General features: G+C 65.0%; 106 protein-coding genes (1 of these 106 cut by a window edge). 50 read left to right on the top strand and 56 right to left on the bottom strand.

Features of this window, described 5'->3' with window-relative positions:
* The first annotated feature begins 30 nt into the window (after nt 1-30).
* Nucleotides 31-681 (top strand): slipin family protein, encoded by a 651-nt coding sequence (locus AB0L63_RS05660; protein WP_364495064.1) that lies wholly within the window; start codon nt 31-33, stop codon nt 679-681.
* A 54-nt stretch (nt 682-735) separates the two neighbouring features.
* Here the strand turns inward: AB0L63_RS05660 and AB0L63_RS05655 are convergent, their stop codons facing one another.
* Entirely contained in the window at nt 736-1,113 is a 378-nt protein-coding gene (locus tag AB0L63_RS05655) for a nitroreductase family deazaflavin-dependent oxidoreductase (RefSeq protein WP_364495061.1), read from the bottom strand.
* A gap of 76 nt (nt 1,114-1,189) precedes the next feature.
* Here AB0L63_RS05655 and AB0L63_RS05650 point away from each other — a divergent pair, with 76 nt between their 5' ends.
* Nucleotides 1,190-1,699 (top strand): NUDIX domain-containing protein, encoded by a 510-nt coding sequence (locus AB0L63_RS05650; protein ID WP_364495669.1) that lies wholly within the window; start codon nt 1,190-1,192, stop codon nt 1,697-1,699.
* A gap of 214 nt (nt 1,700-1,913) precedes the next feature.
* On the opposite strand, the gene AB0L63_RS05645 is transcribed toward AB0L63_RS05650, so the two are convergent.
* From AB0L63_RS05645 to AB0L63_RS05625, 5 genes are all read right to left on the bottom strand, one after another.
* The gene (locus tag AB0L63_RS05645) at nt 1,914-2,594 is read right to left on the bottom strand and encodes a TIGR00266 family protein (protein WP_364495059.1); all 681 of its coding nucleotides are present in this window, start codon (nt 2,592-2,594) and stop codon (nt 1,914-1,916) included.
* A 28-nt stretch (nt 2,595-2,622) separates the two neighbouring features.
* Nucleotides 2,623-2,997 (bottom strand): arsenate reductase family protein, encoded by a 375-nt coding sequence (locus AB0L63_RS05640; RefSeq protein ID WP_364495056.1) that lies wholly within the window; start codon nt 2,995-2,997, stop codon nt 2,623-2,625.
* A 13-nt stretch (nt 2,998-3,010) separates the two neighbouring features.
* Nucleotides 3,011-4,546 (bottom strand): glycosyltransferase family 39 protein, encoded by a 1,536-nt coding sequence (locus AB0L63_RS05635; protein ID WP_364495053.1) that lies wholly within the window; start codon nt 4,544-4,546, stop codon nt 3,011-3,013.
* A 98-nt stretch (nt 4,547-4,644) separates the two neighbouring features.
* A complete protein-coding gene (locus AB0L63_RS05630) occupies nt 4,645-5,958 on the bottom strand; it encodes an aspartate aminotransferase family protein (RefSeq protein ID WP_364495050.1) in 1,314 nt (437 codons plus the stop codon).
* Between the two features lie 567 nt (nt 5,959-6,525).
* Nucleotides 6,526-6,861, bottom strand: a complete 336-nt coding sequence (locus AB0L63_RS05625; protein WP_364495047.1) for a helix-turn-helix domain-containing protein — start codon at nt 6,859-6,861, stop codon at nt 6,526-6,528.
* Between the two features lie 47 nt (nt 6,862-6,908).
* On the opposite strand from AB0L63_RS05625, the gene AB0L63_RS05620 reads away from it, so the two are divergent.
* From AB0L63_RS05620 to AB0L63_RS05610, 3 genes are all read left to right on the top strand, one after another.
* Nucleotides 6,909-8,333 (top strand): FAD-dependent monooxygenase, encoded by a 1,425-nt coding sequence (locus tag AB0L63_RS05620; RefSeq protein WP_364495045.1) that lies wholly within the window; start codon nt 6,909-6,911, stop codon nt 8,331-8,333.
* Nucleotides 8,334-8,570: 237 nt separating this feature from the next.
* Complete coding sequence (locus AB0L63_RS05615) at nt 8,571-9,437, top strand: alpha/beta fold hydrolase (protein WP_364495042.1); 867 nt, start codon at nt 8,571-8,573, stop codon at nt 9,435-9,437.
* 12 nt (nt 9,438-9,449) lie between these two features.
* The gene (locus tag AB0L63_RS05610) at nt 9,450-10,220 is read left to right on the top strand and encodes a MerR family transcriptional regulator (RefSeq protein WP_364495039.1); all 771 of its coding nucleotides are present in this window, start codon (nt 9,450-9,452) and stop codon (nt 10,218-10,220) included.
* Nucleotides 10,221-10,457: 237 nt separating this feature from the next.
* Here AB0L63_RS05610 and AB0L63_RS05605 read toward each other — a convergent pair whose 3' ends face one another.
* From AB0L63_RS05605 to AB0L63_RS05575, 7 genes are all read right to left on the bottom strand, one after another.
* The gene (locus AB0L63_RS05605; RefSeq protein ID WP_364495036.1) at nt 10,458-11,276 is read right to left on the bottom strand and encodes an NAD(P)H-binding protein; all 819 of its coding nucleotides are present in this window, start codon (nt 11,274-11,276) and stop codon (nt 10,458-10,460) included.
* A 106-nt stretch (nt 11,277-11,382) separates the two neighbouring features.
* The gene (locus AB0L63_RS05600; protein ID WP_364495033.1) at nt 11,383-12,153 is read right to left on the bottom strand and encodes a phosphotransferase; all 771 of its coding nucleotides are present in this window, start codon (nt 12,151-12,153) and stop codon (nt 11,383-11,385) included.
* A 293-nt stretch (nt 12,154-12,446) separates the two neighbouring features.
* Nucleotides 12,447-13,670, bottom strand: coding sequence for a cytochrome P450 (locus AB0L63_RS05595; protein WP_364495029.1), 1,224 nt, complete (start codon nt 13,668-13,670; stop codon nt 12,447-12,449).
* Between the two features lie 220 nt (nt 13,671-13,890).
* Entirely contained in the window at nt 13,891-14,928 is a 1,038-nt protein-coding gene (locus AB0L63_RS05590) for a TIGR03842 family LLM class F420-dependent oxidoreductase (RefSeq protein WP_364495027.1), read from the bottom strand.
* A 53-nt stretch (nt 14,929-14,981) separates the two neighbouring features.
* Entirely contained in the window at nt 14,982-16,403 is a 1,422-nt protein-coding gene (gene hydA, locus AB0L63_RS05585; RefSeq protein ID WP_364495024.1) for a dihydropyrimidinase, read from the bottom strand.
* A gap of 16 nt (nt 16,404-16,419) precedes the next feature.
* Nucleotides 16,420-17,256: a nitrilase-related carbon-nitrogen hydrolase gene (locus AB0L63_RS05580; RefSeq protein ID WP_364495022.1), complete on the bottom strand. Its 837-nt coding sequence runs from the start codon at nt 17,254-17,256 to the stop codon at nt 16,420-16,422.
* Between the two features lie 136 nt (nt 17,257-17,392).
* Nucleotides 17,393-19,315, bottom strand: coding sequence for a CocE/NonD family hydrolase (locus AB0L63_RS05575; RefSeq protein WP_364495019.1), 1,923 nt, complete (start codon nt 19,313-19,315; stop codon nt 17,393-17,395).
* A gap of 233 nt (nt 19,316-19,548) precedes the next feature.
* Between AB0L63_RS05575 and AB0L63_RS05570 the strand changes: the two genes are divergently transcribed.
* Both AB0L63_RS05570 and AB0L63_RS05565 read left to right on the top strand, forming a co-directional pair.
* Complete coding sequence (locus AB0L63_RS05570; RefSeq protein ID WP_364495016.1) at nt 19,549-20,268, top strand: peptidylprolyl isomerase; 720 nt, start codon at nt 19,549-19,551, stop codon at nt 20,266-20,268.
* 140 nt (nt 20,269-20,408) lie between these two features.
* Nucleotides 20,409-21,284 carry an LLM class F420-dependent oxidoreductase gene (locus AB0L63_RS05565; protein WP_364495013.1) on the top strand — a complete coding sequence of 292 codons (876 nt, stop codon included), beginning with the start codon at nt 20,409-20,411 and terminating at the stop codon, nt 21,282-21,284.
* A 357-nt stretch (nt 21,285-21,641) separates the two neighbouring features.
* Here AB0L63_RS05565 and AB0L63_RS05560 read toward each other — a convergent pair whose 3' ends face one another.
* The 4 genes from AB0L63_RS05560 to arc form a co-directional block, all read right to left on the bottom strand.
* The gene (locus AB0L63_RS05560) at nt 21,642-22,079 is read right to left on the bottom strand and encodes a VOC family protein (protein WP_364495009.1); all 438 of its coding nucleotides are present in this window, start codon (nt 22,077-22,079) and stop codon (nt 21,642-21,644) included.
* Between the two features lie 112 nt (nt 22,080-22,191).
* Nucleotides 22,192-23,712: a glycosyltransferase family 39 protein gene (locus AB0L63_RS05555; RefSeq protein WP_364495006.1), complete on the bottom strand. Its 1,521-nt coding sequence runs from the start codon at nt 23,710-23,712 to the stop codon at nt 22,192-22,194.
* Nucleotides 23,690-24,340 carry a helix-turn-helix domain-containing protein gene (locus tag AB0L63_RS05550; RefSeq protein WP_364495004.1) on the bottom strand — a complete coding sequence of 217 codons (651 nt, stop codon included), beginning with the start codon at nt 24,338-24,340 and terminating at the stop codon, nt 23,690-23,692. Before AB0L63_RS05550 ends, AB0L63_RS05555 begins: the two co-directional genes overlap by 23 nt.
* Nucleotides 24,341-24,632: 292 nt before the next feature.
* Entirely contained in the window at nt 24,633-26,393 is a 1,761-nt protein-coding gene (gene arc / locus AB0L63_RS05545; protein WP_364495002.1) for a proteasome ATPase, read from the bottom strand.
* A gap of 178 nt (nt 26,394-26,571) precedes the next feature.
* On the opposite strand from arc, the gene AB0L63_RS05540 reads away from it, so the two are divergent.
* Nucleotides 26,572-27,093, top strand: coding sequence for a hypothetical protein (locus AB0L63_RS05540; protein ID WP_364495000.1), 522 nt, complete (start codon nt 26,572-26,574; stop codon nt 27,091-27,093).
* Here the strand turns inward: AB0L63_RS05540 and AB0L63_RS05535 are convergent, their stop codons facing one another.
* Entirely contained in the window at nt 27,094-27,927 is an 834-nt protein-coding gene (locus AB0L63_RS05535; protein ID WP_364494998.1) for a tRNA (adenine-N1)-methyltransferase, read from the bottom strand.
* Between the two features lie 80 nt (nt 27,928-28,007).
* Between AB0L63_RS05535 and AB0L63_RS05530 the strand changes: the two genes are divergently transcribed.
* Nucleotides 28,008-28,907 carry a RecB family exonuclease gene (locus tag AB0L63_RS05530; protein WP_364494995.1) on the top strand — a complete coding sequence of 300 codons (900 nt, stop codon included), beginning with the start codon at nt 28,008-28,010 and terminating at the stop codon, nt 28,905-28,907.
* Between the two features lie 2 nt (nt 28,908-28,909).
* Here AB0L63_RS05530 and AB0L63_RS05525 read toward each other — a convergent pair whose 3' ends face one another.
* From AB0L63_RS05525 to AB0L63_RS05490, 8 genes are all read right to left on the bottom strand, one after another.
* Nucleotides 28,910-29,059, bottom strand: a complete 150-nt coding sequence (locus tag AB0L63_RS05525; protein WP_364494992.1) for a hypothetical protein — start codon at nt 29,057-29,059, stop codon at nt 28,910-28,912.
* A 202-nt stretch (nt 29,060-29,261) separates the two neighbouring features.
* Nucleotides 29,262-29,411 (bottom strand): hypothetical protein, encoded by a 150-nt coding sequence (locus AB0L63_RS05520; protein ID WP_364494990.1) that lies wholly within the window; start codon nt 29,409-29,411, stop codon nt 29,262-29,264.
* A 116-nt stretch (nt 29,412-29,527) separates the two neighbouring features.
* Nucleotides 29,528-30,379 carry an ATP phosphoribosyltransferase gene (hisG, locus tag AB0L63_RS05515; RefSeq protein ID WP_364494988.1) on the bottom strand — a complete coding sequence of 284 codons (852 nt, stop codon included), beginning with the start codon at nt 30,377-30,379 and terminating at the stop codon, nt 29,528-29,530.
* A 45-nt stretch (nt 30,380-30,424) separates the two neighbouring features.
* A complete protein-coding gene (locus AB0L63_RS05510) occupies nt 30,425-30,706 on the bottom strand; it encodes a phosphoribosyl-ATP diphosphatase (protein WP_364495667.1) in 282 nt (93 codons plus the stop codon).
* 108 nt (nt 30,707-30,814) lie between these two features.
* Complete coding sequence (locus tag AB0L63_RS05505) at nt 30,815-32,626, bottom strand: choline/carnitine O-acyltransferase (RefSeq protein ID WP_364494985.1); 1,812 nt, start codon at nt 32,624-32,626, stop codon at nt 30,815-30,817.
* A complete protein-coding gene (locus AB0L63_RS05500) occupies nt 32,623-33,459 on the bottom strand; it encodes a class I SAM-dependent methyltransferase (protein WP_364494982.1) in 837 nt (278 codons plus the stop codon). Before AB0L63_RS05500 ends, AB0L63_RS05505 begins: the two co-directional genes overlap by 4 nt.
* A gap of 10 nt (nt 33,460-33,469) precedes the next feature.
* The gene (locus tag AB0L63_RS05495; RefSeq protein ID WP_364494979.1) at nt 33,470-34,333 is read right to left on the bottom strand and encodes an arpA protein; all 864 of its coding nucleotides are present in this window, start codon (nt 34,331-34,333) and stop codon (nt 33,470-33,472) included.
* Between the two features lie 203 nt (nt 34,334-34,536).
* Entirely contained in the window at nt 34,537-35,208 is a 672-nt protein-coding gene (locus AB0L63_RS05490; RefSeq protein WP_364494977.1) for an HAD family phosphatase, read from the bottom strand.
* Between the two features lie 207 nt (nt 35,209-35,415).
* Between AB0L63_RS05490 and AB0L63_RS05485 the strand changes: the two genes are divergently transcribed.
* Complete coding sequence (locus AB0L63_RS05485) at nt 35,416-35,739, top strand: transposase (RefSeq protein WP_364494973.1); 324 nt, start codon at nt 35,416-35,418, stop codon at nt 35,737-35,739.
* A gap of 183 nt (nt 35,740-35,922) precedes the next feature.
* On the opposite strand, the gene ltrA is transcribed toward AB0L63_RS05485, so the two are convergent.
* Nucleotides 35,923-37,395, bottom strand: a complete 1,473-nt coding sequence (ltrA, locus tag AB0L63_RS05480; protein WP_364494970.1) for a group II intron reverse transcriptase/maturase — start codon at nt 37,393-37,395, stop codon at nt 35,923-35,925.
* A 475-nt stretch (nt 37,396-37,870) separates the two neighbouring features.
* On the opposite strand from ltrA, the gene AB0L63_RS05475 reads away from it, so the two are divergent.
* From AB0L63_RS05475 to AB0L63_RS05455, 5 genes are all read left to right on the top strand, one after another.
* The gene (locus tag AB0L63_RS05475) at nt 37,871-38,044 is read left to right on the top strand and encodes a hypothetical protein (protein ID WP_364494967.1); all 174 of its coding nucleotides are present in this window, start codon (nt 37,871-37,873) and stop codon (nt 38,042-38,044) included.
* Between the two features lie 76 nt (nt 38,045-38,120).
* On the top strand, nt 38,121-39,302 hold the full coding sequence (locus AB0L63_RS05470) for an FxsB family cyclophane-forming radical SAM/SPASM peptide maturase (RefSeq protein ID WP_364495664.1): 1,182 nt from the start codon (nt 38,121-38,123) through the stop codon (nt 39,300-39,302).
* Nucleotides 39,212-41,101 carry an HEXXH motif domain-containing protein gene (locus AB0L63_RS05465; protein ID WP_364494965.1) on the top strand — a complete coding sequence of 630 codons (1,890 nt, stop codon included), beginning with the start codon at nt 39,212-39,214 and terminating at the stop codon, nt 41,099-41,101. Before AB0L63_RS05470 ends, AB0L63_RS05465 begins: the two co-directional genes overlap by 91 nt.
* Nucleotides 41,102-41,174: 73 nt before the next feature.
* Nucleotides 41,175-42,428 (top strand): MFS transporter, encoded by a 1,254-nt coding sequence (locus tag AB0L63_RS05460; protein WP_364494962.1) that lies wholly within the window; start codon nt 41,175-41,177, stop codon nt 42,426-42,428.
* 336 nt (nt 42,429-42,764) lie between these two features.
* Nucleotides 42,765-44,036, top strand: a complete 1,272-nt coding sequence (locus AB0L63_RS05455) for a hypothetical protein (RefSeq protein WP_364494959.1) — start codon at nt 42,765-42,767, stop codon at nt 44,034-44,036.
* Here the strand turns inward: AB0L63_RS05455 and AB0L63_RS05450 are convergent.
* Together AB0L63_RS05450 and AB0L63_RS05445 are read right to left on the bottom strand one after the other, a co-directional pair.
* Nucleotides 44,033-44,173, bottom strand: coding sequence for a dihydrofolate reductase family protein (locus AB0L63_RS05450; protein WP_364494956.1), 141 nt, complete (start codon nt 44,171-44,173; stop codon nt 44,033-44,035). The genes AB0L63_RS05455 and AB0L63_RS05450 overlap by 4 nt on opposite strands.
* 6 nt (nt 44,174-44,179) lie before the next feature.
* A complete protein-coding gene (locus AB0L63_RS05445) occupies nt 44,180-44,422 on the bottom strand; it encodes a hypothetical protein (protein WP_364494954.1) in 243 nt (80 codons plus the stop codon).
* Between the two features lie 207 nt (nt 44,423-44,629).
* On the opposite strand from AB0L63_RS05445, the gene AB0L63_RS05440 reads away from it, so the two are divergent.
* Nucleotides 44,630-44,845, top strand: a complete 216-nt coding sequence (locus AB0L63_RS05440) for a hypothetical protein (RefSeq protein ID WP_364494952.1) — start codon at nt 44,630-44,632, stop codon at nt 44,843-44,845.
* 129 nt (nt 44,846-44,974) lie between these two features.
* Here AB0L63_RS05440 and AB0L63_RS05435 read toward each other — a convergent pair whose 3' ends face one another.
* Together AB0L63_RS05435 and metH are read right to left on the bottom strand one after the other, a co-directional pair.
* Nucleotides 44,975-46,576, bottom strand: a complete 1,602-nt coding sequence (locus AB0L63_RS05435) for a serine/threonine-protein kinase (RefSeq protein WP_364494949.1) — start codon at nt 46,574-46,576, stop codon at nt 44,975-44,977.
* A gap of 422 nt (nt 46,577-46,998) precedes the next feature.
* Nucleotides 46,999-50,595, bottom strand: a complete 3,597-nt coding sequence (metH, locus tag AB0L63_RS05430; protein ID WP_364494946.1) for a methionine synthase — start codon at nt 50,593-50,595, stop codon at nt 46,999-47,001.
* A gap of 145 nt (nt 50,596-50,740) precedes the next feature.
* On the opposite strand from metH, the gene AB0L63_RS05425 reads away from it, so the two are divergent.
* From AB0L63_RS05425 to AB0L63_RS05385, 9 genes are all read left to right on the top strand, one after another.
* Nucleotides 50,741-51,634, top strand: a complete 894-nt coding sequence (locus AB0L63_RS05425; RefSeq protein WP_364494943.1) for a PAC2 family protein — start codon at nt 50,741-50,743, stop codon at nt 51,632-51,634.
* 99 nt (nt 51,635-51,733) lie between these two features.
* Entirely contained in the window at nt 51,734-54,340 is a 2,607-nt protein-coding gene (locus tag AB0L63_RS05420; RefSeq protein WP_364494941.1) for an AMP-binding protein, read from the top strand.
* Between the two features lie 478 nt (nt 54,341-54,818).
* On the top strand, nt 54,819-56,012 hold the full coding sequence (locus tag AB0L63_RS05415) for an XRE family transcriptional regulator (protein ID WP_364494938.1): 1,194 nt from the start codon (nt 54,819-54,821) through the stop codon (nt 56,010-56,012).
* A gap of 47 nt (nt 56,013-56,059) precedes the next feature.
* Nucleotides 56,060-56,350 carry a hypothetical protein gene (locus tag AB0L63_RS05410; RefSeq protein ID WP_364494935.1) on the top strand — a complete coding sequence of 97 codons (291 nt, stop codon included), beginning with the start codon at nt 56,060-56,062 and terminating at the stop codon, nt 56,348-56,350.
* Between the two features lie 205 nt (nt 56,351-56,555).
* Entirely contained in the window at nt 56,556-56,798 is a 243-nt protein-coding gene (locus AB0L63_RS05405; RefSeq protein WP_364494933.1) for a hypothetical protein, read from the top strand.
* A 189-nt stretch (nt 56,799-56,987) separates the two neighbouring features.
* On the top strand, nt 56,988-58,475 hold the full coding sequence (locus tag AB0L63_RS05400; RefSeq protein WP_364495661.1) for a TIGR02677 family protein: 1,488 nt from the start codon (nt 56,988-56,990) through the stop codon (nt 58,473-58,475).
* Nucleotides 58,475-59,890 (top strand): TIGR02678 family protein, encoded by a 1,416-nt coding sequence (locus AB0L63_RS05395; RefSeq protein ID WP_364495658.1) that lies wholly within the window; start codon nt 58,475-58,477, stop codon nt 59,888-59,890. The genes AB0L63_RS05400 and AB0L63_RS05395 overlap by 1 nt, the downstream gene beginning before the upstream one ends.
* Before the next feature lie 3 nt (nt 59,891-59,893).
* Nucleotides 59,894-64,105, top strand: coding sequence for a TIGR02680 family protein (locus AB0L63_RS05390; RefSeq protein WP_364494929.1), 4,212 nt, complete (start codon nt 59,894-59,896; stop codon nt 64,103-64,105).
* A gap of 19 nt (nt 64,106-64,124) precedes the next feature.
* Nucleotides 64,125-65,438 (top strand): MFS transporter, encoded by a 1,314-nt coding sequence (locus AB0L63_RS05385; protein ID WP_364494926.1) that lies wholly within the window; start codon nt 64,125-64,127, stop codon nt 65,436-65,438.
* Nucleotides 65,439-65,442: 4 nt separating this feature from the next.
* On the opposite strand, the gene AB0L63_RS05380 is transcribed toward AB0L63_RS05385, so the two are convergent.
* From AB0L63_RS05380 to AB0L63_RS05370, 3 genes are all read right to left on the bottom strand, one after another.
* Nucleotides 65,443-66,048 (bottom strand): M15 family metallopeptidase, encoded by a 606-nt coding sequence (locus tag AB0L63_RS05380; RefSeq protein ID WP_364494924.1) that lies wholly within the window; start codon nt 66,046-66,048, stop codon nt 65,443-65,445.
* Between the two features lie 418 nt (nt 66,049-66,466).
* Nucleotides 66,467-66,670: a hypothetical protein gene (locus AB0L63_RS05375; RefSeq protein WP_364494921.1), complete on the bottom strand. Its 204-nt coding sequence runs from the start codon at nt 66,668-66,670 to the stop codon at nt 66,467-66,469.
* Nucleotides 66,671-66,724: 54 nt separating this feature from the next.
* Entirely contained in the window at nt 66,725-68,401 is a 1,677-nt protein-coding gene (locus tag AB0L63_RS05370; RefSeq protein ID WP_364494919.1) for a fumarate hydratase, read from the bottom strand.
* Nucleotides 68,402-68,657: 256 nt separating this feature from the next.
* Here AB0L63_RS05370 and AB0L63_RS05365 point away from each other — a divergent pair, with 256 nt between their 5' ends.
* Nucleotides 68,658-69,128, top strand: a complete 471-nt coding sequence (locus AB0L63_RS05365; RefSeq protein ID WP_364494916.1) for a MarR family winged helix-turn-helix transcriptional regulator — start codon at nt 68,658-68,660, stop codon at nt 69,126-69,128.
* Between the two features lie 9 nt (nt 69,129-69,137).
* Here AB0L63_RS05365 and mftD read toward each other — a convergent pair whose 3' ends face one another.
* Nucleotides 69,138-70,331, bottom strand: a complete 1,194-nt coding sequence (gene mftD, locus AB0L63_RS05360) for a pre-mycofactocin synthase MftD (protein ID WP_364494913.1) — start codon at nt 70,329-70,331, stop codon at nt 69,138-69,140.
* Nucleotides 70,328-71,056 (bottom strand): mycofactocin biosynthesis peptidyl-dipeptidase MftE, encoded by a 729-nt coding sequence (gene mftE / locus AB0L63_RS05355; protein WP_364494910.1) that lies wholly within the window; start codon nt 71,054-71,056, stop codon nt 70,328-70,330. The genes mftD and mftE overlap by 4 nt, the downstream gene beginning before the upstream one ends.
* A 66-nt stretch (nt 71,057-71,122) precedes the next feature.
* On the opposite strand from mftE, the gene mftR reads away from it, so the two are divergent.
* The 7 genes from mftR (at nt 71,123) to AB0L63_RS05320 (ending at nt 77,116) form a co-directional block, all read left to right on the top strand.
* Entirely contained in the window at nt 71,123-71,740 is a 618-nt protein-coding gene (gene mftR / locus AB0L63_RS05350) for a mycofactocin system transcriptional regulator (protein WP_364494907.1), read from the top strand.
* A gap of 108 nt (nt 71,741-71,848) precedes the next feature.
* Entirely contained in the window at nt 71,849-72,757 is a 909-nt protein-coding gene (locus tag AB0L63_RS05345; protein WP_364494904.1) for an STAS domain-containing protein, read from the top strand.
* A 12-nt stretch (nt 72,758-72,769) separates the two neighbouring features.
* Nucleotides 72,770-73,159 carry an STAS domain-containing protein gene (locus AB0L63_RS05340; protein WP_357475560.1) on the top strand — a complete coding sequence of 130 codons (390 nt, stop codon included), beginning with the start codon at nt 72,770-72,772 and terminating at the stop codon, nt 73,157-73,159.
* Entirely contained in the window at nt 73,137-73,562 is a 426-nt protein-coding gene (locus AB0L63_RS05335; RefSeq protein WP_364494901.1) for an ATP-binding protein, read from the top strand. Before AB0L63_RS05340 ends, AB0L63_RS05335 begins: the two co-directional genes overlap by 23 nt.
* Nucleotides 73,555-74,193, top strand: a complete 639-nt coding sequence (locus tag AB0L63_RS05330) for a SpoIIE family protein phosphatase (RefSeq protein WP_364494898.1) — start codon at nt 73,555-73,557, stop codon at nt 74,191-74,193. Before AB0L63_RS05335 ends, AB0L63_RS05330 begins: the two co-directional genes overlap by 8 nt.
* 165 nt (nt 74,194-74,358) lie before the next feature.
* On the top strand, nt 74,359-76,698 hold the full coding sequence (locus AB0L63_RS05325) for a SpoIIE family protein phosphatase (protein WP_364494896.1): 2,340 nt from the start codon (nt 74,359-74,361) through the stop codon (nt 76,696-76,698).
* An 85-nt stretch (nt 76,699-76,783) separates the two neighbouring features.
* A complete protein-coding gene (locus tag AB0L63_RS05320) occupies nt 76,784-77,116 on the top strand; it encodes an STAS domain-containing protein (protein ID WP_364494893.1) in 333 nt (110 codons plus the stop codon).
* Nucleotides 77,117-77,348: 232 nt separating this feature from the next.
* Here AB0L63_RS05320 and AB0L63_RS05315 read toward each other — a convergent pair whose 3' ends face one another.
* Complete coding sequence (locus AB0L63_RS05315) at nt 77,349-78,389, bottom strand: LLM class F420-dependent oxidoreductase (protein WP_364494890.1); 1,041 nt, start codon at nt 78,387-78,389, stop codon at nt 77,349-77,351.
* A gap of 116 nt (nt 78,390-78,505) precedes the next feature.
* On the opposite strand from AB0L63_RS05315, the gene AB0L63_RS05310 reads away from it, so the two are divergent.
* The 3 genes from AB0L63_RS05310 to AB0L63_RS05300 all read left to right on the top strand — a co-directional run bounded on the left by AB0L63_RS05310 (nt 78,506) and on the right by AB0L63_RS05300 (nt 81,665).
* Nucleotides 78,506-79,138, top strand: coding sequence for a cyclodeaminase/cyclohydrolase family protein (locus AB0L63_RS05310; RefSeq protein WP_364494887.1), 633 nt, complete (start codon nt 78,506-78,508; stop codon nt 79,136-79,138).
* A gap of 164 nt (nt 79,139-79,302) precedes the next feature.
* Nucleotides 79,303-80,055 carry a L,D-transpeptidase gene (locus AB0L63_RS05305; RefSeq protein ID WP_364494884.1) on the top strand — a complete coding sequence of 251 codons (753 nt, stop codon included), beginning with the start codon at nt 79,303-79,305 and terminating at the stop codon, nt 80,053-80,055.
* A gap of 914 nt (nt 80,056-80,969) precedes the next feature.
* Nucleotides 80,970-81,665 carry a hypothetical protein gene (locus tag AB0L63_RS05300; RefSeq protein ID WP_364494881.1) on the top strand — a complete coding sequence of 232 codons (696 nt, stop codon included), beginning with the start codon at nt 80,970-80,972 and terminating at the stop codon, nt 81,663-81,665.
* 3 nt (nt 81,666-81,668) lie between these two features.
* On the opposite strand, the gene AB0L63_RS05295 is transcribed toward AB0L63_RS05300, so the two are convergent.
* Nucleotides 81,669-81,851 (bottom strand): zinc-binding dehydrogenase, encoded by a 183-nt coding sequence (locus tag AB0L63_RS05295; protein WP_364495656.1) that lies wholly within the window; start codon nt 81,849-81,851, stop codon nt 81,669-81,671.
* Between the two features lie 47 nt (nt 81,852-81,898).
* Nucleotides 81,899-82,021, bottom strand: a complete 123-nt coding sequence (locus AB0L63_RS05290; protein ID WP_364494879.1) for a zinc-binding dehydrogenase — start codon at nt 82,019-82,021, stop codon at nt 81,899-81,901.
* Between the two features lie 29 nt (nt 82,022-82,050).
* Here AB0L63_RS05290 and AB0L63_RS05285 point away from each other — a divergent pair, with 29 nt between their 5' ends.
* Nucleotides 82,051-82,377 (top strand): winged helix-turn-helix transcriptional regulator, encoded by a 327-nt coding sequence (locus AB0L63_RS05285; protein WP_364495653.1) that lies wholly within the window; start codon nt 82,051-82,053, stop codon nt 82,375-82,377.
* Here AB0L63_RS05285 and AB0L63_RS05280 read toward each other — a convergent pair.
* On the bottom strand, nt 82,313-84,073 hold the full coding sequence (locus tag AB0L63_RS05280; RefSeq protein WP_364494877.1) for an ABC transporter ATP-binding protein: 1,761 nt from the start codon (nt 84,071-84,073) through the stop codon (nt 82,313-82,315). The genes AB0L63_RS05285 and AB0L63_RS05280 overlap by 65 nt on opposite strands.
* A gap of 81 nt (nt 84,074-84,154) precedes the next feature.
* Between AB0L63_RS05280 and AB0L63_RS05275 the strand changes: the two genes are divergently transcribed.
* Entirely contained in the window at nt 84,155-84,631 is a 477-nt protein-coding gene (locus AB0L63_RS05275; RefSeq protein WP_364494874.1) for a MarR family transcriptional regulator, read from the top strand.
* 327 nt (nt 84,632-84,958) lie between these two features.
* Here AB0L63_RS05275 and AB0L63_RS05270 read toward each other — a convergent pair whose 3' ends face one another.
* Complete coding sequence (locus tag AB0L63_RS05270) at nt 84,959-85,813, bottom strand: bifunctional 5,10-methylenetetrahydrofolate dehydrogenase/5,10-methenyltetrahydrofolate cyclohydrolase (RefSeq protein WP_364494871.1); 855 nt, start codon at nt 85,811-85,813, stop codon at nt 84,959-84,961.
* 279 nt (nt 85,814-86,092) lie between these two features.
* Between AB0L63_RS05270 and AB0L63_RS05265 the strand changes: the two genes are divergently transcribed.
* Both AB0L63_RS05265 and AB0L63_RS05260 read left to right on the top strand, forming a co-directional pair.
* Nucleotides 86,093-86,968: a YdcF family protein gene (locus AB0L63_RS05265; protein ID WP_364494869.1), complete on the top strand. Its 876-nt coding sequence runs from the start codon at nt 86,093-86,095 to the stop codon at nt 86,966-86,968.
* Between the two features lie 113 nt (nt 86,969-87,081).
* Nucleotides 87,082-87,882: a putative protein N(5)-glutamine methyltransferase gene (locus AB0L63_RS05260; RefSeq protein WP_364494866.1), complete on the top strand. Its 801-nt coding sequence runs from the start codon at nt 87,082-87,084 to the stop codon at nt 87,880-87,882.
* Nucleotides 87,883-87,891: 9 nt separating this feature from the next.
* On the opposite strand, the gene AB0L63_RS05255 is transcribed toward AB0L63_RS05260, so the two are convergent.
* Both AB0L63_RS05255 and AB0L63_RS05250 read right to left on the bottom strand, forming a co-directional pair.
* Nucleotides 87,892-88,722 carry an SDR family NAD(P)-dependent oxidoreductase gene (locus AB0L63_RS05255; RefSeq protein ID WP_364494864.1) on the bottom strand — a complete coding sequence of 277 codons (831 nt, stop codon included), beginning with the start codon at nt 88,720-88,722 and terminating at the stop codon, nt 87,892-87,894.
* Nucleotides 88,723-88,778: 56 nt separating this feature from the next.
* Nucleotides 88,779-90,350, bottom strand: a complete 1,572-nt coding sequence (locus tag AB0L63_RS05250; RefSeq protein ID WP_364494862.1) for a succinic semialdehyde dehydrogenase — start codon at nt 90,348-90,350, stop codon at nt 88,779-88,781.
* A gap of 163 nt (nt 90,351-90,513) precedes the next feature.
* Between AB0L63_RS05250 and AB0L63_RS05245 the strand changes: the two genes are divergently transcribed.
* Nucleotides 90,514-91,209 carry a TetR/AcrR family transcriptional regulator gene (locus AB0L63_RS05245; protein ID WP_364494859.1) on the top strand — a complete coding sequence of 232 codons (696 nt, stop codon included), beginning with the start codon at nt 90,514-90,516 and terminating at the stop codon, nt 91,207-91,209.
* A 5-nt stretch (nt 91,210-91,214) separates the two neighbouring features.
* On the opposite strand, the gene AB0L63_RS05240 is transcribed toward AB0L63_RS05245, so the two are convergent.
* Nucleotides 91,215-92,285 carry a PDR/VanB family oxidoreductase gene (locus AB0L63_RS05240; RefSeq protein WP_364494857.1) on the bottom strand — a complete coding sequence of 357 codons (1,071 nt, stop codon included), beginning with the start codon at nt 92,283-92,285 and terminating at the stop codon, nt 91,215-91,217.
* A complete protein-coding gene (locus tag AB0L63_RS05235; RefSeq protein ID WP_364494854.1) occupies nt 92,282-93,145 on the bottom strand; it encodes a metal-dependent hydrolase in 864 nt (287 codons plus the stop codon). The genes AB0L63_RS05240 and AB0L63_RS05235 overlap by 4 nt, the downstream gene beginning before the upstream one ends.
* Nucleotides 93,146-93,249: 104 nt before the next feature.
* On the opposite strand from AB0L63_RS05235, the gene AB0L63_RS05230 reads away from it, so the two are divergent.
* Nucleotides 93,250-93,924 carry a TetR/AcrR family transcriptional regulator gene (locus AB0L63_RS05230; RefSeq protein ID WP_364494851.1) on the top strand — a complete coding sequence of 225 codons (675 nt, stop codon included), beginning with the start codon at nt 93,250-93,252 and terminating at the stop codon, nt 93,922-93,924.
* A gap of 7 nt (nt 93,925-93,931) precedes the next feature.
* Here the strand turns inward: AB0L63_RS05230 and AB0L63_RS05225 are convergent, their stop codons facing one another.
* A complete protein-coding gene (locus AB0L63_RS05225; protein WP_364494849.1) occupies nt 93,932-95,425 on the bottom strand; it encodes an NAD(P)/FAD-dependent oxidoreductase in 1,494 nt (497 codons plus the stop codon).
* A 162-nt stretch (nt 95,426-95,587) separates the two neighbouring features.
* Here AB0L63_RS05225 and AB0L63_RS05220 point away from each other — a divergent pair, with 162 nt between their 5' ends.
* On the top strand, nt 95,588-96,106 hold the full coding sequence (locus AB0L63_RS05220) for a hypothetical protein (protein ID WP_364494846.1): 519 nt from the start codon (nt 95,588-95,590) through the stop codon (nt 96,104-96,106).
* Nucleotides 96,103-96,678, top strand: a complete 576-nt coding sequence (locus tag AB0L63_RS05215) for a DUF3558 domain-containing protein (protein WP_364494843.1) — start codon at nt 96,103-96,105, stop codon at nt 96,676-96,678. The genes AB0L63_RS05220 and AB0L63_RS05215 overlap by 4 nt, the downstream gene beginning before the upstream one ends.
* Before the next feature lie 27 nt (nt 96,679-96,705).
* Here AB0L63_RS05215 and AB0L63_RS05210 read toward each other — a convergent pair whose 3' ends face one another.
* Nucleotides 96,706-97,299, bottom strand: coding sequence for a DUF2867 domain-containing protein (locus AB0L63_RS05210; RefSeq protein WP_364494840.1), 594 nt, complete (start codon nt 97,297-97,299; stop codon nt 96,706-96,708).
* A 23-nt stretch (nt 97,300-97,322) separates the two neighbouring features.
* Entirely contained in the window at nt 97,323-97,610 is a 288-nt protein-coding gene (locus AB0L63_RS05205; protein WP_364494838.1) for an antibiotic biosynthesis monooxygenase, read from the bottom strand.
* A 140-nt stretch (nt 97,611-97,750) separates the two neighbouring features.
* Between AB0L63_RS05205 and AB0L63_RS05200 the strand changes: the two genes are divergently transcribed.
* A complete protein-coding gene (locus AB0L63_RS05200) occupies nt 97,751-98,314 on the top strand; it encodes a TetR/AcrR family transcriptional regulator (protein ID WP_364494835.1) in 564 nt (187 codons plus the stop codon).
* A 2-nt stretch (nt 98,315-98,316) separates the two neighbouring features.
* Here the strand turns inward: AB0L63_RS05200 and AB0L63_RS05195 are convergent, their stop codons facing one another.
* The 7 genes from AB0L63_RS05195 to recC form a co-directional block, all read right to left on the bottom strand.
* Nucleotides 98,317-98,829 carry a DUF664 domain-containing protein gene (locus AB0L63_RS05195; protein ID WP_364494833.1) on the bottom strand — a complete coding sequence of 171 codons (513 nt, stop codon included), beginning with the start codon at nt 98,827-98,829 and terminating at the stop codon, nt 98,317-98,319.
* A gap of 161 nt (nt 98,830-98,990) precedes the next feature.
* A complete protein-coding gene (locus AB0L63_RS05190; protein WP_364494831.1) occupies nt 98,991-99,710 on the bottom strand; it encodes a 2OG-Fe(II) oxygenase in 720 nt (239 codons plus the stop codon).
* A gap of 12 nt (nt 99,711-99,722) precedes the next feature.
* A complete protein-coding gene (locus AB0L63_RS05185; RefSeq protein WP_364494828.1) occupies nt 99,723-100,337 on the bottom strand; it encodes a methylated-DNA--[protein]-cysteine S-methyltransferase in 615 nt (204 codons plus the stop codon).
* Nucleotides 100,337-100,810, bottom strand: a complete 474-nt coding sequence (locus tag AB0L63_RS05180; RefSeq protein WP_364495650.1) for a sigma-70 family RNA polymerase sigma factor — start codon at nt 100,808-100,810, stop codon at nt 100,337-100,339. Before AB0L63_RS05180 ends, AB0L63_RS05185 begins: the two co-directional genes overlap by 1 nt.
* Nucleotides 100,811-100,877: 67 nt before the next feature.
* A complete protein-coding gene (gene recD, locus AB0L63_RS05175) occupies nt 100,878-102,770 on the bottom strand; it encodes an exodeoxyribonuclease V subunit alpha (protein ID WP_364494825.1) in 1,893 nt (630 codons plus the stop codon).
* Complete coding sequence (locus tag AB0L63_RS05170) at nt 102,767-106,117, bottom strand: UvrD-helicase domain-containing protein (RefSeq protein ID WP_364494822.1); 3,351 nt, start codon at nt 106,115-106,117, stop codon at nt 102,767-102,769. Before AB0L63_RS05170 ends, recD begins: the two co-directional genes overlap by 4 nt.
* A gap of 154 nt (nt 106,118-106,271) precedes the next feature.
* Nucleotides 106,272-109,619 carry an exodeoxyribonuclease V subunit gamma gene (gene recC, locus AB0L63_RS05165; protein ID WP_364494819.1) on the bottom strand — a complete coding sequence of 1,116 codons (3,348 nt, stop codon included), beginning with the start codon at nt 109,617-109,619 and terminating at the stop codon, nt 106,272-106,274.
* A 261-nt stretch (nt 109,620-109,880) separates the two neighbouring features.
* Between recC and AB0L63_RS05160 the strand changes: the two genes are divergently transcribed.
* Both AB0L63_RS05160 and AB0L63_RS05155 read left to right on the top strand, forming a co-directional pair.
* Nucleotides 109,881-110,078 carry a hypothetical protein gene (locus tag AB0L63_RS05160; protein WP_364494817.1) on the top strand — a complete coding sequence of 66 codons (198 nt, stop codon included), beginning with the start codon at nt 109,881-109,883 and terminating at the stop codon, nt 110,076-110,078.
* 234 nt (nt 110,079-110,312) lie between these two features.
* Complete coding sequence (locus AB0L63_RS05155) at nt 110,313-111,029, top strand: tat pathway signal sequence (protein WP_364494814.1); 717 nt, start codon at nt 110,313-110,315, stop codon at nt 111,027-111,029.
* Between the two features lie 32 nt (nt 111,030-111,061).
* Here AB0L63_RS05155 and AB0L63_RS05150 read toward each other — a convergent pair whose 3' ends face one another.
* Entirely contained in the window at nt 111,062-112,555 is a 1,494-nt protein-coding gene (locus AB0L63_RS05150) for a cytochrome P450 (protein ID WP_364494812.1), read from the bottom strand.
* Between the two features lie 176 nt (nt 112,556-112,731).
* Here AB0L63_RS05150 and AB0L63_RS05145 point away from each other — a divergent pair, with 176 nt between their 5' ends.
* From AB0L63_RS05145 to AB0L63_RS05135, 3 genes are all read left to right on the top strand, one after another.
* On the top strand, nt 112,732-114,171 hold the full coding sequence (locus AB0L63_RS05145) for an NAD(P)/FAD-dependent oxidoreductase (protein WP_364494809.1): 1,440 nt from the start codon (nt 112,732-112,734) through the stop codon (nt 114,169-114,171).
* A 62-nt stretch (nt 114,172-114,233) separates the two neighbouring features.
* A complete protein-coding gene (locus AB0L63_RS05140; protein ID WP_364494806.1) occupies nt 114,234-114,806 on the top strand; it encodes a phosphatase PAP2 family protein in 573 nt (190 codons plus the stop codon).
* 66 nt (nt 114,807-114,872) lie between these two features.
* Nucleotides 114,873-115,343, top strand: the 5' end (the start) of a protein-coding gene (locus AB0L63_RS05135; RefSeq protein ID WP_364494804.1) for a 4Fe-4S binding protein. 627 nt of this gene lie beyond the right edge of the window; 471 of the gene's 1,098 nt are visible here — the first part of the coding sequence; it begins with the start codon at nt 114,873-114,875; its stop codon lies beyond the right edge, outside the window.

The raw sequence follows: 115,343 nt of genomic DNA, 5'->3' as shown, positions 1-115,343 counted from the left end.
CCAACGACACACGGTACGGGAGGAGTGAACATGTACACGACGGTTATGGCATGGCAGCGAACGCTGCTCCACCGCGACGGCACACTCGAGCGAGTGCTCGAGCCAGGACGCCACCGCTACGATGCCAAGCGCTGCACGCTGATCGTCGTCGACATGCGGCCCCGGCTGCTGAATGTCAGCGGTCAGGAACTGCTCACCCACGACGGACTCTCGCTGCGGGTCAGCTATGCACTGAACTGGCAGGTCACCGACCCGGAAGAGTTCACCACAGGTGCGCAGTACCCGGACAGCGTGTTGTACGCGGCGGTGCAGGATGCCGCGCGCCGCTCTGTGGCAAGCCATTCCCTCGACGAACTCGTCGCCGACCGCACGCTTCTCGTCGGCGATCTCGCCGAAATCGGCATGGCCGTAACGGGACTCGGCATGCGCGTCGACGCACTCAACGCCCGCGACCTGATGCTGCCCGGCGAACTGCGCAGGGCCGCACTGGAAACCGTGCTCGCCAAGGAGCGTGGCCGGGCTGAAATCGAACGCGCCCGCGCGGAAGCGGCCGCACTACGGTCGCTGGCCAATACCGCGCGACTGCTCGAGGAACACCCGGCACTGCTACGGCTGCGCACCCTACAGGTCGCGACCACACCCGGCACTCAGGTGATCCTCGACCCGCGCGAGCGCATCTGACCTGAAATCCCTTGTCCACGCGGACAAGGGATTTCGGCGTTAAAACGCCGACTGCTAGGCGGGACCCGCCTGCAGGTAGTCCGTCGCCGACAGCACCTTCAGCACCTGGCGGACGCCAGGTGGTGCCCACGCCGCCGACGCATCATGTACCACCACCGGATCGATGAGGAGCACGACGGTGCCTTTGGTCTCGAGTTCGAAACCGCCTGCGGCCGTGATGTTCTTGACCCAGTCGACATTGCGGCCGTAGGTCAGCGCGATCCGGTAGACACCATCGGTTTCGAACGCCCACACCGGAGTTCGATAGGGGCGGCCCGAATTTCGCCCCTTGTGGACGACCATGCTCATCGGGGGCACCTTCCCGGCCAACCGGCCGAGGATCGGATTCGTCACGTGCCGGTTCAACTTAGCCAGTGTGCGCGGAAGCACCATCTGGGGCGGTCCTCTCTCAGGGTGGCATGCAAGACCAGGTTACCCTCGACCGGTGCTCGTGCATCCTGAGCCGGAGATGATCGCGGTCTATGACGCCGCGGGCCGCGAAATCGGCGCGGCCGACCGCGCTACCGTTTATCGCGACGGCATCTGGCATGCGAGTGCCGGCGTACTGGTCCGCTCCGGCGATGGCGAACGCGTCTACGTGCACCGCCGCACTGATACCAAGATGGTCTTCGCTGGTATGCACGACTGCCTTGCCGGCGGTGTCGTCGATCCCGGCGAGACTCCGGCACAGACGGCGGTCCGCGAACTCGCCGAGGAACTCGGCATCGTCCGCCCCGCCGACGCGCCACCGCTCCCCCTGCGGGCCAGCGCGTCCTGGGACGGCATCTGGCGGGGCGCAGCGATGCGCTGTCATCTGTTCGCCTACGAGCTGCGCTACGACGGACCCATCCGTCATCAGCCCGAGGAGATCGTGGACGGCTGGTGGTGGACCGATGCCGAACTGCGCGCCCATCTGGCCGACCCGACCTGGCCGTTCGTCCCCGATACCCGCATCCTCATCGACCAGCTGCTGACCTGAAACGCCATCGGCCCACCGGGTCGAGGACCTGATGGGCCGATGGGTCTGCGATCTGTCAGGCGGCGCTACCGCTCATGACACCCATGACCTGGGTGCAGAGGTTCGCGACGACTTCGAGGAGCTCTATGTACATTCCCTTGCTGGACCCGATATGAAATTTGCAGTCTGCATGCGCTAGGTGTCCGGCAGGTAAGTGAGTCGTGAAAACGGGTGACTAACCCGAGGACGCCACCGAGCCGGCCCAGGCCGCGAAAGCCCCCGGATTGCGGGTCTGCAGCAGCACCCGGCCCGGACCGGTGAAGTCGAAGACGAACCCCTCGCCCGACTTCAGCGACTGGATGGACCGCCCGGAGACCGCGCGCCGGATGGTGAAGTTCATGGCCAGGTCATAGGCCACCACATGGCCGGTATCGATGGTGATCGGCTCACCTGGCTGCAGATCGATCACATCGATCGCGCCGAACACACCGACAACCACCTCACCCTCGCCGTGCGCGCGCAGGCCGAAGCCGCCCTCGCCGCCGAAGAGGTTCGCGAAACCACTCCATTTGCCCTCCACCTGCACACCGTGCGAATTCGCGATCCAGCCGCCGCGGCTGATGAAGAACGGGCGATCGGGGGTGATCCGCAGATTCAGCATGTCACCTGGCAGTGCGGGCGCCACATCCACCCAGCCGCCCTGCGGCGGTGCGGTGAAGGTCGAGACGAAGAATGATTCGCCGGCCAGCACCGAACGCTTCAGCCCGGCGAGAATGCCGCCTTCGGCCTTGGACTGCAACGAAACTCCTGCCGAATGCGCGACCATGGCGCCGCTCTCGACCCGCATCGGCTCGCCTCCGGCCAGGAAGCACCGCGCGACCGCGGAGGCCGGACTATGACGCAGTTGTACTTTCATAAATGCCGACCCTACCGGCTATTTCGGGCTACGAAGGGTCCAGCGATTCCAGGGTATTCTCGTCGCGCGCGACGACCGCACCGCCGTCCGGTGTGAGCACGATCGGCCGCTGGATCAGCTGCGGATTCGCGGCCAGCGCGTCGATCCAGCGCCCCCGGTCGGCGGCGGTGCGCCCCCAGCCGGATATGCCAAGCTCCTTGGCGATCTGCTCACCGGTTCGGGTGATATCCCACGGCTCGACGCCCAGCCGCTGCAGCACCGTCCGCAATTCCGTCGCGGTCGGCGGATCGTCGAGGTAGCGCCGGACCGTGTAGGCCACGCCCGCCTCGTCGAGGTGCGCGGTGGCATTGCGGCTCTTGCTGCACCGCGGATTGTGCCAGATCTCGGTCTGCCCAGATGTCATGCTCGCAGCGTACCTACAGGTGCATCCAGGTCGGCCACACCTCGGACCACGGATGGCGTAGGCCGGTACAGGTCCATACCGTGACGTCCTGAGTGTTACACGGGTAGCCGATTCGGCTGTCCACCTTGGCGACCGGTGCGCAGTTGTCGAAATCCCAGTGCAGGAAGTCATCGTCGATACCGACGGCGACGACAGCGGACGTGGTGCCAGGAGGTGATCCGAAATATCTGAAACCGCGGCTGGGACTATAGATCGGAGGCAGGTTGGCGCGCTCGAATTGGTCGAGGGCGCTGGCTTGCCAATATGTGTTGGTGACGATGATGGCGTCGGCGCGTTCGGCCGGGGTGAGCGAGTCGTAAGCCTTGGTGACTCCGGAAATCAGTTCCGGCCATCCGAATTCGCCGTAGACGCCGATATTGATGGCTGCCTCGGAGGTGCTGGCGGGCGGCCGGACTTGTGCGGCGTCCCGCCACGGAGTCGACCACAGCACAAAGCCCGTGGCCACCGCGGCGAGTGCCGCACCGGCACCAGTGACCCAGCGACGCGAAGCGGGATCTAGTAGACCCGCCGATTCGCCGAGACCGACCGCACCCGCGGCGAGCACCACGCCGTACATCCCGGCCATGTAGTAGACCCGCCCGCCGATCATCAGAAAGATGGCGACCAGTATCAGCAGAGTCGCCCCGAGGAACCGGTACGGCCGCAGCGAGGTGTGGCACAGCAACGCCCACACGCCGTACATCAGCAGCACCGCGCCGAAATACCCGACCAGCTGCACGGCGAGCGGAATGAATGCCAATCGTCCGCCGAGAATGTCCTGCTCACCGATGATCACCTTGCCCATCGCCAGCTGCGGCCAATCGTGGCGCGCCTGCCAGATCAGCGACGGTATCGTCGCCGCCACCACGATTGCCGCGCCGAGCCACAGCAGCGGCCGCCGCACCAATTCGCGCGGACCGAAGATCAGCGAACCCACCGTGACGCCGACCCAGAAGAACGGGATCAACCATTTCACCTGCATATCGACCGCGGTCACCAGGGCCGCGCACAGCAGCAGGAGATCGCGGCGGGTTCGCACCCAGCGCACGACCAGCCAGGTGATGATCACCCAGAGCACGGTATCGACCGCATTGGTCGTCAGCATCTTGCCCTGGAGCAGCAGGAACGGCGAGGTCGCGTAAGCGATCGCGGCGAAGATCTGCGCAATGCGTCCACCGCCGAGCTCCCGCGCTATCACCGCGCACAGCACGACGCCGAGCGCGGTCAGCGCCACCATCGGCAGCCGCAGCACGAAGAAATTACCCGGCGCGATCGTATCCATCAGGCGCGCCAGCATCGGTACTACCGGCCCCTGATCGGCGTAGCCGAACGAGGGCCGTCGCCCGGCCGCGAGAAAGTACAGCTCATCGCCGAAGTAGTCGTACCGACTTGCGGAGAACAGCAGGACCGCAAGCGCCATTGCCGCGACCGCGCCGACGCCAACGACCGCAAGCGCCGGACGCCCCTCGGGCGAGGTAGTCAGGTTCTGACGATCTTCGGCATCGGTCACGCAAACTCCTGGAGGGAGTTCCGAGGTGGACACCTCGAATCTAGCGGGAAATGGTCGTCGCAGGGACTACGCCCGGGGGTGGTCCGCGCGACGTCCCATCACCGCACGTATTCGTCGGCGATACCGAGCACCTCGTCCACGATATCCAATCCGGTGCGCAGCTCGTCCGCCGTCGTGGTGAGCGGCGGCGCGATCTGAAAGCGGTTGCCCGCGTTGAACGGCCACAGCCCACGTTCCTTGGCGGCTGCGGTGACCCGGTTCATCGGTTCGGCGGCCGAACCCGCAGCGGCGAACGGAATCAACGGTTCCCTGGTCTGCGGGTCGCGCACCAGCTCCAGCGCCCAGAAGAATCCGAGACCGCGTGCCTCACCGACACTGGGATGGCGAGATGCCAAGTCCGCCAGCCCCTTTCCGAGCACATCAGCGCCGACCGAGCGGACATGGTCGAGAATGCAGTCGCGTTCGAAGACATTGATCGAGGCGATGCCCGCGGCACAGGCGAGGGGATGTCCGGCGTAGGTGAGTCCGCCGGGATACACCGTATTGTCGTAGCGCTGCGCGATCCGTTCTGCCATCAGCACGCCGCCGAGCGGGACATAACCGGAATTCACGCCCTTGGCGAAAGTGATGATGTCGGGTTCGACGTCGAAGGCCTGTACCGCGAACCACTCACCGACCCGGCCGAATCCGACCATCACCTCATCGGCGATATAGACGATGCCGAATTCGTCGCACAATGCTCGGACACCAGCGAGATAGCCCGGCGGCGGCACGAGCACACCGTTGGTGCCGACCACCGTCTCCAGGATCAGCCCCGCAATGTGTTGCGGCCCTTCCAGTTCGATGACCTGGCGCAGATGCCGCAGCGCCGCCGCCGTCTCCTCCTCGGGAGTTGTTGTTTCCCAAGGGGATCGGTAGGGATACGGCCCGAAGAAGCGGACCACGTCGACATTGGTCGGCTCCGCACCCCAGCGCCGCGGCTCACCGGTCAGCCCGATCGCGACGCCGGTGCCACCGTGATACGAGCGGTAGGCGGAAAGCATTTTGGTGCGGCCGGTGTAGCTACGGGCCAGCCGCACCGCGTGTTCGACGGCCTCCGCGCCACCGGTGGTGAACAGAATCCGGCTCAGCTCGCCCGGTGCGCGGTCGACGATCAGCCTGGCCAATTCACTGCGCGCCTCGTTGCCGACGGTCGGTGAGATGGTCGTGAGCTTCTGTGCCTGATCGACAATGGCCGCGACGATATCCGGGTGTTGGTGGCCGATATTGACATTCACCAGCTGGGAGGAGAAGTCGAGGTAGCGTTTGCCGCTCTCCTCCCAGAACCACGAGCCCGACGCACCGACGACCGGCACCGGATTCAGGGTCGCCTGGGCGCTCCAGGGATAGAAGACGTGATCTGACCCGCTCATGGGGCGAATTCTCCCTTCGAACCTGGATATAACAGCACTGTGGCACCATAGCCCGATTGCGGCGGCCGCGCGGCTGGAGGCACGGTCTGTGACAAGAATTGTCCCGCCGGTGATTCCACACAGGTCCGAAGTCCTCGGCTAGGCCGTCGCGCATCCCGGAGCCACGGCACAACTGCTCGCCTCGATGCGTCGCCATCGCCCGACCGCGGCCAGGTACTCATTGCGTCCGGTCGATACGCACGGACAGACCATGGACCGTCGAGCAGGTCGCCTCACGGGCCCGGAAGCCGGATGATCGCCTCGGCTGGCATATCAGCGGCGAAATAGCCGTCCTGCCCCGCGTTCTGCTTGTTGCCTCACCGCCACGCGGTCGCTGCTTCTCGGTCCCGATATACGCACTCGACGACATTGTGCAACAACCGACCGCGGGATCACCCCTCCTGCAGCACAACAAAATACAACTGTCGCGTCAGCGTCCAACGCGAAGCGCTTTGCTTCCGGGGAGAAACTTCAATTTCGAGGCATCCAACGTATCTGTGCAGTACTGGACGGAAGAAACAAGACTTTTCATGCACTTTCCTTGACGAAATGGTCTATCCACCGGCAGGCGACGGCGATTGGCTCGAGTAGGGATCGGCCGAGTGGTGTCAACGCGTATTCGACTCGGGGTGGGTGCTCGTCATAGGTGGTCCGGGTGATCAGCTTGGATTCCTGCATCGCGCGTAGCGATTCGGTGAGAACCTTTGGAGTAATCCCGATAAGGACTGTTTCCAGCTCTGAGAATCGTCGGGGAGCGTCCGAGAGGCACACCACGATCTTCGCCGTCCATTTTCCGCCGATCTGGATCGGAGGTCTGAGCGGAAGACAGTTCGCGAACATGTCGGGATCCAACGGGTGGTTCATGTTCCTATCCTTGCAGTAAGGGACACCTCAGGGTCTACCGTCGCGGCATGGACGTCGATGTGATCATTGTCGGAGCTGGGCCTACCGGGCTGACCCTCGCCATAGAGCTGGGCTTGGCTGGAGTATCCACAGTTGTGCTGGAGCGGCTGAACGAACCGAGCGGGCAATCCAAAGCGCTCGGGCTGCAACCGCGTACCGCGGAACTCCTCGAGTCGCGTGGACTGCTCGACCGCGTCAGCGATGAAGCGATCCAGCGCGTGCCGGCTGGGCATTTCGCCGGATTGCGGCTCGATTTCAGCGCTTGGGACACCCCGCACCCATACATGATCGGCATCCCCCAGGTGCGCGTGGAGGCGATCCTGGAGGCCAGAGCCGCAGATCTGGGTGCCATCGTGTTGCGCGGCCACGAGCTGACCGAGATCGCCAAGGACGGGGAGGGGGTTGTCGCGATGGCGGGTTCCCAGCGGCTGCGCGGCCGCTACCTTGTCGGCTGTGATGGCGCGCGCAGCACGGTGCGGGAGTTGCTTGGAATCGAGTTCCCTGGGCTGGACGGACGGTTGCGTATGGCAGTCACGGACCTCACACTGACCGGACCCGTACCGACCTCTTGGTCGATACCCGAGATGTCGCCCTCTCGGTTGGGCAAAGGTTATCTGGCCCCGATCGGACAGAACGTATATCGATTTCTTTTCTATGGCCCAGAGCAGCGTGATCTTTCCCGGGACGCGCCGATCACCATAGGCGAGGTGGACAGGGCGCTCGCGGTGTCCTTCGGCTCCGAGGTGAAGGCGAGCGATATTCGTTGGGGTTCTCGCTTCACCGACGCCTCACGACAGGTCTCGACCTATCGCCACGGCCGCGTCTTGCTCGCGGGGGATGCCGCGCACATCCATTCACCAATGGGCGGGCAAGGGCTGAATCTCGGAATGCAGGACGCCTTCAATCTGGGGTGGAAGCTGGCTGCCGAGGTCAAGGGCTGGGCTGCGGATGGCCTGCTCGATACTTATCAGACGGAACGGCATCCTGTGGCCGCGCGGGTGCTGGCGAACACTCGCGCCCAGAGCGTATTGCTCATGCCCGATGAGGAGAATCTGGCGTTGCGCACGATTGTCGAGGAGTTGCTGAAACTGCCGCAAGCCAACAAGTTTGTCGCGGGCATGATGTCCGGGCTCGATATTCGCTACCCGTTGCCGGGAGAGCCACATCCTCTCCTCGGGCGGCGCCTGCCCGGCCTCGAGCAAAGGACTGGGCGTGCGGTTCTGTTGGCGAGAGGAGACCGGCTACGGGCATGCCTCGCGCAGTGGTCGGATCACATCGATTACGTGGTGACACAGCGCGACCTGGACGTGGAGGCCGTACTGGTGCGGCCTGATGGGTATGTGTGCTGGGCGGGCTCGGACGTCGCGTCACTGACGCAAGCTGTTTCAGCCCAATGGGTTCAGCGCGAGGCGTCGGGTAGTTCCGATCGGTGAACGCACCCCTGGCCACAGAATCGGACGTCTGACGCGAGCCGAGTTCGAGCAGATCCAGTAGTCGCCTCGACGGGACGTGATCAGTGTGCGGATTCGGCTGCTTTCTGGTTGCCGAGAGTCTTGATGTGCGCGTCGTAGCGTCGGGCCAGCATGAGTTGAGATGTTCTGCCCATCAACCTGATTCAAACGTTCTTTCAGTTGCTTGGGGTCCTGGTCATGGATACAGCGCCTCGACAGTTGACCCTGACGCAGGGTCAACCTCTCAGGATTGACGGCATGACTGCGAAAACCAATTACTTCACGGTCCGCCGCGGCGGCGTCACGATTCCGGTATCCCGCGGCGGTCGGGGACGACTGCTGATCCTGTGCCCCGGACTCCTCACGACACAGGCTGATCTGCATGAGCTGATCACGCTGCTGCGGCGCGATCATGACGTGGTGACCTTCGACCTGCGGGGTCATGGCGTCTCCACGGGCGCCGACCAGTACTCGTTCGAGGCGTTCCTGGGTGATTTCGTCGCTGTGATGGCGCAGGTGAGACGCCTCGACCTGCCCTCGGCGCCCATGCTCGTGGGCCACTCGCTCGGCGCGGACCTTGTCGTGCACTATGCCTCCGAGCATCCCGGCATCGTCACGGAGATGGTTCTCATCGACGGGGCGAACCCGGTGCCCGAACCATTCATCACCGAGGCCGACCTGCCGGAGTTCCGCGCAATGTTCGACGGCCTGGCGACGTGGATCGAGGGTAGCGAAGGCACCCCGCGTCAGGTGCTGCTCACCGCACAGGAAATGCTCGACCTGAATCTCGAGGTGGATGTAGTGCGCTCTGCAATCCTGGACCGGTATCGGAAGATTGATCGTCCGATCAGCATGATCATGTCGACATCGATGGCCGGCGACAGCGGCGAAGGGCGTGCACCATGGCGCAATCAGAACTGGCGGGCTGGTATCGAGCGGCTGGTCCGCGAGCAGCCGCACATTTCCACATCGTGGCTCGACGCCGGTCACGGGCTGCTTGTCACCCACGCCCAGGAAATCGCCCGGATCATCCGGAACACGCAGGCCCAGCCTGCCCGGCCAGTTCGTCATAGTTCCCAGGTCTAGGAGACTAGTCAAATGCTGACCATCGGCGAGGTGGCGTTGTACGCCGGAGTGACAGTACGAGCGGTGCGGCACTATCACGCCAAGGGGCTGCTGCCGGAACCAGAACGAGATCACTCCGGTTATCGGAGGTACGACGCCGCTACTGTGGTCGAGCTGATCAGGATCCGGACGCTCGCCGAGGCCGGGGTTCCATTGGCGCGCGTGCGGGAGCTCCTCCAAGCCGACGCCGAGGAGTTCGCGGCGTCGGTCGCAGACATCGACAGGCAGCTGCGGGCAGAGATCAGGCAGCGGCAGCGGCTCCGCAAGCGGATCGCCCGCCTCACTGCCGGGGACAACCTGGCACTGCCTCCGGAGCTGATCGAATTTCTCGACCAACTGCGGACGCTCGGGGTCGATGAGCGGATCGTCCAGGTCGAACGCGACGGCTGGATCCCGTTGGTCGCGCGTTCGCCCCAGCGGGTCCCGGAGTGGATCACACGCAAGCGAAAGGAGATCGCCGACCCGCAGCTCATCGACTTCTATCGCACGCTGGGCCAGGCTCTGGATCGGACCGACGACCGAAAGCTTGCCGAGTTGGCCGACAAGATGGCCTCGTATATCACGCTGATAGCCGACGAACAGGGCGAGGACTATCTCAATGAGCCCGACATCGAGCCACTGTTGGTCGAACTGCTGGACACGCTGGCGTTCGACACCTGGCCGCCGGCCCGCCGACTGATCGAGCTGCTGAAGAAGCGAGGCTGGAGCGGCTGGACCAAGCTCGAGCGAATAGACGCATCGTAGGGGTGTCGAAATCTGACTTGCGCCAATAAATCCAGCGGAAGATCGACCTGACGTTCTGCTACATATCTGACGCAGTCCTGCTCAGTCCACACGACCCACGTCACCTCAACCGGCAACGGACAGCCCGTCTCAACACGCCACTCTGAAACCCTGAAGGGTCTTTTCAGCCTTGGTCCTACCCGGGGCGATCGAGTCGTCCAGAAGACGTTGTCTACGATGGGATTCCGGCTGCTCTCACTATGTCGCGGCCTCGGCGAAATCTCCCACGTGGTCGGCCGCCCAGCGGGCGAAGGTGGTCGCGGAACGGCCGATGATCTCCGAGACCGAATCTGTCGGAGCAACCGGGTGTTCGGCCATGCCGCCGAGCACGTTGTCGACATACCAGCTTGCGGTGTCACCCATCTCGGAGCGGAACACCTCGACCGCCTCGTCGCGCGACACCGGGATGAACGGGATGTCGCGGCCGAGCGCCACGCCCAGCTGCCGGACGAGTTCCGTGCGCGTCAGGATCTCTGGCCCGGCCAGGCTGTAGGATTTGCCGGCATGCTCGTCCCCGAGCAGCGCGGTGGCGGCTACCTCGGCGATGTCGTCCATGGCGATGGGCGCGCTGGCGGTGCTCGGATATGGTTCCCGCACCGCACCGGTGTCGCGGATCTGCTTGGCCCAGATCCTGGCATTCTCCATGAAGTCTCCCGGCCACAGATGTGTCCACTCCAGGCCACTCGTCTCGACGGCCTCTGTCACGCTGCCCCACCAGCTTTCGGGCTCGCCGGACAAATCGACGACCCGCTGTACCCCCGCCGCGCGCGCCAGCGTGAGGACCTCGGTGACGGTATCCGGGGTGGGAGCCAGATACATGCAGTCGACACCCTCGAAGGCAGTCGGCAGGCTGTCGAGTCTGCGCAGGTAACCCGAGATCACCTCGACCCGGTCCGGAAGTGCCGCTCGCCGTGGATCATTCGTCAGCACCCGCACATCCGTCGCGCCCATGGTCAGGAGATGGTCGACGACCTTGCGGCCGATGTTTCCCGTCGCTCCTGTTACCAGGATCTTCATACTGCTCCTCCCACACTGGTTCAAGGCCGTCCTCCAGTCTGCTCCGACACCCGAACGTCGGCATACGCGCTGTCCAATCGAGATCGGCTCGCAGGAACGCGAGACCTCATCCAGCGAAACGTTTCAGCCTTTCGAGCAACCCCGTCAAACCGCTTTGCAGAACGCCGTCGTCACCAATGTCCATGCCGTGGGTGACTTCATGCCACGGCCCGAGTTGATGCCAAATCAGCGCACGCCGACGGAGGTCGGCGGTGAGGCCATACGCGTCGGCGACAGCGTCCGCAAAATCTGTCGATGCACCGTATAGTGGCCAAGCTAGATCGTTCGCGGCATCACCGAGATGCACGTCGCCGAAGTCGATCACCCCAGCAAGACGACCTCCGTCCACCAACACATGCTCAGGTCCAAGGTCGCCGTGGACCACCGTATCCGCCGGGAATTTCCGCGCGGCGTCGAGGACCGCTAGTGCCGAATCTCGTTGAGCCGCTGGAATCAACGGCATCACGTCAGCCCGGAAACGGCTGATTGTCGCTACCCGGCTGCTCCTGGTTTCCTCCGCTGGCGGCAAGCCGTGCCGGACCGCTTCGGTCGCGGGACTGGCGTGAAGGGCGCGAAGAAATCTTCCAATCGCGAGCCCATGCTCGACATCAGCCGACACGATTGCCTTACCAGGCACGAGCGCATGACGTACTACCAATGGCGTCTCGCTCACCATCGATGGGATCGGCACCTGCAGCGGCAGCAGAGGTGCCAGCCAAGGCATCAGTTCAGTCTCCCGCCGGAGTTGGTCCGCGACCTCTGGTCGCCGCGGGCGGCGCTCGACCCAGCAACCGTCGATCAGCGCAGCAAAGCTATCCCATCCCTCAGAGAACTCCACGCTCCCGACGTTACGGCATAGATGATCACTGCATTCGGGCCGCGCGCGCCTCAGAAGCGAGTAGTTCAGAGAAGCCGGCATCCGCTGCCGAGAGCACCGAATGTCGATGCGCGAGTTGGCCGATCGCCACGGCGCACCAAAGCTGTCACCACCGCCCCCACTGGCGGACCGCCACAACCTTCCCACCAACCAGAACGGCCGCCGCGTCGTTCATGGAAGCTGGCCGGACCGTTCATCTTTCACATTCGGCCAGCAACACGAATCAGTCCGAAGTCAACGGCACGGCACTATTCTTACAATACGTCCAATGGTGGGGACTTGGGGAAGACGACTGGCAGCGCCGCCAGCGCTCGGTGGAACGGCCCCGGCCGCCAGGTCAATTCCTCGGCCGGGATGGCCAGCCGCATCTCGGGTAGCGCATCGAGCAACTGGTCGATGGCGTCTTCGGCAATCAATGACGCCAACCGCGTCGCAGGGCACGCGTGCGGCCCGGTGCTCCACGCCAGATGCGAACGATTACCGAGGAAGTCGCCGGAGATCGCAGGGTCGTTGTTGCAAGCGGACAAGCTGATGAGGACCGGCTGGTGTGCAGGCAGCCAGGTGTCATCGATCAGGATCGGCTGCCGCGGGTAGGTGGTGGCCAAGTTTGCTACCGGTGGATCGGTGAACAAGACTTCATCGAGTGCGTCGCGTGTCGACAGGCTGCCACCGAGCACATCGGCTGCGAACCGGTCGTCGGTAAGAATCAGCAGCAGCGTGTTGACGATCAGGTTCTGCTGCGGCTCCAATGCCGCACCGTAGAGGGTGATGATGTTCGCCAGGGTCTCTTCCACATCGAGATCCGCGGGGTGTTGCACCATTCGTGTGACGATGTCGTCGCCAGGCTCAGCTCGTTTGCATGCGATCAGCTCCAGTAGTGCTTCGCTGAGCATCGCCATGCCCAGACCGGCGTTGTCGTCGACGGAGTTGAACAGGTGCGCCATGCCGGTCGCGACCCGGATGCCCAGTTCCGGTGGGCAACCCAACATGTCGTTGAGGCCCGCGAAGACCAGCGGGAACGCATACTGGCTGAGCAAGTCGGCCTCGCCTGCCCCGCAGAAGGTGTTGATCAGCGGGATGGCCATCCTCTCCACAGCGGCGTGCCGACTGTACAAGTTCACTCCATCGATCGCCGCGACATTGACTTGCCGATACCTGGCATGCGCTACGCCCGCGCTGCGCAGCGGCCCCGGATACCACCTCATCAACGGCTTGACCGGGCAGCTGTCGGGAACCTTCTCCTGCCAGACCCGGGGATCGGCCGGGAAGTGTTCCGGATCGTTGAGGATCCGTACCGCCTCGTGGTATCCGATCACCAAGGTGGCGGGCACCCCCGGCGCCAGTTCCACCGGCACAAAGGAACCGAAACGCCGGCGCATCTCGCGATAGGCGTCATGCGGATCCGCAGCGAACTCGGCGGTGTACAACGCAATAGATGAGCCGTCGACGGCGGCCGACGAACCGGTGGGAGTGGTCAAATTCGTGACTCCTGACGCGCGTGAAACAGGAACTCCGACAACATTGTTCGCCGCTTCGAGCATCCCTGGCGCACTAACGCCAACGTCATGCTGCCACTACTCGGATCGGCACGCGGCCGACCCTAGCCTCTCCCAGCGCGCACCGCCCAGGAAACCCCCCGACTAACACCGCCAGATCATCACTGCCGGACTACCACAGTTGATTCCGACGAGGTCACCATCACTCGACCTCGGCCGTCGCCGTGACCGGATGCGCCAGCCTGGGCAGCACCGACTCCCCATACGCCGCCAAGGTGGCGGTCTTGGCATCGTGCTGGAGATAGACCGCGAACTGGTCGACACCCAACTTCTCCAGCTCGTGCAGCCGGGCCAACTGCTCATCGGGCGTGCCGATCACACAGAAGCGGTCCACGATGGCGTTCGGCACGAATTCGGCATGGGTACTGCCCGCGCGGCCGTGCTCGTTGTAGTCGTAGCCCTGACGACCTGCGATGTAGTCGGTGAGCGCGGCCGGAATATCGCCGTAGCTGCCGTATTTCGCGACGATATCGGCGACGTGATTGCCGACCATGCCGCCGAACCAGCGGCACTGTTCCCGGGCATGTGCCGTCGCGGCATCGGACCCATCGGTGACGTAGGCTGGCGCCGCCACACAGACCTTCACCGCTCCGGGCGCGCGCCCCACCTTCTCGGCGGCCGCCCGCACCCGGGCGATCGTCCAAGCGGTGATATCCGGGTCAGCGAGTTGCAGAATGAATCCGTCGGCGACCTCGCCGGTCAGCGCGAGCGCGCGCGGACCGTATCCCGCCACCCACACCTCGAGCCGAGAGGCGCTCGCCCACGGGAAGCGCACCATGGTGTCGCCGAGGCGGGCGCTGCGACCGTTGCCGAGTTCCCTGATCACCTCGATGGATTCGCGCAGGGTCGCCAGGGTGGTCGGTTTGCCGCCGAGCGTGCGCACCGCGGAGTCACCGCGGCCGATCCCGCAGATGGTGCGGTTGCCGAACATATCGTTGAGCGTCGCGAAGGTCGACGCGGTTACCGTCCAGTCCCTGGTGGCCGGATTGGTGACCATCGGGCCGACGACCACCTTGCGGGTGGCAGCCAGAATCTGGCTGTGGATGACGTAGGGCTCCTGCCACAGCAGGTGCGAGTCGAAGGTCCATACATGTGAAAAGCCGTATGTCTCCGCCTGTCTGGCCAGTTCGACCACCCGCGAGGCGGGGGGCGTGCATTGCAGCACCACACCGATATCCATGCGGCACTCTCCATTTCAATCAGGCCGTTGCCGGTCGAATCAGGCCATTCGAGTCAGATCAGATTCTGGGACAGTTCACGGGCGATGAACCGGCCGTGACCGACACTGCCCAGATAGGCACCGTCGTCGACGATCACGCGACCGCGCGAGAGCACCGTGTCGACGTGTCCGTCGATCTCGAAGCCCTCCCACGCCGAATGATCCATATTCATGTGGTGGGTCTTGTCGAACCCGATGCTGGTGTGCCCGTTCGGGTCATAGATGACGATGTCGGCGTCGGCGCCCGGACTGATGACGCCCTTGTGCGGATACATCCCGAACATGCGCGCCGGAGCGGTGCAACAGACCTCGACCCAGCGCTCCAGTGCGATCAGCCCGTTTTTGACGCCCTGGAACATCAGATCCATCCGATGTTCGACGCCGCCGATGCCATTCGGGATCTTGCTGAAATCGCCTAGCCCCAGCTCTTTCTGATCCTTCATGCAGAAGGGGCAGTGGTCGGTGCTCACCGATGTGACATCACCGGTGCGAAGATAGCGCCACAGCTCGTCTTGATGCCCCTCTGCCTTCGCGCGCAGCGGCGTCGAGCACACCCATTTCGCCCCCTCGAAACCTGGTGCGCCCAAATGCTCTTCGAGCGACAGGTACAGATATTGCGGACAGGTTTCACCGAAGACGTTCTGCCCGTTGCCCCGCGCGATCGCGATCTGTTCCATCGCCTGCTCGGCCGATACATGGACGACATACAGCGGCGCATTCGTCAACTGCGCCAACATGATCGCGCGATGGGTCGCCTCCTCCTCCAGCTGCCACGGCCGGGTGACACCGTGGTAGTACGGCGCGGTCTCACCGCGGGCCAGCGCCTGCTCGACCAGCACATCGATGGCAATGCCGTTCTCCGCGTGCATCATCAGCAGCGCGCCGAGCTCGCCGGCCGATTGCATGGCCCGCAGGATCTGACCGTCGTCGGAGTAGAAGACACCGGGATAGGCCATGAACAACTTGAAGCTGGTGACACCTTCGGCCACCAATTCGCTCATCCCCTTGCGGGATTCGTCGTTCACCTCACCGATGATCTGGTGGAAGCCGTAGTCGATCGCACAGTTGCCCGCGGCCTTCTCGTGCCACAGACCGAGGGTGTCCTGCACCCGCTCCCCCGGCTTCTGCACCGCGAAGTCGACAATGGTCGTGGTACCACCCCAGGCGGCGGCGCGGGTACCGGTCTCGAAGGTGTCCGAGGCCTCGGTGCCGCCGAAGGGCAGCTGCATATGGGTATGGCCGTCCACGCCGCCGGGAATCACATATTTGGCGGTCGCGTCGATGACGATATCGGCGGACTCGGCGAGATTCGCGCCCAATGCGATGGCACCGGGTTGCAGGACGGCGACAATGATCTCACCGTCGACGAGTACATCGAGCAATTGCGATCCGGTGGCCGAGACCACCGTGCCGCCGTGAATGAATATCTTCGTCATATCGATATCACCAGACTCAGGGAGCCACCAGCGGTCCGTAGGCGTCGGGGCGGCGATCGCGATAGAACGCCCAGCGGTCGCGCACCACCTTGATCAGATCCATATCGAGGTCACGGACCACCAGTTCGGGATCGGTATCCGAGGCGACCTCTCCGACGAATTTACCTTCTGGATCCACGAAATAGCTGGTTCCGTAGAAATCGTCCTCCCCGTATTCCTCGATGCCGACCCGGTTGATGGCGCCGATGAAATATTCGTTGGCGACCGCCGAGGCCGGTTGCTCCAACTTCCACAGGTATCCGGACAGGCCGCGCGAGGTCGCGGAGGGGTTGAATACGATTTCCGCGCCCGCTAGGCCCAGGGCGCGCCAGCCTTCCGGGAAATGCCGGTCATAGCAGATGTAGACGCCGACCTTGCCGACCGCGGTATCGAAGACCGGCCAGCCCAGATTTCCGGGCCGGAAGTAGAACTTCTCCCAGAACCCGCTGACCTGCGGAATGTGGCGTTTTCGGTATTTGCCGAGGTAACTGCCGTCCGCATCGATGACCGCCGCGGTGTTGTAGAGCAGCCCAGGCTGTTCCTTTTCGTATACCGGCAGGATCATCACCAAGCCTAATTCCTTGGCCAGGGCAGTGAATCGCTCCGTCGTCGGGCCCGGCACCGATTCCGCGTAGTCGTAGAACTTCGTGTCCTGCAACTGGCAGAAGTACGGACCGTAGAACAACTCCTGGAAGCAGATCACCTCGGCGCCCTGCACGGCGGCCTGGCGTGCGTAGTCCTCATGCGCCTTGATCATGGACTCTTTATCACCCGTCCAGTTTGTCTGGACGAGCGCCGCTCGAACGATTCCCATGCTTGGTTATACTTCACCGAAATAAAATTCGGTTGTGTTACAAGATTGCGGAAACAGTTTCGTAGCCGTAAACCTCGCTCACCGCCGCACGCACCCGCGACCATCACGGCCCCACCTACCGTCGCGTTCGCCGCGGTTAGGATCCCGGCTCGATATCGAAGCTGGTCGACCCGGCCGCATCGGCCGGGATGATGGGCACGACCACCGATGACGGGTGCTCGGCATCCTTGTAGATCGTCTGCGTCGCGGGCTGGGTCCGGGCGCTGTCGCCGAAGGGTTCACCGGTATTCGGGTTCGGCGCATACTGCGGATAGTCACTGCTGCTGATGGCGACCCGGATCCGATCGCCTGCCTTGAACTGGTAGCTGGTCGGCCAGATCTTGATGGTGAACGCATAAGGCTGGCCGGGCACCAACGGGGTCGGATCCGACAGGGAATCCCGGAACGCGGCACGGATGATGCCATTGTTGAGGTTGACGGTCGACCCATCGGGTCCGACGACCTCCAGCCGCGCGACGAAGTCGGTATCCAGCGCGGTGGACGAGGCCCATAGTTTCACGGTGATCGGGCCGGTGACCTCGGTCTCGGCGCGCAGCGGATCGGTGCTGTAGGTGAGCACATCCGAACGCTGCTCGACCGCGGTCTGGTCGAACGGGCCTTGCGGACCCGATCCGACCGAGCAGCACGAATGTCCGCCGATACTCGGTGCGGGTGACGCCGGGTCGTAGACATAGCGGTCGACTGCGGCCGGCCCGCTCGGCGCGTGCTCGACAAGTTTGCCGATTCGTCCGGCAGCGCCGTTGGCGCCGCTATCGGCGAAGAAGTATTCCTTCCATTGTGTTTGCGGCAGTGGCCAATTCGATGCCGACTTCCAGCGATTGGCACCCATGAGGTAGTAGTCGACGCGGGGTTTGCCCGCAACACCGCTACCGGTGCCCTCGAGGAAGTGGTCGAACCACGCCAGCATCAGCTCGTTGATCGGGCTGTCACCCACCGGGCCGAGTTGCTCGAGCCGGGGCGCGATCATCGAGGTGGGTCGTCCCCAGCCGAGGTGGTCCCAGGGACCGATCACCAATCGCTGGTTTTGTCGAGCGGGTGCGGCGCCGCGCTCGACCATTCCGGTGAAGTTCTCGATGCCGCCCGCGAGGAATGCGTCGTACCAGCCCTCGATATCGAGCACCGGCACCCGCACATTCGGGTAGCGGTCGCGGATGCTCCACTGCTTCCAGTAGTCGTTGCGCGTCGAGTTGCGGATCCAGTCGAAGTACCACGGTGCGACGGCCGGATTATTCGGCTGTAGCGGCGGAAAGTCTTGGTAGGGACGGTAATTCAGCCACGAAGTGGTGTTCTGCTTATCCGTGCGCAGCTGGTCGGCGGTGGCCTTGTCGCGTCGTTGTTCGGCGGATTCCAGGCCGATGGTGCCCATGGCCCATGGTTCGACGAAGCCGAGCCGGAAGGCCCCGCCTTCGTAGGTCCAACCGTCGTAATAGTCGGAGGCAGTATTCGCGGGCACGATCGCGGCCAGATGCGGCGGCGTCTCGATGGCGGCGAGCCATTGTGTCGCACCGACATACGACGAGCCGTACATGCCGACCTTGCCGTTCGAACCGGGCAGTTGCGCGGCCCATTCCACGGTGTCGTAGCCATCGTGGGTGTCATTGCCGAACTCGGTGAATGTGCCGTCGGAGCTGCCGATACCGCGGATGTCCTGGATGACCACCAGATAGCAGTGCGAGGCGAACCAGTCGGGAGTGCGATAGCGCGAGGGCTGGATCTGCGCGGCGGCCTTGCCGTACTGGGTGCGCATCAGGAGCACCGGCACCGAATCGCTGGTCTGCGGACGGTATACGTCGGCACGCAGCACCGTGCCGTCGCGCATCGTCGCCGGGACGTCGGCCTGCTTGTCGACAGCACAGTGGCCACGGTCGTCATTCGGCGGCCAGGTACCCGTTTGCGAGGTCGATTTCGTATCGGTGCTCGTCGTGCAACCACCCACCAGAATGCCGACACAAGCCACCGCAGTACACCAGCGAAGAACCCCGAATACATACCCGGACATGTCGATGCACCTCCCATGGAGGCCATGTCACCGGAGAGTCGATACGTGCCGAACCAGTTTGCCGATCAGATGCGCCTCCGTCGCAGCTATGCTATCCGACCAGTCGGCACGCATCCGCGGATTTTCATTGCCACACAGTCGCAATACGCATCTCGTTCCGCTGGAGGCTTCGAGATGGAATGATCCGCTCAGCATCGACCGATGCGATACACAACAGAAGGAGACCTCGACCGGTGAGCAGTGACGTGCAGGCGCGGCAATTCGACCACCATCAGCCCACCGGGCAGCATCGCAGAATCGGGACTGCCCTGCTACGAGGCCTCGGTGTACTCGCCGTCGGCACCACCCTCGCGATCTTCGCCACAGGCGGGGTATCGGCGGATCCGGGTACACCGGTCGCCGGATGCGTGGCGCCCGATTCGGCCAAGCCGGAAAACAAGCAGTGGGCCACCGAGCCCGCGATGACGATCGACCCTGGCGCGAAGTACACAGCACAGCTGGAAACCACCTGCGGCACAGTGAATATTGCCTTGGAGGCGGCCCGCGCACCGCGCACGGTGAACTCCTTCGTCTTTCTGGCGGGGCAGAAGTATTTCGACCACACCCAGTGCCACCGCATGACCACCTCGGGCATCTACGTCCTGCAATGCGGTGATCCCACCGCCACCGGCACAGGCGGTCCGGGCTACCAGTTCCCGAACGAGAACCTGGACGGCGCCACCTATCCGGCGGGCACGGTCGCGATGGCCAATGCCGGTCCCGACACCAATGGCAGCCAGTTCTTCCTGGTCTACAAGGACACCAAGCTGCCGCCGGAATACACCCCGTTCGGCAAGATCACCGGCGGTCTGGACGTCCTGCAGCGCGTCGCCGATGCGGGCGTAGCCGGCGGTGACGACGGTCGCCCGAACGCCGATGTCGTCCTGAATTCGGTGACAACCGCTCAGAGCTGATCGACATAAGCTGATGGCGGTGTCGTCCATGGCGACACCGCCATCGGTCTTCGGTGACCCCGCAGAAGTACTTGACTTGGAGCGCACTCCAGGTCATAGCGTTGGCGGTGCAAAATCGTCTAGTGCCAGGGGATCATTTCATGGAACTCGGTTTTCACCTACCGATATTCGACATCGAGGGCGGCACCACCGCCATTGCCGGCGAGTTGGCCAGGGTCGGGGCCGCGGCGGAGGCAGCCGGTGCGACCTGGCTGTCGTTCATGGACCACTACTTCCAGATCGAACCGACCGGCCTCCCAGCCGAGGCCAATATGTTGGAGGGCTACACCACCCTCGGCTACCTGGCCGCGCACACCTCCCGCATCGACCTCGGCCTCCTGGTCACGGGCGTGACCTATCGGCATCCCGGCTTGCTCGCCAAGATCGTCACCACCGTCGATGTCCTATCCGGCGGCCGCGCCGTGCTCGGCGTCGGCGCCGCCTGGTTCGAGCGCGAGCATCGCGGGCTCGGTGTGCAGTTCCCGCCGATCGCCGAACGGTTCGAGCGGCTGGAGGAGACACTACGAATCTGTCAGCAGATGTGGGACCAGCAGAACAACGGCCCCTTCGATGGCAAGTACTACCAGCTGGCCGAGACGCTGTGCTCGCCGCAGCCGATCAACCGGCCCAAGGTACTCATCGGCGGTGGCGGCGAACGCAAGACGCTGCGGCTGGTCGCGCAGTACGGCGACGCCTGCAACCTCTTGGGTTCCGCCCCCGAGGATACCGGCCACAAACTCGACGTCCTGCGTCGGCATTGCGACGATGTCGGGCGCGATTTCGACGATATCCGCATCACCGTCATGGCCAATAATCCGCGCCCGAATCCGGAAAATCGCGACGAATTCGTCCGGCAGATGGCCGATTACGCCAAGCTCGGCGTGCACACCGTGATCATTACCCCGACCACCGCGTCCCCGGCAGCGTGGATCGAGGGCATGGCACCGGCGGTACCCCAACTCGCCGAACTCGGTTAGCGGCTTTACGGCACATGTCCTTTCGCCACCACGCATCGCGTGGGCAACGCGGCGAAAGGACATGTGTCGTAACCGATCTCGTCGCCAGATGACGAGTGCACCCGGTTCACATACCACCGACTGCAGGTTGTCCATAGTCTGCTGACACGCACCGAAGCCATCGACCTCGTCCGCGCCGCGCGTAGCGCCGACAACGCCCCTGACCGCAGTCCCCCTGGGCCAGCTGAGCCCATCCGGAACCCGATACCAGTTCGCGAGCTACCTCACCGACAACCTGGGCATCGTAGAAGCCTCCCGGCTCGTACCGCGCCGGCCTGTTCATATCCGAATAGCCCTGTGGGGCAACAGAATAAAGTGTCACTCCGGTATGCCGTTCAGGAAGTACATGGCTTCCCACAGGTGACCGTCGGGGTCGGCGAAGTAGCCCGCGTAGATGCCCCATGGGCGGATCACGGGTGGACGGACGATGGCGCCGCCCGCTTGTACGGCCTGCTGCAGGATGTGGTCGACGTCCGCGCGGGAGTCGGCGAAGAAACCGAGACTAATCGGGGAACCAGCGACTCGGTCGAGGGCGATGCCCGCGTCCATCGCCAGGTCGGTGCGCGAGTAGAGGGACAGGATCAGGCCGTTGTCGAGAGTGAACATGGCAACCGAACCGCCTGGGTGCTGCTCATCGCGGACGAACTCGGTACCGATAATCCCCGGCGAGAAGAGGCCGAGGCCGTCGCGGTAGAAGCGCAGCGACCGTTCGAGATCGCTGACTGCCAAGGTGATCGCGCGGATATTCGTTTTCATACCGATCCTTCTGATCCTCGAACCATGGCCGGAGCGCGGCTCGGCCCCGGCCATGGTGCAGTCAACGCCGGCGGTGTTCGGATGTCTTGAACGAATCGGACGATGCGGCTGGTCAGTCGAGGCGAAGCAAGTCGGACCAGACCTGCGACCAGGGCTGACGTGGCGTGCAGCGCCAGATGGTGACATTGCGGGTGACATCCGGGTAGCCGAGGCGGGAGTCGACGCTACCGACGGGAGTCAATTCGCTACAGGTGGTGCGCATTTCGTCCTCGGCATTACCGACCCACAGCACCGTTGTCGCGGAATCCGGTGGGGCGTCGAAGTATCCGAAGCCGCGGTTGGGACTGTAGATGGCCGGGAGGCTGTAGCGATTCCGGTCGACATCCAAAGCACTTGCCTGCCAATAGGAATCGGTGACGATCACCGCATTCGAGCGCTCCACCGGTGGGAGGGCCTGGTAGGCGTCGGCGGTCGCCGCGCGCAGCTCCGGCCAACCGAACTTGCCGTACAGACCGATTTTGATAGCGGCCTCGGCCTGATTGTCGACCGGATCAATGGACGACTCGGGTTGCCACGGCATCGAGAAAACCACGATCGTCACCGAAATCGCGACCAACGGGACGGTCGCATAGGCTCGCCACCGTCGGGTGTACTCGGTCCAGCGAACCGCGCCCGCCGCCATGATCGCCGCGTAGCATCCGGCCGCATAGTAGGGGCGACCGTTGGTTGCGATGAATGCCACGGCAAGCAGCAGCGGCATCGGCGCGAGAAATCGATACGGCCGCAACGCCTCCGAGCGGAACAACGCCCAGATTCCCACGACCAACAGCACTCCGCCGAACAACCCGGCCATGATCAGCGCTATGGGCAACCAGGTGTAGCGGCCACCGATCGTCGCTTGCTCCGCCGCGACCACCCCACCCAACCGCAGCTGCGGCCAGTCGTGCTTCGCCTGCCAGATCAGCGTCGGCACCGTGACCAGGACAACGAAAACCGCGCCGATCCACAGCGCGGGCCGCCGCAAAAGCTCGCGCGGACCATAGCCCACCACCCCGATGGCGACCGCGATCCAGAAGAACGGTATCAACCATTTCACCTGAATATCCAGCGCCGTGACCAGCGCGGCCCACAGCAGCAGGCTGTCGCGGCGGGTGCGCACCCACCGTATCAACAGCCAGCTGATCACCACCCATAGCGCGGTATCAATCGTATTGGTGGCCAACTGAGTTCCCTGCACCAGCAGGAACGGGGCGGTCGCATAACCGGTCGCGCTCAAAACCTGCGCGGTCCGCGACCCACCGAACTCCCGCGCGATCTGCGCACTGATCAGCACCGCGACAACGGTGACCAGCGCGGCCGGAATCCGCAGTGCCACCAGTGATCCCGGTGCCAGCACATCCATCAGCCGGGCGATCGCGGGCAGCACCGGCCCCTGATCGGCATATCCGAACCCGAGCCGACGCCCGGCCGACAGGAAATACAGTTCGTCACCGAAATATCCGTACCGTCCCAGCGATGCGAACAACGCGAGCGCCGACACCACGGCGATCGCACCCACACCGAACCAGGCAAACGGCGGCGGCGCCTCGACGTTATCCTTCTGCCGCACTTCACTTTCCACCACGGTAGTCATCACGTCCCCCCTTCCGGGTCGCCAAATCGAACAGTCGGCACACGTGCGCCGAGTACGTCGTCATATCGAAGTCTTTCTCCCGAATCGCCCGCCCGGCCGCGCCATCGATCGCATCGCGGATCGACTTGGCCATGACCACCGCATCGAATTCGCCGAATTCGTCGGTGTGCTGCCCTTCCCGCATGATGTCGATGAGCGGTTGGATGATCTCCTGCTCCCCCTCGGCCGAGGCGAACCGCGGTTTGCCATCCGCATCACGCAGATTCAGCACCACATCGGTCAGCGCCGCGACATACTTCTTGTTCGCATCGATGAAACCGAGATTCGCCCTGATATAGGCGAGCAACTGATTCCGCGACCCGTCCGCCGCCATCACCGCGGGCGCGATGTGCTCACCGCCGGACACATACAGCTGGATCACCAGCTGCTCCATCAGCTCGTCCTTCCCAGCGAAGTGATACGAGATGACGCCCTTGGAGATCCCCGCATGCTTCGCGATCCGCGCCAGCGAAGCCCGCCCAAACCCCGCCTCCGAAATCACCTCCACTGCCGAGGCAATGATCTGCCGCCGCCGCGCCTCCTCGATAAACGACTTCTGCCGACCACCCGTCTCATTTTCTGGCCGCATGGCCAAATTTTATACCACACGACCAAACATCCATATCAACCCTGAGAATGACCCCTACCTACCCAACAAGGATGACCCCCGAAAACGCCGAAGGGCTGCGCTTCCACAGGGAAGCGCAGCCCTCGGTTCGAAACTACTGTGACCGACCGGTATTCGACTCGGTATCGATGACACGGCTGGCACTGGCGTTCTTGCCGGTGAATCAGACGCAGTCGGATGAAGACGATCCACACGTCCGAACCACCGATGACCACGCACCCAGTCGAAAGCGCAGCCCTCGGAGTCGGACAATCTACAGGTACTGCCCGGTATTCGACTCGGTATCGATAGCACGGCTGGCACTGGCGTTCTTGCCGGTGACCAGGGTCCGGATGTAGACGATCCGCTCGCCCTTCTTACCCGAAATGCGGGCCCAGTCATCGGGATTCGTGGTGTTGGGCAGGTCCTCGTTTTCGGAGAACTCGTCCACGATCGAATCGTAGAGATGCTGGATGCGCAGGCCCGGATTGCCGGTGTCGAGTACGGCCTTGATGGCGTACTTCTTGGAGCGGTCCACGATGTTCTGGATCATGGCGCCGGAGTTGAAGTCCTTGAAGTACAGGACTTCCTTGTCACCATTGGCGTAGGTGACCTCCAGGAAGCGGTTGTCCTCGCTCTCGGCGTACATCCGGTCGACGACCCGTTCGATCATCGCGCGGATGCACAGCGTCTTGTCGCCGCCGAACTCTTCGAGATCGTCGGCGTGCAGCGGCAATCCCTCGGTCAGGTACTTCGAGAAGATGTCCTGGGCCGATTCCGCGTCCGGGCGCTCGATCTTGATCTTCACATCGAGACGTCCGGGCCGCAGGATGGCGGGGTCGATCATGTCCTCGCGGTTGGACGCACCGATCACGATGACATTCTCGAGACCTTCGACACCGTCGATCTCGGAGAGCAACTGCGGCACGACCGTGGTCTCCACATCGGAGGACACGCCCGAACCGCGGGTGCGGAAGATCGAATCCATCTCATCGAAGAACACGATCACCGGTGTACCCTCGGACGCCTTCTCCCGCGCGCGCTGGAAGATGATCCGGATGTGGCGCTCGGTCTCACCCACGAACTTGTTCAGCAGCTCGGGACCCTTGATGTTCAGGAAGAACGACTTGGCTTCCTTGGCATCCTCGCCACGCGCCTCGGCGATCTTCTTCGCCAGCGAGTTGGCAACGGCCTTGGCGATCAACGTCTTACCGCAACCAGGCGGACCATAGAGCAGCACGCCCTTGGGCGGGCGCAGCGCGTATTCGCGGAACAGATCCTTGTGCAGGAACGGCAATTCCACCGCATCGCGGATCTGCTCGATCTGCCGACCGAGACCACCGATATCGCCGTAGTCGACATCGGGCACTTCCTCGAGTACGAGATCCTCGACCTCGGCCTTGGGAATCCGTTCGAAGGCGAATCCGGCCTTGGTATCGACGAGCAGCGAATCACCCGGCCGCAGCTTGCGGATCGGCGAATCAGGATCTTCGAGGTCATCGACCTCGGCGACCTTGGCCAGCGGGCCCGCCAACCACACCACGCGCTCCTCGTCGGCATGTCCGACGACCAGCACCCGGCGTCCGTCGTCGAGGATCTCGCGCAGGGTGCCAATCTCACCGACGGCGTCGAATATCCCGGCCTCCACGACCGTGAGCGCCTCGTTCAGCCGGACGGTCTGGCCGTATTCGAGGGTCGAGGTGTCGATATTGGGTGAACACGTCAAGCGCATCTTGCGGCCCGAAGTGAACACGTCGACCGTCTGATCCTCGTACACGCCGATCAGAATTCCGTACCCGCTCGGTGGCTGACCCAGCCGATCGACCTCCTCGCGCAAGGCGACCAGCTGCTGGCGCGCTTCCTTGAGGGTGTCCATAAGCTTGGTATTGCGAATGGTCAGCGAATCGATGCGGGCTTCCAATTCCCGTGCGCGATCCGGCGAATCGGCAAGTTGCCTTCGGAGGGCAGCCGCTTCGGCGCGTACCGCCTCGAGCTCTCTCCAGGCCGCCGAATCCGAATTCTCGATGGGGCTCATGTGCTGCTCCTCCCAGTCCCGGTCTATCAACGCTACCGGGCGTGAACCGTTCTCGCTTTCCGACATGGTTTCGTCGTGATCACATCTGGGCCGCGATCGGCGGCGGACCACCATGTTAGCCTGCCCTAACCAGGCCATGGCGACCCGCTTCGCCGACCGAACCGAAAGGTTGCTGACAATGCTCCTTCCCGCCAGGACGTTGCGTACGTCCATGGTCATCGCGGCCACGGCAGTGGCCGCTATCGTCGGTCTCACCGGCTGCGGCTCGGGCGACAAGTCCGACGCCAAGGCCACGAGTACCACTTCCGCCGCCGCACCGACCAGTGCGACAGGTCACGGTGACCACGGTAGCGCCGCCGCACCCACCGCCGAAACGCTTATCGCCGTCCTGGATACCTTTTCCGACCCGGCGAAACCCACTTCCGAGAAAACCAAGCTGATTGTCGACGGTGAAAAGCGCATCGCCAATATCAACCAGATGAACCAGACGCTCGGCGGCTACGGCAAGCTCACCTACGCGGTCGCCGACATCACCACCAGCGGCAATTCCGCGACCGCCCAGGTGACCATCACCTCACCGCACGGCACCGTCCCCGCCATGCCCATGACCTGGGAACATGTCGACAGCACCTGGAAGCTTTCGGATGCCAGCGGCTGCCTGATGCTCGGTTTCGCGCAGGCGCCCTGCGCGCCGGCCTGATCAACCCTTCGACGGGCGACGCTGCGGCTTCGGAGTGACCGTGCCCTCCGCGAGCCGCCGCGCGCTGACCAGGAAAGCAGTGTGGCCCTGCATGCGATGTTCGGGCCGCACCGCCAGACCCACCACATGCCAGCCGCGCACCATCGATTCCCACGATCGCGGCTCGGTCCAGCACTCCTGCTCACGCAGCGCCTCGACCACTTTCGACAATTGTGTGACGGTCGCCACATAGACGATCAGCACACCGCCGGGGACCAGCGCCTTGGCCACTGCCGACAGCGCATCCCATGGCGCGAGCATATCCAGGACGACGCGATCGACCGGCGGACCGTCGTAGGCGGCGACATCGGCGACGGTGATCGACCAGTTGTCCGGGCGCTCGCCGAAGAAGGTCTCCACATTGCGGATCGCGTGTTCGGCGTGATCCGCACGGATCTCGTAGGAGACCACCTGCCCCTGCGGGCCCACCGCCCGCAGCAGCGAGCACGTCAACGCACCCGATCCCGCGCCAGCCTCCAGGACGCGTGCGCCGGGGAACATGTCACCCTCGTGCACGATCTGGGCGGCATCCTTGGGGTAGATGACCGCCGCACCGCGCGGCATGGAAAGCACGTAATCGATCAGCAACGGCCGCAACGCCAAATACGGTGTGCCATTGGTGGATTGCACGACGCTGCCCTCATCGGCGCCGATGAGGTTGTCGTGTTTGATACCGCCGCGATGCGTGTGGAACTCCTTACCCGGTTCCAGCACCACGGTGTAGAGGCGCCCCTTGGCATCGGTCAGCTGTACCCGGTCCCCGATGGTGAATGGCCCGGTCCGTCTGGCCGTCATGTATCTCCGTTCGCTGGTCGTCGGTGCTGTCTTCGCTGGGTGGCACCGGCGTGTCGGTGCCGCCGGATAGCCTGCCAGGTATGCATTCGCCGGTATCCACGCCCCCTGCCGACACCGCGCGGGAGGAGGCAACCGATCGTCCGCGTCCGGCGCTGTCGCCTTCGCGGGCAATGGATTTCAAGCAGTGTCCGCTGAAGTACCGATTCCGGGCGATCGATCGGATTCCGGAGCCGCCGACGCGGGTCGCGGTGCGCGGCACGGTGGTGCACGCGGTGCTCGAAGATCTGTACGGACTGCCTGCCGCGCAGCGGGGGTTCGACCGCGCTGCCGGGCTTGTCGAGCCCGCATGGGCCCGGGTGCTCGCCGATCGACCGGAGATCGCCGAAGTGGTCACAGCGGACGGGCTGGCGGGCTTTCTCGGCGAGGCGCGGGCGTTCGTCGAGGCGTACTACCGGCTGGAGGATCCGACCCGGTTCGATCCGGAATCGTGTGAGTCGCGGGTAGAGGTCGAACTCGATGACGGTGTGCTGTTGCGCGGGTTCGTCGATCGCATCGACGTCGCGCCGACCGGTGAGCTGCGCGTCGTCGATTACAAGACCGGCCGGGCACCCGGACTCACCCAGGAAACCAAGGCGCTGTTCCAACTGAAGTTCTACGGGCTCGTGGTGCTGCGCACCCGCGGGATTCTGCCCACCCAACTGCGGCTGATCTACCTGGCCGACGAGCAGATCCTCACCTATGCCCCCGACGAGGACGAACTGCTGCGCTTCGAACGCACTCTCTCGGCCCTGTGGCAGGCCATTGTGACAGCGGGTCGGACCGGTGAGTTCCTCCCGAGCACCAGCTGGCTGTGCGGGCATTGCAGCTACCAGAGTCTGTGCCCCGAATTCGGCGGCACACCACCGGCCTATCCGGGCTGGCCGGACAGCGGCACCGGAGAATCGCCGGAGGAGGCCTTCGCCGACACGGTCGCCAACTGAGTTCAGCCGATGAACAGATGCAGATCGAAACCGTGCGAGCCGAGTGCCGCGATCACGCCGATGAGCACGAGCACCCCGACCACATCACCGATCACGATAAGGACATTGCGAATCCGCCACCACGAACTGACCGACTCGACATTCGGTTTCACTGGGGCCTCCCCTGTGCTTCGTACTCGAACGACATTGCCCGTCCGAGGTGTTCCTCAGTTGTTTCGCCCAACATGCCCCCAGTGTTGACGGCGAAGCATGAAATTTTCGTGAGTTCGGTCGCGAACTAAATGCACACGACGCCGCAGCGATGCTCACCGCCGTGACCGGCGAGCGCCGCAACGGCAGGTTGCCGACGTGGATCTACCCGGTGAAGTCGTGGAACAGCAGCACGGACAGCCCCGAGCCGACGGCCAGGTTGACGGCGGCCGCGGATCCGACGATGGCCGCCAGCCAATCCTCATTCCATGCGAATGTGCCGCCCGAACGTTTCCCGGGCGGCGTATACGACACGGTGGCACTCCTTGCATTTCCTCATCGAGGCCGCAAAGTATCAGTCAACCGCTGGTCAGCGCACTGATTGCAATCGCAGTGAATCGATCACTCGCACAAACGACTCGGAAGTCGGATCAGAAGGCGCGGCAGGACCGGATATCGAAGGCCAGAATGGCCTTCGCGCCGAGTTCGGCGAGCCGGTCCATCACATCATTGCCGTGCTTGCGCGGCACCATGGCCCGGATGGCGACCCAGCCCGGATCGGCGAGCGGGGAGACTGTCGGCGACTCGAGGCCGGGCGTGATCTTGACCGCCTCCTCCAGCAGTTCCTTTGGGCAGTCGTAGTCCAGCATGATGTACTGCTGGCCGAATACGACACCCTGGATCCGCGCGATGAGCTGATTGCGAGCACGTTCGCGCTGATCGGAGCCGGTGCGCTCGATGAGCACACCCTCCGAATCGCACAGCGTCTCCCCGAAAGCGACCAGATTGTGCTGACGCAGCGTGCGGCCCGAGCCGACCACATCGGCGATGGCATCGGCCACTCCGAGCTGGATGGAGATCTCGACCGCACCGTCGAGGCGGATCACCTCGGCCTCGATGCCGCGGCGCTGCAGATCGCTCAGGACCAGATTCGGGTACGAGGTGGCAATGCGCTTGTCGTAGAGGTCCTCGATCTTCCATTCGCGCCCGGCCGGGGCAGCGTAGCGGAAGGTGGAGCGGCCGAAGCCGAGTGCGAGCCGTTCCTGTACCGGCGCACCGGAATCCAGCGCCAGATCGCGGCCGGTAATGCCGAGGTCGAGCTCACCGGAGCCGACGTAGATGGCAATGTCCTTGGGCCGCAGGAAGAAGAATTCGACCTGGTTGGCTGGATCGAGGACGGTCAGGTCGCGGGCATCGGTGCGCTTGCGGTAGCCGGCCTCGGCAAGGATCGAGGTGGCCGATTCGGAAAGTGCGCCTTTATTGGGGACTGCGACGCGCAGCATGGGATCGGGTCCTTTCGGAGAGGAGAATCAGGGGTCGACGCGCCGTCACAGATGTCGGTACACGTCTTCCAACTTCAGCCCGCGGCCCACCATCAGCACCTGGACCCAGTACAGCAGTTGCGAAATCTCCTCGGCGAGCGCCTCGTCGCCCTCGTGCTCGGCGGCCAACCAGATCTCACCGGCCTCCTCGAGCACCTTCTTACCCTGGAAATGCACGCCGGCGTCCAATGCCGCCACGGTCCCGGACCCCTTGGGGCGGGTGACCGCACGATCTTGCAGCTCGGCGAACAGGGATTCGAAGTTCTTCACGGTGAGCCATTGTTTCAGACGGGTAAGCGGACCCGTTGCTCCGGCCCGGCACCACCCGGCAGGCGCACTCTTCCCTGGACTTCGCACCCCTTGTTGGCGGGCACAAGGGGTGCGAAGTCTCCTGCGTCAGGACTCGGAAAGGAGGGCCGCCAAGTCGGCTACCGCGGTGCGGAGGTGGTCGGCGAAGGCGTACATCTCGGTGGCGACCGGTTTCAGCGTGGCCAGGTAGATATTCCAGCGGTCCGGCAGCAGGACGTAGGCGATGCCGATGCACTTCTGGCTGGTGGAGCCGAATCCGAAGTACCGGATATTGACCGACGGGGCCGAGCTGGTGCTCAGGTAGTCGTCGCGCATGATGGTCCAGCCGGGACTGGTGTAGAGCGGGATCGGCTCGGTGACGCCGAGTTCGGCGCCGCGCCGCCGCTGGATCCACTCGAGTTCCCAGAGATGTTGTTCGGGCGCGTCACCCGCCTGACACTGTTTGGCGCGCTGGACGTGGGCGCTCGCGGCCGTCCGCGCGGCGGCCAGCCGGTCGGCCGGCGCGAGCGCCGGATCCTGCATGGCGTCGACGAACGCCACCATCTCCGGTGTCACCACGCGCATCGCCTCGGTGCGGCCGTTGCGGTACTGCCTGGTGGCGATGGATTCGTAGGTGGCGCCGGTCAATCCCTTGCTGCGCCGGTGCGCCAGCTGATAGCTCAGCTGCGCGAACGCATCCGGTGAGATGCCGAGTTGTTTGGCGCGGGCGGTGCCGAAATCGAAAGATACTGTCGCAGTGGCATTCTCGGACGCATACCGGGAAAACGCCGCCCCCGCCGCCGCGATATCGGTGCGCTGGGCCTGATCGAGAACGAATTCGATCGGTTCGACAGTGGGCAACCCATGCGGCTGCGCCCCGGCCCGTTCGGCGTGTGTGGCGGCGGGCGTCTCCAGCAGCGTGTCGACGAAGGACAGGATGGTGGTGCCGTCGAGCCCGCAATGCTCGATATTGATGCCCGCCTGACCGTCCGCAAAGACGATGAACGTTACCGACTTGTCGAACCAGCGATTGGCACTGTCGCCGTGCAGCAGCTGATCACAGGCCTGCAGCTCATCGCGCGGCGAGAAATCCTCCAGGCACAGGGCGAACAACGCGGTCTCGACGGTGTCCAAGGCCGCGACATTGGCGGGTTCGGCGAGCAATCCCTGTCTACTGAGGGCCCATTCGGCCCGCGCCTTGGTGGTCAGATGGCCGACGGCGGTATCGGTGCGGGCCGAGCGCACACCGGCCTTGAGCACCGCACGCAGTCCGTCGGCGAGATCATCCAGCGAATGCGGCACACCGTCCGGACCGATCACATCCATCCGGAACATGTTGCCGCGGAAGAACACCACGATATGCCTGGCGGCCGAGGGTCCGGGCCATTCGTCGCTGTAGGGCACCCGCACGGAATCCTGAGCCTCCCCTGGAATCCGGGTCTCGGAGAACAGGTACTTGTTCTGCCACATCGACAGCTGCTGTCCGCGCTGAGTGACCGGCGGGATCGCCTCTATATCGAGGGCCAGCTTGTAATCGACCGCGGCCGTGATGATTCCGGCCGCCCGCTCCACCTGCGAGGCCGCGGTGGAGGCGGCCAGTGCGGTGTCATCGCGGAAGAGGAAGAAGAAGTTGGCATTCAATGCGATGCGATCGCGACGGCCCAGATAGCGCGACGGCCAGAACAGATCCAGCCAGCTCCCGACACCGGGGGTGGCGTCGTATTCGGCCAGTGCCGCAGCCAGCTTTCGGCCCGGACCGTCGGGACGAAGCAGGTCGGCGACCGCGGCCTCGGTGGTGGCGAATTCATCGGCGGTCAGCAGTGGCGCACACCACTGCAGCAACCGCGCGCCGCTGTCCTCCAGCGTCGGCAGTGGCACCCTTGGCAGGTGGTCGTCGGCGGCGAAGGTGCGTTCGGTCAATGCGAGTCCTCGGGGTCGGGGTGTTTCGGTAGCGGTCGCGAGATGTACAGGTTGGCGAGCAGCCAACCCGTGCTTTCCTGGCCAGCGGTGTCGACTCCGTTGGCGGCCAAGGCATTCAGCACCTGGGTGCGTTCATTATCGGATGCGAACTTGCGTTGTTCGAACACCCTGGGGGCTCGCTCGGTGCGGTAGCCGAGCGCGGCCAGCTCCGCGGCGATCGGTTCGAAACTGAACATGCGTAGTACGAAGTGTGCCATCCACGGCCGGCGACGCGGGTGCGCCGTTGCCACCCGCCTCAGCGTCTTCTCGGTGACGTATCCGACGCAACCGGTCGAGATGACGATATCCGCGGCCGCCAGCGAATGGCGTTGCGCCTCGGTCGGGTCGGCGGCCTCCAGATCCGCGTGCACCGTGTCGTGCAGAAATCCGGCTTCCTGAGCGTAGGCCAGCGCGGGGCGCGCGGCATCCATGCCGATGAAGCGGACATCGGGGAGCTGGTCGCTGTCGCGCAGGCGGGCACGGTCGCGGGCGATGAGTGCGGGCCGGTCGGCATCCTCGGCGCCGCCATAGTGTTCGGCGAGTTCACTCACCGTGGTGTCGAAGCGCAGCAGGGCTGCGTTGACACCGTAGGAGCAGCCGATATCGAGCACGGTCGGGGTGTCCACCCGCGCGGAGGCGCGGTATTCCCGAATCTGCTGCTGGAAGTAGGGTTTCGCCAGTTCCGGTATGCGGTAATCCAATTCGGCCATCCGGGCGTAATAGTCGCGCGGATCGGGACGGTCATAGATATCGTCGAAGGAGGCTTTTCCGGTCGTATGCAACGGCACTAGCATATCGTCCCTCTCAGTCGAGCAACCGATCGCCGCGGACAGCGTCGGCCGCGGCGGCTAGGTGTTCGGGCAGCACCCGCCCGAACAGTTGGCGGGTGCGTTCCACGGTGCCGATGACACCGGGCCGATCGGTATAGGCGAAGATCGCCGAATGCCGTGCCATGCCGCCCTCGACCGGTGAAACCCGGTGCAGCGAGAAGCGGCCCTGGAACAATTGCAGATCGCCAGGCCGCAGATCGAGGCGCCGGATCAGGTGCGCACCGGATCCTGTGAGCACATCCCGCACATCGTCGAGGTTCTCGGCGTGGGGTGAGCGAATATTCGGGCAGTACTCGAAGATTCCGCCGGTCTCGGCCGGCTGGGTCAACATGCTGACGGTGAATTCATTGGTGTCGAAATGCCAGGGATGCGACATTCCAGGCGCCACCACATTCAGGCACAACCCGGCCAAAGGGTCTGCGAATTCGTGCAATTCGGTCAGTCCGAAACAATCCGCAACGAAGCGCTGGAACACCCTGCTGCGGTAGAGCCGATGGATCAGGACCTCGGCCGGAATGCGGTCGCGCGGGACGAAGGCATTACCGCGTTCCAGCACGATGCGGCCTGGATGACCTTGCGGCAGTTCGGTATTCAGCGGAATGTTGTATGCGTTGACCCGTTCGACCTCATAATGCGCATCCGGGGCCATCGCCTCGCCCTGTGCGCGCACAGTATCGATCAACTCCGGACGGATGAACTCCCGCAGCACGGTGCAGCCACTCTCGGCGAGTTCCGCGCGGGCCCGCGCCACCACTTCGCCCCACGCCGCACCGATCGAATCCCCCAACGGATACCGTGCCGTATCGACAATCTCGTCCAGGACATCCGTCGCTGCCATGGCGTCATTTTGGTAGAGCGATCGGCGACACGCCCGGGATTCGACAAAGTTGCCGGTGACTACGGTCACACCTGCCAACTGCACGCACTCGCGTTGCGGCACAGTAACTCTCACTATGCCGAGGTCGGGCGTGTCGGCTCACCCAACAGCGGACTCGTGATCATGATCCGTCCCGAAAAGACACCCCCGCTCGGGTGCGCGGTTCAGCCTCTGACGCGTAGCGCGTGTTCCAGATCCGGCAGGGTCAATCCCACCAACGAATCACGGAATACCCGCCCCGGCGCCGCCGAAACCGGTATCTCACACGGGACCACGATGACCGCGCAGCCCGCCGCACCGGCCGCGGCCGCACCGGTCGGCGAATCCTCCAGTGCCACACAGTCTCGCGGATGCACGCCGAGCAGTTCGGCGGCGCGCAGATAGATCTCGGGTTCGGGCTTGCCGTGCGCGACTTCGTCACCGCAGACCGACACGTCGAAGAAATCGCGGCCGAGCGTATCCAATCCAAATTCCGTAAGCGACCGCTTGGTATTGGTGACCAAAGCGGTCGCGAGACCCGCTGTGCGGACCAACGAAAGCGCATCTTTCGCGCCGGGTCGCCATGGGATCGGGCCCGCCATCAACTCGGTCACCCGCCGCTCGATGAATCCGCCGGCGGCCAGTACCGCATCCGATGTCGCCTCTATACCCAAGCCATCGAAAATGAGCCGGAGGGCATTCGGTCCGGACGCGCCGATCAGTGAATGCCGCAGTTCATCGCTCATCTCGTGGCCGTGTGCGCGGGCCAGTTCGCGCACGGCGACATCCCACAGCTTCTCCGAATCGAGCAGGGTGCCGTCCATATCCCACAACACCGCGGCAAGTCGCGCGCTCAACGACGACAGCTCCTTATCTGATACCAGCCCGAGGCCGGAACCGGCGAGAGCCGGTCGTTGCGCGATCCTACTGGTATGCCGAGTCCGTTCCCGGAATCACCAGGACATAGCCGCCGCTGTTCACCTCGACGCAATTCCGAGCAATCTCCTGCACAAGTACCTGAATCAAGGCCGAGCCGAGTCCGACCGGGTTATGCCCTCGCCCCGGTGGCTCACCGCCTGGATCACCACCCACCCAACGAACTGGGCGAGCAGCGGCACGCTCATCTCGCCGAGCTGCTGGCGACCTGCCCGGACCTGACCGTCCTCGCGGAGCTGGTGAGCAGGTTCGCCTGCATCGTCACCGAACATCGCGGCCGCGACCTCGACGACTGGATGACCAGCGCCCGCGCCGCGGCGCTACCGGAACTCGACCCGTTCCTGCGCGGCATCGACCGCGACTACCACGCGGTCCTGGCCGGACTCTACCTGCCCTACAGCAACGGCCCGGTCGAAGGCGTGAACACGAAAACCAAACTGATCAAACGCTAAATGTATGGCCGCGCTGGATTCCGGCTACTCCGCCACCGCATCCTCCTGGCCTGAAACCCACCAGCCACCGCTGAGTAGGCCCGGGGCGCGGTGGCGGGATTGCTCCTGCTCCGTTTCCCCGGACCTCTCGCCGAACCCGCCATGCACCTCTCGACGCAACGGGCTCTCCACGGTTTCTCCCCGTCAGACTGGTTGCAGGGTCGTCCATCGGTTGGGGATCGCGTGGCCGCGCCAGCGGTAACGGGTAACCGTTGTGCTGGCCATGTCGAACAACGCGGTCCCATCTGCTGCCGTAATCGGCAACCACCGCCCGGTGTGGGTGGTGTAGCGGCGGCGAATATCGTTCCAACCCCAGCGATGCCGGGTTTGCAGCATCCGGATCACCCGCTGCCAGACAAAGTGCTGCAGCGCGGTGAACCGGTCCTTGGCCACGGCATGCTTGAAATAGTTGGACCAGCCACGCAGAATCTGGTTGAGCCGCGTGATCACGTAATCCAGACCCTGCTGCGACTGCCGATGGGTCAAGGCGCGAACTTTCGCCTTCAGCGACCGGGTGGGCCGGTCACCGATGAAGGTGTAGACGAACCACTTGTCCGAGCCACGCTTGCGACGCCACTGGATGTGGAACCCCAAGAAATCGACCCCGTCCGACAGGTGCCGCACTGTGGTCTTCTCTGGTGAAAGCCGAAGTCCCACAGGTGAAAGCACCTGCTCGACGTGTTCTCGCATCGCCTCGACATCGTCTCTGGTCCCATGGACTAGGACGACGAAGTCGTCGGCGTAGCGGACCAACCGCCACGTCGGTGCTCCTTTGCGGCGACGGTATGCCCGCTTGCTCTCACTGGCCATCGACCCGCCCGGCTTCCACGGCGCCATCACCTGCTCATCGAGCACGCTCAACGCGATATTGGCCAACAGCGGCGACAGGATGCCTCCTCGAGGCGTGCCGGTCATCGTGTCCTGATCGTCACCGATTTCGGTGAGGATCCCGGCTTTCAGGAACGCCTTGACCAGCGCCAGGACGCGTTTGTCCTTGACCCGCAACCGAACCCGCTCCATCAAGGCAACGTGGTCGATCCGGTCGAAACACGCCTCGATATCCGCATCCAACACCCAGCGGTAACCGCGGGTGCCGTAGTAGTGGATCTCGGCGATCGCGTCCTGGGCCCGCCGGTTTGGCCCGAACCCATAGGAGACCGGTTCGAAATCGGCCTCGAAAATAGGTTCCAGCACCAGCTTGAGCACGGCCTGAACGACCCGATCGGTCACCGTCGGAATTCCGAGGCGACGAACCTTCCCGGATCCACGCGGTTTGGGGATCTTACGTTCCCGCACCGGAAGTGGCCGAAACGAACCCTCTTTGAGACTGGCCCGTAGGTCATCCAGGAACCCCGGAACCCCGATTTGTTCCTCGACGTCGGTGACGGTCATGCCGTCGACGCCGGGAGTGCGGGCTCCGTGGTTGCCCGCGACCCGGTCGAACGCCACGATCAGCGTCGCCGGGTCGTGCACGAAGTTGAACAGATCGTCGAACCGGCGGCCAGGATCGGCCACCGCCCAACGGTGAAGCTCGGCCTGCATCCCCGATACCCGCCGACGCGGCCCCGCAGGGTCCACCGGCGCGGCGTCACCATTCGGTGGCGCATCTTTCGGCATTACAGTCTCCGTCCCTTCTCGAAAACCGCTGCCGCCCTTCGCCATGTGACCGGCTTTGTCGGGTAGCGGCGGCGCATTGCTGCGCCGCCGCCCCCTCAGAACCGGACGTGCGGCTTGGCACCGCATCCGGCTCAAGCAAGCGGACCCACACCATCTGGCAGTACTGGCCCGTCCCTTCTTCGTCAGGGCCGCTCCCACCCTCCCCGGCACCACCCGGATCAGGCTGTCCTCAGCTCCACCGACCTGCTACGACAGAACGACGGCGAAGGACTCTCACCTCCACTCGAGTCACAGCGCCTCACGACGCAAACCGGAAGTGAGCCAGAGCCGCATCAGGGGCGATCCCTCTCGCATGCTTCCCAGCATCGGGAGGTCGCCGCATCGTCCATGATGCACACTGATTACTGCAAGAGGGCTGACGTTACAAGCCTTATCGGGCGAAAAGCGTTGGCTCGCCCAATTATTAGGAGGACGCATGAGTCGCGATACTCTGTCTCTGCCGGAACTGTCGAACACTGAAATCGAGAACCTACTGCAGAGCGCAACACCGGCGCTGCGCAAGGCCGTGCTACGGGGACACAATGCCGACAGCGGCTCCTCCGGCCCAGGCAGCTTCAACTCCTTTATCGATGCCGGGCTCGCTGAATAGCTGACGTGCACTCCGATCGCGAAGGGTACGGTCACACTTGTCGAATTCCGCGTCATGGCCCCTCGACACGCTCGATGTGCAAGCCCTTCGCGACCGTGGGTGGCAACCACTACCATTTACCGAATTCGTACTGAAGGTACACAGTCGCTGCAACTTGGCGTGCGACTACTGCTACATGTACGAGATGGCAGACCAGAGTTGGCTTCGGCAGCCGAAAGTCATATCCGCGGATGTGATCGATGCTACCTGCCGGAGCATCGCGGAACACGTCGCCGAGTATGCGATCCCTCAGGTCTCCATCGTATTACATGGTGGAGAGCCGTTGCTCGCGGGGCATCAGGTGATCGAGTCGGCGGCTCGGCGACTGCATGAACATTTGGCAGACGAAACAATATTGCGTCTCGGCATCCAAACCAACGGCTTGCTCTTGGATCAAGAGTTCTTGGACATATTCAAGCGCTGGGACATCAAGGTGGGCGTGAGCCTCGATGGGTCCGAAGCCGGACACGACCGCCACCGAAAATATCGCAATGGCCAGGGCAGCCACGCACAGGTGATCGAGAAGCTGAGACTTCTCACCGAGGATGCAAACCGGAGCCTCTACGGCGGTCTGCTGTGCGTAATCGATCTGGAGAACGACCCACTGGAAACCTACAAAAGTCTCGCCGTTTCCGCTCCGCCCGCCATCGACTTCTTGTTACCGCATGGGAATTGGGACAGTCCGCCGCCCGGCCGAACCTCGAACCGCGAGGACACCCTGTATGCCGACTGGCTCATTCCCATCTTCGACTACTGGTACGAGTCGATGTGTGATGAGCCGAGTGTTCGCCTGTTCGACGACATCATGGATATTGCCTTGGGAACCGATCGCGCATCGGAGACTGTGGGACTGGCTCCGATACAGGTCGTCGTCATCGAAACGGACGGACAAATCGAGCAGGTCGACACGCTGAAATCAGCCTTCCCAGATGCGACGAAACTGGGCGAACATGTTTCGCGCAGCCGACTGTCGAGTGCACTGTGGAGCCCCGGGGTGGTTGCGCGGCAGATCGGCGTGGCCGCCCTGGGTCCTGCGTGCCTGAAGTGTCCGATACGCAATATTTGCGGCGGAGGGAATTTCACTCACCGATATCGGGCGGAAACAGGTTTCCGCAACCCTTCGGTATATTGCTCGGATCTATTCAAGCTCATCAACCATATTACCCAGCGCCTTTATGCGGACATGGTCGTACCGGAAGGAAACGGAGCCACACGGTGACTGCGATGGATCTCCGATACAAGGCGGAGGAGCTGGGTGCAGGCTTCGGCAGCGATGATCTCGTCTCCTCGCTCCGCGCCGGACAACTGGCCAAGCGGCTCGCTACGCTCGGCATCCTCATCAGGGAAAGTGACCGAATTTGTCCTGACGATGTCGAAAAGTCCGGTTTCATCGAAGCGTATCAAGCTCTGGTCGGACTGCATCGAACACATCCGGTGTTGGTCAACAGCCTGCTGGCATATCCGAACACGGGGGCATGGCTGGCACATTGTTTGCAACGCATTCGATCCGCTGGTGCCGCGCTCGACGACATCTGGCCCGACCTGGGTTATCTGGGTTGGCTGACTGCTGCTGTGCTGGTGGAACTCGGAGCGCCCACCCATACGGCCGTGGTGGTGCGCGCGGGCCAGGTCATGCTCCCGACGGTGGGTCTCGCGCAGGTCGCTGCGGCTGGGGAGTACGGCCTGGGACGACTGTATGTGCGTGGAACGGGCTCCATTTCGATCGAATTCGAAGGCACCACACTGGATATCGTGGACACCGCGTGCTGGGAGCAACCCGGCTGGCGTCCATTGGAGCGGATTCGGGTAGTCGACAACGGTTTCGAAGTCATCGTCGATGATCTCGATCCGTTCCGTGAGTTCAACGACCCATCCGGGTCCGCTCCGGCCGATAGCCGTCTCCCACAGCTTTCTCGGGACCAATTACGTGACTGGCGTGAGGCATTCGCCACAGCGTGGGTGCTGATGGAGCGAGATCATCCTGGCTACGCGAAGCCCCTCTCGGTGGGGCTGCGCTCCTTCGTTCCACTCACAGCGGAACCGATCTCCCCGAGCACAAGCCGCACCTCCTACAACTCCTTCGGCTGCATCGCCGCGTCCTCGACACGCAGTTCCCATCAGATGGCGCTCACCTTGATCCATGAATTCCAGCATGCCAAGCTGGGAGCTTTCACCGACATGGTCGAACTCTATGAAGACGACCCGCGGGAACGTTTCTATGCGCCATGGCGAGACGATCCGCGCCCTATCGAATGGCTGCTCCAAGGCATGTATGCGCACCTCGGCGTTACCGATTTCTGGCGCGCTGAACGGCTGCGTACGCGATCCGAGCTCGCTCACGTGGAGTTCGCGCGATGGCGGACACAGGTGCATCGCTCGATCGCCGAGATTCTCGAGTCCGGTGTATTGACCATGGCCGGAATGGAGTTTGTGCAAGCGGCAGCCGAGACGTTGAGGCCGTGGCTCGACGAAGAAGTTACCGACTCGGCGGCGCTCATAGCTGATGAGGCCGCCTCGGGTCACTGGGTGGCGTGGTGTGTGCGCAACCTGCAGATCGCAGACAGCGTCCTGGAGCACTTGTTCTCGGCATGGAAATCAGCCGAACGGCCACATCTGGAAAACGTTCCGGCCGGCCTGCCGACTCGTCCGGACCGAAAACAGCCAGAACTCAGAAGCCGATTGCTGCCGAGCTACCTTCAGGTCCTGGAACAGAAGACTTCGGGAAATGTCGATAGAATTCAGGACTTTACTCCCGGTGACATGGCATACGGGTCGGGCAACTATGCGGAAGCCGTCACGCATTACAAACGCGAGATCGAAGCAGGCCCGATGCTCCCACAGCCATGGGCAGGCCTGGCACTGGCCTTGCGACAACTACGCCCCGCTCACGAGGTTTCGGCGCTGTCGGCACGAGGCGAAGTTGTCGCGCAACTCTACACGCGCATCTGCGCGACCGGGGACGGTTGCGATCCAACGGATCTCGTGTGCTGGTTGTCGAGCGACGGCCCCCGGACATGAACGAACGCGTCACCGTCACGCGCGCGAGCCCGGATAGCATGGTGTTCCTTGCTTTCGACGCGCCCCCTGACCCATGAGTAGTTTCGGTGCCGCCAGCGGTGGAATCATCACGAACCGGAACTTCCTGCTGCTGTGGTCCGGGAATGCGATCTCGCTGGTGGGCTTCCACGGTGCGCGCATCGCTTATCCACTGCTGGTGCTGGCGCTTACCGGCTCGCCCAGCCAAGCAGGCATAGTTACGTTCGCGATGACCTTGCCCAGCCTGATCTTTCAGATTCCGGCCGGGCTTGTCGCCGACTACACCGACCGGAGGCGGACCCTGTGGTGGTGCCAATTCGCCGGGTTGATGGCCACCTGCATGGCACTGGTCGCCGTCGCCGGCAGGCCGCCCGGTTTGCTTCTGCTGCTCAGTATCACTGCGTTCCTCGAAGGGACCGCGAATGTCTTTTTCGTCGTCAGCGAATTGGGCGTGGTACGCAATGTGGTAAGCGTAGAACAGCGACCGGTAGCTTTGGCATTCCTCGAAGCAGAATTGCCTATCGCGCAGCTGATCGGACGCGCCACGGGGGCCGTAATATACGGACTCGCACGGTGGCTTCCCTTCGCTGTGAACGCCCTGTCCTACCTGTGCTGCCTGGGCACTTTGTCCGCAATGCGCACGGATTATACGGATAATACGGCGCGCAGATCCGAAGGTTCATCGACCCCGAGTCGCACGTGGACTCGCATCGTCGAGGGAGTGGCCGTTATGTGGTCCAACTCGTTCCTCCGGGGGTCTACGGCGATCATGGCGCTGTCCAATTCGATCTTCCAGGTCGTGATCTTGCTGTTGCTGCTCGAAATCAAGATCGATGGGCTCCCGACATGGACCGTCGGCCTCGTCCTCGGCGCGGCCGGGGTGGGTGGCCTGCTCGGTGCGGGAATCGCGGCACGGTTGACAACACGGTCCAACGCCCGGGTCGTCTTCGGCGTATCGGTTTGGGCGTGGTTGGTCGCATTGGTGCCGATTGCCCTCAGTTCCAATCCGTACATGATGGCCCTGTCATTCGGCTGCATCGGTGGCATTGGCAGGTTCGTATCGGTTGTGCTGGTTGTATTCCAGGTCGCCGTCATCCCGGACCAGGTTCTCGGCCGTGCTATTGCCGCGGCCGAGTTCCTCCACGCTGCGGCTGTCGCCTTCGGCGCCCTGGCCGGGGGATATCTGCTGGCGGCGGTCGGTACTCGGGCCACCGGATGGATCATGGTCGCAGCGATGTTCGGATTGGCGGTCGGCGGAACCCGCCTATCCTTGTCGCGGGGCCGTCGCCGCGAATCCGTCGAACCGTGACAGTGACCGGATACGGTCGATCCACATCGAAGGCCAGTCGAATTCGACCCCGGTAACACCAGCGGCTCTCGGGTCGGCGGTAGTCGGCGCGGCCTTCGTGTGCTCGTGGACGAAGTTCGACAGATCCGCGGAATCGCTGTTGCCACCATGTGGACGATGCGGCGAGGTCGGCAGCAAGCTTGTCGACGATGGGAGCCGCATGTTGTTGGTGTATCCGACGAGGACCTACCTGATGTAGATGGTCACTTCCGCTGCTGGGAACACGAGAACCCCTCGGCCCCAGCATTTTACGGATAGAATTTGATACTCAGTCACTGTCGCACTTAAGGAAACCTTATGGCCATCGAGGCAGGGCAGCTTCGTGATCACATTGATTTGATGACCTCCGCAAAGATCTTGGCGGACCCCGTATGTGGCCCAGAAGCTCTCGACGAGTTCGAGAGATTCCTACGGAATTATCACGATGCGGATGGCACGAACCAGCCCGGCCATCGGCCGGAAGCTACGATGATGCTCGTGCGACAAGACCTGCGTCGCAGCATTCAGCGTGTGGTGACACATCGTGTGGCCGAAGTCTTGCTGCCCATTGCGTTGGACCTGCTCGGCGATGATTCGGATGCGATGGATCGCTTGGCGCGCGAAAAAATTACCGATGTCGACCGGTGGGAAGGTGCTCGCTATCGCATGTTTTTCGGCGACGAGGCGAAAATCGGTGCCGCATACGAATACCTGTTCATGTCCGCGGCCGAAAAGAATCTGTTCTCCTGCTTTACCCCGGAACAGGCCGAGGCGCTTCGTCGGATCAACTATGACGCAACGATCGCACTGCGTGAGGCGGCATCGGCCACGCGCGCCGAAGAGTATGCGGAATCGCCTGTGATGGAAGTTCTCGCAAACGAGCCATACGTTACGGTCGGTGATACGGCTCGGGCCACCATGAGAATGAGGACCGTCTCTTTCATGGGCAACACCACTGAACCCGTTCGGGCCAACAATAGCTTGCGTCCAGATATTCTGAGTCAGCTCCACACCAATGCAGTCGGGTTCGGTGAATTCTACGGATCCGCGGTAGGAAAAATTCTTCCGTATACTTTCAAAGAAGATGGTTGCCCACGTCATGTTTGGATGGAGACCGAGCTCGGCAGCATTGCACCGATTTCCGCAGTGGCCGCCCTCAGGGACGGTCCGGCGGGAAAGTTACTTTTTGCGGACCGAGGCAAGCGCGTCTATCGGGCCACGGAAAATTCCGGACGCTGGGTCCTCGAAGCAGTCAGGCAACCGCTCGTCTCGGCCACTGCACGAGTAGCGCGTGCGGAAGCGAAAGACTTGGGACAAAAAGGTCTTATGGGTCAGTGGGGACGTTGTCCGTCCAACCAAATGCTTGCACCGAGCCAAGCCGAAACCGAGCAACGTGCCGAACTCGTGGATCGAATCGATCAGATCACTGGCGGGCATGTACCCGAACACTTACGGACGATTGTGACACCTGCCGATGTGTGTGCGATTCTCGCCGTGGGATTGGTGACCGCGCTCGAGCAACGGGGCATAGTGCAACTCGATCCGACGTCTCTGGAGCCCGTGCCGCGCCACGAACCGGCTGATATCTAGTCGGGCGCTGCGTCCGGACCGATGTCGGGGAACAGTCGTATGCCCTGACCGATGACCACGGCGCAGAGGAACAGGGTGACCTCGTCGACAAGCCGGTTGCCGAGCAGCCAGCGGATCAGAGCGCCGCTGCCGTGCACTCACCGTCAGGCGTGGCAGTCCCGGTTTCGTTGCGCGGTCGCCCGGTTCTTCTCCAACGCGGTGTGTAACAGGTCCAGCGCGTGGTCGACGTCGTCGGTCGCGGCAATTGTCCCGTATCCGACGATGAGGCCGTCGGGACCGTCGCTCATGCGATACCGGGAGATGGGGAAGATGCCGACGCCGTCCGCCCGCGTGTGGGCGGACGGCGTCAGCCGCGTCGACACCGGGCCCCGGGTCCACGCCGACACGTGCAGACCCACCGCCGAAGGAACGACCACCAGCGAGTCGGCGAAGCGCGTGGTCAGCAGTTCGACTATCCGGTCGTGGCGGGTTCGATACTCCCGGCGTATCCGTCGGATATGTTTGGCCAGGCTCGAGCAGGAGAACGAGATCCTGGGCAGGGCGGCGGCCTATCTTTCCCAAGCGAATCTGCCGGGAAAACAATCTACCCGCTCGTGAGCGAGCTCGCCGCCGACGGGATCCCCGTGGTGGTGACGTGTCGGGTGTTGAAGATCGCTCGCCAGCCCTACTACCGGTGGCGCACCGCACCGGTCACCGCGACCGAGGTTGCCGAGGCCTATCGGGCGAATGCCCTGTTCGACGCCCACCGCGACGACCCGGAGTCGGGTACCGATTCCTCGCCGACGAAGCCGGCGGCGCGGGTGAGGTGATGGCCGGGCGGACTGCGTGGCGGATCTGCTCATCGAACAGGTGGTGGAGCGTGTTCGGTAAAATCCGGGTCGGATGCGATTCAACGACGCCGGTCTGCACAGCCGAGTGTCCAGTGCTACCAACATCAGCTACGCACTGGAGGCTGCGATCACAAGCCGACCATTGTCCGAACCTACTTGGATCCACCGATTCTCCGTGGTCGTGGTGCCGTCGGTCTTGACGTACGTCAGTGCGACAGTCGCCGCATCGCTGCCACTTGGTGTAGTGCCATTGACCCGAACCGAACGGATGGTCGACCAGAAAGCCGCGTACGCGCTGTAGCCGCCGGTCTGCGCCTGGTAGCCGGGCGAGAGTTGGGACCAGGCGCCCTGCACATTGCCTGGCAACGTCCCGTAATAGCCGGAGATGAATTGGGCGATGTTGTCAGCGCTGGGTGGGCCGAAGGGCGTGATGGTCGTGGCGGGTGGACGGCTGGTCGTCTGCGCCTCCGGCTGCCCCGGTTGGATCGCGATCGGCGACTCCGATCCGCTCGGCACGGACGTCGGCGTCGGCGAGCCGACCGCGGTCCCGCCCGGGTTCTCCTTGTCCAGCGACGACACTGTGACCGCGGCCAGCACCAGCACCGCGACCGCGGCGGCCCCGGCTACCGCGATCAGACGGCCACGACTCTGCGCTCCGTCACCGCCACCGCCACCGCCACCGCCACCGCCAAGCAAGGTGCCGCCGGAATTCGGCGGCGCGGGCGGCGACGCGACGGTGCCAGCCGGTGCCGACGCCCCCGCGCCTCCGACGATCTGTGTCGCATCCTCCGTCGCTGCCCCGGACTTGTTCAAAACGGTGGTCGCGCCCGCATCCGCGCCGGGTGCGGGCAGCACCTCGGTCACCGTCGGCGTGGTCACCAGTGCCGGCGGGCGGCCCGCAGCAACGGCTTCCAGCGCGTCCTTGGCCTCGCGCATATTCGGGCGGCCATCGACGGAGGCGGCCAGCAGCCGCATCAGCACCGGACCGAGTTCTCCCGCGTGCTGCGGCGGCGGCACCTGCGCTCGCGCCGCGGCATGGAGGACCGCGAGTGCGTTATCGCCCTCGCCGAAGGGCGGACTGCCCTCGACTGCCGCATACAGCGTGGAGCCGAGCGCGAAGACATCCGAGGCCGGTTCCGGATCCTCGCCGCGCGCCACCTCCGGCGCGAGGTAGGCGGGGGTACCTGCCAGGAATCCGGTCGCGGTGACCGTCACGTCACCGACGGCGCGGGAGATGCCGAAGTCGGTGATCTTCACTGTGCCGTCATCGCCGACGAGCAGATTCGCCGGTTTCACATCCCGATGCACGATGCCTGCATCGTGTGCAGCGGCCAGCGCGCCCGCGGCCTGGGCCCCGATGCGGGCCACCTCGGTCGGCGCAAGGGTCCGCTTGCCCGCCAGTTTCGCGGCGAGGCTCGGCGCGTTCATGTACTCCATGACCAGCCAGGGCTGACCGTCCTCCTCGGCGACATCGAAGACGGTGATCGCGTTGGGATGGTGCAGTCGCGCGGCGATGCGGCCCTCCCGCATGGCCCGCAGCTTGGCTTCCATGGCCTGGGACGGGGTCAGGCCGGGTGCCAGCAGCAACTGCTTCACCGCGACCGTACGGCGCAGCCGGACGTCGGTGGCGCGCCACACCACACCCATGGCACCGGTGCCGACCGGATCCGTCAGCCGATACCGTCCAGCGATCAACCGGTCCGCCGTCATCGTGTTGTGCCTCTCCTGCTTGCCCGCCGAGCCAATTCCGCACTCCGCGCGTAAGCGGAAACCCTCGAAAATGCTACGCGCCGAAGTCCTTTACACCCGAATTGCCGCAGGATGTTCGCATCCGCCGACTGCCCCGGATGCAGTTGCAACAGTCCCGACTTTGTCATACCCAACCGACATCCCTCCACCGCCGTGCGACCCCGAAGGTAATGGCCCAGGTCAGCGGCGCGCGGCTGACCGATACCCCCGCGCGTCGCGAGCCCTCGTGTCGTCGCGCACCGCGCTCGGCCGCAAATGATCTCACATATCACGAGGAAATCAAGGCCGGCACCGCACCGGTCGAACCGATTCCGGTGCGGTGAGAATCACACCGTCCGAGCCGGTCGGATAACGAATTCCGGCAGAAACAGACTGGTCAGCACTTACGCGTTGAAGTACTTGGCCTCCGGATGCAGCAGTACGAACGCATCGGTTGACTGTTCCGGATGTAGCTGCAGTTCCTCGGACAGTACGACGCCGATGCGGTCGGCTTCGAGCAGGTCGACCAATTTCGCGCGGTCCTCCAGATCCGGGCACGCGCCGTAGCCGAAGGAGTAGCGCGCACCGCGGTAGCCGAGCTTGAAATACTCCTGCACATCCGACGGGTCGGATTCGGCGATCGAATGTCCTTCCAGCACCAGCTCTTCGCGGACTCGACGGTGCCAGTATTCGGCGAGCGCCTCGGTGAGCTGGACACCGATGCCGTGCACCTCGAGGTAGTCACGATAGTTATCGGCCGCGAACAGCTCATTTGCGAAATCGGCGATCGGCTGACCCATGGTGACCAACTGGAACGGCAGCACATCGACCTGACCGATTTCGCGTGCGCGTTCGCGCGAGCGGATGAAGTCCGCAATGCACAGGAACCGGTCACGTTGCTGGCGCGGGAAGGTGAATCGGTAGCGTTGCGGCGCATCCGGATCGGGCTCGGTCAGCACGATCACGTCATCGCCCTCGGAGACCGCGGGGAAATACCCGTAGACGAGCGCCGCATGCTGTAGCACGCCCTCGGTGGACAACCGGTCCAGCCAGTACCGCAACCGCGGCCGCCCCTCGGTCTCCACCAACTCCTCATAGCTCGGGCCCGCATCGCCGCGCTGACCGCGCAGACCCCATTGACCGAGGAATAGCGCGCGCTCGTCGAGCAGTCCCGAATACTCGTGCAGCGAAACGCCTTTCACCACCCGGGTGCCCCAGAATGGCGGCACCGCGACCGGCAGATCCGCGGCCACATCGGAGCGCGCGGGCACCTCGATCGGCACCTCGGCCGCCTTACGCTGTTCGGCGATCCGCTTGGAACGCTCGTGCCGGGCCTTGCGCTCGGCCGCCTTCTCACGTTCCGCGATCGCAGCCGGGCTGTCCGGATCGAGGCCGCCGCCGCGCTTGCGGGTCATGATGTCGTCCATCAGCCGCAGGCCCTCGAAGGCGTCGCGGGCGTAGTGCACGTCGCCGTGATAAACCTCGGTGAGATCGTTCTCGACGTAGGCGCGGGTCAGCGCCGCACCGCCGAGCAGCACCGGGAACTGGTCGGCGACCCCCTTGGCGTTGAGCTCCTCCAGATTCTCCTTCATCACCACGGTCGACTTCACCAGCAGACCGGACATGCCGATCACATCGGCCTTCTTGTCGACCGCGGCGTCGAGAATGGTCGCGATCGGCTGTTTGATGCCGAGGTTGACGACCTCATAGCCGTTATTGGACAGGATGATGTCGACCAGATTCTTGCCGATATCGTGCACATCGCCCTTGACGGTGGCCAGCACAATGCGCCCCTTACCGCTGTCGTCGGTGGCCTCCATATGCGGTTCCAGATAGGCCACCGCCGCCTTCATCACCTCGGCCGACTGCAGCACGAATGGCAGCTGCATCTGGCCGGAGCCGAACAGCTCACCGACCGTCTTCATGCCCGACAGGAGCGTCTCATTGATGATCCGCAGCGGCGGCACCTCGGTCATGGCGGCATCCAGATCGGCCTCTATTCCGGCCTTCTCACCGTCGACGATCCGCCGCTCCAACCGCTCGAACAGCGACAGCGCCGCCAATTCCTCCGCGCGCGAGGCCCGCGAAGACGAGGCCGACACACCCTCGAACAGCGACATGAGCTTCTGCAACGGGTCGTAATCCGCGCGGCGGCGGTCGTAGACCAGGTCCAATGCGGTCTCGCGCTGTTCTGCCGGGATGCGGGCGATCGGCAGAATCTTCGAGGCGTGCACGATGGCGGAATCCAGTCCGGCCTGGACACATTCGTGCATGAATACCGAATTCAGCACCTGGCGTGCGGCGGGATTGAGTCCGAAGGAGATATTCGACAGACCGAGGGTGGTCTGCACCTCGGGGTGCTTCAGCTTGAGCAGCCGGATGGCCTCGATGGTTTCGATGCCATCGCGCCGCGACTCCTCCTGGCCGGTGCCGAGGGTGAAGGTCAGCGTGTCGATGATGATGTCGCTTTCGCGCAGACCCCAGTTGCCCGTGATATCAGCAATGAGCCGCTCGGCGATCTGCACCTTCTTCTCGGCAGTGCGGGCCTGGCCCTCCTCATCGATGGTCAATGCGACCACCGCGGCGCCGTGCTCGGCGACCAGCTTCATCGTCTGCTGGAACCGGGATTCGGGACCGGCACCGTCCTCGTAGTTCACCGAGTTGACCGCGCATCGACCACCGAGATGCGCCAAACCGGCCTGCAGGACCGGGGTTTCGGTGGAATCGAGCATGATCGGCAGAGTCGAGGCGGTCGCCAGCCGCGACGCCAGCGCCGACATGTCCGCGGTGCCGTCACGTCCGACATAGTCGACACACAGGTCCAGCATGTGCGCGCCGTCGCGGGTCTGGTCCTTGGCGATATCGAGGCATTTCTGCCAATCCTCGGCGAGCATCGCCTCGCGGAATGCCTTGGAGCCGTTGGCATTCGTGCGCTCGCCGATCATCAGGACGGAGGCATCCTGTGCGAACGGCACCGCCGTGTACATGCTCGACACGCCCGGCTCGTGCACCGGTGCGCGGCGCTCGTCCAGCGGCGGCAGCGTCGGTTCCACCTCGCGCACCGCCGCGGTGACCTGGCGAATATGTTCGGGCGTGGTACCGCAGCAGCCGCCGACCAGCGCGAGCCCGAATTCGGATACGAAGCCGCGCAACGCGATTGCGAGCTCTTCGGGGGTCAGCGGGTACTCCGCGCCGTGCGCGCCGAGCACCGGCAGACCGGCATTCGGCATGACCGACACCGGCACCGTGGCATGCCGGGACAGATGGCGCAGATGTTCGCTCATCTCATCCGGACCGGTGGCGCAGTTCAATCCGATCATGTCGATGCCGAGCGGCTCCAGCGCAGTGAGCGCCGCACCGATCTCACTGCCGACCAGCATGGTGCCGGTGGTCTCCACCGTGACGTGAGTGATGATAGGAATCCGCCGCCCCAGCTTGACCATCGCGCGCCGACTTCCGGTCACCGCGGCCTTGGCCTGCAGCAGGTCCTGGCAGGTCTCGATCAGAATGGCGTCCGCACCGGCCTCGAGCATGCCGAGCGCGGCCTCGGTGTAGGCATCGCGCAGCGCGGTAAAGGGGGCATGACCCAGTGTCGGCAGTTTGGTGCCCGGTCCCATCGAACCCAGCACATAGCGCGGGGTACCGTCCGCGCTCGGCCCCATCTCGTCAGCGACCTCGCGGGCCAGGCGGGTGCCGCGCTCGGCAAGATCGCGAATCCGATCAGCGATATCATAGTCGGCGAGGTTCGGCAGATTGCAGCCGAAGGTATTGGTCTCGATCGCATCCGCCCCGGCTTCGAAGTACGCGCGATGGATATTGCGCAGCACATCCGGGCGAGTGTCGTTGAGGATTTCGTTACAGCCCTCCAGACCACGGAAGTCGTCCAAGGTCAGCTCGGCCGCCTGCAACATCGTGCCCATCGCTCCGTCGCCGATCACGACACGCCGACGGAGCGTGTCGAGAAAGGTGGTGTCGAAGGCGGCTGAGCTGGACGTAGACATGTGATCAAGCGTAGTGGGCCGCCACGACATACCGAACCGTCGCATCAGTGTCGGACGCCACACCTGCCCAGACAGATGAACGGACGGTGCCGCGCCGACTACGCAAATTCAACGCCGCGTGCTCACACGCCGTAGGCTGACCGGGGTGAACTCCAGTGAATCTCCGGTATCGCCCGAGCCGGAACTGCCGACTTTGCGCGATCCTGTGCTGGTCGCCGCCTTCGAAGGCTGGAACGACGCGGGTGATGCAGCCAGTGGTGCCGTCGAGCATCTGGAACTGATCTGGGATGCCGAACCGCTGGCCGAACTCGACTCCGAGGACTATTACGACTACCAGGTCAATCGGCCGACGGTACGTCAGGTCGACGGTGTGACCAGGGAAATCCAGTGGCCCTCCACCATGCTCTCGGTCTGCTCGCCACCCGGCAGCGATCGCGATGTGGTGCTGCTGCGCGGTATCGAACCCAATATGCGCTGGCGCAGCTTCTGCACGGATCTGCTCGAGTTCATCGAACAACTCGGTGTACAGACCGTTGTCATACTCGGCGCACTGCTCGCCGATACTCCGCATACCCGCCCGGTGCCGGTCACCGGATCGGCCTACAGCAAGGAAGCCGCCGAGCGCTTCAGCCTCGAGCAGACCCGCTACGAGGGACCGACCGGTATTACCGGAGTGCTACAGGATCAGTGTGTGAAGGCGGGCGTACCCGCTGTCTCGTTCTGGGCGGCCGTGCCGCATTACGTCTCGCAGCCGCCGAATCCGAAGGCGACCATCGCACTGCTGCACCGCGTCGAGGATGTGCTCGATATCGAGGTGCCGCTCGGCGAGCTGCCCAAACAGGCCGAGGACTGGGAGACCGCCGTCAACGAGATGACCGTCGGCGATGACGAGATCAGCGAGTATGTGCGTTCGCTCGAGGAACGCGGCGACGCGGCCGTCGATCTCAATGACGCAATAGCCAAGATCGATGGTGACGCGATCGCGGCCGAATTCGAAAAGTACCTGCGCAGGCGGGGTCCGGGTAGCTTCGGGCTGTAATCGGTTCGCACCATTGCGGTTCGGGTTCGGACAATTCACCGAAAGTTCGCCATGGGGCCCCGCATAGGTATGGCAAGGCTTACCATCTAGACTTCCCGGGTGACTATTCACCGGATCGTCGCGCACCTTCGCAGTTTCGATGACCGGATCGCCGTCCTCTGCTCTCGACCTCCAGCGGCGGCCATCACAGCAGCGGAATCGGTGCCGGATGGTTTGGGCCGGATCACCTATGTGCAGCTGGCGGCACGTGTCGAGGGGTACGCGCGGCAGCTCGGAGCGAACCGGCGCCTCATCGCGCTCGCGGCGCGCAACGATATCGACTCGCTCGTCGCGTATCTCGGCGCGCTCAGCGCGGGCTGCGTCGTTCTACTCACCGCGGAGATCACCAGCGATTTGCTGAACACCTACGATCCCGATGTCGTGATTGATACGGGCCCGCCACGGATTCGGCGGGCCCGCTCCGCGCATCGTCTGCATCCGGAGCTGGCGCTGCTGCTGAGCACTTCGGGGTCGACCGGTTCGCCGAAGCTGGTGCGGTTGTCCACGGCCAATCTGCTGTCGAATGCGGACGCCATTGCCGAGTATCTGGCCATCGATGCCGATGATCGCGCAGCGACGACCCTGCCGATGTTCTATTGCTACGGACTGTCGGTCGTGCACAGCCATCTGCTGCGCGGCGCGAGCCTGCTGCTCACCGACCGCTCGGTCCTCGACGACGAATTCTGGGTTCAGTTCCGTCGCTACGGCGCAACGTCTTTCGCGGCGGTGCCGTACACGATCGATCTGCTCGAACGCATCGGCTTCGCCGAGATGACACTGCCAAGCCTGCGCTACCTCACCCAGGCGGGCGGGCGTCTCGCGCCCGCGCGGGTCCGCGACTACGCCGAGTTGGGCAAGCGGGCGGGCTGGGACTTCGTCGTCATGTACGGCCAGACCGAGGCCACCGCGCGAATGGCCTATCTGCCACCGGAACTGGCCGCCGAATATCCGGACTGCATCGGCAAGCCGATACCGGGCGGCCGATTCACCCTGGAGCAGGTACCGGATGCCGATGACGAGGAACTGGTCTATCACGGGCCCAATGTGATGCTCGGCTATGCCGAGGACTCACGCGATCTCGCCCTGGGCCGCACGGTCGAATCGCTGCGCACCGGCGATCTGGCCCGGCGCACACCCGACGGGCTGTACCAGGTGGTCGGCCGACGTAGCCGGTTCGCCAAGCTCTTCGGGCTGCGCATCGATCTGCAGCGGCTCGAATCCGGTTTGGCCGCAGCCGGTTTCACGGCCTGCTGTACTGATAGTGGCGACCAGTTGGTCGTCGCCGCCGAATATCCGGCGGATTCGCTCGCCGCGACCGCCGCCGAACTGTCCGGTCTGCCCGCGGCGGCCATACGCGCGTGCCCGGTCGAGGAGATTCCGCGCCTGCCCAATGGCAAGGCCGACTATCCGGCGATACGCCGGCTCGCCGCTTCCGAACCCGAGCTGCCCGTGCGCGATATCCGCGCGCTCTATGCCATTGCCCTCGGCATCGATCCCGCGCTGGTCCGGCCCGAGAGCACCTTCGTCGATCTCGGCGGCAACTCACTGACCTACATCACCACCTCGACCCGCCTCGAGCGAGCACTCGGCCGACTGCCCGCGAACTGGCCGAACCTGACCATCGCCGAACTCGAACGGATTCCGGACGGGCACCGGGCATTCGGTCGGACAGTAGACACCCCGACCTTATTGCGCGCCGCCGGTATCGTGCTGACCGCGGGCTCGCATATCGGCATGTTCGTGCTCTGGGGCGCGGCACATATCCTGCTCGGTGTCGCCGGGTTCAACTTCGCCCGGTTCGCGGTCACCCCGACCCCGCGCGCCGAACGGCTGCGGCACGCACTGCGCACGGTGGCGCTCATCGCCATCCCGACCGCCGCCTGGGTGGCGCTCACGCTGCTGTTCACCGACTATTACGGCTGGCAGAACGTGTTGCTGCTCAACAAGATTCTCGGACCGCGCGACAGCGATACCGCGGGGCACCTGTGGTTCATCGAGGTGCTGGTGCTGTTCATGGTCGTATCCGCACTGTTGGTGCGGGTGCCATTCATCGATGCCGTACAGCGCCGCGAGCCGTTCTGGTTCGCCATGGGACTGGTCGGGTTCACCATGGTGTTCCGGTTCTGGTCATTCGGACTCTACCCGGCCAAGGATGTGCCGTTCTCGCCACTGGCCTGCTGGTTCTTCGCGCTCGGCTGGGCGGCTGCGAAGGCTACGACGATCTGGCAGCGGCTGTTGGTGAGCGCCGTGCTGCTGGTTTCGGTGCACGATTACTTCGGCGTTCCCGATCGCGAGCGGCTGGTGATATCCGGGCTGCTGCTGTTGATCTGGCTGCCCGCGGTCCGGGTGCCCGCCTTGATGGCTCAGATCGCCGCGCTGCTGGCCGACAGCTCGTTATTCGTCTATCTGCTGCACTGGCAGGTGTATCCGGCATTCGGGCAGCACCATGTCGCGGCGCTGCTCGCATCCCTCGCGGCCGGTGCGGTCGCAACCTGGGTGGTGGCGAACCTGCGACGCAGATCAATCCTGGTGCACAGCTTCTTCGCCAAGAGCCTCGTCCCGAAGCGCGCAGCTCTCGATGGTCCACACCTGCGCGGCCGCGTCCTGGGCCAACTTCGCGATCAGAATGTCTCGCGGAATCGTCTGGCCGGCAAGGTGATCGAGTGACGGCACCACCACATGATGCGCGTCCGCCCGCTTGAGCTCCTGGGTCAGCTCGGCGAATGCCGTGCCGTCACCGGAAGTCGATTCATGGAATGTTGCGGCGAAGCAGAGCCCTTCCTCGCGGGCGAGGCTGCTCATCGCATCCTCTAGCTCTGCACTGTGGCCATCGGCCAGATCGTCACGCAAGTAGCCATAGATCAACGCTTCCACCCGAACCTCCGTTGGATTGGGGATCTCTCGCTGTTCTCTTATGTGGATCACCCCCGTCGCCGAGGGGCACCGCGTACTTGCAAAGCAGACATACTTACATCTGGAGCGTGGCAAACCTTCCGCGCCCATATCCAGCATGTCGGACGCAAAACTGCGAGTGCAGGTGTCAACCCGGTGACATCTGTATGCCCTATCCGGGCCGCTGAGCGTTAACTGATGCGATACTACCGACGTGGCCGCTGGAGACGATCGACCCGTCTGGGCTGTCCGAATGCGCTCCGAACGCGATGCGCGGGGGTGGTCACAAGCCGACGCCGTCCGTGTCATGCGCACGAAGTCTTCGCACAACCTGCCGACGGACAGTACCCTGCTGCGTAATTGGCGACGCTGGGAGTCGGGAGAGTCGCGTCCCGACGACTTCTACGCCCCAATCATCGCCGCCGCATTCGATACGGTTACCGCCGCGTTCTTCCCGAAGAACCGTCCCAACCGCGACGATGAACTGCTCTCGGCAACCGGGATGGACACTCTCGAATTCATTGGCAGGCTGCGGATGTCCGACGTCTCCACGGCCACCCTCGATGCCATCCGCATCACCGCCGAGCGGCTGTGTTGCGAATATCCGATCGCCGATCCGCACGATCTGCATACCGAGGGCACATCCTGGCTGCGCCGCATCACCTCGTTGCTGGACGGCAGACTGACGCTGGCGCAGCATCGGGAAATCCTCGTACTGGCCGGTTGGGTTGCGCTGCTGGTCGGTTGCGTGGACTACGACCTCGGTCGGCGCACCGCCGCGGAAGCCACTCGCCGCGCCGCCTATTCGCTCGGCCAGGAAGCGGGCAATGCCGAGATCACCGGCTGGAGTGCGGAAATGGCGGCCTGGTTCGCGCTGACCCAGGGCAACTATCGAGGCGCGATCGAAGCGGTCGCCCCGGCGTTGACGACCTGCGCCACACTCGGCGTCGGAGTTCAGTTGTGCGCACAGCGTGCGAAGGCCTGGGCCCGGCTTGGGAATCGACGCGAGGTTGAAGCGGCGCTGAACCAGGGGCGAGCTATCCTCGACCGACTCGACCACCCGACCAATCTGGACAACCATTTCGTGGTCGATCCGCAGAAGTTCGACTTCTATGCGATGGACTGCTATCGGGTCGTGGGCGAGGATCTGCTCGCGGAATCCTATGCGCGCGAAGTCATCCGCCACTCGACCCGCGCCGACGGCACGATACGCAATCCGATGCGGGTGTCCGAGGCACACCTCACCCTTGCGGTGGTCGCGGTGCGCGGCCGCGATCTGGAACTCGCGCTGGACGAGGGGATGCGGGCCTTCGCGGGCAAGCGTCGGTCACTGCCGTCACTGATGTGGATCGCGGGCGAGGCGGCACGCGAAATCATCGAGCGCTATCCCGGCGATCCGCGCACCCGGGTGTATCTGGATCAGTTGCGGACCTTGTCCTGCGAGTGATCATTTCGGCGTACGTTTGACTCATTGCCAGTGGTAAAGCGTGGGCGATGAATCGGGTACTCGACCTACTCGATGCGTCCGAACCCGAACTGCTGCTGCAGATTTCGCTTTCGCGAACGCCGCTGCGCGATCTGGATATCTCCGTTGCCCGCTTCGGCGCCGACGCGACACAGGACCAGCGCTGCGAAGTGTTGTCGGCCATCGATACATTGCTCAGGCTGACACTATTGACCACCGATATCTCGTGGGGCCCCCGGATCGCCCAGGCCCTCGATGCTCACCGAGGTGCCGATCGGATCCGGCGCCACACCGCGCCCATGCGATGCGAATCGCCCTAATCTCTGCTGATTTCCGGGATTTCGACGATTACAGCGCGACTTGCGGACAGCTACTCGCCGCGGGCCGGCCCAGCCGAGCAGTACTTGTTCGGCGGTATGCTCCGCGGCCTTCGCCCATTCGGTCCCTGTGCTGTCCAGCAGTGCCCTGAGTTCGTCCTCGAGCAATTCAGCTGAACCCACCCATCACGGCCGGATTCGGAATCTAGTGAGCCGGATCTCCTGGCGCCGCGCGACGGTGGTGATCGTGATTCCGATGTGGGGATTCGGGCAGCGGCCGATATTTGTCGCCGCACCGATACGAGGCGCGCGAAGTGCCGTCGCGCGCTCATTGCTCACCGTCGCAATGCCGCAGAGTTCGCAGGTGATCGCGCTGTACAACATCGCCATCGTGTCGAAGGACAGTCTTACCGCGCAGGTCGGTGACCTCAGCCCGAAGGTGCTCGAGTAGGTCGAGATCGGGCTGCGGGCTCGATTCGACCTATGAGTCACCAAGTGGCGAACAGGTGCAAAACGGACGCGGCCACGCCGAATGGGGGTCGGTCTCGACACCTGCGACCGACCCGCTACTACCCTGTTCCCGGTGACCGACTCCGTTGACGGCCTGCCGTATGCCGCGCCCGCACTGTGGGATAAACGGTTGCGGCTGTTCTCCTTCGCCACGGCCGAGAAGCGGGCGGAGTATCTGTGGGTGCTGCGGGCGTTCGACAGTGCGCGAGCGGCGTATGTGGTGTTGCTGCACGCCGACGATGTCGCGACCTGGATCGAACGCAGTGCGCCCGATGCGCCGCGGCTGATCGGCGCGGAGATCGGGCCGCTGCTGGATCAGCTGCATCAGTGGGGTGTGGTCGAGCGCAGCTATGACGGGACGCGTGCCGCGACGCTCGCGGAATATCGGAACCGGCACTACGTCTATCAGCTGACCCAGGCCGGGTTCAAGGCATATCGCGCGGTCGCGGGTGTGCTCGAGGCGCGGCTGGACGAGGCGGCACTGTCGCGACTCGTCCTGCCCGAACTGCTCGCGGATCTCAATGCCCTCGCCGAGGCGAACAAAGCCGGTGATGCGGAGCGCGTGTACCGGACGCTGCGCCGGCTGGATGCCGCACTCTCGGATATGGCGGCGCGGGCCGCGCACTTCTACCTCTCGCTCGGCGATATGGTTCGCACCACCGAGATCACGCCGGAATCGTTCCTGGCGCACAAGGATGCACTGCTCGCGCATATGCGCGAGTTCAGCATGGATCTGGCTCGCTTCGCGCCGCGCCTGGCCGCCGCGATCGGCGACATCGAGGAGACCGGCGTCGACGAACTCATCGCGCGGGCGGCGCGTTGTGACGAACGGGTGCTGCTGAGTCCGGCCGAGCGGCAAGCGGATTGGCGGGCGCGCTGGCAGGGGCTGCGAACCTGGTTCGTCGCGACGGCCTCCGATATTCCCGGCGAATCGTCCGCGACCGAGGCGGATCGGCTGCGGGAGGCGACCATGAGCGCCATTGCCGCCGTGCTGTCGCTGCTGCGGCGGGTCACCGAGACCCGTAAGGGCGGGGTGAGTCGCGAATCGGCGCTGCGCCATCTTGCCGGCTGGTTCACCGCCGCGCCGACCACCGACAGCGCGCACGCACTTTTCGATGCCGTCTTCGGTCTCGGCCGGCCGCGTCATATTTCGCTGGAACATCCGGATGCGGATCTGATTCCCGCGATCCGCTCCTGGTGGGAGGCGCCGCCGCTGGAAATTTCACGCACCCTCGCCGAGACGGGCCGACCGCCGCAGGCCGGTGCCCCCGCCCGAATTCAACGCAATGACGCGGGAATTCGCCGACTCCGCGAGGCGCAGCTGGACGCGCAGCGCGCCCGCGCCGAGGCCGCCAAATCCTTGGCCGCCGCTTCGGTGCACGAGCGCGTCCTCGACGAACGAGAGACCGAGGTGCTGCTGCGCCTGCTCGACGCCGCGTCCACCGCCTGGGTTCCGGTCAGTGGCCGCATCGAGGGCACCACCGGCTCGGATAGCGGCGTCACCCTCACCGTCTCCGAACATCCGGGTTCGACGGTGGTCCGCACCGCACACGGCCTGCTGCATTTGAACAACCGCCGCCTCGAGGTGAAGCAGTCGACCCGCGGACGGCGCGGATGATCAACGCCCGCCGCATCGACTCCCTCGCACTCGACAACTATCAGCGCGCCGCCCGGGTGATCCTGGCCAACCACCTGGTCACCCGGACCTATCCGGATCGGATCGCGCTGCCGCTGATCCGCCGCTGGGCCACCGAGCTCCGCGAGGATTTGGCCGAGTTGTTCGGCTATCGGCTCGAGGTCACCGAAACGACGGCCCGGGTCTTTCCGGTCATCGATCGGCTCGACTCCGGCAAACCAGCCCGCGCGGTCACCGAGCGCGTCTTCGACCGCCGCCGCTATGCCTACCTGGCCTTGGCGCTGGCAGCGCTCGGCCGCGCGGGCGATCAGATCACGTTGTCGGAGTTGGCCGATCAGGTCGCCGCCTATACCGGCCGGGTCGACGGCCTCGAACTCGCACCCGACCGCGCCGCCGATCGCGATGCGTTCGTCGATGCCGTCGGCTGGCTTGCGCATCGGGGCGCGCTCACCTTGGCCGATGGCGATGCGGGTGGCTGGGCGGCCGATCCGGAGGCGGGCGAAGCGCTCTATGACATCGACCGACCGGTGGTCTTTGCACTGTTCCGACCGCCGCGCGCGCTGCAGCACCTGCACAGTGTCCGTGGTCTGTTGACCGAGGACGCGCTCGCGCACGGTCCGGCCGCGAATGCGCAGGCCGCCGATGCGGCGCGGCGGGTGCGGCGCGGTCTCGTGGAGCGTCCGGTGGTGTATGTCGAGGATCTGGCCCACGACGAGCGTCCGCTCTTGCTGCAGGATCGGGTCGTCGCGGATGTCGAACTGTTCACTGGGCTGCGGGCCGAACGCCGCGCCGAGGGCGTCGCATTGATCGATTTGTCCGGACGTCTCTCCGATGTCCGTTTCCCGGGCACTGGGACATTGGCGCAGGTGGCGCTGCTGCTGGCCGGTGAGATCGCCGATCGGGTCCTCGATATCGACAATCCGGTACCGGTGCGACCCGGTGCGCCGGATCCGGCCGTCGGGCTCGCCGAACAACTCGACCGTGCCATCCCGGAATCCACGGTATTCGTCCCGCTCGCCGATCTCCCGTCGACCGATCCCGAGGTGGTGGAAGAGCTTTCCGATCTCGATGCGGAGGCGATGGCGCACGTGCGCGCGACGTACCCGTTCGTCGAAGCGAGCTGGGTCGGCGAGACCATGCAGGCGCTGACCGACCGCTACGGTCTCACCTTCGCGGCGCAGTGGCAGGCCGATGTTCCCGGGCTGACCAGGGAGGTGAGCGCCCTGTTGGAACGACTGCGGCTGGTCCAGGTGGTCGCGGACGGTCTGATCATTCTGCCCGCCCTGGCCCGCTACCGCGGCGCGGTCGTCACCGTCCGCACCAAACGGGCTGCCGAATTGTTCGTCACCGCCGCCGACATGGTCGGGGCCGATAGCGTTGGCACGGAAGGGATTTAAACCATGTCGCTCATCCATGGCGGAGTGCGGTTCGTCCCGACCCGTGCCGGAATCATCAACCTGTGGGATTACCGCGACCAGGAATACTGCTTTGCCGACGGCAGGCTGGTACTGCGTGGGCCCAATGGTTCCGGCAAGACCAAGGCACTCGAGGTGCTGTTCCCGTTCGTGCTCGACGGCCGGATCGAACCGCGCAGGCTCAATCCGTTCGCGGGTGAAGAGCGCACGATGAAGTCGAACCTGTTGTACCGCAAGCAGGAATCCGCGTATTCGTATGTGTGGATGGAGTTCGCGCGTGGTAAATGGGACGATCCCGAGGTCGTCACCATCGGCATCGGTATGCGCGCCAGCCGGTCTTCCGACAAGGTGACGCGCTGGTATTTCGTCGCCGACGGGCGCGCGGGCGTCGACTTTTCCCTCATCGGCCCCGACGACCGGCCGCTGACCCGCAAACAGTTGGCCGAGCAGATCGGCACCGATGCCATCGTCGATCGACCAGTCGAGTACCGCAACGCGATCGATGCGCGCATGTTCGGTCTCGGCACCCAGCGCTACGACCAGCTGATCAATCTCATCCTCACACTGCGCCGTCCTCAGCTCGCGAAAAACCTTGATCCGCGCGGACTTTCGCAGGCACTCACCGATGGCCTGCGCCCGCTCGACGAACAGCTGATCCTGGACGCGGCGCGTTCGTTCAGCGATATGGAGGAAGTCGGGCGCACCCTGGAGGGGCTGGTCCACGCCGATACCGCCACCAGGTCTTTCGTCGATGTGTACCGCAAATACCTTGTGGTACAGGCGAAGACCGATGTCGATCAGGTGCGGACCCGCCTCGACGCAGTGACGCACGCCAGCACCGCCCTCTTCGCCGCCACCGCACTGCGCGAACGTCGCGAGGCCGAGCGCACCACCGCCGAGGCGCGCGCCGACGATGCCGACCGCGCCTACGAACAAGCGCTCTCCGATCGGGAAACCCTGCAGCGCTCCAGCGCCTACGAGGGCAAACAGCAACTCGACGATCTCGCCGACGCGGTCCACCGCCTGGAGACCTCGGCCGGTGTGCACAAGGACAAGGCGCTCAAAGCCCGGCAAACCCTCGACCAGCGCAGCGCGGAGGCCGAACGCGCCAAGGCGGCCGTACAGAATGCGGCCGCCGCGCTGGCCCGCGGCGAGGACGAATTGCGTGCTGCCGCCGAGGAGGCGGGCATCACCTGGGCCGGATCGGCCGATCAGGGGCGCGGCGATCAGCTGACCGCGGCAGTTCGCGGACATGCCGAGGAACGCGACGCCGACGTCCGCGCGGTCCGTAAGGCGCTCGGTCTGATGGATTCGGCTACGGCCGAACGGAATCGGGCCGAACAGCTCGCCGCACGCGCCAGGGCGCTATGCGAATCGGCCGCCGCCGAGGTCTCGGCCGCCGAGGCGGCCGTTGTGCTCGCACGCACCGAAGCCGGTGGTGCACTGCGCACTTGGTGGGAGGCGCATCGAGAGGGGTACTCCCCCATTGGGAAGGGCCTGTACGAGGCGCTCGACGCCGCATTGGCCACCGTGGGCTCCGATGAGGCTGCCGGTGTCGCCGAGGTTTTGACCGAACGCGCCGAACCGCTGCTCGAGGACATCCGCACCCGCCGTCAAGAAGCGCGCACCACGGCCGCGCTTGCCGGTGACCGGCTCGTCGAACTCAATGCCGAACGCGATGCGGTCGCGGCCCAACGTGACGAGGCCCCACCGGTTTCCGCCGCTCGTGCGCGGAATGCACAAGGCCGTCCCGGTGCGCCGCTGTGGCGACTGATCCGTTTCGCCGATTCGGTGACACCCGCGCAGGCCGCGGGCATCGAGGCCGCACTGCAAGCCGCGGACCTGCTCGACAGTTGGGTCTGCACGGAATCCGAACGGCCGGAATACACTTCGGACCAGTTCCTGGTTCCCTTGCCGGCCAATGCGCGGCCGTCCGGTCGAACACTGGCCGATGTCCTTGTCGTGGAGGATGATTCGGCCGATCTCATGGTGTCGAAGCACATCGTCGCGGACGTGCTGGCCTCCATTGCCCTCTACAACAAGGACGCCGAACTCGGCACTGAGGTCGCGGTCAGCACCGCCGGCGGATTCCGCCAAGGCGTCCAGGTCGGACGCCACCACAAACCCGACGCCGAATTCATCGGCGCCACCGCCCGCGCCAAACGCCGGGAAATCCGACTCGCCGAGTTGGCCGCCGCCATCGAGGCCGCCGAACAGACGCAGCGGCAGGCTCGGGCCGACGAGTCCGCGGCGAGCGCCGAACTCACGCGGATCTCCGCCGCCGCCAAGGCATTGCCGCGCCCTTCGGCCGTTACCGCCGCCCTGCGCGCGGTTTCGGAAGCCGCGGGCATGATGCGCTCGCGTTCCGAGGCCCTCGACCAGGCCGAACGCGACCTCGACCAGGCGGTGACCGAGGCGTCGGCGGTCGAGAAGAAGCTGCGCTCGGTCGCCCGGGCGCATCGCACTCCGCGCGAGGCCCGCGAGATCGATGCGCTCGCCGCCGCCATCCGTCATTTCGAGAACGCCGGGACCGGCCTATTGCGCCTGCGCGCCGACCACGAGCGGGAGCGCGAACGCGAACGCGAAGGTTCGGACCGCTTCGATGAGGCCCGCGATCTGGCCGAGGCCTTCGCCGAGGAGGCCGAGGCCGCCAATGCGGGCTACCAGGAGCAGCTGCGCAAACTCGACACCCTGCGCGAGGCGCTCGGCGCGGGTGCCGCCGATATCGATCGCGAACTCGACCAGGCGCGCGCGAAAATCGAGGCGACCAGGGCCGAGCAGAAGGCCGCCCGCAAGGCGGCCAATGCCGCGATCGAGGCGGTCGGTGATGCGGAGGCGGCCTACCGCACCGCACACGAATCGCTCGGCACCGCGCTCACCGAGGTCCTGGCCGACGTGAAAGCCCTCGCCCCCTACGCCCAACCGGATCTGCTCACCTTGCTCGGCGCACCCCCGGGCAGCCGTTGGCCGAGCAGCGATGCCGCCTGGTCGACCCCCGAGCAACTGCTCTACCGCATTTCGGCGGCCGGGCCGGAAGTCGAACCCCAGGTACTGCCGGATGAGGTGGCCGAGCTCTTCGACAACCTCACCACCGCAACATCTTCGGTGCGGGCCGGCGAGGCGGCCCGCAAATCCACACGCAGTGCGGTGACCTCCGCACTGCAGGAATTCGATGCCGCACTGGCCGCTTCCGGCCGCGACTACCGGCTGCAATGGGATGCCGCGGACGGCCTTACCGTCGTCCAGGTACAGGATGACAACGGGCTATCGGCCCTCGCCGATTTCGCCACCCGCATCGACTCCGCCCGCCGCGATCAGGAACTGCTGCTCACCGACGCCGAACGCCGGATCCTCGAGGACGCGCTGCTCACCGGCTTGGCCCAGCAGATCTACGAACGCACCAGCGATGCCCGCGATCTCATCGCCCGCATGGGTGCGGAGATGAAGCAGCGGCGCATGTCCTCGGGCAATACCATCGGCGTGCACTGGGTGCTCGCCGATTCGCTCTCGGATGCGGCCCGCGCCATGTGCAAGCTGTTGGATCGCGACGCCTCAGCCCTCGTCGCCGATGATCTGGCGGCCATCCGCGCCCACTTCGCCGCCGAGATCCGGGCCGCGCGCGCTGCGCATCCGGAGCGTTCCTACCCCGAAATCCTGGGCGCGACACTGGATTACCGGACCTGGCGGGTGTTCTCCTTCACCCTTATCTCCGCCGACGGCAGCGAGGACAAGCTGACCGTGGCCAGGCACAGTGCGCTCTCCGGTGGTGAACAGTCGGTCTCGCTGCATCTGCCGCTGTTCGCGGCCGCGCACGTCATGCTCGACTCCGCCGATCCGCAGGCGCCGCGACTACTCGCACTGGACGAAGCCTTCGCCGGTGTCGACGATAACGGTCGCAGCGAATTGCTCGGCCTGAGTGTGCAATTCGACCTCGACCTGTTCATGACCGGTTACGACCTGTGGATCACCTACCCGCACGTCCCCGGCTGCGCGCATTACGATCTCGCGCATTCGGCCGCCGAGAACACCGTCAGCGCGACGCTGCTGGTGTGGGACAGTGGCGATCTGCTGGCCGAACACGATGGGACCGATCTCACCGCCGCACTCGGATCCCCCAACCGCCGCCGCGTCCCGAACTCGATCGAGGGCGGGCTGGCGTTGGACAATATGCCGGGTACCCCGGCCTCGGTCGGCTGAATCGCGAACGGATAAGACAGTGCCTTCGAGCTCCACCCCGCACCACCGCAAGGTCGCCCTCGCCACGCTGGTCGGCACCACCCTCGAGTGGTACGACTTCATGCTCTACGGCACGGCATCCGCGCTGATCTTCAGTAAACAGTTCTTTCCCACGCTGAGTCCCGCCGCGGGAACGCTGGCGGCATTCAGCACTTTCGCCGTGGGTTTCGGGGCGCGACCGATCGGCGGTCTGCTCTTCGGCCACTTCGGTGATCGGATCGGTCGCAAGATCACCCTGGTGGTCTCGCTCTTTCTGATGGGTGTGAGCACCCTGCTCATCGGGCTGATCCCGAGCTACGGGAGCATCGGATTCTGGGCGCCCGCACTGCTCGTCGCGCTTCGACTACTCCAGGGCGTCGGACTCGGCGGTGAAGGTGCGGGCGCGGTGGTGCTATCGATGGAGAATGCGCCGCGGGGACGGCTCAACCGGTATGCCAGCTTCCCGCAGATGGGCACACCGGCCGGGCTGATCCTGGCCAATGCGATCTTCCTCGGCACCAGTGCGCTGCTGCCGGATTCGGCCTTCCTGAGCTGGGGGTGGCGAATTCCGTTCCTGTTCAGCGTGATTCTCGTCATTGTCGGGCTCTGGGTTCGGCTCGGTATCGCCGAATCCGCGGACTATGCCGAAATCGTCCAACGCGGCGAAGTCGCGTCGTTTCCGCTTCGCGACGCCCTCCGGGTGGGCGCGGCGCGGCTGCTGCTTATTCTGTTCGCCGCCATCGCGACCTCAGCGGTCGTCTATATCTTCATGGTTTTCACGTTGACCTATGGCACCAAGGCGCTCGGCTTCAGCCGAGACTTCCTCCTACTCGGCGTCATCGTTTCCGCCGTTGTCTGGTGTGCCACCATGCCCTGCTGGGGCTCGCTCGCCGACCGCTACGGCACGCGTCGGATATTCCTCGCGGGCACCGCCGCCCTGACGGTGTGGTGTGCGGTGTACTTCCCGCTGCTGAACACCGGCAACGGGGCCGTCGCATTCCTGGCGCTACTCGGTATGGGCGTGACGCTGCCGATCGCCCACAGCGTCGGCGGCATCATCATCGCCGAACTGTTTCCCCCCTCGGTCCGCTACTCCGGCACGTCACTGATCGTGCAGGTCTCGGTCGTTCTCGGCGGTGGCCTCGCCCCGCTCATCGCAACCGCACTGTGGACCGCTGGCTCGACCTCGGCGGCGGTGACCTGCTACATCGTTGCCGTCTGCGCGCTGAGCGCGATCAGTACGGCGGTGCTGATCCGGGCGCTGCCGAACCGGGCAGCGCAGGCGCAGACCTCGACGCCTGTATCGGTCCGCTGACCGGCTACCGCCCGGAAGAGCCGCTGAGCCACGGCGGGAGCGGGATCGACGGCAGCATCGGGAGGACGGGCGGGATCGGCAATGACGGAGCCGGGGCGGCACCGCCTTCGCTCGCATCCACGCGCAGTGCCGGGCAGGCGCCGCCCGGGGCGGTGGCGAGTTCGAAATGCCACCATTCGTTCTGATAGATCCGGCACAGGCCCCAGCGATTCCCATTCGCCTCCAGCCACTGCGCCCCGTCCTGCGGCCCCACGTCGATCGCCCGGCCCCGCACATGCGTCGATTCATTGGGTGGCAGCACCCACCGGCGCGCCTCCTCGGGACTGCCGTAGGTCCGCACGCCGTCGTCCCACAGCGCCTGCTGCTCGGCGGGCGTGCGGTAGCCGGAGTTGATGTACAGCGCGACCCCTTCGGCATCCGCCTGGTTCTCGGCCTGCATATACGCCGCGGCGAGCCCCGGCTCCAGCCCCTCAGTCCCGCTGGCATTGCCGGCCACCTGCTCGACCGGCGCGGCCGTGGCGGTAGGCATGGCCAGCCCAGCCGCAACGATCACCGGGAACAGCCCGGCGGGTATACCCAGCAGGGCACGGGCACGAGGCGTTAGCAACATGTCAGCGATAGTAACGGCCCCCGCGGGCCGCGGACCCGCATCTACTCCCCTGCGGCCCACACGCCGCCGCCGATCACCGTTAGCAACACACCGGCGAAGGCGAGGACACCGCCGTGTCCGAACGGACGTCATTCACATAGCTTTCCACATACACACAGCACAATAAATCACCAATGTCCGAAACATCCTGTGCCACGCCCGATTTGTCGCAGCGGAAATCCTGCTGTCCACAATGTATTCCAGAGTTGTGGAGCACGATCAACAATCCACAGCAACCCCCGAGAAAACGCAACCCATTGCACCGCAGACCATTCCGCCGCGACACCGTAGCCGCTGACGCAGAACGGGTGGCGATCGCACACAAGTAACAACTGTGCGTGATAGCCATCCGCTATATTTGATGCCGATCGGCTAGATGTCAGGGGCGTACGGAGTGGATACCGCGGATCGCTTCGGCCGCTTCACGATTGCAGTCGATGTGCTCGACGATCTCCGGAACGCGCACCCGCGCGTAGGCGATGGCGAACTCGATGCCGCGGGAGTGCGTCGCTCCGGCGGCAGTGCCACCTCGCGAACGGGGTGGCATTCCGGTGTCCGGACATGTGCCCTGATGACTGACCATTTCGAGCGCCCCACCGGCACTAGCCAGCGGCCGAACGCCGGGTTCGAAAACTGCTCAGACGCGTTCTTTCGAACGGGTGCGCACTCGCAACGCGATCGGCTTCTGCGTTTCCGCGAAGAAATCGTTGCCCTTATCGTCCACGACAATGAATGCCGGAAAATCTTCGACCTCGATCTTCCAGACCGCCTCCATACCCAGCTCCGGGTACTCCAGAACTTCAACGGATTTGATGCAGTCCAGCGCCAGTCGCGCCGCGGGCCCGCCGATGGAACCGAGATAGAAACCGCCGTGTTCCTTACACGCCTTGGTCACCTGGGCCGAGCGATTCCCCTTGGCCAGCATGACGAATGACCCGCCCGCGGCCTGAAACTGATCGACGTAGGAGTCCATCCGGCCCGCGGTGGTCGGACCGAACGAACCGGAGGCGTAGCCCTCGGGCGTCTTCGCCGGGCCGGCGTAGTAGACGGCCATCTCGCGCAGGTATTCCGGCATCGGCTCGCCTGCGTCGAGGCGTTCCTTGATCTTGGCGTGCGCGATGTCGCGGGCGACCACCAGCGGACCGGTCAGCGAAAGCCGGGTCTTCACCGGGTATTTCGACAGTTCGGCGCGGATCTCCGACATCGGCCGGTTCAGGTCGATCTTCACCACATCGCCGCCGAGGATCGAGTCGGTCTGCTCCGGCAGGTAGTGCGCGGGCTCGCGCTCGAGCTGCTCCAGGAACACGCCCTCGGGTGTGATCTTGGCCAGCGCCTGCCGGTCGGCCGAACAGGACACCGCGATGGCGACCGGGCAGCTCGCACCGTGCCGGGGCAGGCGCACCACGCGCACGTCGTGGCAGAAGTACTTACCGCCGAACTGCGCGCCGATACCGAAGGACTGGGTGAGCTTGAAAACCTCTTCCTCCAGCTCCAGATCCCGGAAGGCATGTGCCGCGAGCGAACCCTCGGTGGGCAGGGTGTCCAGATAGTGTGCGGAGGCGTATTTCGCCGTCTTCAGCGCGAATTCCGCACTGGTACCGCCGATTACGACCGCGAGATGGTACGGCGGGCAGGCGGCGGTGCCGAGCGAGCGGATCTTCTCGTCCAGGAACTCCAGCATGCGCGCGGGATTCAGTACGGCCTTGGTCTCCTGGTACAGGAACGACTTGTTCGCCGAACCGCCACCCTTGGCCATGAACAGGAACTTGTAGGACGGATGCGCGGGATCGCCCGGCGTGGAGTACAACTCGATCTGCGCGGGCAGATTGGTGCCGGTGTTCTTCTCGTCCCACATGGTGATCGGCGCGAGCTGGGAGTAGCGCAGATTCAGCTTGGTGTAGGCGTCGAATACGCCACGGCTGATCCATTCGGCATCGTCGGCACCGGTAAGCACACCCTCGGACTTCTTGCCCATCACGATCGCGGTGCCGGTGTCCTGACACATCGGCAGGATGCCGCCCGCGGAAATGTTGACGTTCTTGAGCAGGTCCAGTGCGACGAAGCGGTCGTTACCACTGGCCTCGGGATCATCGATGATCCGGCGCAGCTGCGACAGATGCGCGGGCCGCAGATAGTGACTGATGTCGTGCATCGCCTCGGCGGTCAGTAGCCGCAATGCCTCGGGTTCGACCTGCAGGAAGGTGCGGCCGTTGTGTTCGAAGGTGCTGACGCCCTCAGTGGTGATCAACCGGTACGGGGTGTCGTCGGCGCCGATCGGCAGCAGATCTGAATAGCGGAAATCCGGCGCGGTCACGGACGCACTCCTTATTCGGTCTCAGGGCTGACGCCCAGCCGGGGCCTTGGGCAGGTCTTCGGCAGGCTGGTCACGAGCACAAGGAGCGTATCCAGTGATAAGAGTCCGACCATTGCTTAGGCAACCCTCACTCGATGCATCCCAGCAAAAGGTTGCACGTTCAACCCCGCGGGTGCTACCTCTCAGATCTGGCAGTTGTCGTGCGACATCACACGACGGGACAATTCAATGACATGTCAGAGTTTGGAGCGCTCTCATGACCGATTCCCACTGGCTCGATGACATCGAAATGCGCGCATGGGTGGGATATGTGCGCACCAGGGACCTCATCGCCGCCGCGGTCGGGCGCGACTCATCCCGCGAGTCGAACCTCACCTACGTCGAATACTCGGTGCTTGCCTACCTAGCCGACGCACCCGATCACCGACTCACCTTCGCCGATCTCGCCGCCAAACTCGAATGGTCGCAGAGCAGGCTGTCCCATCAGATCACCCGCATGGAGAAGCGCGCGCTGGTCGCCAGGGAACCGATCCCGGACGACGCCCGCCGCACCGCCGCGCGGCTCACCCCGCGCGGCACCGACGTGCTGACCACGGCCGCACCCGCCCATCTGCAGAGCGTGCGCAGACATATGGTCGACGTGCTCGATCGCCAGCAATTGGCCGCCCTCGCCGATATCTACGACACGCTGCTCGCCCATCATCGAAGGGTTGCAGCTCCCGAATAGTCCGCCAGGTCAAGCCGACTGCACGACCGGATCCGGCACCCCCAATGCCCGTTCGAACCCGTCCGGCACCACCAGATCGCCCCGATCGAGATCACCGACACTGGTCTTGCGCAGTCCCAGCAGCGCCGAATCAATACCGCCACGCAGGATGTCGAGCACATTCTCGACACCGGCCTGCCCGTTCGCGGCGAGGCCCCACAGGTAGGCCCGCCCGATCATGACCGCGCGAGCGCCGAGCGCCACCGCCTTCACCACATCGCTACCGCGCCGGATGCCACCATCGAGCACCACCTCGAGCTGCGACCCGACCGCATCGGCCACCACAGGCAACGCCCGAATCGCGGCAGGCGTGCCGTCCAGATTGTTCCCGCCGTGATTGGAGACCGAAATCGCCGCGACGCCGGCATCGACCGCTCGCAGCGCATCGTCGACGCGCATTACCCCCTTGAGCATGACCGGTCCGTCCCACTGTTCGCAGATCCACGCCACATCCGCCCAATCCGGCGCGGGAGTCCCCATCCACTCTCCGTAGGCGCCGAAGAAGCCGGGCGCCGGACCGTCGCCGACGGCCATGTTCGGCGCGGTGAGATCCGGAATGTGACCGGAGCGAACATAAGTCGCGAGCCAGCGCGGCCGCGCCAGGGTCTGCGGCGCGAATTTCAGCATGGTCTTGAAATCCAGCTTCTCCGGGATCACCGGGCTGCCCCAGTCGCGCCCGTGCGAGAAGGACCAGTCCAGGGTCAGGATCAGACCGACCGCGCCCGACGCCTTGGCACGCGACATCCGTTGCAGGATGTCATCTTTCGAACCGCACCAGTACAGCTGGAAAAATGTCGCCGGATTCGCCGCGATGACCTCCTCGATGGGCTTGCTCGCGAACGAACTGAGCCCCATCGCGATCCCGCGCGCCGCCGCCGCACGCGCCACGGCCACTTCACCATCCGGATGCACCGCCTGCACACCGGTCGGCGAGATCAGCACAGGCATCGAAAGCTGCTGTCCCAGTAGGGTCGTCGACTGGTCACGATCACCGATCGGACCCGCGCAATGCGGTGCGAAGCCGAGTTCGGTGAAGGCCTGCTGATTTTCGTCGATGGTCTGGCCGCGCTCGGATCCGGCGATCAGTGCGCCGTACACCGACTTCGGCAGTCGTTTCTTTGCCCGCCGCTGTGCCTCGGCAACGGTTTCGAACCAGGGGTTCACAAGAGGGATCCTTTCGGGGACGCCACCGGCCACCACAGCCGGATCTGTTCATTCAGGTCAGTGGCCAGTTGGGTGAGCAGCGCGGCGCCCTCGTCGGCATTCGCGCCCGTGGGGTCGCCGAGGACCCCGTTGGCGCTCACCGCGCGCACGCCACCGGCGCGCAGCAGGGGCAGAATCTCGGCGAGCGGCCTCGGATCACCGGCGACGGCGCGTTCGGTCCGCACCGTATCCGGGCGCAGCGCCAACTGCATCGAGGTCTCGGCGCGGCCCGCATGCGGATCGCCTGGATAGCGCGGCATGTACACCCGCACGTCCCGGGATTCGGTGCGCAGCAACGCCTCCGCCCTGTGCAGCGGATCGAGATTGCCGCCGTGCCCGTTGACGAGCACGATGCGGTCGAAGGTGTCGGTGGCCGAACGGCACAACTCCACGATCAGCAACTCCAGCGCCGCCTGTCCGATCGACAGTGTGCCCGCGAAACCCGCGTGCTCACCGCTGGCCCCATAGGCGATCGCCGGTGCCACGAGCACATCCGAGCGTGCCTCGGCCAGCCGCGTGCACAATGCCAACGCGATATCGGTGTCGGTGGACAGCGGCAGATGTGGTCCGTGCTGTTCGGTCGCGCCGACCGGCACGGCGAGAATCGCGCCCGCAGCCGCTCGCGATCCGGCCTCCGGCCAGGTCAGTCGTGCGGCCGCGGTGTGTTTCGCGACACTTTCCAGCATGCCGCGAGATTATCGTCAGTCACTGACATAATCAAGATCCGGCGATCGACGTCATAATCAACAGTCGTGACAGATGCCAAGGTGCGGGGCCGTCCACGCGGCACAACCAAGCGCGAACTCGAACTGATCGCCATGCGACTGTTCACCGAACAGGGCTTCGACGAAACCACCGTCGAACAGATCGCCGCAGCCGCGGGCATCAGCGGCCGCACCTTCTTCCGCTACTTCCCCACCAAGGCGGAGGTGCTCTGGTACCAGTTCGACGCGGAGGTCGAGGCGCTGCGCGCCGCTTTCGCCACCGTGCCCGACGAGGTCCCGATGATGACCGCCGTGCGCCGAGTCGTGGTGAATGCCAACCGATATCGCGCCGAAGACGTGCCCGAACTGCGCATTCGCATGCAACTCGTCGGCGGCATTCCGGCACTCGCCGCCACCGCGGGCGCGCACTACGACGCCTGGGAGCGAGCCGTGAGCGCCTTCGCCGCACGCCGGCTCGGTGTACCGGAAGACAGCCTGCTCGCGATGGCTGTCGGCCGCACCACCCTGGCCGCCGCGCGCGCCGCCTTCGATGCCTGGCTCGCCCGCGCCGACGCCGACCTCACGGTCTACCTCGACGAAGCGCTCGCGGCCCTGGCACGTGGATTCGCGCCACCGAACGAGGAGCCGGATCTACCATCGAGCTAACGGCAGGTTTCACCGGCGCGCGGGATGGGGTATGACTAGGCTCGGTATCGGCGCGCAGCCGAATGCACGACTATCCCGACAATCCCGTCGAAAGGGGCTGGAATTTCCATGTCCGAGGTGTCCATGAACCTTTCGGCGGATTCCCTGCCCGTAGGACCAGTCGACAACCTGCTTCCGCAGCTGGTCGAACACCTGCGGCAGAACCGGACCGCGCTGCGTGAAGAGTGGGCCCGGCGCATTACCGATGCCCAACTGCTGACCGCCATGACCCCGGAGGAAATCTTCTCCGAGGCGACCTCCATGTACGACAATTACGTCGAGGTGCTCGTGACCGGTAGCGTCGAGGCGCTGCAGGCCTATGCGCGCGATCTGTCCGAGCGCATTATTCCGAGAGGCGTCGATACCGACGAGGTCCTCGGCATCGTGCTGCTCCTGCGAGATGTGCTGGCCCGCTCGCTGTTCGAGAAATACCAGGCCGATTTCGAGTTGCTCAACGCTGTATTGGACGCGTACGAGCCCGCCGCGAATCGCATCGCGAGCACCGTGGCCATCTCGTTCGTGCAGGAGCGCGAGCGTGTCATCCGCCAGCAGCAGGAAGCCATTCGCGAGCTGTCCACCCCGGTGCTGCAGGTGCGTGAGCAGCTGCTCATCCTGCCGATCATCGGTGTACTCGACTCGCAGCGCGCCCGTCAGCTGACCGAACAGCTACTGCGCGCCATCCGCGCCAATCGCGCGAAGGTGGTCGTCATCGATATCACCGGTGTGCCCGAGATCGACTCCACAGTGGCCAACCACCTGGTGCAGACCGTCGACGCATCCGGCCTGATGGGCGCCAATGTGATCATCACCGGCCTGTCCTCCGAGATCGCCCTCACCCTGGTGACCATCGGCCTCGACCTGTCCAAGATGAATGCGGTCGGCGATCTCCAGGGGGGTATCGAAGAGGCCGAACGCCTACTCGGCTATGAGGTGACGCGCGTCACGGATCGCATGCTCACCGAGCGCGATGGGCGCTGATCGGGCCCAACTATGCCGGTTCCGATCCTCAAACAAGGTACCTATCTGATCGCGTCGGTCCAGTCAGCCTTGACCGACGCGGATACCGAGCGTCTCCAGGACGACCTGATGAAACAGGTCAGCAGATACCGGGCACACGGGATCATCGTGGACGTCACCGCGATCGATGTGATGGATTCGTTCGCGGCCAGATCGCTGCGTACCATCGCGCACATGACGCAGCTCCGCGGTGCCGAAACGGTCATCGTCGGATTACAGCCCGAAGTCGCGTTCGCCATGGTGCAGCTGGGCCTCACCTTCGAAGGCATGCACACCGCCCTCGACCTGGAAGAGGGCTTGGCGTGGCTGAACCGCAAGACTCCGGCCCGCCGCCAGCGAGATGGTCGTGACAGTGGCCGCTGAGAACTTGGTGATCGCGATCAAGGTGTCGGGTGACATCGTGATCGCACGTCAAGCCGGACGTGAGCTGGCGGCCAAGCTCGGTTTTTCTCTGACAGATATGACCATGATCTCGACGGCCATCTCCGAGATCGCCCGCAACATAACCAGTTACGCGGGCAGTGGTGAAATACGTTTGCTGGTCGATGACCGGGAGGGTCGCCAGGCGCTGGTCGTCCAGGCCGAGGATCAGGGGCCCGGTATCCGCGATATCGCCCGCGCACTCGACGACGGGTTCTCCACCGGCCGCGGTCTCGGACTCGGCCTGCCCGGCGCGCGCCGGCTGATGGATCGGCTCACCGTCGAATCCCCACCCGGACGCGGCACGTTGGTGGAGATGTGGAAGTGGGTACCCAACGGTGCATGAGGACGGGATCATCGGCCGGATCGAATGGGCGGTGGCCGGCCGTGCCCTGCCCGGTCAGCGGGTTTCCGGTGATCGCGGCGTGGTGCTCGACGCGGGCGGTGGCGCGGTGCTCTTCGCGGTCCTCGACGGACTCGGCCACGGGGCGGCGGCCGCGGACGCCGCCGATCGCGCAGCGCAGGTGCTCTCGGAGAACCGCGCCGAACCGCTGGACGTCCTGATGGTGCTGTGTCATCGGGCCATGACCGACACCCGAGGCGCGGCAGTGTCTTTGGCACTGTTCGGCGCATCCGATACGGTGCACTGGCTCGGCGTCGGCAATGTCGATTGCCGGATTCTGAGTGCGGGTCCGGTGGGGCTCGCCATGCGCGCGACGGTACTGATGACCGGTGGCATCGTCGGCTATCGGCTACCCCAGAACCTACAGGTGCAGACCGTTCCGGTGCGGCCGGGCGACCTGCTGCTGATGTCGACCGACGGCATCGTCACCGAATCCGCCGACAACGGCATCGATCCGTCCAAATCCACCGCGCAGATCACCGCCGAAATCCTGGCCAGGCATGCCAAAGACACCGACGACGCATTGGTGCTTGCGGCCCGCCATCGGGGCGGCGTACTGGAGGCATCAGCGTGAACGGCGGACAGCGCATGAGCGAGCGAACAAAAAACACAGCCGCCATCGCGGTCATGGCAGAGCCGAGCGCCAGCGAGGCGGAGACATGAGCGAGCGGAGCGAGCGAACAAAAAACACAGCCGCCATCGCGGTCATGGCAGAGCCGAGCGCCAGCGAGGCGGAGACATGAGCGCGGCACTGGCCGCATTTCTCGACGCCTACGCGGATGCGCTACGGCGGCATCTGAACTCACCCTCGCAGGCCGGTCTCGGGGAGGGTTACGAACTCGGCCGCCGTGCCCTCGTCGAGGGCATCAGCCTGCTCGATCTCACCGAAAACCATTATCGCGTAGTACAAGCCACCGAATCGGACACTGCGGACGCTGATGAATCCGCCAAACACGCCGAGACCGCACTGGAATTCCTGCTGCAGACGCTCGCCGCACTCGACATCGCCACCCGCGGCTATATCGATGGCACCCGACGCGCCGAACAACAGCGTTCGCGCATCGACGATCTCGCGGGGCGCGACGCCTTCCGCACCGCCCTGGTGGAGTCGCTGCAGGACGGCTTCTTCGTCGCCGACGCGCGCGGCACCATCATCGAGGTCAACTCCGCCTTCGGCGCACTGACCGGCTACGGCGCATCGGAACTTCCGTTCCGGCTGCCGCATCCATGGTCGATGCCGGAAGGCCCACGCTATCCCGATCTAGGTAGCGAGGCACAGCGTTTCGTGATTCCGGTCAAACATCGCGACGGCCGCACGGTCTGGCTCGCGGTGAGTACCAGTGCGATGGTCGAACCGGAAAAGTACGAGCAGATCTTCGTCGGCACCATCCGCGATGTCACCGCCGAACACGATGCGCAGGCCCGCGATCAGGCGGCGTCGCGACTGGCCACCGCGGTCGGCGCGGCCACCAGTGTCGTCGAGGTGCTCGCCGTCGGGCTGGACGAACTGCGACGCACCGTCGGTGCGGAAACCGCGGTGGTCATGGTGTGGCCCAACCGCAATACCGGTCCGGAGACATATATCTCGGGGGCCGAGGGTGTTCCGGAAGGTTCGGTGGTCAACGCCCGTGCCGCGGCGCTACTGGATCGGGCCCGGCGTCGACCGGCGCGCAGCCTGTTCGCGATTCCCGAGGGCACCGAAAGCTCCGAGGGCATCGTCGCCCCGCTCGGTGAAACAGGTGATGCGGCGCTGTGGCTGCGCTTCGCCGCACCACGTGCCGTCAGCGCCGCCGATTGGACATTGTTCTCGCTGCTCATCGGACATCTGAGTCTGGCGGTGCAGCGGGCGCGCAACTTCGATCAGGCGCGCTCGACCTCGCTGACACTGCAACGGGCCATGCTGGGTCCGATCGAACTGCCGCCGCGATTCTCGGTGCACTACGAGCCCGCACTGCCGCCGCTGGAGATCGGCGGCGACTGGTACGACGTGGTGCCGCTGCGCGACGGCACCATCGGCGTCGTGGTCGGCGACTGTGTCGGGCGTGGTCTGTCCGCGGCTGTCGTGATGGGCCAATTGCGCACGGCCGCCCGGGCTCTCCTGCTGCGCGGCGCTGGGCCGGCACAGCTGCTCGCGGAACTCGATACCGTCGCGAGCCGGATTCCCGGCGCGATGTGCACGACCGTCTGCGCCGCCGTCCTCGATCCGGTGCGCGGACTGGTCCGCTACAGCAGCGCCGGACATATGCCGCCGATTCTGGCCGATGTCGGTAAGCCGGGCCGACTACTCGAGGGCGGGCGCGCGGTGCCGCTGGCCACCTTCGATACACCGCGGCGTCCCGAGGCCACCACGGCGCTCACGCCGGGTTCGACGCTGGTGCTGTTCACCGACGGCTTGGTCGAACAGCGTGGTGTCGACATCGACGACAGTTTCGCCAAGATCTCCGCGGTGCTGGCCGATACCGCGGGCAAGCTGCCGCGCGAGGTCGCCGATGCCGTGCTGTCCAGACTGCGTCCGGCCGCAGGCTACGATGATGACGTTGCCATGGTCGTTTACCGGCAACCTCCGGCACCGCTGCGGCTCGAGATTCCGGCCAATCCGGATCGGCTTTCGGCCATGCGCAAGCAACTCAAGGCGTGGCTCGCCGCCGCCGCGATACCGCACGATCTGGCCTCCGACCTCATCGCCGCGGCGAACGAGGCCTGTAGCAACAGCATCGAACACGCCTACCGCAACGGCGGTGGGCCGGTCGGCCGCGCGGTCAGCTCAGCGACCGAACCGCTCGGCCGGGCCACCAGCCCCGCGGCGGCCACCGCCGATCCTGGACTCGTCGAATTGACCGCCGAATGTGACACCCAAAGGGTCGTCATATTGGTCGCCGACACCGGAACGTGGAAACCACGCTCCGCCGATCCGGGGCCGCGCGGACGTGGCGTCGACATGATGCGGGCATTGACGGAGGAATTGGAGATAGACCACAGCGGGCTGGGCACCCGCGTCCGCATGTCGGTAACGTTGCCCGCGATCAAATCCCCAGTAGCGAACCCGCTTCGTGGCACGAACCGCCAGGTTTCTGGATGAGGAATGCAGCGCGAAGGGCAGGTTCATGGCAGATTGTGATGATGTGACAAACAACTCCGGAGACGCTTATCCCTTGGCGGACACGATGACCACCACAGTCGATGCACACGAGGGCGCGACTGTGCTCACAGTTTCCGGCGAGGTCGATCTGGCGACCGCGCCAGCACTGGAGAACAGCATCGAGGCCATCCTCGCCGGTAAACCGGCGGTCCTGATCATCGACCTGACCGGTGTCAGCTTCCTCGCCTCGGCGGGCATGGCAACCCTGGTCGCCGCGCATCAGCGCGCCGGCGACGCGACGACCATCATGATCGTCGCGGACGGTCCAGCCACCAGCCGGCAACTCAAGATGACGAGTCTCGATCAGGTGTTCGCACTGCACTCCACCCTGGCCGAGGCGCTGGCCGCACTCCGGTAGACCGACTCGGCCGCGTTCCGGCCGAATCTTTACCTGAATGGCTACTCGACCGGCACGGAGCGAGTCTTACGAGCGACGTTCGCGGCCGAGTGGTCGAAACGCATGCGCCGAAGGCGCGAGTCTCGACCACTCGGCCGCGTCCATCGAGCGCTGCCGGACGAAGTCCGTCATCAGTCTCCTGCGTTTGGACGAGCGAATGCGAGCCACCGCACACCAGGGGCCGCGAACACAATTAGACACAGAGGTCGCGAAGTTGCTCGATCAGCTTGACCCGCTCAGCCGGGGTCGCCGCCATCGGCACCACATTCAGCACCGTGACACCCGCCTCGCGGAATGCGGCGACCCGCTCCCGCACGAATCCGGCCGGACCGACCAGCGAGATATCGCGAACCAGATCGTCCGGGACCACCTTGGCGGCCTCTTCCTTCTTGCCCGCCAGGTACAGCTCCTGGATCCGGTCCGCCTCGGCTCCGTACCCGTACTTGGTAGCTAGCGTGTGATAGAAATTTTTGCCCTTGGCGCCCATGCCGCCGATGTAGAGCGCCAGATGCGGTTTCACGAATTCCAGTAGCGGCGTGACATTCTCGCCGATGGCCAGTGCGGGCCCGGCGTAGACGTCCAGCTCGCCGAGGAGCGGATCACGCTTGGCCAGACCGGCATCCAGTGCTTCGCCCCAGATCTCCTTGGCCTTCTCCGGTATGAAGAAGATCGGCTGCCAGCCCTCGGCGATCTCTGCGGCCAGCTCCACATTCTTCGGGCCGAGCGCGGCAAGCAGCACCGGAATGCGTTCGCGCACCGGATGATTGATCAACTTGAGCGGCTTACCGAGGCCGGTGCCCCGATCGGCGGGCAGCGGGATCTGGTAGTACTTGCCCTGGTACTCCAGCCGCTCCCGGCGCCACACTTTGCGGCAGATCTCCACCAGTTCCCTGGTGCGTCCGATGGGCGCGTCATAGGGGACGCCGTGGAAGCCCTCGATCACCTGCGGGCCCGATGCGCCGAGGCCGAGTATGTACCGGCCGTCGGAGACGAAGTCCAGGCCGGCGGCGGTCATCGCGGTCAGGCTCGGGGTGCGGGTGTAGATCTGCAGGATGCCCGAGGCCAACTGCAGCCGGGTGGTCTTGGCCGCCAGATACCCGAGCGCGCTCACCGCGTCGAACGAGTAGGCCTCCGGCACGAACACGATGTCGAGTCCGGCCTTTTCCAGGTCGGCCACCTCGGCGGCCGCCTCTTTGAAGCCGCCCGAGTAGTTGATGCTCAATCCGATCCGCATAGCACTCAACATAACCGCAGCTACACACCGGCCGCGCACCGGCTACTCCGGCGCGAGCGGTAGCGTATTCGCCGTAGTTCACCACTGTCGTCACAGGAAACGAAAGGCCACCCGCCGTGTCGCAGCCCGCCTTTGCTGAGGCCACTCTCGCGCAGTACCTGAACGACCTGGCCGCGAAGGTGCCCGCACCAGGTGGTGGCGCTGTCGCCGCGCTGCACGCCGCCCAGGGCGCCGCGTTGGTCGCGATGGTCGCGCGCTACACCACCCGGGCCAAGGATGCCGAGCACCGGCCGGTCATCGACCGGATCATCGAGGCGGCCGATGCGGCTCGCGAGCGCGCGCTGGCCCTCGCCGATGCCGACGCCGCGGCATTCACCGCCGTCGGCCATGCCTACAAATTGCCGAAGGGTTCTCCGGAGCAGGCCGCCGCGCGCACCGATGCGATTGCCGCCGCGCTGCTCGAGGCGGCCCGGGTGCCCGCCGCGGTCGTCGACGAGGCCGATGAGGTGCTCTCCCTCGCCACCGAACTGCTGCCGATCGGCAACCCCAACGTGGTCACCGATATCGGCGCCGCCGCCGATGCGGCGCGGGCGGCGGCCACCAGTTCGCAGCTCAATATCGAAATCAATGTCGGTTCGCTCAGTGCCGAACAGGCCGCCAAGTTCGCATCGGTGCTGATCCGCATCGACGAGATCACCGCCCGCGCGGACGCATTGCACACCGACGTATTGCACGCCGTACGCGGCTGAATTCAACCGAACGGTCGGATCGTTTGTTCCACTTTATGCCGGGTATGTCGCACCCATCCGAAAAGCCGCGGACTTGGACGGCCGTTACAGAACCGGTACGTCGGGTTGATCATGAAGTCCTAGAATGGATTTCTGCGTCCCACACCAGCGTGAAGGGGTGGACCATGCGGAGTGCACTCAGATATCTGTTCCTCGCGACCACCGTCGTCGCCTTGGCGGCATTCGGGTCCGGAGCAGCAATTGCCACCACGATTCTGAAACCCATCGTCGATGCGGTCGCCGCGATTACCCCATCCGCGGGCCAGGAAGTCGGCATCGCGGCACCCGTGACGATTCGATTCGCCAACCCGGTCGCCAACCGCGCCCGCGCCGAACGGCTGGTCGATATCCGGGCCACCGACCAGCTGCCGGGCACCATCTCCTGGGCCGGTGATCGTGAATTGACCTGGACACCAACGAGTTTCCTGCCCGCTCGGGTACCGATCTCGGTGCAGGTCGGTAACGCGCGCACAGAGTTCCGCACCAATGCGGGCGTAGTGGGTGACGCCGATATGTCGGCGCATACCTTCACCGTGAGCATCGGTGGTGCGGTCGCGCGATCGATGCCCGCATCCATGGGCAAGCCGGGCTGGGAGACACCGACCGGCACCTTCCCGGTGCTGGAAAAGTTCCGTTCGGTCGTCTTCGATTCACGCACCATCGGAATTCCGCTGAGCTCGCCCGAGGGGTACGTCATCAATGGTGAATACGCCGAACGCCTCACGTGGGGTGGCGTTTTCGTGCACTCCGCACCATGGTCGGTGGATTCGCAGGGCTATGCCAATGTCAGCCACGGCTGCATCAACCTGGCTCCCGACGATGCCGCCTGGTACTACGAAACCGTCGGGGTCGGCGATCCGGTCACCGTGCACTGGTGAGCTGTAAACAGTCCGTTTCCCTGCGCGACACCGCCCCCTCAATTTCATCACGCGCAGCAAACCTGGCAGTATCCTGCCGGGGTTGATACAACTGCGGGACACACGTGATCGTATGACCTGATGAAGGTGGGGCGATGGATCGACCGGATATGACCTCGGGGGCGCATTCCGGCCCGCAGCCGGGCGCTGAGCCACAGCAACCGCTCGATGCGCAGACGGCATACCCGGCTCAGACACCGCCGAACCCGTTCCATCGGATCGGATTCACGGAGGACACCGCGCCGACCGGGCCGATTCCGCGGATCCCGGTCGACGGCGCACCGATCGATACCGGTCCACTGCGGCGTGTTCCGATCGACCGTGCCGCAACGCAATCCGGGCCGCTGCCCCGAGTTCCGGTCGATCGGGCGCCGAAGGATACCGACCCCTTTCGGCGCATTCGCGGCCAACATGTTCCGAATCCCCAGAGCCCAAATCCTCAGCGCGCGAATCCCCAGAACCCGAATCCTCAGAACCCGAATCCTCAGGGCCTGAGGCAAACCGGACCGATACCGCGGATTCCGATCCAGGAAGTCCCGACGCGTCCGGCCCCGGTTCCGCACATCTCGATGCACCAGACGCCAACTGCGCAGGACAGCGAACAGCTTCCGCTGACGTTGCCGGAACCGATCCGTCGAGCGCCCGCTCCTCAGAATTCGCCCCCTCCGGTGCCTGCTGCACCGCGTCCGGTCCGGCAGACCCCGGTCCCCCACGATCCGAATTGGCATGCACCTGTTGCCCAGGACCCGAACCGGGGAGCGCCCCTCCAGCGAGATCCGGTGCACCAGAGCCCGATTCGTTCGGAGGCTTCGGACGCAGCAGCCGTCCGGCATTATCCGAACCACTACCCACCAGACCTATCCCAGCGAGATCCGGTGCAGCAGAACCCGATTCAGGCAGAAGATCGCGAATTCGGGCAGCAAGAGTTGGACTATCGAAACGACCGGTCCGAATGGGTCGAGGAACTTCCTGAGGAGCCGAAATCACCTGCGCCGGACTACTTCCGGCACGAGGAGGCATTGGCGGCCATGATCGATCGGTCCGGGCGGAATCCGTCGAAGCGCCGGTGGATGCCCGTGCTGGTCGGGTCGGTCGCCGCGGCCGGACTGCTGGTGGTGGCATTCGTGCAGCTGCTGCCGACTCCGCAACCGGCGACCGTGGCCTCGTCCACACCCAGCCAGGTCGCGGCCACGACCGCGGCGCAGTGCCCAGCCGAGCGGGTCGGGAACACCATTACCGGTAACGGTGCAGGCGGGTTGGATTCCGGACCGGGCGTCATCTTCGCATTCCAGTACGCGTATTACGTCACCCGGTCGGGTGTGGCGACCCGAGAGTTCGTGACGCCCAACGCATCCGTCGCCCCTGCCAGGACGATTCAACAGGGCATCGATGGCATTCCGGTCGGTACCACCCACTGCATCAGCATTACGCCGGGAGCCCTAGTCGGCCAGTACCTGGTGCAGGTGACCGAGTATCGGCTCGATTCGACATCGATCACCTACAAACACCAGGTCGTCACGACGGCGCGGGTGGGCAGCCAGACGCTGATCACCGGAATCGGCGCGGTCTGATTGTCACACCAGCGAATTCCACGGCACCAGTACGATTTTCCCGCGCACGCGCCCGGATTCGCTCAGGTGATGGGCCTTGACCACGTCGGCCATCGGCAGTACCTGATCGATCTCCACCTGCAACCGACCGACCTCGAACAGGACCGCCAGCTCGCCTAGATCGCGGCCGGACGGATTGACATGCAGCCGCTGGTACCGCAGATCGTCCTCGGCATCATTGCCCTGCGCATCGATCAGACGCCAGCTGCGGCGAGCACCGGCAGCGACCTCGATCCGTAGGCACCGCCGACGAGATCGAAGACGACATCGACATCACGCACCCTCTCCGCGAAATCACTTGTCGTATAATCGATCACGCCGTCGACTCGACGGCATCACCCAGAAGATGCTGACCCGCACCCTGCGCAATCTGGAGCGCGACGGACTGGTCCACCGCGCCGTCTATCCCACTGTCCCCGCCGCGCGTCGAGTACTCACTGACGGAATTTGGGCGCCAGTCCCAGGGAGCTCAGCCACGCGATGGGGGTCTGGTCGATGCGCCACCACGGCGAAATCCTCTCCACCCGCTACGAATTCGACACCCGCGCCACAACCGACCCCGAACCTGCCCGAAGGGCCGCACCACCTTTGCCGGGTGCGGCTGCGGCTCAGGCGGCTCGGAGGAGGTCCCCACCGGAGGACAGGGCGGCGTAGCGACCGTCGGAGTCGATGAGCTCGCGGTGGGTGCCGCGCTCCACGATGTGGCCGCGGTCGAGTACGACGATCTGGTCGGCGTCGCGGATGGTGGAGAGCCGGTGCGCGATGGTGATGGTGGTGCGACCTTCCGACAGCGCGTCGATGGCGGCCTGCACCTCCTGCTCGGTCCGGTTGTCCAGTGCGCTGGTGGCCTCGTCGAGTACCAGGATCGGCGGATTGCGCAGGATCACGCGTGCCACCGCCAAACGCTGCTTCTCACCGCCGGAGAAACGGTAGCCGCGCTCGCCGACCACCGTGTCGTAGCCGTCCGGCAGACTCGCGATCTGGTCGTGGATCTGCGCGGCCCGTGCCGCCGCGTGCAACTCCTCATCGGTCGCATCGGGTTTGGCGAAACGCAGATTGTCCGCGACCGAGGCATGGAACAGGTAGGTCTCCTGCGAGACCACACCGACGGCGGCCGCGAGATCGGCGAAGGACAAGTCCCGCACATCGATTCCGTCGATCTCGACCCGCCCGGATGTCACATCATAGAGTCGCGCAACCAGGTAGCCGAGTGTGGTTTTGCCCGAACCGGTTTCGCCGACGATGGCTAGACTGGATCCGGCGCGGACGGTGATATCGATGTCCTGCAATACATCCCGCATTCCGGATCCATAGGTGAAGCCGACGTGCTCGAAGCGGACCTCGCCCCGCACGCCCGAATCCGGTACCGGCACCGGATTCATCGGTTCTTCGACATCCGGCTTCAGGTCCAGGTATTCGAAGATCCGGCCGAACAGCGACATCGAACTCTGGACCTCCACGCCGGTGTACAGCAACTGCACCATCGGCCGCAGCAGGCTCGTCTGCAAGGTTGTGAAGGCGACCAGGGTGCCGATCGACACCAGCGGATGTCCCGCCGCCACAGTCAATCCCGCCGCCCAGTAGACGATCGCGGGCATGGCCGCCATAACGATCTGAATCGTCGACTGCCGCCACCGGCCGGCCATGCCGGACCGGATCTCCAGGTCCACCAGTCCACGCGATTCCTTCGCGAAATCGTCGACCAGCGTGGGTGCGCGCCCCATCGTGCGCCCGAGCAGAATGCCGCTCACCGAGAGGGACTCCTCAACGATCGCCGACATGCCCGCCAATTTCTGCTGCCGCTGCGCGGTGATCTTCCTGCGTTCGTCACCGACGCGCCGACTGATCCAGACGAAGAACGGCAGCATGATCAGCGAGACCACGGTGAGCCGCCAGTCCAGGGCGATCATGGCGATCACCGAGGCGATGACCGTGGTGAAGTTCGAGACCAGTGAGGTCGCGGTCGAGGTGACCGTCGATTGCATGCCGCCGATATCGTTGGCGATACGCGACTGCACCTCGCCGGTGCGGGTAGTCGTGAAGAACGACAACGGCATTCGCTGCAATTGCGCATACACCGCGATGCGCAGATCGTGCATGACCTCTTGACCGACTGCGGTCGAAATGTAGGTCTGGAGCACACCGAAGATGCTCGTGAGTGCGGCGACCGCGACCATGCCCGCCGCGAGTGCGGTGAGCAAGCCAGTGTGACCGTGTGGCAGGGCGTTATCGAGGATGCCACGCAACATGAACGGCGATGCCAGTGCGACCAGTGACGACAGACCGACGAGGGCGGCCACCAGTGCTAGACGCGCACGGTACGGGCGGAACAGCCGGACGATCCGGCGAAGCTGATGTGAGGGCTGCATAGGCGCCTCCTTCCGAGGACTACGTCATGAAACTGAGGATGCCTCATAATTGTTCCCAAAACAATGAGCTATGCTCAACAAATGGATACCACGCTCGATCCCGATCTCCCCGAGCTATTCCTGCGCACCGCGAAAAGCATCCGCCGCAACCAGGTCGCCCGACTCGCACCGATGGGTATTACCCCAGGTCAGGCCCGTGCGCTCCGCATTATCGGCCACCACGACGAGCCGCTGCGGATGGCAGCGCTCGCCGATCACCTCGGCATCGTTCCGCGATCGGCCACCACCGTCGTCGATGCGCTCGAAGCCGCGGGCTTGGTTTCGCGCGCACCCGACCCAACCAACCGCCGCTCGACCCTCGTGACGCTGACCGACTCCGGCCGCACCACGCTCTCCCAGATGGCCGCAGCCCGCCGTGCGGCCGCCGAGGAGGTCTTCGCCAGTTTGAGCACCGAGCAGCGCACAACACTTCGTGAATTGCTTGCCGCACTCGATTCGGAGGCGGCGTATCCCACTGGGACGAAAATCTCGTTGACTTCCCCACCGGCCCAGAGCTGAATCGGGGCATGTTGGACTTGCCTGTCGGTCCGACTACGAAGGTGGGGACCGCCGCCGAAGCGCGGACGCGCTTGTGTTGCGTGGGTACCCGACGTCACCGAGCACCGAAATCATCACCAAGGCAACGGATTCGGGATTCGCCCCGACCGGCTTCGATTATGCGCACTGGCGCGACGACAAACCAGTCACCCACGGCACGAAGTGGGTGACTGGCACCGACGTGCGCTACGAGCGGGAGCAATACGCCGACTCATCCGATGGATCCTGCGTGGACACGACGGGGATGCGCGGAGTTGCACGGGCCGAAATCCTTGGGGCCGAAGGTGATCAGGCTCGGCTGGCGTTTTCTGCGGCGGTGACAACGTGGCGCATGAGCAGGGCGGTGGTTACCGGGCCTATGCCGCCGGGGACCGGGCTGAGGGCCGCAGCCTTGCCGCGGACGGTTTCGGCTTCGACGTCGCCGACGATTTTGCCGTCAGCGGATTCGTTGGTGCCTACATCGATGACGGTGGCGCCCGCGCGGACGTGTTTGCCGGTGACCAGGCCGATGCGGCCGGCGGCGGCTACGACGATATCGGCTGCCGAGGTGACGGCCGGGAGGTCGGCGGTGCGGGAATGGCAGATGGTGACGGTGGCGTTTTCGGCGAGCAGGAGTTGAGCAAGGGGTTTGCCGACGATATTGGAGCGGCCGACGACGGCGACATGCCGACCGGCGAGCGGGATGTCGTGATGCTTCAGTAATTCGACAACGGCCTCGGAGGTGGCGGGGACGAAACCGTCGAGTCCGGAGGCCAGCAGGCCGAGTGAGAGCGGGCTGACACCGTCGACGTCCTTGGTAGCGGCGATGGCGGAGCTGACATCGTCGAGGGCGACACCGGCGGGCAGTGGGGTCTGCAGCATGATCGCGTCGATGGTGGTGTCCGCGCTGCGGGCGGTGAGTTCGTCGCGAATCCGCTCGATGCTCGCGGCGGCGCCGAGTTCGATGGTGTCGCAGACTATTCCGAGACGTTCGGCGGCCTTGCGCAGCGAGTTCACATACCACGCGCTGGCCGGATCGTCATTGGCCACGATCAGTGCCAGGCGCGGCGCGGTTCCGCTCGCGGTGAGCGCGGCGGCACGCTCCTTGGTGTCGGCGTTGATGGCGGCGGCGAGTTCCTTGCCGGACAGCGAAACGGTATCCACGTTGTCACACCTTATCGGCTACCCCGCGCTCCCGGTTGTGGCGGCCGCAGCCGCGCGTCGCTAGCGCTCGGCTCCGCTGCGACCAAGGGGCGCTGTGTCGATGGTTTCTCGCTGCGCTCGATCACGGCGCGTGCCCCACGGTGCGCCCGGATGCCAGAGACAACGCCGGGCAATTACCCGAATATGTCCACTACCAGTCGTATCGTGATTGTGCTTGCCCACGGCTAACTGTCAGCTGACCTACCGGAATCCCGTTTCACGCGCGGAAAGGTGTCGACTGTGGTGAAGATCTCGAGGCGTTGGAAATTATGGGTCGCCACTGCGTTCGCGGCCGCGACCATCACCGGACTATCCGGCACGCCCGCCAACGCTGCGCCGGAAACCGACACCCTCTACAACTCCGCCCAGCGCGCCTTCACCGACGGCGATGAGTACGCCGGACGCGCCGAACTCCGACAGCTGATCGCCGCCGACCCGAATGACGCACAGGCGCTGTCGCTGCAGGCGATCTGGTCGCATTACGCCGGTGACCTGCCCGCCATGGCCGATTCGCTGGCCCGCCTCACCGTCGTCGACCCGGCAATGGCCCAGGCCACCAACAATGTGCTCGGCGCGATCGGCGCCGCGGTCGCAACCCTGCCGAATCCGCTGCCCGCGATCATCGGGCCGCAGACCGGAATCGTGGTACTCGGCTACGGCCTGCTCCCGGACGGTTCGCTGCGCCCAGAACTGGTGAACCGGCTGGCCGCGGCCTGGTTGCAGGCGGTCGCCTCGCCACTTTCACCGGTCGTCGTCACCGGCGGTAATCCGCAGAACGGGGTCAGCGAGGCCGAGGCCATGCGGGCCTGGCTGGTCGCCAAGGGGCTGCCCGCATCCCGGATCAATGTCGAGAACCGGGCCGGATCGACGGTGCAGAACGCGCTGTTCAGCACCAAGATGCTGCGTGATATCGGCGCGAACAGCGCGGTCGTGGTCACCTCGCCGAACCACATCCGGCGCGCGGTCGCCGATTTCATTGTCGCGGGCACTCGGGTGGTCGGGGCGACCACCTCACTCGACCAACTGGTATCGCAGTTGCCGCCGCCGGCCAAGCAGGCGCAGCACGGCATCTATCTGGACGCGACGCGAACGTTCCAGCTGACCACCTCGCGCTGAGTGAAATGGGTCCGAGCGTGCACTTTCGCCCTGAAATGCCACAAATCGCCGAATCCGGCGCAAAAGTGCACGCTCAGACCCACCGCACCCGTTTCACACGGCACGATATCCCGATGACACCAAACGGAGATGTGGTCGCGCAACTGCGCGCGGCGGGCTGTGTATTCGCCGAGGACGAGGCGCGGTTGCTCACCGCCGCCGCGGCACAGACGGGTGCCGATCTCGCGGATTTGGTCGCGCAGCGGGTTTGCGGAACACCACTGGAATATTTGCTCGGCTGGACCGAATTCCGCGGCATCCGCGTGGCGGTCACCCCGGGCGTTTTCGTTCCGCGCCAGCGCACGGCCTTCCTCGTCGACAAGGCCGCCGAACTCGCCCGCGTTATGCCCGCGCACGCTGTCGTCGTCGATATGTGCTGCGGCTCAGGCGCATTGGGTCTCGCCCTCGCGACAACCTCGGCCGCCGAAGGCCGCCCGATAGAACTCTCCGCGTCCGATATCGAACCCGCCGCGGTCGAATGCGCCCGCCGCAACCTCACGCCGATCGGTGCGCACGTCTACGAGGGCGACCTTTTCGAACCGCTTCCTCATGCATTGTGCGGCCGCATCGATATCCTGCTCGCAAACACCCCGTACGTGCCATCGGAGATGATCTCCAGAATGCCGCCCGAGGCACGCGATCACGAACCACGCACCGCCCTCGACGGCGGACCCGACGGCCTGGATATCTTCCGCCGGGTCGCCGCCGCCGCCCGCACTTGGCTCGCGCCGGGCGGTCACCTACTGGTGGAATCCAGCCAAGCCCAGGCCTGGCCCGCGATCACCGTCCTCACCACACACGGCTTCGCCGGCCGCATCGCCGAATCCGACGAGCACTACGCCACCGTCGTCATCGGCACCAAGCCGAATACCTGACGTGGGCCGCTACTTCTTGTGCCCGGTGAATTCGTCCATCGAGTGGTACACGCCAACCGAATTCAGGAACAGATCGCGCAGCTTGATCGGCAGCAGACCAGAGATCGCCTTGTTGAGCCGGGATGTCCACGGCAGGATCACCAGTGGCGCGCCCGCCTTCATTTCCCGCCATGAGGTACCGACGACATCGGCCTGCTCCAGAATCGGCGTGAACAGGAAACCCTTTGCACCATCGAACATTCCGGTGTTGATATAGGTCGGACAGACCGTGGTGATCCGCACGTGGTGGTGGCCCGCCTGTTCGAGTTCGATGCGCACCGAATCGGACCAGCCAAGCGCCGCCCACTTCGAGGCCGCGTACACACTCATGCGCGGATTGGAAACCAGACCCGCCGACGACGCGATGGTCATAACGCGCGCCGCACCCGTGCCGCGCACCATCGCGGGCAGAAATTCGAGCGTAATGTACATCGGCGCAAGGGAATTGATCGCCATCGTCTTATCGATATCGGCGCGATCGGTGGTCTCCCAGAAGTAGCTGTTGCCACGCACGATGCCCGCATTGTTGATCAGGATGTCGATATCGCCGACCTCGGCGCGCACCGCCGCCGCGGCCTCGCTGATGGCTTCTTGCGCGGACACGTCGACAACATAGTGATGAATGGCGACACCGCGACCGGACAACTCGACCGCGGTCTCCTTCAGCGCGGATTCGTTGACATCCCACAGCACCACCGCGGCGGCACCCTCGCACACCGCACGCTCGGCGAACTGCTTGCCGAGGCCCATTGCGGCGCCTGTGACCAGGACCTTCTTATCCGCAACCGTGTCCAGTTTCATCCGTCCTCATCCTGCTTCTTTATTAAATAGATTGCAGCGCAATGCTTTTGGCCCGATCACTTCTGACGCAGCGCCTTCATGACGCCGAAGTACAGCGTCATGGTCTTCGCCCACAGTTCCTCGGACATGCCAGGCAGCGGTGCGATCGGGAGCACCCGCTGCACCGCGATCGTCTGGGTATCGATGTACTTCAACAAGCCCTCGGGACCGTGCCGACGCCCAGTACCCGACATGCCGAGCCCACCCGATGGCGCGTCCGCACTACCCCAGGCCGCGATGAAGCCCTCGTTCACATTCACCGAACCCGCGTTGATACGTGCGGCTACCTTGCGACCTTGAACGACATCCTTGGTCCAGACACTCGCATTCAGCCCGTACGCGGTGTCATTGGCCTGCTCGACCGCCTCGTCGTCGCTGCCGACCCGATAGATCGACACCACCGGCCCGAAGGTCTCTTCCCGATACACCGCCATCCCGGGGCGCACCCCGGTCAGCACAGTCGGCTCGTAGAAATACGGTCCGAGATCGGGACGTGCCTTCCCGCCCACCAGCACCTCGGCGCCCTTCGCGAGGGCATCGTCGACATGCGCACTGACGGTGTCCAATTGGCGCTGGAACGTCAAAGATCCCATATCGCTCGAATAGTCGAGCGCACCGCCCAATTCGATCGCCCGCACATGCGCGACGAATTCGCCGACGAACTGGTCATACACCTTGTCGTGCACATAGATGCGCTCCATCGACTCGCACAGCTGCCCAGCCGAGGCGAAGCAGGCCCGAATCGCGATCTTGGCCGCCCGGGACACATCCGCATCGGCCAGGACCAACAGCGGATTCTTACCACCGAGTTCGAGCGAATAGCCGATGAGCCTTTCCCCCGCCTGCTGCGCAATGGTCCGGCCAGTGGCACTGGATCCGGTGTAGTCGACATAGTCGGCGCGCGCGATCACCGCACCACCGATCACCGAACCGCGGCCGAGCACCGCCTGCCAGAGTCCATGCGGCAGCCCGGCACGCTCGGCGGCATCGATGGCCCACAGGGCAGTCAGCGCGGTCTGGTTGTCCGGGCGCGCGACCACGGCATTTCCGGCCACCAATGCAGGCAGCGCATCAGAGACGGCCAGAGCCAGCGGATAGTTCCACGGCGAGATCACCGCGACCACGCCCTTGGGCCGCTGCCGCACATCGACCTGGGTCAATACCGGCAACACACCGCGCGGCCTACGGGTCGCCAACAGCTTCGCCGCGACCGACGCGTAGTACCTGGCATTGACCGCGACATCGCCGACCTCGTCGAAGGCGTGCACCCGCGACTTACCGGTCTCGGTCTGCACGATATCGAGGATGGTGGCCTGTTCGGCCAGCACGATGTCGTGGAATTTCCGCAGCACGGCGACCCGCTCGCGGACCGAGCGCCGCGCCCATTCTCGCTGCGCGGTGCGCGCGGTCGCGAAGGCGGCCTCGATATCGCTGGTCGAGGACTGCGGCAGATCCGCGATCTTGCGCCCGGTCGCGGGCGCGAACACCTCGACCGCGGCGGCACCGCCCGCGATCGCACGATCTAGCAGAGGTTGTACCAGGGCCGCGGGCAGGGCCATCGGTTCGGTCAACTGGCGGGCGGTCGTCATTGTCGGCCCTCTCCTTGGTCGGGCGCCTGTGCTGGACGAGGCGGTAAGCCGGTTCAGCTATTTCCTGAACACTAGTGTTAGATTAATGCCGGTGCCACGCCGCGTGTCAAGCTGTCGGGTGTGGAACACAGACGGGCCAGGCTTCGAGTTGTGAGGCATCACCATGTCCACTGACAGTTCCCAGACGAATAGCGCAGTCCGGCGCGGCCGACCACCGCAGACCCGGGAGCAGGCCGAGGAGGTGCGCGCCCGCATCGTGCTCGCCACCGCGGCGGTATTCACCCGCGGCGGCTCGCGCGGACTCAGCGTCGCCCAGATCATCGAACAGGCCGGACTGGCCCGTCCTACCTTCTACCGCTACTTCGGCAATGCCACCGAACCGCTACACGTCGTGTTGGAGGCATCCAACAAGGGCCTTGTCGACGGCATCCGGGCGGCACTGACCGGTCCGGACGAACCTGTCGAACTCGGCATCCGCCTCATCGACGCCTACCTCGGATGGGCCCGCGGGCACGGTGCGATGCTGCGCCCGCTGTTCGCCGAATTGCACGATCCGGCCTCACCGGTATCGGCCTATCGCGAGCGGGCATTGGACGATATCCGCGCGCTGGTGCGTGAAACGTTCACGGAATTGGGCCGCGCGGTCCCCTCGCCGCTGGATCTCGATGCGGCCCTGCATGTTTGTGAGTACGTGGTCTATCGCATCTCGGCAGGTACCGCGCTCGGCGCCGAGCCGGACGCGGAAACCGTTGCCGCCGCACGGCTTACCATGATCCGCGTGCTGCTCACCACGCTCGGCACTCGCGCCGATCTCGAATATGCCATGACACTGCCCGGCATCTTCCCGGCCGCGGAATGAACCGTCTACAGATCGAGTTCGAGTTCGCCACCGCGAGAACGCGATACGCAGGTGAGCATCGCATTGGCCCGCTCGCTGGGCAGTAGCGCCCGGTCTCGATGCTCTACCTCACCGGCGAGCACACTCGCCCGGCACGTCCCGCAGAAGCCCTGCTGGCACGAGTAGGCGACGTTGGGCACCGCCCGCCGGATCGCGGACAGCGCGGACTCATCGGCCGCTACATCGACCTCGGTTCCACTGCGGCACAATCGAATACGGAACGGTGTGCCGTCGCTGACCGGTGCCGCCGAGAAGCGCTCGGTATGCAACGAGGCCGTCGGATCGTGCAACAGGAGCACTTTGCGCGCGGCTTCCGCCAATCCCGATGGTCCACAGACATATACCGCGGCACCGGTCGGTGTCTGTTCGAAGATCATCCGCGGATCCGGCACCCCGAACTCGTCATCGGGTCGCACCACCACATCACCACCGGTGAGGTGGGCCAGCTCGTACAGGAAGGGCATTCGCACCCGCGAGCGCCCGAAATACATGAGTCGCCACGGTATTCCGGCACGTTCGGCGGCGGTGACCATCGGCAGAATCACCGTGATCCCGACACCACCCGCCACGAAGAAATACTCCGGCGCGTTGATAAGCGGGAAAGCGTTGCGCGGTCCACCTACGCGCAGCCGGTCGCCGACGCGCAGCCGCTCGTGGATCTCGCGGGAACCACCGTCGCCATCGGCTATGTACCGCACCGCGATTCGGTAGCAGCTGCGGTCATCCGGATCGCTGTTCAGCGAGTACTGCCGCTGCCGCCCCGAGGGCAGGAATACATCGATATGAGCGCCCGGCGTCCATGCGGGCAGGTCCGCGCCGCCCGGATCGCACAGGGTCAGGCTGACCACATCGTCGGCCTCGGCCTCGATTCCCATGATCGCCAGCTCGAAATCGTAGCCGGTGTGGCGCACCGGCTGAGGCCGCGAAAGCAGCTGCGCCGCTTTCCCTTCGATGAATACCCGCTTATAGGTGTCCACCGCCGACGCGATCATCCGCAGCCCGGTACCCGGCCGGAGCTGCTCCTCCACGGCGATCATGCCCGTGCCGCCGGCGACTGCGCGAGGTAGCGCAGCGCGTTATCCATCGGACCGAGCTGGGAGGGATGGAATCCCGGCCGCAGATACCGCGGAATCTCGGTGATGAAGGTGGTGATGCTCGGCACCAGACCGCGCAGCGAGGCGCTGGCCATCTGTAGCGGCCACCACCGGCCCTTATTCGGCGACGGGTCGTGATGGAACAGGTAGGCGCTCGAAATCACGAACAGCGCGAGCAATCCCGAACTGGCGATCAGCGCCTGACGCGCCTTGCGGGCATAGCCGCCGTCGAGGTACATGTACGCGTCGTAGACCACGCTGCGATGTTCGACCTCCTCGGCGCCGTGCCAGCGGACGAGATCAAGCATCGCCGGGTGCATCCCCTTGGCCGCCAATGTGTCATTGGTCAGTAGCCATTCGCCGATGACGGCCGTGTAGTGCTCCATCCCGGCGAACAGGGCCAGCCGCTCACACAGCCATTCGTGTTTGGCCCGGCCGGACAGTCCGTGGTCGCCGAGCAGCCGATCGATCAGCCAGGCGACGCGATCCACCATCGGGCCGACCTCGAGTCCAAGGCGCTCCAACTGGTGGCGAGCCTTTTCGTGAGAACCGGCGTGCATCGTCTCCTGACCGATGAAGCCGCGGACCTCTTCCCGCAATCGTTCCTCATCGATCAGCGGCAGCGCCTCGGCCAGCGCCTGCGCCATGGCGCGCTCCCCCTCGGGAAGCACCAGGTGCATCACATTGATGATGTGGGTGGCCATGACTTCGCCGGGAATGTAGTGCATCGGCACCGAATCGAAATCGAAGCTGACGTCCCGCGCATTGATGGCATGAGCCTGATCGGCGTAAGCAGTTCCCATCTGATGGTCCTCACGTCTGGTCCCTGGACGATCAATGTATTGCCGACATCAGATGCTGTCAACATCACATGATGTCAACTTCCTCGCTATGGGAGGATCAAGCCATGAACGACGCCGTTTCCGATGGATCGATACCGGGTATGCGCCGCTGGCGCGGCACGCCCCCGGCCGACCGAATCGCCGCGCGCCGCGAACAACTCGTCGAGGCCGCCATCGAGTTGATGGCCACGATCGGCGCCTCCGACATCTCCATGCGCGGGGTCTGCAGACAGGCCGGACTCACCGAGCGCTACTTCTACGAGAGCTTCCCGAATCTCGATACACTGCTCACCGCGGCGTTGGAAACGGTCGTTCTCGGTGCCCAGAAACGGCTGCTCGCGGCGCTGGCCACCGCGCCACCCGAACCGGAGAAACTATTTCGCCATGCCATTTCGGCATTCACCGATTATCTGATCGAGGATCGCCGCCGCGGCCAGATCATGTTCGTGGAATCGCAGGCCACGCGGGTGCTCGGCGACCGAGGCAATGAGCTGATCGAACTGTTCACCGCCCCGATCGCCCTGACGATCGGAATGGGCGGCCACGAACCGCCGACCCCACCGGACCAGTACGAGAACAGCCTCAACTCGAACGCCATCTTCGGCGCGATGGCGTATATGTACCGCCCGTGGCTGGACGGCACCATCGATATCCCGCGCGAACGGTTCGACGACCACGCGACCAGCGTTTTGCGCAAGATCGCGACCGCGCGGTCGCCCGAGCCCCAGGAAGCGCACTGACTTGGCATTACCCCTGCGTGGACACCGGATCCCGATCCCGCGACCGTTCGAACACCATCGCGCGATCGGTGATCTTGCCGTGGCGCAACGTAATCAGATCGCGTAGATAGTTCATGCGCAGGCGCCATGGCGCCTTGGTGCCCTGGATCGGGAATTGGCTCGCGGCGCGTTGGACGTAGCCCGGATTGAAATTCAGGAATAGCGAGGCCGCGCCGACGGATGGATCACGCACCGGTGTGCACCGGGGGTATCCGTTGTCGTACATATGGCGCAGCAGCCGAACGACATACTCGCACACCAGATCCGCCTTCAACGTCCACGAGGCGTTGGTGTATCCGATGATGTACGCGAAATTCGGCACATCCGAGAGCATCATCGCCTTGTAGGCCATATGTTCCGAGAGGTGCACTGGTCGTCCGTCGACGGAAAGCTCGATGCCGCCGAAGGCGAGCAGATTCAATCCCGTTGCGGTGATGATGATGTCGGCATCGAGGGTCGCGCCGGAGGTCAGGGCCAGACCCGTCTCGGTGAAAGTCTCGACCTTATCGGTCACGAGATCCAACCGACCCTTGCGGATCGCGCGGAAGAAATCGCCATTGGGCGCCAAACACAATCGCTGATCCCACGGGTTGTAGGTCGGTGTGAAGTGGGTATCGATGTCGTAACCCTCGGGCAGCCAGCGCCGCTGCCAGCCCTTGATCCGCTTGCGCATGGATTGCGGATACCGTTGGCTCAGTTGGTAAATCGCGGTGGCCAGCGCGACATTCTTGGCTCTCGCCACCGTGTACGCGGCGCGGGACGGCAGGTATTCGCGCACCTTGACGGCAAGGTCGTCGCGGGCGGGTGCGGAGATGATGTAGCTCGGTGAGCGTTGCAGCATCGTCACGTGCGCGCCCTGGTCGGTCAGCGCGGGTCCCAGTGTCACCGCGGTTGCGCCGCTACCGATCAGCACCACCCGCTTGCCCGCGACGTCGAGATCGCTCGGCCAGTGCTGTGGGTGGATGATCGGCCCGGCAAAACGCTCGGTACCCGAGAAATCCGGGGTGTAGCCCTCGTCATAGCGATAGTAACCGGAGCAGCAGAACAGGAATCCAGCTGTGTGAGTGACAGTTTCGCCGGTATCGATACGTTCGGCGCGAACCGTCCACCTGTTGTCCCGCGACGACCATTCGGCGCCGACGACCCGATGCTGGAAGCGGATGTGGCGGTCGATCCCGCTTTCGGCGGCGGTGGCGCGCACATAGTCGAGAATGTCCGCGCCGTCGGCGATCGACTTATCCCCCAGCCACGGACGGAAGCGATAGCCGAGGGTGTACATATCGGAATCGGAGCGAATTCCCGGATAGCGGAACAGATCCCAGGTGCCTCCGATCGCGTCGCGGCTCTCCAGAATCGCAAAGCTCTTCCCCGGGAAAGCCCGCCGCAGGTGATACGCCGCGCCTATGCCGGACAGTCCGGCACCGACAATGAGCACATCGACATGCTCGCCAGCGATCGGCATCGATCTCATCCTCCGATATTCGACGGCGCGATTCGCACCAACTCCACCTCCAGCCTATCCGTTGCGGTTTATCTTCGGAGACAACACCCTTGGCATCGTTTCTGGACGTACGACCAATACCAACCGGTACGCAAGTATGCGAAGTAACTCACGTTTGTCCGGGTGGTCGAGCACGAGCGCGCGCCGACGGCTCGAGAACGCCCGGTTTCGCGGATCTGCGTTTCGACGGAACCGTCCCACTGGCGCGTGCGTCTCTATGATCAGACGGGACTACTAGAAGGGGTGACCGCTATGGCTGCTGACAGCCTGTTCGGCGGGTGTATCGAGGATGCGACGACCGGGGCGCTGAAGGTGCGGATGGAGCCGCAGGCGTTTCTGGATATCGACGCGGCCTGCCAGGACTTGATCATCGACCTGTCCTCGGTCCAGAACGACGCGCGTGCCCTCGGCGAGCGGTCGACCTGGGGACTCGGCGAGGACAACCCGCGCCTGACCTCAGCGATCGAGCTGGTGAAACTGTTCAGAGAGAAGGCCTTCGGCGGCCCGAACAACGCCTACGACACGATCGGCGACTACATCGCGGTTGCGACAGAAATCCAGACGCTGTTCAAGACCATCCGTGATGCCTATGAGCACACCGACGAGGACTTCGCCCGCCGGATGCGCGAGCTCCGCAAATGAGGATCCGCGCCGAGCGCTCTTCGAGAGCGGGCCTGCTGATCGCGGCTGCGGCCATCGTCCTCGCGGCATGCGGTGGTGGAAGCAATTCGACATCGACCTCGACGTCCGCCGCTGTCACGTCCAATACCTCCGCCACACTGCCCAGCGCATCGAACACAGGATTCGACCCCTGCACAGCGCTGACGCCCCAGTTCCTGTCCGAACACCAATGGAATGCCCGCACTCCCACTCCCAAGCAGGATTCGGCAGGCAACTTCCAGTGGAAGGGCTGCTTGTACGTCGCGCAGAGCACGTACACATTCCGTGTCCAGACCACCAATGGCACCCTTGCCCAGGTTCGCGAAAAGTTCCCCACCGCAACCGAACTCACCATCGACGGCCGCCAGGCCCTACGCTACGAGGCCCGCCCCGACGTCCCCGGCGGCTGCACCATCACTGTCGATATGAAATCCGGCTCCCTCTACATCCTCGTGGACGACCCACGCGGCCTACACCCCGACAAACTCTCCCCGTGCGATAACGTCACCGAAATCGCCGTAGCCGTCGTCCCACTCCTCCCCCAAGGCAGCTGATAGGTTGGCGATCCAGGGCGAATCCGGTTATCCCGCAACCGGATCGCCCATCTGCGCCCGCCACCCACGCTCGATTCCGCGCATCAGCGCCGGGTACACCAGCAGATAGCGGAAGGGCAGAATTCCGGCCATGTAGAGCTTGCCGAGCGGCCCGTTCGGCTTGACCAGCACCGCCATTCGGCCGTGATAGCCACCGGTTTCGTCGCGCACCCAACTGATGTGCATCACGCCGTGCATGGTTCGGTTGGCAATCTCGGCGGCCCATTCGGTGTCGGTCAGATAGACGGAGCGAAACGGCGCACCCGCGAAGGCCGGTCCGGGTGCGCCACGCAGATCAGCGGGCAAGCGATCACGCAGCGAGGGTACGCGGGCCGCGATGCCCGCATCGGCCTTATCCCAGCCGAGGAGCGCACCGAGCTTCCAGCGGATCGCGAAGAGCAGTCGGTAGACGACGGAGAATTCACTCGAGTTATTACCCGAGGCCATCTGCCGCACCAGCCGCGGAAAGTCGTCCGGACCACCCGGGGTCGGCAATTCCCAGACATCCTCGACCCGAAAATCGGGCGCTATGTCGTGGATCCGCCAGGGCCGGGCGGTGTGCGCGGAATTCGGTAGCCGCATTGCCCCATCCATATCCGCGGCCGTCACCGGGACGCGAGTTTGATGATCTGGCGCGGGCGGCGTTCGCGTTCGTCGAAGGTGACGTCCACATCCGCCGCCGCGACGGCCGCGAAGGACGCCGCGAATGCCGCGTCGGATTCCCACTGTCCGGTGGAAACGACCGCATCGTCACCGTCGGTGGTGATCCAGCAGTCGGCGGATAGGCATCCCGGTACCGAGCGCAGCACCCCGGCGATCTGATGGACCCGGGCGACGAAATCGTCGAAATCCTCGGGTCGTGGGTAGTGGAATGCGACGAATCCGACCGTCACGACGGTCTCCTCTCGTTGGCGAGAGCACCGGTGCCCTCGCAATTGGCGGATGTACCAACGGCTTTCAAATATACGGTGCCGTATACTTCGATCGTAGCCAATGGCACATTGGTGTCAACCCCGTCCGCGATACTGAAGGTATGGTTGCCGTCACTCGCACCCCACGAAGCGGCTGGATCGAGCAGGGCCTGTTGGCGCTGGCGACCGGCGGTCCCGATGCTGTCCGCATCGAGAGCCTCGCGCAGGCGCTCGGTGTCACCAAAGGCGGCTTCTACGGGCATTTCGCCAACCGCAAGGCGCTGCTCACGGAAATGCTCGATACGTGGGAGCGTGAGAGCACCGATGCGGTTCGCGCGCAGGTCGAGAGCGAGGGCGGCGATCCGCGGAGCAAGATCCGGCGCGCGGGCCTGCTCACTTTCTCCGACGAACGCCTGCCCATCGACCTCGCCGTCCGCGACTGGGCCCGCCGCGATCCCACGGTCGCCGAACGGCTACGTCGCGTGGACAACTACCGGATGGAATATGCGCGTGAACTGTTCGGCAAGATCTGCTCGGATCCGGAAGAAATCGAGGCCCGCGCGCTGCTCGCGTTCTGTTTGGCGGTCGGCAGACATTTCCTCGCCGCCGACCACAACGAGCGCACCCACCTGGAGGTGGCCGGCCGCGCCGCCGACCTGCTGGTCGGGGACACGCCCGAACACTGAAACTACCTGCGGCGCAGCAGCACTCCGCGAATGAACGCGGCCTGGCCGGAGTGCTGGATATCATCGTCGACGACGCTGACCAGCCGCACGCCCAGAGTTACCGGCGGATCCCAGCGGGTGTCGACGATACGAGGCAGATCGGCATCGGTGAGTCCGGAGACGTAGTCGAGCGTCTGCGCGTGCACCGCGTCGTAGTACCCCAACAGCAGCTCGGCGGAAATTCCGCCGAGTTCGGCGACCTCTGTGGCGCGGTGCCCGTAGCCGGTAGCCTCATCGACAAACGGCAGGTCGAACCGCGTGGCCCAGCCCGCCGCCGTCCACACCTGTTCCAGACCCGCCACGTCCGCGATGTGATCGTCCTGCACCCGGGTCAGATGCCAGATCAGCCAGGCGATGGAGTTCGCGTCCGGATCGATCCGGATCGCCAGTTCATCCTGTCCGAGCCCCGCGACCGCGCCGTGCACATTCTCCCGCACCCGTCCGAAGGCATCGACCAACAACTCAGCGCTCGTCATGCCACCATGCAATCACACAGTTGCCGCCGATATTCCCGGATCCGGCCGCCCTCCGCCGAGCGGCAGCAGCTCGGCGATTCGAGGTCGCGCCGGGCTCGTCCGGCGGGCAACCCACCCGCGTAGCCGGTCAGGGATCCGTGGCGTCGGTCAGGGTGTACATCTCATTCGGCGTCGTGCAGGACCAGGCCAAGGGTATGACGGTGACCGCTGCGAATTCGACTGACACCGTGGCGGATCGGGGCGCGCGACCAACCGCGCGTCGCTGGAGTCGGCCGGTCCCGGGTGGTGAAGACGAGCGCGTGGCCCTGTTTCAGGATGGTGACCGTCGGCTTGGATTGCGCGCGGGGGCGTTGTTCGACCAGGAGGAATTCACCGCCGGAATGGTCGATGCCGGGGCGGTCCAGGCCGATGACGACCTGCAGCGGGAAGACGAGCTCGCCGTAGAGGTCGCGGTGCAGGGCATTCCAGTCACCTTCGGTGTAGCGCAACAGGATTGGCGTCGGTTTCGTTTGACCGGCGGCGTGGCAGGCGTCGAGCCAGTCGTCGAAATCGTCGGGCCATGGCTTCGGATCGCCGAGCCGATCGGCCCAGGTGCGGGCGACGGACAGCAATTTGCGGTAGAAAGCCCTGCGCAGCAGCATGATCGGCGCGGGGAGCGGATCGGTGAAGTACCGGTAGGTGCCCTGGCCGAAGCGATAGCGGGCCATATCGATCGTCGACCGGAAGCGGTCCGGATCCGCCCACATGGCGGTGAATTCGGCGCATTCTTCCGGGGTCAGCAGTGGGCCGGTCTGGGCGCAGCCGTAGGCGTCGATCTCCTCGGTCAGGGCAATCCACGGCTGTGCTTCGACTCGCTCTTCCAACGCAGCAAGGGTTTTCACAACCTCCTCCTTTCATGCCGCTTCAAGCGTGAGCAGGGTGGTCTTGGCGGTGACACCGCCGACATACTGGCCGATCGAACCGTCGCTGCGCACCACCCGGTGGCACGGGATAACCACTGGCAGCGGGTTATGCGCACAGGCCGATCCGACCGCGCGCACCGCACGTGGATTACCAACAGCCGCAGCGACATCGGCGTAGCTTTCGCGATCTCCGTAGCCGATTTCGCTCAGATGCTCGATCACCTGGCGCCGGAACCCGACCGTCAACCGCAGATCGAGTCGCAGATCGAATCGTGTTCGCGCACCGGCGAAATACTCGTCGATCTCGCGGGCCGCCGCCGCCAGGCGCCCCGGGGCGGCCAGGATGCGCGGGCTGATCCGCTCGGCGAGTGTGGTGAGCACGGTGTCGTGGTTCTCGTTGGGGTAGGCGACCCGCACCAGGCCCGCGGGAGTGGCCGCGAGCAGCAGTGTGCCGACCGGCGTGTCCAGCGTGCGGTAGGCGACGTCGAGCAGGCCCGCGGCCTCGGCGTCGGCGGTCAGCCGTCGATGCAATGGGGACAGGATCTCGGCGGAGTTCGGGGTCAGGCCGTCGAAGAGACCGTCCGGATCCCGGTCGATAGTGGCCATCATGTTCGATCCTTCGGGTAGAGCTTGCGCAATGTTTTGAGGCCGTCGGCAGCGGCCCGGCGGGCGGCATCGGTCGAATTGCCCAGCAGTTGAGCGATTTCGGCATGCGATAGACCCGCGAGGTAGTGGTAGGCCACCGCTTGGCGCTGTTTGGTCGGCAACGACGCGAGTGCATCCCACAGATCCGGGTCGTAATCAGCCGGGTCGGCGTCGGGCGCGGTGCGTTCGGGCAGGGTTTCGGCGGGAACGGGTGCTCGGGTCAGTGCGCGCCCCACATCGATCGCCCGTCGGTGCGCGATGGTGACCAGCCATGCCTCGATATTCGTCTTCGGGTCGAGGTCGGGGTAAGCCCGCAGGGCGGACAGAAAGGTCTCCGACCACGCATCGGCGGCATCCGTCGGACCGAGCACGGCCTGGCACACCCGCAGCACCATCCGGCCGTATTCGGCCACCACGTCCTCGAAAGGAGGCAATCTCACGCTGGGTAGACGTCGGGGGCGCGGAAAACGTGAGATTCCCAGGTCAGCGTGGCGCGCGCGATCACCGTGACTCCGGGGTACGCGACAGGCCGCTGGCGCGCAGGACGCGACGGTCGATGGCGGCGCGAATCGAGTCGTCGGTGCCGATGATGCGGACGTGGCGGCGGGCTCGGGTGATGGCCGTATACAGCAGTTCCCTGGTGAGCAGGGTGGATTCGGGTTCGGGCAGGACGACCGAGACGGCGTCGTACTGGCTGCCCTGGCTGCGGTGGATGGTCATGGCGAAAACGGTCACCACGGCCGGAAATTGGGTCGGGTGCACCAGATAGGGCTCGCTGCCGCGCTGCAGGGCCGCGCGCAGCAAGCCGTCGGGCATGCGAACAATGACACCGGTATCGCCGTTGTAGATGCGCGCCTCGTGATCGTTGGCGGTGACCAGCAGGGGCTGGCCCGGATACCAGGGCGCCTGGTGCGAATCCGTTCCCGCGCCACCGGCCGCAGCCCATTCGCCGGCCATGCGGTCCCATCGTTCGACACCGAAGGGACCTTGGCGATGCGCACACAGGAGGCGATGGGATTCTAGGGCGGTCAGTGCGGCCGCGGCATCGCCGTCAAGGGCGGCGGCGGTGACTTCGCGGGCGGCGCGCACCACATCGGCGCGCACGGGTGCGGTGTCCTCGGGTGTGCAGAGCGAGAGTTCCGCACCACCCGCGCGCAGTAATGTCAGGGCGGTGTCGGCGTCACCCGCGCGGACCGCGACGGCGAGTTCGGCGATCTTGCCGCCGAAGCGCCGACCGCGCGTCAGTCGGACGATGCTGCCGCGCAGCCGCATTCGCTCGGCATCGGTCAACGCCTCCGGATTACCTTCGGCTGCAATACATTCCGCGCCAACCACCTGCTCGAAGACCGGATTCGATTCGCCGGCAACGGGTCCGGCGACGAGGTCGGCGAGTACCGCACCGGCGTCGACCGAGGCGAGCTGATCCGGATCGCCGACGAGCACCAGGCGGGTATCCGGGCGCAGCGCGGCCAGCAGACTGCTCATCATGGTCAGCGAGACCATGGAGGTTTCGTCGACCACGATCACGTCATAGGGCAGTCGGTTGAACTGGTGATACCGGAACCGGGTCGCCCGGCCGCGCTGCCAACCGAGCAGGCGATGCAGGGTGGCGGCGGTGAGATCCGGCAATGTGAGCGCTCCAGCCTGTTCGCGCACGGCTTCCTGCAGTCGCGCGGCCGCTTTGCCAGTGGGCGCGGCCATAGCGATGCGTAGCGCGGGCAACTTCGGATGCGCCCGCTGGTGCGCGTCGAGCAGGGCCAGGATGCGGGCTATGGTGTGGGTCTTGCCGGTACCCGGTCCGCCCGCCACCACCGTGGTCCAGTGCGTCGCGGCGAGCGCGGCGGCGATCCGCTGGCGGTCCGGGGCCGCGCCGACCGGGGTGTCGAAAAGCCGGTCGAGCTCGCGGCGCACGATGGCCGGATCCACCTTCGGATGGTGTCCGGAGCGCTCGGTGAGTACCCGGCGGATCGTCTGTTCCTGCTGGTAGTAGCGGTCCAGATAGAGCAACGGCCCCGTGGTCCGCGCCTCGACGAGGCGCAGCGGCTGCAAGGGACCCGCCGGTCCCCCGCACACCAATGGGCTCACCCGCAGAGCGGCGACCGCCGCATCGATATCCGGCCATGGCAATGTCGCGAGGTCGATACCCGCACCCGCATCCCAGGTTTCGTCGGCATCGACGCCGATCTCGCGCATGCGGTGCAGTTCCAGACAGACCGAACCGGAACGGACCGCCCGCACCGCGAGCGCCGCCGCGAACAGCACCTCCTCCGCGGATTCGCGGCCCATCCGGCCCAGTCGGAGCGCGACGTGCACATCAGCGGCCGACAGCACGCCGGCCTCGTTGAATATGCGCAGCAGCCCGGTGCCCCGCTGCGCCAACTGAATGGAGGTCATCGGACAGCCTCCCCCGCCAGTAGATCGGACAGCGCGACGATCAGCGCGGCCGGTGGACTCCAGTCGAAAACACCACAGCCCGAGGGGGTTTCGGAACCGATCATGCCGCGCACGAACAGGTAGCGGGCACCGCCGAGGTGGCGCGACGGGTCGTAACCGGGCAGCCGCCACCGCAGGTAGCGGTGCAGGGCGACCGCGTAGAGCAGGGCCTGCAGCGGATAGTGCGAGCGCAGCATTTCGGCGGCCATGCGGTCGTGGGTGTAGTGGTCGACGGTGAGATCGCCGGTGCCGAGGCGGTTGGTTTTGTAGTCGACGATGACGAATCGTGGTTCCACGCCCGGATGTTCGGTAATGCGCAGCACCGCGTCGATACTGCCGGTGAGGTAGCCGTGCAGCGGGGTGTCGTCCAGGGACGCGAGTTGGTCGGCATAACCGGACAGGGAATCGTCGGGCGGGAGATGGGTTCGCAGCAGATCAGCTATCCGGCGCAGCGTGACCGTATGCGCACCGGGGAGGTCACCGCCGGCGAGCGGGAGTTCGAAGTCGAGCTCGTTGAGCCGGTCACGGGTGGAAATGTCGGCGAGACAACCAAATCCGAGTGGGGTGTGCAACACAGCGAGTAGCGCGCTGCCGAGGATCACGGGATCGGTCTCGGCCATCAGCTCGTCCGTGGCCGCACGGCAGCGGGTATGCACCTCGGTGGCCAGATCGACAGCGTCGGTATCGATTCGCTCGAGCACACCGTGCACCAGGGTGCCGAATTCGGCGCCGTAGGGTAGCGCATTCATCAGGGATGGGGCCGCATCGGAGGTCGCGGGTTCGGTTTCGGCGAGCAGCGGTGTGCCGGGCTCGTCAGACGGACCGCGGTCATCCTCGGGTTCGGCCTCCGGAATCGCGGCATCGTGCGCGCCTGCAGTCAATGCCGAATAGGAGGTGCGCCGCCACTGCAGGTCCACGGTGCGGGCGAAGTGCGCCGCGTCGAGGGCTCCGGTCGGGAATTCGGTACGCACGCGGCGGATCTCGACCGTATCGGTGTGCTCGACGCCCTCCACCGCAATGGCCTCCGGCGCACCGGCGGCCCAGGCCGAAAGCATCGACACCGCAACCGCATCCGCCGGTACCGCGGCTTTGCTCGGTACGAGATCTCCGCCGTCCGGGCGGCCGAGGACCATCCGATGCAGCGGCGCATTGGCGGTGGTGATCGCGGGCGCCCACCAGGCGACGATCTGACACATCGCGCGAGTGAGTGCGACGTACAGCAGGCGCAGTTCCTCGCCCGCCTCCTCGGTCTCGCTGCGCAGCTTTCGCTCACCGTAGCCGGATGCGTCCTGGCCGCCGACATCGAGAACACGGGCGCCGTCGTCGGTGTGGAAGAGCAGGGTCTGTGGGTACGGGTTCTTCGCGTTGTCCCATGCGAAGGGCACATAGACAATGGGGAATTCGAGTCCCTTGCTGGCGTGTACGGTGGCGATCTGCACGGCCGCGGCATCGCGATCGAGGCGACGGCTGCGGTCGGCGACCGATCCGGAGGCGGGATCGCGCACACGGTCGGCGAGCCAGCGGGTCAGCGTGGTGAGGCCGAGACCTTCGGTCAGCGCGACCTGATCGAGCAACTGCGCGATATGCCGCAGATCGGTCAGCTGGCGTTCGCCGTTTTCGATCGAGAGTAGTCGCTGAGCCAGATTCGCTTCGGACGAGATCTTTTCGAAGACCGCGGCGAAACCCACGCGGGCGAACAGCCGGGCCGCCTCCCGCAGTTGGGCGGAGATGCGGCCGACCAGATCCGCACCGCCGCTATCGATTTCGACCGCGGTCACGCCCAGCAACGGTGTACAGGCGGCAAGGCGGACCCGGTCGGAGCGATGCGGCTGTTCGAGCGCGCGCAGCAGCCAGAGCCAGTCGGTCGCACTGCTGGTGGCGAAGACGCTGGTGCCACCGGCCAGTACAGAGGATACTCCGACGCGATCCAAAGCGGTTCGCACCACATCGATTTGGGATCGGGTCCGCACCAGTACGGCGATATCGCCGGGTCCGATCGGCCGCGGTCCGGTCTTCGCCTCGAACAGCACACCGGATTCGAGCAGCCGCACGATATCGGCCGCCAGATCCTCGGCGACCTTCGCCCGCATGCGCCCGACCGCCGGAAATCCCGATTTGTTCAGCGGCCCCGCGCCGGTGCGCGGCAGACACCGCATCCGCAGCGGCGTCGTCAGGTCCTCGGGGCCGGACAGTCGCGACCAGCCGCGGGTCGCGGTGACCGGATAAACGGTGATCTCCTTGTGCCCCAATGCCGCACCACCCTGCAGATGATCCAGTGCAGCGAGCAGACCGGCATCGCTGCGCCAGTTGTCGGTGAGCTCCTTGCGGGTATCGGCGTGTGCGACGGCATCGAGATAGCTGAGCACTTCCGCACCGCGGAAGGCGTAGATGGCCTGCTTCGGATCACCGACGAGCACGAGAGTCGAATGTCCATGGAAGGCCAGCCGCAGGATGTCCCACTGCAATGGATCAGTGTCCTGGAATTCGTCGACCAGGGCGACCCGGTACCGGTCGCGGATGCGGCGACAGGCCCGCGGCCCGTGCTCCGGATCGGCGAGCACATCGTGCAGCAGCACCAGCAGATCGTCGAAATCACGCAATCCGGCAAGGCGTTTGCGGCGCTCGGTTTCCGCGCGGACCGCGGCGGCGAAGGCGACCCGCTCCCCCGCCGGTCCCTGCCCCTTCGGCACCAATACGGCGTGTCGATCCCGCACCGCAGCCAACGCCAGCGTATGCGCCTCCTTCAGCGAAAACGGCGGCTCCGCACGGGCATACCGGTTCAGGTACAAGTCATCGGCGACCGTGCCGATCAGATCATCGATCGTCTCGACCAACCGCGATCCGGGATCATGTTCGCCCGCCAAGCCGAGCTCATCCAGCATTCGTTGACAGAAACTGTGGGTCGTCGCGATGGTCCCGGCATCGAAATCCGAAAGCGCGGTGAGCAATCGCCGCCGACGCCGCAGCACCTCGGCCGAATCCGCCTGCGCCACCAATCGAACCAGCTCATCGGCATGGGCGCGAGCCGTCTGCGGATCGGCCAGTGCCGCCGCCACCGCGACGAACCGGTCGCGCGTCCGTTCCCGCAGTTCCTGGGTGGCGGCCCGACTGAACGTCACCAGCAACAGCTGCGAAATGTCGATCCCGATTTCGGCGACGTACCGTACCGCCAACCCGACGATCGCATGCGTCTTACCTGTTCCTGCACTCGCCTCGAGCACGGTGGTTCCGGTCGGCAGCGGCCCATTGGGATCGAATCGGTCGGCGCCCAGAGCAGGCGCGGCGAATGCGGTGTCCTCGATGGTCATCCCCGCCGCCCCTTTCCGTGCCTGGCGAATCCGGTGCTCGCACTGCTCATCGGCAAGATCTTCGCTTGCCGACCGCTACCTCCACCCACCCGACGCCCGCTGCGTATCCAGGAGGCGCGCCGAACGGGTATCGCACTCGACGAAATTACGCCACTCACGGCTGGCCCTGATTCTCAGCAGCCAACAAAGGTGCCCACATGCGACGAGCCAGCGACCCGAAGCGGGTGGTTTCCCCGGGCTCGCCCGCCGGCGCGGGGGCGGCCATGAGATGTTCGAGGCGAGGGGCAGCCCCCCAGATGTAGCGCAGGTGACGGTCGGTGTGATCACCGAACGGCCCCGGACCGTTGGGCCCGCCATTGAATTCGCGTTCGGCCGCGCTCACCGCTTCGTCGGTGTTCGAGCCGCGGAAACGGCGTTCGGCGTAAACGGCGGTAGCGGACGGGGCGATCGGGAGCGGTTCGCTCAGACCGGCATCACGCAGCCGCACCAGTTGACGCAAGATCGTCAGCGCGGCAGGCGATTCCGGGGCCATGATCTCGGAACACCATGCGGGACGGCCGAATTGGCCTCGTCCCGTGGTGACCGCGCGCCATGAGCGATCCTCGGTGACCGCCAAGGCCAGCAAGGAAACCCATGCGGCGATACGGTGTTTCGGGGCGAGCCGAGAGAACGTGGTGCGTACCAGGGATTCACCGCGCACCTCGGGCACCGTGCCGGTCAGCCGGCGACCATTACCGAGATCCACCGCGATATCGACCGCGCGCGGCGCACCCTCGTACTCCGGCAACGCCGCCCGCACCAGCTTGTCCACGGTCGACTCGACCTCGTCGAGCACCGCACCGCCGAAACCGAACGGCGGCAATGTCCCTCGCCGCCACTCCGCCGCGCGCAGCGTCGATGGATCCGCGCCGGTCAGTCGCGCGGACAGCAGTCGTTCGCCCAGCTCCCATTTCGCGAGCCCGTCGAGTTCGATGGGCAGCCGGTCGGCAATATCGTCTTCGTGTTCGGGAACGCGGAGTCCGAGGCGCTGCCACAGGAATGCCCGGACCGGGTGTTCGACGAACGAAACCAAATCGGCCAGTGCGACATCCGCGAGTTCGAGCGCGGGCAGCGGCTCGGGCAGGAATGCGGGACGCGGCTGTGCGGGTTGTCCGGCGGCCCGCGCCCCGGCGAGTGCGACGGTGTCGAAGCTGAACGGGCGCTCGGCCAGGAAATTGCGACGGTCGAAGCCCTGCAACGGATGTCGGGTCACCACCGCGTCCATACCTGCCGCGCCGAGGTGCGCACGGAGTGTGTCGAGCAGTTCGGCGATCGGTATGGCGGGCGGGCGATGCGCGCCGGTCACCGGGTCGGCACCGGTGTGGAAGATCAGCAGTTGTTCCGTGGCCGCGAGCACCGCATCCAGCAGCAGCTGACGGTCCTCGCTGCGCGCATCTCGTTCGCCCAGTAACGGATTGCGTACGAGCACATCGTCACCGTCCACGCCGCTGGTGCGCGGGAATACCTCGTCGTCCAGGCCGAGCAACACCACCACTCGATGCGGTACGGAACGCATCGGCACCATCGTGCATACTGTCAGCTCGCCGGTGCGGAAATTCGCCCTGGTCGGTCGGGCCGCGAGCCGACTCGACAGCAGCACACCGACATCCGCCAGCCGCAATGGCACAGCACCCGCATGTTCGGTGGCGGCGGCGAGCTCACGACGGGCCTCGGTGCGCACCCACGCCTGACTGTCGGGCACATCGGTGAGCAGCTCGAGGCAGCGCCCGAGCACCGCCGCCCACTCCTGCGCCGGACGCGGTCCGCGCAGGTCACGCAGGCAGACCGCGAGCCGGTCGATGAATTCCGCGAACCGGCCCGCCAGATCCACATCATTGCTGTCCACATCGTCGAGCGGCAGCGCGAGATCCAGCCAGTCCTCCGAGGATTCGTCCGCGGTGACACCGAGCAGGATACGGTCCACTGCGCTATTGAGCGTGTTCTGTGCGAAGTCCGCCAGCCCGAACGCCTGCCGCTGCCGCTGCCCGATCCCCCACCGTGCACCGGATTCGGCCGCCCACTCGCGCAACCGCTCGATATCGTCGTCATCGAAACCACAACGGCGACGGACGGTTTCGGATGCCGCCAGATCCAGGACCTGGGTCACCGTCACTCGCCCGTCGGCGAGCTCGAGCAGTACCGCGATCACCGCGAGCATCGGATTGGTCACCCCGCGGCCGCGGTCGGCGAGCCGCACCCGCAGCAGATGCGCGGGATGCGCCGAATCCCCCACCGACTCGACCGATCCCACCATCTTCTGCCCGAACGCCGCGCGCACCAGCGGCGCGTACGCCTCCACCTCAGGACACATGATCAACACATCGCGCGGTTCCAGTGTGTGATCCGCCGCGAACAAGCCGAGCAGACATTCGCGCAACACTTCGACCTGTCGCGCCGGTCCGTGACACGAATGCACCTGCACCGTGCGATCGGCGAAACTCGCGGTTTCGGGCGGCCACGCATCGTCCCGGATCCCGGACTGCAGGGCGGTCAACAATGTTCGACCCGAATCTTCCTGACCACCACCATGATTCGATCCGATAGCCGCGTGATACTGGTCCACGGCACCGACCAGCCGTTGCTGAAGCTCCCGCACATCCCTGCCGAGCCCGGCAAGCAGCGGATGCCGCACCACCGTCGCACTGACATCATCGGCACGCGCCACCACGGCAGGCAGCGCACTCAACTCGGTCCACATCGCCGGACTCGGATGGGCGAGCCACAGGTGTACATCCCGCCGCTCCCCCAGCGCTGACAACACCGCCAGCTGATCGCTCGGCAGCCGCGTCACCCCGAACAGCGACAAACGTCCAGGCAGATCCACCAGCTCCGGCTGGTCCCGCAACCGCGCACAGGCCGCGTCCAACCGCTCGGCCGGACTCGGCACCCCGACCTCGGCCCGCAACCGCCGCCACAATTCCGGTTGCCACAGCAAATCGTCCGGCACCGCCCGCCCCGCACCGTCGGTATTCGAACCCGCAGCCCATTCCGCGAGCAGCCCAGGCCGCTGCGCCGCGTAACTGTCGAACAGCGCCGTCAGATGCGCGGCCGTCGCATACCGCCGACCGACCCGATGCCCGGCGGGTTCTCCGACCCCGAGATGTCGCGCGAGTACCGTACTCCACCGTTCGGCCAGCGACGCGTCGATCACCCGCAGCAACGTCCACACGATCTGCTCGGACGCCCACGGATCCGTCTCGGATCGCACGCCACTCGCCGCCGCCGTTACTTCGGCGACCAATGCACCGGGAGATGGGAATTCGATATTCGCGGCAACGCCGTCCGAGCGACCCGACACGCCGAGCACGGTCGACAGCCGCTGCGTCAGCCACCGCTCGACCCCCTTCGCGGGCACCGCGACCACCTCGGTCGCGAAGGCGTCCGGCAACGGTTCTGCAAGCAATGCGGCCAACGCATCCGCCAACGCATCGGCGCGCTCGGCACGATGTATGTGCAGCGGCATCTGCGCCCTCTCGTCGTTGGTCGGTATGTCCGCACCGCGCGTCAAGTCGCCTATCCGCACGCGTCGGCGCTTGCGCACGTTTATACGCCCAGCGACCAGCACGCAACTTCCCGGCCCCATTCCCAGCGGAGTGAAATAAGCCACACGCGAACGATTTACTTCGCCGTGTCACGTCGGATCGCATCCGTCGATGTGCAACAGTGCTCAACCGGGGAGGAACGGGATAGCTGCAGGAAAGGCTGGTTCGCGTTCATGATGGCGATGGTGATTCCCCTGATGCCGAGAGGCGGATTCACGGTCCGCCGGGTCGGTGACAGATGGGAGCTGGTCAACTCGCGCTCTTATGGTCGCGCCGTCGTCCTACACTCCTGGCCGCGCGACCGGCATGCCGAGGCCTTCGCCCACTGCTACCGCCTCAACGGTCGCACCGTCGAGGAACTGCACGCCGCATTCCACTAGAGCGAAAGACACTGTGGCACAAGCACGCAACGCCGAATACCACAGCATCGGTCAGAGCTCAAGACGTGCGTCCGGCGCGCCGATGTGCGATCGTGTTGCCTCGTGCGTCACGCCTCCGTCTCTGTTCTCGCCGCTGCGGCGATCCTGGTCCCCACTACCACCGCGCTGATTCCATCGGCCCTCGCGGCGCCTCCGGCGCATACGCAGGGCTGCATCGCCGGTTTCGATTGCGATATGAGCAGCCGAATCGCCGCTGTCGACGCGTATTTGAAGAATCGGCCCGGCGTGACCGGCTACGTCGTCCGTGATCGAGTGAGCGGCGGGGTGTACGCGAACGAGAATGCGGAGAACTCGGTCTGGACCGCTTCCACCATCAAACTGGCGATCGCCGCCGATCTGCTCAACCGCGCGCGGGCTGGCGCGATCGGTCTCGGTCCCGAGGACCGCGGCCTGATGGAATCGATGCTCGCCACCTCGAATGACCAGGCCACCGACATCCTCTGGAACAAGTACGCCGGCCTCGATCGAATGGCTTATAACAACGCCTTCCGCGCCAGCGGCATGGTGAACCTGGTTCCGCAGCCGACGAATACCGCCATGTTCCCGGACTGGTCGTTCCAGAAGTGCACCCCCGCCGATCTGGATCGGCTGATGGACTCGATCTTCACCACTATGCATCCCGACGACCGCAACTACCTGTTCGACCGGATGCGCGCGGTCGACAGCAACCAGCACTGGGGCGTGTGGGGCGCGGGCGCCGCGATGCGGCCCGGCCTCAAGAACGGCTGGTCCGAGGAGCAGGGCGGCTGGGTGGTGAACTCGGTCGGCTTCGCCGGACCCGGCGAGCGCTACACCCTGGCCGTCATGAGCGCACTCGGCAGCGACGGCGGCTACACCGAAGGCGCCGCGACCGACACCAAGGTCGCCGAACTGCTTTTCAGCGGCCGCTGAGCTGATCCTTTCAAGCGACCCGCGGGCGGTCGCTAGCGGCGACGCAACAGCATGGGCGCACCATCCCGGGGGAAAGGAATCGTCGTGAATCCCCACGGCATTCGATAGTCCCCCGGGAGCTCCCACTCGTAATCCCGCACCAGCGCGGCAATGATCGTCTTCACCTCGAATATCCCGAAGTGCATCCCAATGCATTTGTGCGCACCCGCACCGAAGGGCATCCAGGCGAGTCGATGCGATTTGTCCTCGCGCCGCGCTTCGCCGAAGCGCTCCGGATCGAACACTTCCGGCCGGGTCCACAGCTCCGGCAGGAAGTGATTGACCGTATACGCGCAATCAATCGGCGTACCCGCCGGAATGTAATGCCCGAGAATTTCGGTGTCGCGCACTGCGCGGCGCGGCAATCCGGGCACCGGCGGCATCAGTCGCAAACTCTCCTTGATCACCAGATCCAGTTCGTGCATTCGGTCCAGATCGGCGATTGTCGGTGCGGCACCACGGATTTCGGCATCGACGGCCTGCACCTCGGCGCGTACCCGCCGCTGCCAGTCGGGATGTTTGCCGAGGTAGTAAGCCACGGCGGTGGCAGTGGTCGTGGTGGTGTCGTGCGCGGCCATGATCAGGAAGATCATGTGGTTGATCACATCCGCGTCGCTGAATTCGGCGCCGTCCTCGGTGCGCGCATGACACAGTCCGGAAAAGAAGTCCGCCGACTCGGCCCTGCGCTTGCGCGGCAGCATCTCGGTGAAATACTGCTCGAGCACCCTGCGCCCGCGCAACCCGGCGCGCCAATTGCCACCGGGCACCGGATGTCGAATTATCGACAGTCCAGCATGGGTGCAGTCGATGAACGCATCGATGAGCTTGCGGCGCTGCATCCCGACATCGACGGCCATGAAGGTCTCGCCCGCGATCTCCAGGGTCAATTCCTTGATCGTCGGATAGAGCCGTTCGGTGCCGCCGGTCCGCGGCACCCACCGATCAATGGTGGCCCGCGCCACCGGCGTCAACGTCGCCAGATGCGCCTCCAGCCGCTCCCTGGTGAAGGCATGCTGCATGATCCGGCGATGAAACATGTGCTCGTCGAATTCCAGCAGCAGCAGTCCGCGCCGGAAGAACGGACCGATGAAGTAGTCCCAGCCCTGGCCGAAATCGCGACGCCGCTTGCCGAGCACCTCATCGATCGCGTCCGGACCGCAGACCAGCACCCGATCCGATCCCAGCGACGAATTCAGCGATACCGGACCGTAGCGGCAATACCGCTGCATCATTTCCGCCGGACCCCAGCGCAGATAGTGCAGGACACGGCCGAAGTACGGAAGTCCAGCATCACCGTGTACCGCGGTCGCGGTGCTGCCGCGCGGTGGTGCGGCCAGCACATGCGGACGCTCGGGAACTCGACTCAGCAGTCGATCGATGAGGTGGTCGTCCGGAATGTCGATGAGCGACGCATTCTCGGATTCGAGCCGCACGCTGGGCTTTCCCTTTTTGCTGCGGATGTGGGCGGCACGGCCCCCGGCGACCATGACAAACCTCCCTGAACGACAGAATCTATCGTATTCTCTTTTTCACATTCGTTCGCTCGAAAAGAATCCGCACATCAGCATTCGGGATCTCGCCGCGACGGCCCGCAGACCGCCGACTACCGTAAGTCGGGTCAGCAACGTTCCAGGGGCCGCACCCCAGGTTTGAGGAGCACCGGATGAGCACCCAATCTGTCGAGAAGAACCATCGCCACCGGGTGGTGGTGATCGGCTCGGGATTCGGCGGCCTGTTCGGTACCAAGCACCTCAAGCATGCCGATGTCGACGTCACCCTGATCTCCAAGACCTCGACCCACCTGTTCCAGCCGCTGCTCTACCAGGTCGCCACCGGCATCCTGTCGGTCGGCGAGATCGCCCCCGCGACCCGGTTGGTGCTGCGCAAGCAGAAGAACGCCCAGGTGCTGCTCGGCGATGTCATCGATATCGACCTCGAGCACAAGACGGTCACCTCGCAGTTGCTCAACCAGAACACCGTCACGCCCTTCGACAGCCTGATCGTGGCAACCGGTGCGCAACAGTCCTACTTCGGTAACGACCAGTTCGCCACCTACGCCCCCGGCATGAAAACCATCGACGACGCGCTGGAGTTACGCGCGCGCATCCTGGGCGCATTCGAAGGGGCCGAACTGGCCACCACCCAAGAACTGCGGGACCGGCTGCTCACCTTCGTGGTAATCGGCGCCGGGCCCACCGGTGTCGAATTGGCCGGTCAGATCGCCGAACTGGCCGATCGCACTCTGGAGGGCACCTTCCACAACATCGATCCGCGCGATGCCAGGGTCATCCTGGTCGAGGGCGCGGGCGCGGTGCTGGGCCCGATGGGTCCGAAGCTGGGCGGTAAGGCCAAGCGGCGGCTGGAGAAGATGGGCGTGGAGATCCAGCTCAACGCCATGGTCACCAATGTCGACGCGCACGGCGTCACGGTGAAGGACGCCGACGGTACGGAGCGCCGGATCGAATCCTCGTGCAAGGTGTGGTCGGCCGGTGTGCAGGCCAGCCCGCTGGGCAAGATGCTCGCCGAAGGCTCCGACGGCACCGAGACCGACCGCGCCGGCCGCGTGATCGTCGAACCCGACCTGACCATCAAGGGCCACCCGAATGTCTTCGTGGTCGGCGACCTGATGTCGGTGCCGAATGTGCCCGGTCAGGCGCAGGGCGCGATCCAGGGCGCGACCTACGCGGCCAAACAGATCAAGGCCGGACTGAATGGGCAAGCGCCGCAGGACCGCAAGCCGTTCAAGTACTTCAACAAGGGCAGTATGGCGACGGTGTCGCGGTTCAGCGCCGTCTGCCAGGTCGGCAAGCTGGAGTTCGGCGGATTCATCGCCTGGCTGGCCTGGCTCGGCCTGCACCTGTACTACCTGGTCGGCTACCGCAGCCGGATCATCACCGTCATCGAGTGGTTCGTGACCTTCCTCGGCCGTAGCCGCGGGCAGATGGCCGCCACCGAGCAGTGGGTCTTTGCGCGGCTCGCGGTGGAGGCGGTGCAGGCCGATCAGGAGGATGCCGACGAACTCGCGGCCGCGCTCGGCGCCCCACCCGCGGACAATGGGAAGGCCGCGCTCACCGAGAAGGCCGCTGACCGCAAGGTGGGCTGACCTCGGGCCATTGCCTCACCATATTTTCGCCCATCCGTGCACCCTTTGAATCCGAGTGTCGAATGACACTTGTCCTGCGGCCGTCGGCGCGGTCAAGCGTTCCGCGCGGCATCTCGGCCGGGCGCATGGAGGTGGTGACGCAGGTGATCCAGGGCATAGGCAATGCCGGAATGCGTATCGAGGTGGTCGTGCTGGCCGGGGTCGCGACGCGGAGCTGGCGGGTCGGCGGTATCGCCGCGGCGAGTCTGCTGCTCGGCGATCTGATCGCACATTGGTTGAAGCAGGTGGTCAGACGAACACGACCTGGTGGAGACCTGACAGTGTGGCCCGAAATCCACAGCTGGGCAATGCCTTCCACTCATGCCGCCGCAACTTCGGCATTGGCGATGGCCGTATTCCTGGCGGTGGACTGGCGATCGGCCTGTATGCGCCGTGCGGCGGGCACCGCGCTCGCCACGGTGGTGGTGTTCATCGGCGCGTGCATGGTGTATCTCGGTGCCCACTGGCCGACCGATGTCTTGGCCAGTTGGCTGCTTGGCACGGCCATCGCATGGACAGCGGGCAAGTTGCGCCCGAATCGCGATACCGCCGACGACTTCCCGTCGAATGTGCACGACACGCCCGGAGTGCGATGAATTTCGGCGGTCTGCGCGGTCCCTCTTTCAGAGGCCGCGTCGGTCTCGCGGTTATGAGGAGGGCCGATGTCGGAGAAACAACCAACGGGACAGCGTCGATTGGCGCAGCATCCGACCGTCAAGCGGATGGCCGAGACTGCGCGCACCACACCGGATCCGGTACTGAACGCGGCGCGACTGCGCGAACTCTGCCTCGCGGCCGGAGCCGACGATGTGGGCTTCGTACCGGTCGACGATTCGAGGGTGGCGGTCGAACTCGAGCATGCGCGCGAAATCCTGCCCTCCGCACGGACATTCGTGGCTTTCTGTGTCCGGATGAACCGGGACAACCTGCGCAGCACCATGCGCAGCCTCGCGAATACCGAGTTCAACCATGCCGACGACGAGACCAACGAGGTATCGCGCCGCATCACCAGAGCCCTGCAGGATGCCGGGTACCGCGCCGTCTACCCCGCACCCGGATATCCGATGGAGGTCGACAAGTTCCCGGGTCGGATCTGGGTGATCGCGCACAAGGTGGTGGCCGAGGCGGCCGGA

The organism is Nocardia sp. NPDC051990, assembly GCF_040680755.1.
Taxonomy (GTDB): Bacteria; Actinomycetota; Actinomycetes; order Mycobacteriales; family Mycobacteriaceae; genus Nocardia.
This window is presented reverse-complemented; position numbering and strand designations above follow the sequence as displayed.

Excerpts from the sequence above, each read along its gene's own strand:
- AB0L63_RS05660 (WP_364495064.1), top strand. The coding sequence starts at position 31 with ATGTACACGACGGTTATGGCATGGCAGCGAACGCTGCTCCACCGCGAC.
- AB0L63_RS05655 (WP_364495061.1), bottom strand. The coding sequence starts at position 1,113 with ATGGTGCTTCCGCGCACACTGGCTAAGTTGAACCGGCACGTGACGAAT.
- AB0L63_RS05650 (WP_364495669.1), top strand. The coding sequence starts at position 1,190 with ATGATCGCGGTCTATGACGCCGCGGGCCGCGAAATCGGCGCGGCCGAC.
- AB0L63_RS05645 (WP_364495059.1), bottom strand. The coding sequence starts at position 2,594 with ATGAAAGTACAACTGCGTCATAGTCCGGCCTCCGCGGTCGCGCGGTGC.
- AB0L63_RS05640 (WP_364495056.1), bottom strand. The coding sequence starts at position 2,997 with ATGACATCTGGGCAGACCGAGATCTGGCACAATCCGCGGTGCAGCAAG.
- AB0L63_RS05630 (WP_364495050.1), bottom strand. The coding sequence starts at position 5,958 with ATGAGCGGGTCAGATCACGTCTTCTATCCCTGGAGCGCCCAGGCGACC.
- AB0L63_RS05625 (WP_364495047.1), bottom strand. The coding sequence starts at position 6,861 with ATGAACCACCCGTTGGATCCCGACATGTTCGCGAACTGTCTTCCGCTC.
- AB0L63_RS05620 (WP_364495045.1), top strand. The coding sequence starts at position 6,909 with ATGGACGTCGATGTGATCATTGTCGGAGCTGGGCCTACCGGGCTGACC.
- AB0L63_RS05610 (WP_364495039.1), top strand. The coding sequence starts at position 9,450 with ATGCTGACCATCGGCGAGGTGGCGTTGTACGCCGGAGTGACAGTACGA.
- AB0L63_RS05605 (WP_364495036.1), bottom strand. The coding sequence starts at position 11,276 with ATGAAGATCCTGGTAACAGGAGCGACGGGAAACATCGGCCGCAAGGTC.
- AB0L63_RS05590 (WP_364495027.1), bottom strand. The coding sequence starts at position 14,928 with ATGGATATCGGTGTGGTGCTGCAATGCACGCCCCCCGCCTCGCGGGTG.
- hydA (WP_364495024.1), bottom strand. The coding sequence starts at position 16,403 with ATGACGAAGATATTCATTCACGGCGGCACGGTGGTCTCGGCCACCGGA.
- AB0L63_RS05580 (WP_364495022.1), bottom strand. The coding sequence starts at position 17,256 with ATGGGAATCGTTCGAGCGGCGCTCGTCCAGACAAACTGGACGGGTGAT.
- AB0L63_RS05575 (WP_364495019.1), bottom strand. The coding sequence starts at position 19,315 with ATGTCCGGGTATGTATTCGGGGTTCTTCGCTGGTGTACTGCGGTGGCT.
- AB0L63_RS05565 (WP_364495013.1), top strand. The coding sequence starts at position 20,409 with ATGGAACTCGGTTTTCACCTACCGATATTCGACATCGAGGGCGGCACC.
- AB0L63_RS05560 (WP_364495009.1), bottom strand. The coding sequence starts at position 22,079 with ATGAAAACGAATATCCGCGCGATCACCTTGGCAGTCAGCGATCTCGAA.
- AB0L63_RS05555 (WP_364495006.1), bottom strand. The coding sequence starts at position 23,712 with ATGACTACCGTGGTGGAAAGTGAAGTGCGGCAGAAGGATAACGTCGAG.
- AB0L63_RS05550 (WP_364495004.1), bottom strand. The coding sequence starts at position 24,340 with ATGCGGCCAGAAAATGAGACGGGTGGTCGGCAGAAGTCGTTTATCGAG.
- arc (WP_364495002.1), bottom strand. The coding sequence starts at position 26,393 with ATGAGCCCCATCGAGAATTCGGATTCGGCGGCCTGGAGAGAGCTCGAG.
- AB0L63_RS05540 (WP_364495000.1), top strand. The coding sequence starts at position 26,572 with ATGCTCCTTCCCGCCAGGACGTTGCGTACGTCCATGGTCATCGCGGCC.
- AB0L63_RS05535 (WP_364494998.1), bottom strand. The coding sequence starts at position 27,927 with ATGACGGCCAGACGGACCGGGCCATTCACCATCGGGGACCGGGTACAG.
- AB0L63_RS05530 (WP_364494995.1), top strand. The coding sequence starts at position 28,008 with ATGCATTCGCCGGTATCCACGCCCCCTGCCGACACCGCGCGGGAGGAG.
- hisG (WP_364494988.1), bottom strand. The coding sequence starts at position 30,379 with ATGCTGCGCGTCGCAGTCCCCAATAAAGGCGCACTTTCCGAATCGGCC.
- AB0L63_RS05500 (WP_364494982.1), bottom strand. The coding sequence starts at position 33,459 with ATGCTAGTGCCGTTGCATACGACCGGAAAAGCCTCCTTCGACGATATC.
- AB0L63_RS05495 (WP_364494979.1), bottom strand. The coding sequence starts at position 34,333 with ATGGCAGCGACGGATGTCCTGGACGAGATTGTCGATACGGCACGGTAT.
- ltrA (WP_364494970.1), bottom strand. The coding sequence starts at position 37,395 with ATGCCGAAAGATGCGCCACCGAATGGTGACGCCGCGCCGGTGGACCCT.
- AB0L63_RS05475 (WP_364494967.1), top strand. The coding sequence starts at position 37,871 with ATGAGTCGCGATACTCTGTCTCTGCCGGAACTGTCGAACACTGAAATC.
- AB0L63_RS05460 (WP_364494962.1), top strand. The coding sequence starts at position 41,175 with ATGAGTAGTTTCGGTGCCGCCAGCGGTGGAATCATCACGAACCGGAAC.
- AB0L63_RS05455 (WP_364494959.1), top strand. The coding sequence starts at position 42,765 with ATGGCCATCGAGGCAGGGCAGCTTCGTGATCACATTGATTTGATGACC.
- AB0L63_RS05435 (WP_364494949.1), bottom strand. The coding sequence starts at position 46,576 with ATGACGGCGGACCGGTTGATCGCTGGACGGTATCGGCTGACGGATCCG.
- metH (WP_364494946.1), bottom strand. The coding sequence starts at position 50,595 with ATGTCTACGTCCAGCTCAGCCGCCTTCGACACCACCTTTCTCGACACG.
- AB0L63_RS05415 (WP_364494938.1), top strand. The coding sequence starts at position 54,819 with ATGCGCTCCGAACGCGATGCGCGGGGGTGGTCACAAGCCGACGCCGTC.
- AB0L63_RS05410 (WP_364494935.1), top strand. The coding sequence starts at position 56,060 with ATGAATCGGGTACTCGACCTACTCGATGCGTCCGAACCCGAACTGCTG.
- AB0L63_RS05390 (WP_364494929.1), top strand. The coding sequence starts at position 59,894 with ATGTCGCTCATCCATGGCGGAGTGCGGTTCGTCCCGACCCGTGCCGGA.
- AB0L63_RS05380 (WP_364494924.1), bottom strand. The coding sequence starts at position 66,048 with ATGTTGCTAACGCCTCGTGCCCGTGCCCTGCTGGGTATACCCGCCGGG.
- AB0L63_RS05375 (WP_364494921.1), bottom strand. The coding sequence starts at position 66,670 with ATGGTCAGTCATCAGGGCACATGTCCGGACACCGGAATGCCACCCCGT.
- AB0L63_RS05365 (WP_364494916.1), top strand. The coding sequence starts at position 68,658 with ATGACCGATTCCCACTGGCTCGATGACATCGAAATGCGCGCATGGGTG.
- mftE (WP_364494910.1), bottom strand. The coding sequence starts at position 71,056 with ATGCTGGAAAGTGTCGCGAAACACACCGCGGCCGCACGACTGACCTGG.
- AB0L63_RS05345 (WP_364494904.1), top strand. The coding sequence starts at position 71,849 with ATGTCCGAGGTGTCCATGAACCTTTCGGCGGATTCCCTGCCCGTAGGA.
- AB0L63_RS05340 (WP_357475560.1), top strand. The coding sequence starts at position 72,770 with ATGCCGGTTCCGATCCTCAAACAAGGTACCTATCTGATCGCGTCGGTC.
- AB0L63_RS05335 (WP_364494901.1), top strand. The coding sequence starts at position 73,137 with ATGGTCGTGACAGTGGCCGCTGAGAACTTGGTGATCGCGATCAAGGTG.
- AB0L63_RS05325 (WP_364494896.1), top strand. The coding sequence starts at position 74,359 with ATGAGCGCGGCACTGGCCGCATTTCTCGACGCCTACGCGGATGCGCTA.
- AB0L63_RS05320 (WP_364494893.1), top strand. The coding sequence starts at position 76,784 with ATGACCACCACAGTCGATGCACACGAGGGCGCGACTGTGCTCACAGTT.
- AB0L63_RS05315 (WP_364494890.1), bottom strand. The coding sequence starts at position 78,389 with ATGCGGATCGGATTGAGCATCAACTACTCGGGCGGCTTCAAAGAGGCG.
- AB0L63_RS05305 (WP_364494884.1), top strand. The coding sequence starts at position 79,303 with ATGCGGAGTGCACTCAGATATCTGTTCCTCGCGACCACCGTCGTCGCC.
- AB0L63_RS05285 (WP_364495653.1), top strand. The coding sequence starts at position 82,051 with ATGCTGACCCGCACCCTGCGCAATCTGGAGCGCGACGGACTGGTCCAC.
- AB0L63_RS05280 (WP_364494877.1), bottom strand. The coding sequence starts at position 84,073 with ATGCAGCCCTCACATCAGCTTCGCCGGATCGTCCGGCTGTTCCGCCCG.
- AB0L63_RS05275 (WP_364494874.1), top strand. The coding sequence starts at position 84,155 with ATGGATACCACGCTCGATCCCGATCTCCCCGAGCTATTCCTGCGCACC.
- AB0L63_RS05260 (WP_364494866.1), top strand. The coding sequence starts at position 87,082 with ATGACACCAAACGGAGATGTGGTCGCGCAACTGCGCGCGGCGGGCTGT.
- AB0L63_RS05255 (WP_364494864.1), bottom strand. The coding sequence starts at position 88,722 with ATGAAACTGGACACGGTTGCGGATAAGAAGGTCCTGGTCACAGGCGCC.
- AB0L63_RS05250 (WP_364494862.1), bottom strand. The coding sequence starts at position 90,350 with ATGACGACCGCCCGCCAGTTGACCGAACCGATGGCCCTGCCCGCGGCC.
- AB0L63_RS05245 (WP_364494859.1), top strand. The coding sequence starts at position 90,514 with ATGTCCACTGACAGTTCCCAGACGAATAGCGCAGTCCGGCGCGGCCGA.
- AB0L63_RS05240 (WP_364494857.1), bottom strand. The coding sequence starts at position 92,285 with ATGATCGCCGTGGAGGAGCAGCTCCGGCCGGGTACCGGGCTGCGGATG.
- AB0L63_RS05235 (WP_364494854.1), bottom strand. The coding sequence starts at position 93,145 with ATGGGAACTGCTTACGCCGATCAGGCTCATGCCATCAATGCGCGGGAC.
- AB0L63_RS05230 (WP_364494851.1), top strand. The coding sequence starts at position 93,250 with ATGAACGACGCCGTTTCCGATGGATCGATACCGGGTATGCGCCGCTGG.
- AB0L63_RS05225 (WP_364494849.1), bottom strand. The coding sequence starts at position 95,425 with ATGCCGATCGCTGGCGAGCATGTCGATGTGCTCATTGTCGGTGCCGGA.
- AB0L63_RS05215 (WP_364494843.1), top strand. The coding sequence starts at position 96,103 with ATGAGGATCCGCGCCGAGCGCTCTTCGAGAGCGGGCCTGCTGATCGCG.
- AB0L63_RS05210 (WP_364494840.1), bottom strand. The coding sequence starts at position 97,299 with ATGCGGCTACCGAATTCCGCGCACACCGCCCGGCCCTGGCGGATCCAC.
- AB0L63_RS05200 (WP_364494835.1), top strand. The coding sequence starts at position 97,751 with ATGGTTGCCGTCACTCGCACCCCACGAAGCGGCTGGATCGAGCAGGGC.
- AB0L63_RS05195 (WP_364494833.1), bottom strand. The coding sequence starts at position 98,829 with ATGACGAGCGCTGAGTTGTTGGTCGATGCCTTCGGACGGGTGCGGGAG.
- AB0L63_RS05185 (WP_364494828.1), bottom strand. The coding sequence starts at position 100,337 with ATGGCCACTATCGACCGGGATCCGGACGGTCTCTTCGACGGCCTGACC.
- recD (WP_364494825.1), bottom strand. The coding sequence starts at position 102,770 with ATGACCTCCATTCAGTTGGCGCAGCGGGGCACCGGGCTGCTGCGCATA.
- AB0L63_RS05170 (WP_364494822.1), bottom strand. The coding sequence starts at position 106,117 with ATGACCATCGAGGACACCGCATTCGCCGCGCCTGCTCTGGGCGCCGAC.
- recC (WP_364494819.1), bottom strand. The coding sequence starts at position 109,619 with ATGCCGCTGCACATACATCGTGCCGAGCGCGCCGATGCGTTGGCGGAT.
- AB0L63_RS05160 (WP_364494817.1), top strand. The coding sequence starts at position 109,881 with ATGGTGATTCCCCTGATGCCGAGAGGCGGATTCACGGTCCGCCGGGTC.
- AB0L63_RS05155 (WP_364494814.1), top strand. The coding sequence starts at position 110,313 with ATGAGCAGCCGAATCGCCGCTGTCGACGCGTATTTGAAGAATCGGCCC.
- AB0L63_RS05150 (WP_364494812.1), bottom strand. The coding sequence starts at position 112,555 with ATGGTCGCCGGGGGCCGTGCCGCCCACATCCGCAGCAAAAAGGGAAAG.
- AB0L63_RS05145 (WP_364494809.1), top strand. The coding sequence starts at position 112,732 with ATGAGCACCCAATCTGTCGAGAAGAACCATCGCCACCGGGTGGTGGTG.
- AB0L63_RS05140 (WP_364494806.1), top strand. The coding sequence starts at position 114,234 with ATGACACTTGTCCTGCGGCCGTCGGCGCGGTCAAGCGTTCCGCGCGGC.